Here is a 115,343-nt window from a genome sequence, read left to right on the forward strand (position 1 = left end):
CGGCGGCTCGAGCACGCACGTCAGTTCGTCAACGCCGACAACGAGGCACTGGCATCCTTTCTCGCGGACCGGGTGCAGGCGACGCGGGCATCGGTCGAATCGGTGGTGACCGATCGCTGGGACGAAGCCGTCTCCATTCTCGCAGGCAAGAGCCGGCCCTATCACTCGGAATGCCACCAACTGCACGTGCCGCGCCTGCCGGCGATCACGTTCTACGACGACAGCCTCTTTCCGTGGATGGGCGAGCTGGAGTCGTACACCGATGCAATCAAATCCGAGCTGCAGGACATGCTCGCGCGGCGCGGTGACGAGTTCGTGCCCTACATCCAGTACCGGCCGGGAGATCCGGTCAATCAGTGGGACAAGCTCAACCACTCGCGCAACTGGAGCGGCTTCCACTTGTACGCGCACGGCAGGGCGGTGCCCGAGCATCTGGCGCAGTGTCCGCGGACGGCCGAGGCGCTGTCGCTCGTGGACACCGTGACGATTCCCGGCCTGTGCCCGAATGCGATGTTCTCGGCGCTGGCGCCGGGCGCGCACATTCCCCCGCATACCGGCGAGACCAACGCGCGCCTGGTCGCCCACCTGCCCCTGGTCGTTCCGGAAAAATGCAGCTACCGCGTGGGCCACGACCGGCGGCAGTGGCGCGAAGGAAAATGCTGGGTGTTCGACGACACCATCGAACACGAAGCGCGCAACGACAGCGACCAAATGCGGGTGATCCTGATGTTCGACATATGGAATCCGCTGCTCAGTCCGGCCGAGCGCGAAATGGCAGCGGAGTTGGCGGGCGCCATGCGCGACTGGCGCGCTGTCGGCGACGGTGTGTGAACCGTGAGGTATTCTCACCGCTCTGTCGTAGGGGATAACCATGCGCCGTATTCCGCTTTCGATCCTGTGGCTGATTGCGCTGCCCGTGGCAGCGCAGGAGGCGGCTCATTCCTGCGCCCGGGTCGCCGATCCTGTTGCTCGACTGACCTGCTATGACACAGCGTTCCCTTTGTCTGCCGAAGTGGTCGAAGCGGGAAAGCAGGAGGCGCAAGCTGGATTCGGCTTGATCCGGCCGCGGGATTCCTCACGGGAGTCTCAACAGGCCCTCGAAACTGCCGTTCCCGAACGTCTCGAAAGCCGCGTGATCCACGTCGATCCCGGTCGCAGCGGGCAACGCACCGTCACGCTCGAAAATGGTCAGATCTGGACGCAGACCGAGGCGCACAGCAGCGGCAACGTGCAGGTCGGGGATGTCGTCCAGGTACGAAGAGGTGCATTGGGCGCATATCAGCTGGTAACAGCCGCCGGCGTGCATCTGCGCGTGCGTCGCACTCGCTGAGGCGCGCGACGGTGCCATCCCCGCAGGCATTGACCAGGGCGTAGGCGCGACGTTTCCAGCAGGCTACGGCGCTGCTTCAGGCTGGGCGGTACGCAGCAGTGTTGGAGGGAGCACAAGGTTCGGTGCACGAGGCGCCAACCGCCGTCGATGCCTGGAGCGCAGGGCGATATGTCTTGACGAACGCGGATTTCCTGCGGTCGGATGCGGTGTTCGAGCGGGCGGTGCGGCTCGCTCCGGGCAATGCCATGGTGCCGCGCAGTTGCGGCAAACGTCTCGCTCGGCGCGCAAATGCCTTGCGGGTGGCCGGTGGATTCGAGTCGGCTCGCTCCGTCTTGCGCAGGAGGTGGATTTGGCGCCGGATCAGGGGAACGCCCAGGTCGACCTGGAAGCGGTGTGCCGTGCAACGGGACGCATCGAAGAGGCACCCGAAGCATTCCGGCGAGCGGAGTAGATCATCGACGTAGGCAGCGCCGGTCTGCATGAAGTGCGTAACGCATCAGCGGCGTATGGGTCGATGCCGGCCGGACGTCCGACGCGTCGTCCAACGCGCGTGACCTGGTCGCTCTGCACCCCGAGCATGCGCAGGCACATGAGACGTTGAGCACGCTGTTGCAGGAACACGGAACGGACGTTGCGCCGGGTCATGCCTCCTGGCCACTTTTGTGCAGCCGCGTGCGTCCGGCCGGGCGACAGGCAGATGCGGCTCGCCTGCGCCCGCGTGCTGCTGTCGATCAGGCGCGCAGCCGAAGCGCTAGCGGTGATCTCGCCGCCGCGCAGTCGCGAGACCGGGCACCCGCGCTGGACGGGTTCGCTGCTGACGCCTTGGACGTCTTGGACGCCTTGCACGAGCACGAGCGGGCATCGAGGATCTACGCGGCCGCGGCGCGCAGTCATTTGAGCGAAGCTCCGGAGTTTCTGAGCGCACGCGCGCCATGCGTTCCGCATCAGGGATGTCGACCTGGCCAGCGATTGCGCACAGAAGGCAGTCCGAATCGATCCCGTCGATCAGGAGGCATGGCGCCATATTTGGCCTCGCCGTAGATGGGCGCGAGTACTGGCATGCGATCACGAACAACTGGTACGTTACGTAGAGCTCGCGTTTCCGCCCTGTTTTGGCGACCTGCTTGCGTTTCTCTATGCACTCGAAGCGTCTTGGGAACGCTGCACAACGCCACTCGGGAGCCGATGAACTAAAGTGTGCGCGGTGGTATCCGGACAGCGGGACACTGTTCGGTCGCGGCGAGCCGATTCTTCGCGAAACGGAAGCGGCTGCGGGCAGCGGTCGAAGACTGATTGGCGACGTTGCCTGTGCTCGCGGATCGTCCGTTTCCGGCACGGGAGCAACCGGGCATTCACTTCGTCGGTTCGTGGTCTGTCCGGCTCAGGGCATCCGGGCGTCATTCGAATCACATCCATCCCAAGGGATGGGTGAGCTCCGCTTTCCATGTGGCGTTGCCCGCTAGGGGCTGAGCTCGGATGATCGGTCCCGGGCTGGCTGGCTCAATTCGGAATGCCGCGTGGATTTGTCCCCGCGCCGCGTCATTCAGCCAAGGCCGGGCCATCTCATGCGGTTCCCAGCGTGTATGTGGCACGGCACAGTGCCGTTCGAGGCACCTGAAAACTGGTTGACCGTTGCATTCGATATGCAGCCGCGGCAAGTGGGGCGTTGACGCCTTCTGGCGAAGCCGATAGTCCCCTTGTGCTGCGCGTTGCTGGCCGGTCGTGGCTTGGAATGCCACGCGCACCCACCGCTGCCTGTCCAGGGGTCAGAATCCATGGCAGCCGCCGCTCCGGGGAGGCGCCACTTGCGAGCTAGAGCCGCACTGGGGCCGATACGGGTCGCACGGAGAAGGGCGTTGTTTCGAATCCGGTTTCGGGCGCATTATCGGGTCTCCTGCCTCGTCAAGGGCGGGATTCCCCTCAGGCCCTGAAAGGTATGCCGACATGCGCGTTGAATCCGCTGTGGCCGTTGCTGGCGTCGGTGCTTCATCTGAAATGCGTCCGCGACGCCGGGCGTTCGACTGGATGCTTCTTCTTCTGATCGCGGCTTCCACATTCGCGGCGCAGCTCGCGTCGGCACAGGAGTCGGCAGGCGATGCGTCTGAGGAGAGTGCAAATCCGGTCGAGACCCAACGCGGCGAAAAGATATGCCAGTACGAGGACATTACCGGAAGCCGGATGAGAAAGCGGGTGTGCTTCACGCAGGAGCGATGGGACGCGCGCGAGATGGCGGCAAAGAATCTGGTCAGGGACCTCGATGCGAAACCGGTTGCAGGCGAAAACAATGCCGGCCCCGGCAGGTGAAGCTCTGTACTGACTCGGGCGTGCGTCACGTCATGCGGAGCCGCATCGCCGGCGCCGTCGTGCGCAGGAGCGCCGGTCCGCGGCGCGCGCGCCGTGTCTGCAGCACGGCTTTGAAGCGCTGATCCGAGGATGGCGCGTCGACCTGATTCCGATGCAGAAATCCCGTGAGAATTCTCGGAGAGGCTCGGGTAAGGCGCATATCCGGAGTGCAGCAGACGCACGCTCTTTGGATGAGTGCTGCGCAAAACTTCTGATTGAGCCCATCAGAGCGGAGAATGATTAGTGTAGGAGATTCAGGACTCCAAGCCGGTATGTGTTGAGCCCGTGCCGAGGGATGACGTGGCGACCTTGTTTCATGCAGCCTTGGATATCGCGGTTCCAGCGGTCTGAGGCTTGGCTCGCACTTCAGGGGGTTTCTGTCGAAGACGGTTTGTCGACACCCGTGCGGGCCAAGATCGGAAACTGGAAGCCGGTGCGCGTCGTGTTCTGCGCTCACCGAGCATTCGGCGCCTGCCGCCGGATCTTGAGACCGCACGAGCAGCTATGGCAGCACAAAAAAAGCGGCGGGCCGGAGCCCGCCGCTTTGCTTGTTCCTGAAACGCATGCTGTCCGATCAGAACTTCAGCGAGACACTGCCGAAGATGAACCGGCCAGCCTGATCGTAGCCGCCGAGCGCGTTCGCGTTGGCAGCGAGACCGCTGTCGCCAACAAAGGGCGGCTCCTTGTCGGCCACGTTGTTCACGCCCACAGTCACCGTCGCCTGGCCGAAGCTCGCGCTGCCACTCAGGTCCAGGTAGTTGTAGGCCGGAACACTGCCGTTGATCCAGATTACGTTGTCCAACGGAGTGCCGTCGACGTCGTTGTAGTCCATACCGCCGACATGGCGCCAGCGCAGGCCCACCGAGTAGCGGTCCCATCCGTACCGCGTGGAGACGATGTGGCGCCACTTGGGCGTTTGACAGCCATAGGTATCGTTGATCAGGCCTTTGCAGTCGTAGGAGGTGCTCGGTTCCGCCGCAAGCGTCTGAGTGAAATCCTTCAGCACGTAGTTTCCGGCGAGGCTGGCTGTCAGGTTGCCCGGGCCCAAGGGGAGAGAGTAGCTCACGGCCAGGTCGAGACCCGAACGCTCGAACAGGCCGATGTTGCCGGGAAGGTTGTTGATATGGCCAGTCTCGGGATCCGACGACAGTCCGATCCAGAGATCGTACTGGCCGGCCCGCGGATCGCGGTTGATCCGGTCGCAGTACAGATTCTGCTCCATGCAGAGAATCTGGATGGTGTTGTAACCGATGCCGCCGATCGCATCCTCGATCTCGACCCTGTACCAGTCGACCGACAGGTTGAGGTTCTCGATCGGTTCGACTGCGAAACCGATCGTGTAGGTGTCGGCAATTTCTGGCGCGAGGCTGGGATTGCCGCCGGTCACGTTGTAATACTGGTTAGCCGGATTGGCTGGCACATTGCCGTACAACGCCGTCGGCACGCCCGCCCGCGCGCACTGTTCGGCTGTGTAGCTCGGCGCCGCGCCGGCGCAGAGGTCCGTGCCGCCGGCGTTCAACGCGATACGCGACGGGTAGTACAAGTTGTTGAGGCTCGGCGCCCTTACGGCGCGGTTGTAACCGGCGCGCACCAGCAATTTGCTGTCCCACATCGTGCTACTGAGGCCCACCTTGTAGGTGTCGTAGTTGCCGGACGTGTCGTCATCCGAATAGCGATAGCCAAGGGACGCATCGAGACGGTTGAACGCACCCTGGCCCACGAAGATCGGTAGCGCAGCCTCGATGAAGAAGTCGTTGACTGTGTTCGATGCATTGACCGGAAGGTCGGCGGCACCCGCGCCGGCAAAGTTGCCTGCGGCCGAGTCACCGTCGTATTCGGTGGCGAAGGAATAGTCACGACGCTCCATACCCACGGCGAGGCCCAGCTCCTCGCCGTCCGCCGAGGGGAAACCCCAGCCGAGGTAGCCGTTGGCTTCTGCCGAGATTGCGCGGTAGCTGGTCTTGTAGATGCTGAAGCTGGTGCCAGCCATCGCGGCTGCGGCATCGGGATCGATGCTGTCGGTCCAGATATCCCACAACTGGCAGCCCGGGAAGCTGCCGTACAACGGATCGTTACAGCCCGTTGCGGCCGACGCGATTCGGGTGATCAGAAAATCGTTCTGGCCGATGTCGATGGTCTTGGTCTTGCCCGAAGTGGTCGACACATCGTAGGTCCAAGACGAATCGAACAGCGCGCCCCTCAGGCCGGCCGTGATGCGATGGGTGGTGTCGTCGCTCAGGTGGATGCGCGGTCCGCCTTCCACGTTACGCTTCCAGAGTGTGACGCGGGTCTGGGCCGTGGTGACGCCTGCGTCGGAACAGAGGCTGCCGATCAGCGGGTTGGTGCAGCTCACCGTGATCGGCACGCCGAACGCACCGGACTCTGCGATCTGCTGATCGGAGCTGCGCTCGAGAAACAGGGCCTCGATGTACGGCTCGAAATGCTCGTTGACTTCATAGCTCGCCATGAACCCGGCGGTCGTGCGCTTGTCCGGACGCTGATAGAAGTTGATCGGCGCATAGTTGTACACATACCGGCCGTTCTCGTACCCGGAACCGTTCCAGACATATTCGGCATTGGTGCCCTGCGGCCACGGCACGACGGCACCGTTGGCGAAGTTGTTGACGGTGAAGCGACCGGGATTCGCGGTGCCTGAGCCGCCGCAGACGGCTTCATCGAAGAACACGGAGCAGGTGGAATAGTCGCGCTGGCCTTGGAACAGCGCTTCGTTCTCGCGCCAGGTCAGCCAGCCCACAGCGTGGCCCCGGTTGTCGCCAAAGCTGCCGCCGATGACGAGATCGGCATTGCGGCTGATGCCGTCAAACCCGGAGTTGCCTGTCGGGTATGGAAACCCCCGTTCTTCGTTGAGACCTTGGAGGAAGGTGTTGTCGTTGTCGTGCTGGAACGCCGAGTAACCGAGGTTGAGGCTGATGCCCTCGAATTTGTCATCCAGCACGAAGTTCACGACGCCGGCGACGGCGTCTGCGCCGTAGATGGCCGATGCGCCGCCTGACAGAACATCGACACGCCGGACCATTGCAGCCGGGATGATGGAGGGGTCGGTGATCTCGTTGCGACTGGCGGGCAGGCGGCGGCCATTGACCAGCGTGAGCGTGCGTTGCGGCCCGAGGCCGCGCATGGAGATTGTCGCGTGGCCGAACGAGCCGTTGTTTTCGAAATTGTCGAAGCTCAGATCGAGCTGCGGATACTGGTTGACCAGATCTTCCACCGTGGTGGCGCCGAACTGCTGAAACTCCTCGGCGCTGATCTCCGTGATCGGGCTGGAGGCGGTGAACGTCTGGCTCTTGATGCGCGAACCGGTGACGGTAATCGCGTCGAGCTCGGTCGCCTGCTGCGCCTGGGCGAATGCGGCGCCCGAGGCCCCAAGGGTGGCGGCGCTGAACGCCATCGCGACGGTGATGGCGTCACGCAGCTTGGATCGCTTCAATCTCATCGTCTCTCTCCGAAGAATAGTGGTGTCCACTCCCACGACTGCAGTCCCAGCACATCAAGACGCCAATTACTGCAAAGTCGTCACCGATCCTAACGTCATGTGACGCAGAAATTAAAGTATCCTTAATGAGTGATGACCGATTGATTCTCCGCTCTGGTTCCAAAATTAGAACGATCGGCGCCAGCGGGGCGCTTAGTTTTCGGGGGTTTTGAGATGGCAGGAGCGCACAGACCTCGGCTCAGTAGAGGTGCACGCGCACGTATGCGCAGCTAAGCGGCGCCGAATTCTCTGATCGAAAGGCGCGCTATCTGCAGGGTGTTGTGCCTTGGACAACAGACCGTGCGAGTTGCCGTATGAGACGTACTACGCAGGCGACGACCACAGCCGCTTCGTAGGCGTCATGCCGTTCTCGTCTCACTTCGAGAACTCATTCGCGCCTCATGTCGGGTCGGTCGAGACCTGATGGAAGAGCGGTCATCTCGAAAACGATGACGTCTTTTGCCTCAGAGATCCTGCTGGTACCGGATATACGGCACGGCACCTTCGTCCTCGGTGGCTTCGGCCATCTTCGAGAACGGGTTGCGTCCGCGGGTCACGACGTTGTCGGCGCCGACGGTGAGCTGGCCGCTCCAGGGCGTGCGCCAGCTGACGCCCAGCCCAAGGCCTTCCCACTTCGGGAGGCCGGGGGTGTCGACCACTTGGCCGACGATGTTGGCACTGAAACGGCCGATGCCACCGCCGACGCTCAGGCTCCGGATGTTCCACTGGCTGCTGAGATCGGCCGGCGCGGCCGCCGAGGGGATCAGCGTCGCCTTGGCCAGCGTACCCGCAAGGGAGACATAAGCGTCATCGCCGATGTTCTTCTGCGCGAAAACAGTCAGATCGTTCACGTCGACCTGGCTTCCCGACGCACGCGACGGCGTAATCCAGGCGGGCAGGGTGTCGCGACCTTCGCCGACGCTCAGGCCGACGCTGCCACCGGGTCGGCTGAAGGACGCCGTGCCACTGGCGCGACGGCTTCCGCCTGCTGCGCCGTCGAGGGAGGCGAGCTGGCAATTGCGGGCCAGGCTCGCGACCGCGCCGTTGAAGCTGCTGCCGGGACTGCACAACAAGGCGAGTGAACGTCCTGCTTCGAGTCCGAATGCGGCATCGAACTGGTTGTCGCCGAATCGCCAGCGGCCCGCCGTCGGGTTGGCGGTCGCCGGCTCGAGCACGAGAAACGCCTCGACCTTGCCGGACGTGTCGAGGACCGGAAGCACGGTCTGCGCGCGACGATCCTGGGCATGCGCGCCCGCCGCCGCGGCAAGCGCGAGCGAGCAGGTGAGCAGTAGGCGCGTGGCGGGATGTCGCATGGCCGATGTGACCGGATCCTGTGCCGGGAAGTTCCCCAATTTCGGTCGGAACTCTAAGGCATTTATGTTTATTTAACAATCCCGCCGGGCTCGGCCGGGCTCCCTCTGGTCGCCATTGCGCTACTGCGTCCGCGCCGGTGCGTCGACGGCCTCGTCCGATGCGCGCAGCACGCGTTCCACCTCATCCGGACTGAACCGGTAGTCCCTGCCGCAGAACTCGCAAACCACGTGCGCCTCCCCGTCGATGACCGCTGCACGCGCCTCGTCCGGACCCAGCGACGCGATCATCGCTTCGACCCGTTCGCGCGAGCAGGAACATCCGAACTGCAGGGGGCGCTCGCCCAGCAACTGCGGCTCGTCTTCGGAGAACAGGCGGGTCAGCAGCGTCTCGCCCGGCCATCGGAGCAGTTCGCTCGTGGAGAGGGTGTCAAACAATGTGCTGATGCGGTTCCAGCCATCGGCATCGCCCTCGTCACCGGGCAGGCGCTGCACCATCAGGCCGGCCGCGTGACCGCCGTCGACGGCGAGCAGCACCCGCGTCGGCAACTGTTCGGACTGACGGAAGTAATCCTCGAACGCGCCCGACAGTGCTTCGGAATCCAGGCTCACGAGACCCTGGTAACGCATCGGCTCGCGGCCCTTGGACGGGTTTTCAATCGTCAGGGCCAGCAGGGCGCCCTCGCCGAGGTCGCGCAGGTCGCGGGTCATCGACGCAGCGCGATCGGGATCGAAACGCGCGATGCCGCGGATCGTGCCCGCTGCCGTGCACTCGGCGAACAGCGTGCGCAGTGCGCCCGATGCGCGCAGCTGCACCGACAACCGGCCTTCGACTTTCGCATGCCCCGTGAACAGCGCCGCGGCAGCGCAGGCCTCGCCCAGCATTTCCTCGATCGCCGCCGGATACGGGCCGTTGGCGCGCACCTGCTGCCAGGCGTCCGTGAGATGCACGCGTACGCCGCGCACACCGGCGTGCGGCAGCAGAAAACGGGTGAGTCGATCGGTGTCGGGTGCGAAGGGTTCGGTCATGTCTGTGCGTCTGGAACGGGAAATGATTGGCGGCACCGGGGCCGCCCGATAGAGTGGCCGCCATGACGCAGCGAGACGATCACGATGGGGGCGCCAGTGCGCGCGCGCAAGCGCCTGCGCGGCGAGGCAGGCGGTGGCTGCGGCGGCTGTTGTGGCTGCCGGTGATCGTGGTCGCGTTCACCGTGCTGCAGGTGGTGGCGTTCCGCTTCATCGACCCGCCGGGCTCGGTGTTCATGGCGATCCGGCAGGTCGAGGCATGGACCGCCGGCGACGACGCGTTCACCCTGTACTACCAGTGGCGTGATCTCGATTGCATCGCGCCGTCACTGGCGGTCTCGGTGATCGCAGCCGAGGACCAGAACTTCGCGCACCACCGTGGTTTCGATCTGGAGGCGATCGAGCAGGCACGTGCCCACAACGCGCGCGGCGGCTCGACCCGCGGCGCGAGCACGATCAGCCAGCAGACCGCGAAGAATCTGTTCCTGTGGGGCGGTCGCAGCTGGATACGCAAGGGGCTGGAGGCCTGGTACACGCTGCTGATCGAGTGGCTGTGGCCCAAGTCGCGAATCCTCGAGGTCTACGTCAACGTCGCCGAATTCGGCGACGGCATCTACGGCGCGCAGGCGGCGGCGCGGCGCCATTTCGGCAAGGATGCTGCCCAGCTCACCGCGTCCGAGAGCGCGCGACTCGCGGCGGTGTTGCCGAGCCCGCGCCGCTACAGCGCGTCCCGCCCGGGACCCTATGTCCAGCGGCGAGCGCAGTGGATCCAGCGCAACGTACGGCAGCTCGGCGGCGATGCCTATCTCGAGGCGCTGAAGTGAATCGCGCGGGAACGCCGCCGGACCGCCTGACCATCGTCATCGCGGCCTTCGACGAGGTGCGCGCGGTGCCGGCGCTGCAGCCGCGTCTGGCGGCGGTGATGGACCAGCTCGCCGGCGAGGGTGTCGATGCGCGCGTGCTCTACGTCGACGACGGGAGTGGAGACGGCACGTGGGAGGTGCTGCGATCGATCGCCGAGGCCGATCCCCGCGTCGCGTTGCTGCGCCTGTCGCGCAACTTCGGCAAGGAGATCGCGCTGACCGCAGGCCTGGATCAGGTGACCGAGGGCGCGGCGATGATTCTCGACGCCGATGGCCAGGACCCGCCGGAACTGATTCCCCGGTTCGTCGCGCACTGGCGCGACGGTTACGACGACGTGCACGGCACGCGCATCAGCCGGGCCGGCGAGAGCTGGGCCAAGAAAGCGACCGCGCATGCGTTCTACCGCGTGATCCAGCGATTGGCCAAGACGCCGGTGCCCACCGACACGGGCGACTACCGGCTGCTGTCGCCACGTGCGCTCGATGCGTTGCGGCAGATCCGCGAGCGGCATCGTTTCATGAAGGGGCTGTTCGGCTGGATCGGATTCAACCGGATCGCGATTCCGTACGAGCGACACGCGCGGATCGCGGGCCGCAGCAAGTTCGGGTTCTGGCGCCTGTGGAACTTCGCGATCGACGGCGTGACCAGCTTCTCGACGGCGCCGCTGCGTCTGGCGACCTACGTCGGTCTACTGACCGCGTGCGCCGCCTTCGTGTTCGCGCTCTGGGTGATCGGCAAGGCGATGCTGTACGGCGATCCGGTCGCCGGCTGGCCGACGATGATGGCGGTGATCCTGTTCCTCGGCAGCGTGCAGCTGGTAGCCCTGGGTGTGATCGGCGAATATCTGGGCCGGCTGTACGAGGAGTCGAAGCAGCGCCCGCTGTACCTGGTGCGGGAGACGCGCGCGGCCGGTGCTGTCGTCCGCGCATCCCCGATGCCGCGCGACCCCTGACGCGCGGCGCTACTTCGCGTACCGCCCGCCGCAACCGCTGTCTTCACCGCCGCCGAGTTCCAGCGTCGCGAGCAGGGCCGCCGGGGGCGTGATGGAGCCGAGCGCGATGGCGATCGCGCCGCGCAGGCCGAGGCGGGCCATGTCCGGGCGGACGCTGGGCGAGGCGAAGCTGCCGCTGATCGTCAGCGGGGTGCGCAGGGCGAGGATGCTGCGATCCTTGGGGCGGGGGCGCAGCAGAAGGTCGAACTGCTCCTCGCCGAGATCGATCGTGCCCTCGCCGACGATGATCGTGTCGGTGGTATCGAACGCGAGGGCGCGGGCGGTCATGCGGCCCTCCTCGACGCCGAAATCGGCGAATGCGCACCGGACCGGAATCTGCTGGTCGCGTCCGATCAGGTATTTCAAGGCTTCGTAGATGTCCAGCCCGGCCAGCTCGACCAGCAGGTTGCTGATCCGGCCGGCGCCCATGCCGATGGCCAGGTCGCCGTCGGCGCTTCCGAGCATCGCGGCGACGGAGTTGCCGCTTCCGGCGAGAGTGAATTCACCGCCGATCTTGCCGACCGCCTGGCCGGCCAGTGTGCTGTCGGGGAACAGGCCGCCCAGATCGAGCTGGCGCACGCTCGCTTGCAGCCGGGTGCGGATCGTGCGGTCGCGTGCGTCCATGTGAACCGTCGAGCGGATGCGGCCGCCGGCCACGCCGAAGTCGAGCGGGGCAAGACGCAGTACGCCGTCATCGAGCAGCAGGTGCGCGTCCATGTCGTCGATCGGCAGTCCGGGTGCGTTGATCCGCTGCGCGCGCAAGCGCACGTCGGCGTCCATCGAGCGGAGCTTGTCCAGTTCGTACGGCGTGTCGGGAATCCGGCGTCCCTTCGCGGCGAGCGCACGCTCGCGGGCGACGAGTTCGGGGTCGAGCGCATCGCCGTCCGCGTCCGGCGTGCCGCCGATGAAGCCGGCCAGATCATCGAAATCCAACCGTTTCGAGGTGAGCGTGGCCTCCAGGCGCGGGCGCGCGCCGCCGACGGTGAACGCTGCCGACCCGGCCAGGTCGCTCTGGCCCACCGTGCCGGTGAAGTCGTCGTAGCGCCAGGTGCGACCGTCGCGCGTGAGCCGGCCGTCGAGGGCATAGGGCGGGGTGTCGGGCATCGCCACGCCGAGCAGCGGATACAGATCGTCGAGGTTGCGTCCGGACAGGGCGAACTGCAGATCGAAATCGCGCAGTTGCAGCGGCGCGACCAGTGTGCCGCGGACGTGGGCACGCGTGGTGCCGGCCCCGGCGCGCAGATCCAGGCGGTAGGGCTTGTCGGTGTCCTGCAGCGCCAGCGGCGATTCGGCCGTGCCCTGCACGGTGAAGCGATTCCCCGCCCAGCGACCGCCGCCCTCCACCGCGACCGGCGGGGCTGCGTCCGCGTCGCGCGGTTCGCGGCTGGCGACGTGGATGTCGATCAGGGTGTCGCCGGGTGTATCGAGGAACCGCAGGCGCCCGTCGTCCACCCACAGCCGCCGGATCCGGGCCGGCGCGCCGTCACCGTCGCCGAGATCGAGTGCCCAGTTGCCCGGGCTGCCGGCGGGACCGGTTTCCAGCAGCAGTACCGGACGCGTGAGCCGGATCTCCGGCAAACGGACCTGGCGCCGGAGCAGCAGCGGCCACACCTCGACCTGGAGTTCGACACGGTCGGCGGCCGCCATCACCGGCGCGTCCGCCCAGTCGGCATTGCCGAAGCGCAGCGTGTCGGCGCGCACCGTGGTGACGCGGCCGAGATCGACATCGAGGTCGCCGCCGATGACGAAGCTGCGTCCGGTGCGGGCTTCGACGACGCGCTCGATCGGGCGCTTGAACCAGTTCCAGTCCCACAGCAGCACCAGCATGATCAGGGCCACGGCGAGCAGCGCCAGCGCGATCCGCAGCCGACGGCCGGCGAACAGGGTGCGGCCCCGGGCGAGGACATGCCCCGTGCAGGTAGCGGGCGGCGGCGGGGTCTGGGACATCGGGCGCTCCTTTGCCGCCCACCATCGGCGCGCCTCGATCAAACAGCGGTGAACGCGGCGAAGGGCTCAGTCCTCCGGCGTATCGCGCTCGGCCATGTCGGCCGATGCGGTACACGCGATCGTGCGTCCGGAATCCTGCGACAGCTCGATGAAGTCGCCGTCGGCGACGAAGCGCAGCCCGACCTCGGACCACACCGGCGGCCGGCTGCCCTGGATGGCGCCCAGGTGCACGGTCCGCCCATCGACCATGCGCAGACGGGCGAAACGGCCGTCGCGGATGATGTCGATCTCGCCCGCGGTGGGGCAGTCGTAATGGGCGATGACGGTCTCGGTGTCGGCCACCGGCGGCGCGGGCGCACGCTGGGGGCTGGGCGCGACCGGGGCGGGCGGCGGCGGTGCGGCGTCGCCGCATGCCGCCAGCAGCAGGCCGGCGAGGAGGGGAAGCGCGCGAATGCAGGCCGGGGCGGACATGGACATTCTCCGTGGATGAGGGCCGGGGTGATGCGGCGCGGAGCTCAGCGGGCCGGCACCACCTGGGCCAGCACCGCGACGTAGTGGCACACGCTGCCGGCGATGCAGAACAGATGCCAGATCGCGTGGGCGTAGGGAATCGACTCGCGCATGTAGAAGAACGTGCCAAGCGTGTAGAAGACGCCGCCGGCGATGATCCAGCCGAGCGTCCAGGCATCGAGCGCGGCCGCGACCGGACCGATCGCGATCACCACCAGCCAGCCCATGGCGACGTAGATCGCCGTCGAAAGACCGCGGAACCGTCCGGTGTAGAACAGCTTGAACACCACGCCGGCCAGCGCCAGCGTCCAGATGATGCCGAACAGCCACCAGCCGAGCGTGCCGCGCAGCCCGATCAGCGTGAACGGCGTATAGGTGCCCGCGATCAGCAGGTAGATCGCGCAGTGGTCGAAGACCTTCAGCCGGCCCTTGGCCACCGGATGGCTCACCGCGTGATACAGCGTCGAAGCCAGATACAGCAACAGCAGCGACACGCCGAAGACGATCGCCGCGCCCAGCTGCCACGCGTTTCCGTAGAGCGCCGCCAGCGTGATCAGCACGGAGCCGGCGGCGAGCGCGGCGGTCGCGCCGAGGCCGTGGGTGAGTGCGCTGGCGAACTCTTCGCGACGTTGTCGAAGCGATGCGGCGGGAGCGGTTTCGGACGTCATCAAACGGGTGCGGTACACGGGAAACCGATTACACCACACGTCGACGACGCCGCGCCTCAGCCTGTCGGCACCGCGTGCGCATGTTCACGCGTCGCCATGAATTCCACGCCCGGCGCGCGCTCTTCGGCCAGCTGCAGGTTCACCCGGGTGGGCGCGAGATAGACGAGCTGGTCCGCGGCATCGAGCGCGAGGTGCATCGCGTACTTGTCGCGGAACTCCTCCAGTTTCCTGGCATCGGTGCAACGGATCCACCGCGCGGTGTTGACCTGCACCGGCTCGAAGCTCGCATCCACGCCGTATTCGTCCTTCAGCCGGTAGGCCACCACGTCGAACTGCAGCACGCCGACCGCGCCGAGGATCAGGTCGTTGCTCATCAGCGGCTTGAAGAACTGGGTGGCCCCTTCTTCCGAGAGCTGGGCCAGGCCCTTCTGCAACTGCTTGAGCTTGAGCGGATCGCGCAGGCGGGCGCGGCGGAACAGCTCCGGGGCGAAGTTGGGAATGCCGGTGAAGGCGATGTTCTCGCCTTCGGTGAAGGTGTCGCCGATCGAGATCGTGCCGTGGTTGTGGATGCCGATGACGTCGCCCGGATACGCCTCGGCCGCGAGCTCGCGATCGCTGGCCATGAAGGTCAGCGCATTCGCGAGCTTCAGCGGCTTGCCGGTGCGCGGATGGAAGGCCTTCATGCCCGCCTCGAAGCGGCCGGAGCACACGCGCATGAACGCCACGCGGTCGCGGTGCATCGGGTCCATGTTCGCCTGGATCTTGAACACGAAGCCGGTGAGCTTGTCTTCCTGCGGGGCGACTTCACGCGTGGTCGTCTCGCGCGGCTGCGGCGGCGGCGCGTGTTCGACGAAGAAGTCGAGCAGCGGCTGCACGCCGAAGTTGTTGACACCCGAGCCGAAGAACACCGGCGTCTGGGCGCCGGCACGGTAGGCATCGAGATCGAAGGGATGGCTGGCGCCCTGCACCAGTTCCAGTTCGTCACGCAGGTCGGCCAGCATCTGCTCGCCGATCTTCTCGGCCAGGCCCGGCGCGTCGATCGACGGGAAAATGGTCGAGTCCTGGCGGGTGAAGTTGCGGCCGGGCTCGTAGAGATGCACTTCGCCGGTCACCAGGTGCACCACGCCCTTGAGGCGCTGGCCCATGCCGATCGGCCAGGTCACCGGCGCGCACTGGATGCCGAGCACCGTCTCCACTTCGTCCAGCAGCTCGACCGGGTCCTTGCCCTCGCGGTCGAGCTTGTTGATGAAGGTCATGATCGGCGTATCGCGCAGCCGGCAGACCTCCATCAGCTTGATCGTGCGTTCCTCGACGCCCTTGGCGACGTCGATGACCATCAGCGCCGAGTCCACCGCGGTGAGCACGCGATAGGTGTCTTCGCCGAAGTCGGCATGGCCGGGCGTGTCGAGCAGATTGACGATGCGGCCCTCGTAGGGGAACTGCATCACCGAACTGGTCACCGAGATGCCACGCTCCTTTTCCAGCGCCATCCAGTCGGACGTCGCATGCCGCGCGGCCTTGCGGCCCTTGACCGAGCCGGCCATCTGGATCGCACCGCCGAACAGCAGCAGCTTTTCGGTCAGCGTGGTCTTGCCGGCGTCGGGATGCGAGATGATCGCGAACGTACGGCGGCGGGAACTTTCGGTGGCGACGTCGGGCATGCGGGCGGCCGCGCGCGCGGCGTGCGGTCTTCGGTGCGAGGAAGCCCGGATTATACGCGGGGGCCGCCGGTATGATGGCAGCACATCGAGGAGCGAGCGGAAACGGGTGCGAACAATGGTGCATGCGTCGCGTGCGGTGGCCCTCCAACTGTCGAAGACGGGTGGGCCGCCTTTCAACGGGTCCGTGGGCTATGTCAATGACCGGATCGGCGCGATCTTGAGCGCGCGGGGCTGGGATGTCCGGAACTTCGCCGTCGCACCGGTCTCTGTGCCGCACGCGCAAGAGGCGATGGTGCCACTCGCATTCGCGACGGCGCGATTGCGCCATCAACGGACCGGGCGCGTCGACCTTGCGATCCACGATGGCGCCGGTATCGCGGTGCGCACACCATCGCGCCAGTGGGCAGAGCGCCATCTAGTGCTGTACCACGGCCTGGCCTACGGTCCCGGTGCCTGGCTGGGAAACGACGCGGTGGATCTGCACGTCGCAAACTCACCCTATCTGGCGCGTTCGCTGCGCGCACTGTGCGGGTTGCCGGACTGGGAGCGGCAGACGGTTCTGGATCCGGAGGGATTCAGCCGGATCACCGATATCGCAATGCCCGTTCCGTGCGTCGCATCTCCGGAAGGCGATCCCGGGTTTACCCTCGGGGGGGGGGTCCCGGATTCGGTTCATCGCGCGCTCGATTCCGGGGTCATCCTCGGCCACGCCCTGCAGCCGAGTAAGCAAGACCTCATGGCGACAGTGGCCGTGCTCTTCTGGCTGAACGACGCGCTTCGCAGCACCGGGCAACGCGCGATGCTCGTCATCTCCGAGGAATCGCTACCGCTGTCCCATCGGCAGACGATCGACGGCGTTCTGGCGGGGACCGGTCTGACGTGCGATGCGCTGTTCATTCCCGTCCCTCTCCTTCGTCAACGGGCAGTCTTCCAGCTTTTCGGGCTCTGCCGTTTCGGCTTGGCCTACAACTTGTTTCCGGAGCCGTTCGGCTTTTACGTGCTCGAGTCGGTATTTGCAGGGTGCCCCGTCTACACGAACGGAGCGGGAAACAATCGTTTCCTGCTGCCACCGGGGCACGGGATAGAAGTGATCGAAACCGATGCGATGGCGCCCGATGCGGCGGGCAATACCGACCCCAGCGCGTTCAAGTGCGTCGCAGATGCGATCGTGCGTGATCTGCACGTTGGTGCGTCTGTGCGCGACGCCTGCGCGAGTGGTCACGCCCGGATCGCTGCGACATGGTCGCTGAGTGCATTCGAGTCGGGTCTACTCGGTGCCATCGAACGCGCCCATGGGCCCGCGCCCGAGACGCCTGCGTTCGATGCGCTGCGCATCGGTTACGCGCCCTTCGTGCGTGGCATTGACCGCGCGAGGCAGCGGGTACGCTCCGATTACGGTAGCCAGGTTCTTGAACTGCACGCTCTGGCGCTGATCGACGCGATCGTGGGACGTACACCCGATCGACTGGATGCGGAAGAACGCCGCGCCGTGGACAGGTTCGGCCTGTTCGAACGCGGTGTGCTTGCCCTCAATCTAGACCCTGACCTTCCGGCAGGCTGAAACGCAGGATGCCGCCGGGGCCGAACATCCGGAACGGCAGCGACACGAGGCGCAGCCCGCGGTTGGCGTGCACGGCGAAATGCAGGTGGGGGCCGCTGCTCGCGCCCGTGTTGCCGGAGAACGCGATCACCTGCCCACGCCGCACCCGCTCACCCGCGGCGACGATGACGCCGCCGCGCTGCAGGTGCGCATACAGCGCCATGGTGCCGTCGTCGTGCAGCACGCGAACAAAGTTGGTGTGGGCCGTCGCGTCGCCGGGCGCTACGGTGGCGATGCCGGCCTCGAACTGCAGCACGACGCCATCGCGTGCAGCGAGCACGGGAGTGCCTTCGTCGGCGGCGAAATCGACGGCGTAGCGGTTCTCGTCGTCGGTGTGGCTGAAGCCACCCCCGAAGCCCTGGGTGATCCGCAGCGGCGCACCGCGCAGCGGGTAGAGGTATTCGACGTCGCGCGCTCGCGCGTCGGGCGCTCCCGGCACGACCCGCAACCGCACCGCCGACGCCGCGACGCCGTCGGCCAGACGCGCGATCGGCACGCGGCCGTAGGCCGGTATCGTGGCCCGCACCGGAAGCGGCGGCTCGTGACGCGGCGCCGGACCGGCCGTGGTGAGCAGCACATCCACCGGTCCCGCAAGCGCATTGTGTGCGTAGAGCTCGACGCCGTCAGGCACGGCGCGCGGATGCAGCGTGACGCCCGACGCGGCTGCAGCCGTGCCGGGCAGCGCGTCGCCCGCGGGCGGCGTCTGCGCCCAGGCGGCGCTCGCCATGGCAATGCCGGCCATGACGACCGCGAACAGCCGGCAGGCGCCCGCACGGGCCGGGGCGTTCTCGCGGATCTGCCGCGGCATCGCTCAGCCCGCCCGGCGGTGCGGCAGGCACGCGGCCTCGCCCGGGGCGCCCGCTCCGTGGGTCCGAACGGGGTTGCCGGCGCACGGCCCGCGTCGCGGCGCACGGACATGCCTGTGACCGCAGCGCCGGGCAACGACGCGAGCCCATGACGCCGGCCGCCCGTGCACCTGGCCTGCGGAAGGAGCGGGCGGTGCGACGGCGGCGCCGTGGACGGCTGCGACGCGGGCGGGAAACAGGCGCGGATTGGACATTGCGGAAGTATGCCTGCGGCGAACCCGAGCCCGTCCTGGCGAGTGACGGCACGGTGAGCGCAATCCATCGCTCGATGCGGATGAAGCGATTGACAAGCGCGGGAGGGGCTGGCAACCTGCGCGACATCCATCGAGACCGGCGGAGGGACAGGCCCTTTGATGCCGGGGCAACCTGATGGCGCTGCGCACCGCGCGGCGTCGTCGCGGTGCCAAGTCCTGCGGGGACCTGAGTGTCCACCGGAAGATGGTCGTGCATCGCGATGCGATCCTGCGTGCGATGCATCCGTCCCCGTGACGGCTTCCGGTTCCCCGTGGTGCGCGATGGCCTTGTCCTGCTTCGGATAACGCCTGATGAGCCTCGTCGACACCGCCGCCCGCATCCCCGAGTACGTTCCCGATCCGGCCGGGATCGCCGCCTGCGCGGCCGCGTCCGCAGCGGATGCCGTCGTCCGCGGACGGGTGCAGGTCGTGCTGCCGATGCGACATGCCGGCGCGCGCGAGGTCGAGATCGGTTACGAGCTGTGCGGCGCTGCGGGTGCGCCGCTGGTCTTCGTCGCCGGCGGCATCTCCGCCAGCCGGCATCTCGCCTCGAACGCCGCGCATGGCGAAGCCGGCTGGGCCGAACACCTCGTCGGGTCGGGGCGTGCGCTCGATCCCGCGCGGGTGCGGCTGCTGGCGATCGATTTCCTCGGTGCCGACGGCACGCTGGACGCGCCGATCGACACCGCCGACCAGGCCGACGCCGTCGCCGCGGTGCTCGATGCCCTGGGCATCGGCGTCCTGCACGCCTTTGTCGGCTACTCCTACGGCGCGCTGGTCGGTCTGCAGTTCGCTGCGCGTCACGGCGCGCGGCTGCGGCGGCTGGTCGCGGTCAGCGGCGCCCACCGCGCGCATCCCTATGCCGCCGCCTGGCGTGCCCTGCAGCGGCGCGCGGTCGCGTTGGGCCAACTGCAATGCGCGGACGCGCAGGGTCTGTCGCTGGCGCGCCAGTTCGCGATGCTGAGCTACCGCACACCCGACGAATTCGCCGAGCGCTTCGATGCCGCGCCCGAGGTGATCAACGGCCGGGTGCGCGTGGCCGCCGAGGACTATCTCGACGCGGCGGGTGCGCGCTACGTCGCGCGTACGCCGGTCACCGCGTGGCTGCGCCTGTCCGAATCGATCGATCTACACCGGGTCGATCCGGCGCGGATCCGCGTGCCGGTGACCCTCGTGGCTGTGGAAGGCGACGGCCTGGTGCCACTGGCGGACGCGGTCGCATTGCTGGAAGGGCTGGGCGCGTACGGGCGTCTGCGCGTGTTGCGCTCGCCTTACGGCCACGACGCCTTCCTCAAGGAAACCGACCGCATCGACACGCTGCTGACCGCCGCGCTGCAGGCCCCCATTCCGTCCGGAGACACCGCATGAGCACCGCATCCACCGATCACGCCGCCGCCCCGTGTCGTCCCGCGACCCGCGCCGTGCGCGCCGGCATCGACCGCGATCCCGCCTACGGCGCCGTGACCCCGTCGCCGGTGCTGTCGAGCAACTTCAGCTTCGCCGGCTTCGGGCAGAAACGGCAGTACGACTACACCCGCAGCGGCAATCCCACGCGCGATCTCCTGGCCGAGGCGCTGGCCGAACTCGAAGGCGGCGCGGGCGGTGTGATCACCTCGACCGGCATGGCCGCCATCACGCTGGTGCTCAACGCGCTGCTCGCACCGGGCGACCGCCTCGTGGTGCCCCACGATGCCTACGGCGGCAGCTGGCGTCTGTTCGACGCGCTGGCCCGCAAGGGGCATTTCGAACTGGTGACCGCCGATCTCACCGATCCGCGCGCGCTGGCCGATGCCCTGGCGCGTACGCCGAAGCTGGTGCTGATCGAAACGCCGTCCAATCCGTTGCTGCGCATCACCGACCTGCGTTTCGTCATCGATGCCGCCCATCGTGCGGGTGCGCTGGCCGTGGTCGACAACACTTTCCTGTCGCCGGGGCTGCAGCGGCCGATCGAGTTCGGCGCCGATCTCGTGCTGCACTCGACCACCAAGTACATCAACGGCCACAGCGACGTCGTCGGCGGTGCCGTGATCGCCAAGCATGCCGATCTGCAGGCGCAACTGGCCTGGTGGGCGAATGCGCTGGGCATCACCGGTGCACCGTTCGACAGCTTCCTCACCCTGCGCGGCCTGCGCACCCTGGATGCGCGGCTGCGCGTGCACCAGGAGAACACCGCCGGCATCGTCGCGCTGCTGGAGGCGCATCCGGCCGTGGCGCGGGTCTGCTATCCCGGGCTCGGCTCGCATCCGGGCCACGCCGTCGCCGCGCGGCAGCAGTCCGGCTTCGGGGCGATGCTGTCGTTCGAGCTCGCCGCCGTGCCGGGCGTCGACGCCGTGGACGTGGTGCGCGCCGTCGTCGACGGCCTGCAGCAGTTCACGTTGGCCGAGTCGCTCGGCGGGGTGGAGAGTCTGATCGCGCATCCGGCGACGATGACCCACGCCGCGATGTCGCCCGACGCGCGCGCGGCTGCCGGCATTTCCGACGGCCTGCTGCGTCTGTCGGTCGGCATCGAGGCGCTGGAGGACCTGCACGCGGATCTGCTCGCCGCACTCGAGCGTGCAAGCGTCTGCGCTGAACCGGTCGGCCATCGTGTCCGTGCCGGGGTGGACGCATGAGCGCCGTGGTGCCGCTGCGGCGCGCGCGCCGGCCCGTGCCGCGACCCGCACGGCTCGCCCTGCTGGGCACCGGCGGCGTCGGCAGCGCGTTTCTCTCGCGCTATGCGCAGCTCGCATCCAAGGGCGCGACACTGCCGGCGGTGTCCTGGATCTGCAATTCGCGCACCCAGGTCGCCGGCGGCGCGGACCTCGCGGCCGCCCTGCGTGACGCGCGCGCTGCGGCGCGGATTCCGGGCGGATTTCCCCCCTGGGCCGAGGGCGAAAGTCCGCAGCCCGGCGACATCGTCGTCGACGCCACCGCCAGCGAAACCGTCGCCGACTGGCATCCCGAGTGGCTGGCCCGCGGCGTGCACGTGGTCACCGCGAACAAGCTCGGCACCGGTGGCGACCTCGGCCGTGCCCAGGCGATCGCGGACGCGCTCGTCGACACCGGCAGCCGTTATGGCGACAGCGCGACCGTCGGCGCCGGCCTGCCGCTGCTGCGCAGCCTGCGCGCGCTGGTCGACGGCGGCGACCGCATCCATTCGATCGAGGGCGTGCTGTCGGGCTCGCTGGCCTGGCTGTTCGCGCGCTACGACGGCCGGCAGCCGTTCTCCGCACTGGTGCGCGAGGCGCAGGCGGCCGGTTATACCGAACCCGATCCGCGGGTGGACCTGAGCGGCGAGGATGTCCGGCGCAAGCTGCTGATCCTGGCGCGCGCTGCCGGCTTTGCCGTCCCGGCCCACGAGGTCGCGGTGGATTCGCTGGTCCCGGCGCCGCTGGCGACGCTCGACACCGCCCAGGTGGACGCGGCGCTGGTCGCGCTGGATCCGTTGATCGCCGCGCGGCACGCGGCGGCGGTCGCGGCGGGTGCGCGGCTGTGCTTCGTCGGTCGCTTCGACGCGGGTGGCGGGGCGCACGTCGGTCTGCGCGCGTTGCCGGCCACGCATCCGCTGTGCGCCGGGAGCGGCACCGACAACCGCGTCGCGATCCGCAGCGACCGGTACGACGTCCAGCCTCTGGTGATCCAGGGGCCGGGGGCGGGTGCCGGTGTCACCGCCGCGGCGCTGCTCGACGACGTGCTGGCGATCGCCTCGCTGTGACGGCGCGATGCCGTGTCAGTCCGCTCCGGACCGGCGGGGCGCGCCCCGGCGCGGCTGCCACGGCATGCGACCTTCGATTTCCAGATGCAGCGTGAAGACCAGGAAGCTGCGGATCAGCACCATGAGTCCGAGCATCACCAGGTTGTCGAGGCTGTACTCGACGACGATGGTCCGGATGATGTCGGCCGCGACCAGGAACTCCAGCCCGAGGATCAGGCCGCGCACGCTGTGCCGGCGGTACGCGATATAGGCGCGATGCGCGCCGCGCCGGCGCAGCTCGAGCGGCCAGCGCAGCGTGGCGAAGACGAATCCGCCGAGGATCACCGCCACCCCCAGGGCTTCGAGCGCCTGGATGCTCCACCCCACCATCGACACCAGCGGCTCGCCGAGCGTCACCACCGCCTCAGCACTCGATGACGTTGACGGCCAGTCCGCCGCGCGAGGTTTCCTTGTACTTGTCGCGCATGTCGCGGCCGGTGTCGCGCATGGTCTTGATGACCTTGTCGAGGCTGACCTTGTGCTTGCCGTCGCCGCGGAAGGCCATGCGCGAGGCGTTGATCGCCTTCACCGCGCCCATCGCGTTGCGCTCGATGCACGGAATCTGCACCAGGCCACCGATCGGGTCGCAGGTCAGGCCGAGGTTGTGTTCCATGCCGATCTCGGCCGCGTTCTCGATCTGGCTGGGCGTGCCGCCGAGCGCGGCGGTCAGGCCGGCAGCAGCCATCGAGCAGGCGACACCCACTTCGCCCTGGCAGCCCACCTCCGCGCCCGAGATGCTGGCGTTTTCCTTGTAGAGGATGCCGACCGCGGCCGCGGTGAGCAGGAAATCGAAGATGCCCTGCTCGGTGGCATTGGGGCAGAAACGATCGTAGTAGTGCAGCACGGCGGGCAGGATGCCGGCCGCGCCGTTGGTCGGCGCGGTGACCACACGGCCGCCGGCGGCGTTCTCCTCGTTCACTGCGAGGGCATAGAGGTTGACCCAGTCGAGCGTCGTCAGCGGGTCGCGCATCGCCGCCTCGGGCTTGGACGACAGCTCGCGGTACAGCGCCGGCGCGCGCCGGGTGACGTGCAGGCCGCCGGGCAGGGTGCCCGTCTCGCGGATGCCGCGCTCCACGCAGGCCTGCATCGCCTGCCAGATCTCGCGCAGCCCGGCGCGGATCTCGTCCTCGCTGCGCCAGACCTTCTCGTTCTCCAGCATCAACCGGGCGATCCCGAGGCCGCTGTCCTGGGCCCGGGCGATCAGTTCGTCACCGCTGGCGAACGGATGGGGCACATCGGTGGTGTCGGCGACGATCCGGTCTTCGGCCGCTTCGTCCTGGTTGACGACGAAGCCGCCCCCCACGGAGTAGTAGTCGCGCGTGGCGATGACCGCGCCGTCGGCGTCGTAGGCGGTGAAGCGCATGCCGTTGGTGTGGAAGGGCAGCTTCTGCCGCTTGTTCATCACCAGGTCCGACTTCTCGTCGAACGCGACCTCGTGCGTGCCGCCGAGACGGATGCGCCGCGCGCCGCGGATGCGTGCCAGCGCATCGGGAATGATGTCCGGGTCGATGCGGTTCGGCATGTGGCCTTCCAGCCCCATCATGACCGCCTTGTCGGTGCCGTGGCCGCGCCCGGTCAGCGCCAGCGAGCCGAAGACCTCGGCGCGGACGCGGGCGACGTCCTGCAGACGACCGGGCACCTCCAGCCAGCGACGCACGAAGCGCGCACCCGCGCGCATCGGCCCGACGGTGTGCGAGGAACTCGGCCCGATGCCGATCTTGTAGAGGTCGAAGGTGCTGACTGCCATCGGGCTATTCTACGGGCCGCGCCTGCACCCGGGCCTGACGCGACGCGGCATGACAGCTCCCACCCTGATCCTGTACCAGCGCGACGATTGCCATTTGTGCGATCTGGCGCTCGACGTGCTCGCCGCGGCCGGTGTGCCGGACTTCGAGAGCGTGTTCATCGACGGGGACGCCGCGCTCGAGGCCCGCTACGGACACCGGGTGCCGGTTCTGCGCGATGTCCGGCACGATCGGGACCTCGACTGGCCGTTCGACGCCGGCACCGTGCGGCGCTGGCGCGGGCACCCGGTCGCGCCGGCGGCGCTCAGTTCGACGGCTGCAGATAGACCCGGGTGCTGACCGCGATCTCGTTCGGAATCGTGCCGGTATCGGCCCATTCGCCGCCGCCCACGCCGAAGTCGAGGCGACGCACGGTGGCACGGCCCGACAGCAGCGGCCGGGCGCCCGGCGTCCAGGTGAAGGTGAGGGTGACCGGCTTGCGCACGCCGCGCAGCTCCAGCGTGCCGTCGGCGGCGTACTGCCCGTTGCCGAGATCGCGGACGCCGGTGGCGGTGTAGGTGGCCTGGGCGAAACGGGCCGCGTCGAAGAACGCGGCGCCGCGCATCTCGCCGTCGTAATCCGGGTTCTGCGTGGTCGCGGTGGCGAGCGGGATCGTCACCGAGAGCCGGCTGCCGGCGAGATCGGCCGGATCGAAACGCACCGTCGTGCGGAAGCCGGGGAAGGTGCCGGAGAAGGTCTCGCCTTGGTACTTGCCGGCGAAGGCCAGTGACGAACCCGGGGCCTGGACGTAGTCGGCGGCGTGGGCGGACAGCAGGGGCGAGGCGGCGAGCGCGGCGGCGAGCAGCAGGCGGAAGGCGGGCATGATCAGTCCTCGGAGCGGGCGGAAGAAGGCCGGGCGCCGACGCGCAGCCAGCCGCGCGGCAGCATCCGCGCCAGCGTGGCATCGCGCAGCACCGCGTGGTGGTACAGCGCGGCGGCCGCGTGCAGCAGGGTCACCGCGACCAGCCCCCAGAACAGCGCTTCGTGCAGATCGCGTGCGGTGACGCGCAGCCCGGCATCGCGTCCCACCAGAGCGGGCAGGTTGAACAGGCCGAACCACTGCAGCGGATAGCCGGCGGCGGAGTTGAACGCCCAGCCGCTGAGCGGAATCGCCAGCAGCAGCGCGTACAGCAGCCAGTGGGTGACCGATGCGACGCGGCCCTGCCAGCGCGGCGTACCCGGCACCGCCTGCGGCGCACCGGCGTACAGGCGCCACAGCAGCCGCAGCGTCGCCAGCGCGAGGATCGTCAGACCCAGCGACTTGTGCAGCGCATAGACCTGCACCTTGGTCGGGCTGGCGCGCATGTCGTCCATCAGCAGGCCGATCAGGCCGGTCGCGAGAATCAGCGCGACCACCAACCAGTGCAGCGACTGGCTGATGCCGCCCCAGCGGTCGACCGGGTTGCGCAGGCTCACGGGCGTGGTGGCGCGGACGACGGCGCGGGGCGGGGCCCGTCCGCAGGCGGAGGCGCGACCGGCCTCTCCGGATCGGGATTCGCCGGCGGCTCGACGCCCGCGGCGCCGTCGTCGTCCCGCGCGTCCCCGGTCGCGGGCGCGGGATCCGCCGCGTCGTCGGCGCCGCTGCGCGTGCGCGTGGCTTCGACTTCGAGGCGCAGCTCCACCGCATCGCCGATCATCGAGCGCCAGGCATCGACGCCGAATTCGGCACGCGACAGCAGGCCGGTGGCGGAGAACCCCACCGTGCGCCGGAACGGCGGCAGTGGATGGCGGCGCGACGCATTGCGGACGGCGTCGAGGATCACTTCACGGGTCACGCCGCGCAGGGTCAGTGTGCCGTAGACACGCGCCCGCTCGGCGTCGAGCGGCTCGACCCGCGTGGACACGAAGCGCGCCACCGGATGACGTGCGGTGTCCAGCAGGCCGCGCGCGGCCACGGCGCGGTTCCAGTCGGCATCCCCGAAATCCAGCCGCTCCAGCGGCACCGACACATCGACCCGCGCATCGGTCCAGTCCTCGCCGTTGGTCCACAGGGTGCCGGTCGATCCCGACACCGTACCGATGGCCTTGGAAAAGCCCGCGTGGTCGACCGCCAGCACGACGCGGGTATGCACCGGGTCCAGGCGGTACGGCGCTGCAGGCTGCGCAATGGCCAGGCCGGCCCAGGCCGACAGGACGAGTCCGAGGAGGACGAAGTGGACTTCCGGGCGTCGGCTGCGTCGCATCCGTCGATTCTAGGCACGTCGCGCGACGCGCGTGCAACTTGCGGTGTCAACGCTGCGTTGCGAGGATGCCGGGCAGGGAGTCGCGGCCAGTACGCGGCGTTCAATCGGGGAACCGGGGATGCGTTGCGCAGGGATCGCCTTGTTGGGGCTGTGGTTGAGTCTGATCGCCTGCGCGTCGGCGGCGAGCAACCATGTGCCGGTGGCCACTGCCGGCAATCCGCAGCCACGCCAGATCGGCGTGCTCGACGGCCTGCCGTCGAGTCGCGTGAACGCGATCGCCGAGGACCGGCAGGGGTTTCTGTGGATCGCGACGCGCGACGGCCTGGCGCGCTACGACGGTGTCGGCTTCCGGGTGTGGCGCACCGAGGACGGCCTGCGCGACAACAGCGTGTGGAGCGTGCACGTCGACGCGCGCGACCGGATCTGGATCGGCACCAGCCGCGGCGGCCTCTCGATGCTCGATGTCGACCGCACGCGGTTCACCCACTACACGCAGTCGAGTCACCCCGAGATGGGCACCGACGACGTGTGGGCAGTGACCTCGACGCCCGATGGCGCGATCTGGTTCGGCACTGCGGAGTCGGGGCTGTACCGCATCGACGACGATGGGCGCATGCAGCGTTTCCGTGCCGATCCGGCGGATCCGCGCAGCCTGCCGGGCGATGCCGTGGCCTATCTGGTGGTCCAGGAGGATGGCACGCTGTGGGTGGGCTGCAAGGCCGGCGTCGCGGCCTGGACCGGCGAGGATTTCGCCCCGGTGCCATTGCCGACGCCACCCGGCGCCGTCGTCGAAGGCCTGACCGCGGGTGACGCCGGCGAGCTCTGGATCGGTGTGCACGGGGCCGGCGCCGTCCGCCGCCCGGATGGGCGCACCGAACTCATTCCGCTGTCCGACCCCGTGCTGGACAAGCCGGTGCTGCACATGCTGGTCGAGGACCGGCAGGGCGCCCGCTGGTACGACACGCGCAGTGGTCTCGCGCGCGAGATCGACGGTCGGCTCGAGGACGTTCCGCTGTACAGCGTGGCCAGCCGCGGCGCCGTGCGGCCGGCCTGGGCATCGGCGTTCGAGGACCGTGAGGGCGGCCTGTGGTTCGCCAGCAACGACACCGGGCTGTGGTATCTGCCCGCGAACTGGCGCAATTTCACCGTGCTGCAGCGGCGCATGTCCGATCCGGCGACGCTGGGCAACGCGGTCGTCAATGGCATCGCGCCGGCCGCGGACGGCGGCTTGTGGCTCGTCGGCAGCGGCGGCGCGCTGGATCACCTCGACCCCAGGACCGGCAGGATCGACCACCGCCTCACGCAGGTCTGCGGCACCCGGGTGAGTACCGGTGTGATCGAGATGACGACCGGCATCATCTGGGTCGTGTGCATGGGGCGCCTCGTCCGCTACGACCCGGGCACCGGCGAACGCCGCGCCTGGGACGAGAGCGACGGCGTCCAGGCGGCGCCCGGCAACGGATTCGCCGGGCTGGTCGAGGCCGACGACGGGCTGCTCTGGATCGCCGACCCGGGCGGGCTCCAGGCGCGTGCCGCGGATGGCGATGTGGTCGTCTCGATCCGACCCGGCGCCGGTCATGGTCTGCCCGCATCGGTCCGTCCCACGCGACTGGCCCGTGGCCCCGACGGGGGGCTGTGGCTGGCCACCACGGGTGGCCTCTTCCAGTGGAATTCGGCCCGGGCGCGTTTCCAGCCGGTCGCCGGCGGTCCGCAGACACATGTCAGCGCGATCGGGCAGCAGGGCGCGGACACGATCTGGCTGACCGGCCTGGGCCGGCTCGACGAGTACCGCTGGGATGGTGCCGCGCTCGTGCCGGGCCGCCGCTTCGGCGTCGCGGATGGGCTCCCGGAGGTGTTTCCGGGCGATGTGCGCATCGACGCGCACGGCGCCGTCTGGATGACCACGGTGCGCGGCCTGCTGCGGCTTGACCCCACGACCTCGCGCATCCGCGTCTACGGGGTGCGCGATGGTCTGCTGAGCCAGGAGTTCAACGAGCGGCCGATAGGCGTTTCGCGCGACGGCCATTTCGCCGCCGGCACCGGCGACGGTCTGCTGCTGTTCCATCCGCTGCAGGTGCAGCAGCACGACACGACGCCGCCCCTGCTGATCGGCACGCTGGAGGTGCGCCGCGGCGACGACGTCATCCAACTGCCGCCTCAGGGGCCGGTCCGGCTGCAGCACGGGGATCGCGATCTGCGCGTGGTCGCGCGCCTGCTGTCGTTCACCGACGCGCATGCGCACCGGTACCGCCTCCGGCTCGACGGCTACGAGACCGACTGGGTGCATGTGAATGCCGGGGCGGTGCGCCGGTTTCCGCGGCTCGAGCCCGGACACTACACGCTCGAGGTGGAGGCGCGCACGGAAGGTGGCGACTGGATCGCGTTGACCCCGCTGGCGATCCAGCAGGCCCCGCCGTGGTGGCGGACGCTGTGGGCGTGGATCGCGGCACTGGTGCTGGTGGCGCTCGGTTTGTGGCGTGCCGCGCATGTATACCGGGAGCGCCTGCGTCGACGCCATGCCTGGCAGCTGGCCGAGGAGAAGCGCGAGCTGGCCGAACATGCCTCCCAAGCCAAGACCCGCTTTCTCGCCACGCTGGGACACGAGGTGCGCACGCCGATGACCGGCGTGCTGGGCATGAGCGAGCTGTTGCTCGATACCGAACTCGATCCACGGCAGCGCGACTACACCCTCGCGATCCGCCGCGCGGGCGATCACCTGATGCGCCTGGTGAACGATGCACTGGATCTGGCGCGGATCGAGGCAGGCCGATTGCAGCTCGATCCGCAGGCTTTCGATCTGCACGCGATGGTGCAGGACATCGTCTCGTTGTGCGCGCCGATGGCGCGTCAGAAAGCACTGGACTTCGACGTCACGCTCGCCCCGGAAACGTCGCCGTGGGCGCTGGGCGACCCGACCCGGGTGCGTCAGATCCTGCTGAACCTGATCGGCAACGCGCTCAAGTTCACCGAATCGGGTCGCGTCGGCCTGCATGTCGAACGCGACGGCGCGGACGTGGTGTTCACCGTCACCGACACCGGCCCCGGCCTGAGCGCCGAGCAGGTGGGCCGCCTGTTCCGGCGGTTCGAACAGGCCGACGGCGCCCGCACCAGCGCGCGCTACGGCGGCAGCGGTCTGGGACTGGCGATCAGCCAGGAACTGTCGGCCGCGATGGGGGGGCGGATCGATGTCGCCAGCACGCTGGGTCAGGGCACCCGGTTCGACGTGCGCCTGCCGCTGGCCGCGGTCGACGCGCCGCCGGTCTCCACCGAGCAGGCCAGCGACGCGCGCATCACCGCTGCCGTCGGCCTGGACATCCTGCTGGTCGAGGACGACCAGACCGTGGCCGATGTGATCTCGGGCCTGCTTCAGGCCCAGGGCCACACCGTGGTGCACGCGATGCACGGACTCGCCGCCCTGACCGAGGTCTCGGCGCGCAGTTTCGACATCGCGCTGCTGGATCTCGATCTCCCGGGCGTCGACGGCCTGGCGCTTGCGGGCATGCTGCGCGCGCTGGGCTTCTATCGCCCGCTCGTCGCGGTGACCGCGCGCGCCGACGCCGATGCCGAGCCCGCCGCCCGCGCCGCCGGGTTCGAGGGGTTTCTGCGCAAGCCGCTGACCGGTGAGATGCTGGCCGACGTCATCGCCCAGACCTGGCGCCCCGCCCGGTCCGACGACGGTATCGACACCGCCTCCTGAACCGGAGGCGCGCCGCGCGGCGCGAAGCCGCGACCGTTCGCACCGGCTGAGACGCGCCGGCGCCAGGCTTGCCGCGTCCTGCACGCGTCCCTGCCCAGACTCCGCCGATGGCTTCCTCTCCGAATCCGCGCGCCCGTGCCGCGGGCGACCTGATCCAGTTGCGTCCGGAAGGCCTGTACTGTCCTGCGGGCGATTTCCACATCGACCCCTGGCGGCCGGTGCCGCGCGCCGTGATCACGCATGGCCACGGCGACCACGCGCGCATCGGCATGGGCGCCTATCACACCACCCGGATCGGCCTGCCGATTCTCGAGTGGCGCCTCGGCGAACAGATCTACATGGCGCACGAGTACGGCGTGCCGTTCCGGATGGGCGATGCGACCGTATCGCTGCACCCGGCCGGACACGTGCTGGGATCGGCGCAGGTCCGGGTGGAAGTGGACGGCGAGGTGTGGGTGGCGTCGGGCGACTACAAACGCCAGCACGACCCGACCTGCGCGCCGTTCGAGGTCGTGCGCTGCGACACCTTCATCACCGAGGCGACGTTCGGCCTGCCGGTCTATCGCTGGCCGGAGACGTCCGAGGTCGCGCGCGAGATCGTGGCCTGGCGCGACCACTGCGCCGAACGGGGCGAAGCGGCGATCCTGTACTGCTACGCGCTCGGCAAGGCCCAGCGCGTGCTGGCCGAACTCGCCGCCCACACGGATGCGCCCGTGCTGCTGCACGGCGCGGTCGCCAACGGCGTCGATGTCTACCGCCGCGCCGGCGTGCCGATGATCGAGACCGTGCCGGTGGCCGACACCGACAAGGCCGCGGAGTTCGCCGGCAAGCTGGTGCTCGCGCCGCCGTCGGCGGCCGGCAGTGCGTGGATCCGGCGCTTCCGCCGCGCGCAGCAGGGGTTCGCATCGGGCTGGATGCGCCTGCGCGGCAACCGGCGCCGGCGCAACTACGATCGCGGCTTCGTGGTGTCCGATCACGCCGACTGGCCGGACCTGATGCGCACCGTGCGCGAGACCGGCGCCTCGCGCGTGATCGCCACGCACGGCAATACCGACGCGATCATCCGCGCGCTCAACGAGGACGGCATCGCGGCCGAGGCGTTCCGGACGGATTTCGGGGGCGAGGAGTGAGCGCCGGGCGCTCGACTCAGGCGGTGTTTCTTCCTGCGCTGGCGTCGGCGTTCGCTTCGCACGTGTTTCCGGGGCCGGCCGTGCGGCGCCGCGCGCGCCCGGTACCGGAGGGCGATCCGGCCCGGTGGCGCCCGGCCCGTCCCCTGTGCGTCCCGGTCCACGCCGTACGCCGTCCGGACGCGCGGCGCCCGGGCATGGGCGCCGCGCCGGCCTCGCGCCCTTGCGATGCCCGGCGCCACACGTCGCGCGCGACCGCGCAAACACGGGCAAAAGCCGCAGCCGACACAGGAGCGACCGCAGTCGCAACCGCGACCGCAGCCGTCGCCGTGACCGCGATACCCGGGCGCCGTCATGGCCGCGAAGGCGGGAGTCTGTGCGGACTGGCGCTGGACGGCGTGGCGTCACTGGTATTCCGCCGTCGCGGGAGTGACGGCTCACGGGCACTTCGTCGCGGTCGGACCCGACTCGGCGGCCGCGCCGGGCTTGGCCCCTCGACCGGGCTCGGCAAGCCGGGGGGACCTGGCGCTCCGATCGCCCCGGGCCGCCCGACAACACAGGCCTTCGGATGAAACGTTTCGCCCAGCTCTACCGCGAGCTCGACCAGAGCACCGCCACGCTCGACAAGCGCGCCGCGCTGATCCGCTATTTCCGCGAGGCGCCGCCACGCGACGCGGCGTGGGCGCTGTATCTGCTGTCGGGGGGCAAGGTGGCCGGCGCGCGCAAGAAGATCGCCACGACGCGCGAGCTGCGTGAGTGGATCGCGATCGAGTCGGGCACGCCCGACTGGCTGGTGGACGACAGCTATGACCAGGTCGGTGATCTCGCCGAGACGTTGGCGCTGCTGCTCGACGACCCGGCCGAGACGGCGGCGGACATCGCGCTGGCCGACTGGATCGAGGTCCGTCTGCTGCCGGTGGCCAACAAGGACATCGAGCTGCGCCGTTCGGTCATCGTCGAGGCCTGGCGTACGCTGCGCTTCGACGAGCGACTGCTGTTCAACAAGCTGCTGACCGGTGCGCTGCGTGTGGGTGTGTCGCAGCGGCTGGTGCAGCAGGCGCTGGCCGAGCTCACCGGTATCGACATCGCGCGGCTCGCGCAGCGCATGCTCGGCAGCTGGGCGCCGACGCCCGGGTTCCTGCGCGATCTGCTCAGCGTCGAGGAACTGCCCGGCGATCGCCAGCAGCCGTATCCGTTCTTCCTGGCCTCGCCGCTGGAATCGGCGCTGCGTGCGGAAGCGGCCCTGCCGGACACCGGGGGCGCGGATGACGGTGCGCCCGCGCCGACGCCGGACATCGTCGCGCTGGCCAACGATCCCGAGGCCGTGGCCCGTGCCCTCGGCCCGATCGAGGACTGGCTGCTGGAATGGAAGTGGGACGGCATCCGCCTGCAACTGCTGCGCCGCGACGGCGAGGTGGCGCTGTGGTCACGTGGCGAGGAGCGCCTCGACGGCCGTTTTCCCGAGATCGAGGCAGCCGCGATGGCATTGCCCGACGGCACGGTGCTCGACGGCGAGCTGCTCGCGTGGCGCGCGGAAGACGATGCACCGCTGCCGTTCACGGCGCTGCAGACGCGCATCCAGCGCCTCAAGCCGGGCCCGAAGACGCTGGCCGACACCCCGGTGCGGCTGCAGGTCTACGATCTGCTCGAACGCGACGGCGACGACTGGCGCGCGCGACCGCAGTCCGAGCGCCGGGCCGCACTGGAGGCCCTGGTCGACGCGCATGGCGATCCGCGCATCGTGGTCTCGCCGCGCATCGAGGTGGCGGACTGGGCGGCCGCCGCCGACCTGCGCGCGCAGGCGCGCGAGCGCGGCGTCGAAGGGCTGATGCTCAAACGCGCCGGTGCGCCGTACCGGACCGGCCGCCGGCGCGGCGACTGGTGGAAATGGAAGATCGATCCGCTGACCATCGACGCGGTGCTGCTCTACGCGCAGGCCGGTCACGGCCGACGCAGCACGCTCTACACCGACTACACCTTCGGCCTGTGGGACGGCGACACGCTGGTGCCCGTGGCCAAGGCGTATTCGGGCCTCGACGACAGCGAGATCCTCGCGCTCGACGGCTGGATCCGCGCGCACACGCTGGAGCGGTTCGGGCCGGTGCGTTCGGTCCGGGCGCACCACGTGTTCGAGCTCGGCTTCGAGGCGGTCAATGTCTCCAAGCGGCACAAGTCGGGCATTGCGGTGCGGTTCCCCCGCATCCTGCGCTGGCGACGCGACAAGCCCATGGCCGAGGCCGACCGGCTCGAGACGCTGAAGGCGCTGGCCCGGTGAAGGGGGGACGTGGGCGCGCGCATGCACGCGTTCTCATGCCGCGAGGCCGGCGGTGCGGCGCGGGCGCCTGCGGAGCACTCCGTTGAAGCGCCTGCGCGGTCCGGATGCGCCCCTGCGCGCATGGTTCGACGCCCAGGGCTGGACGCCCGCGCCGTTCCAGCGCGAGGTCTGGCGCCGGTATCTGGCCGGCGAATCCGGCCTGTTGCAGACACCCACCGGCAGCGGCAAGACCCTCGCGGCGCTCGGTGGGCCCCTGCTCGAAGCCCTGGCGCTGGCGGCGGACGCGACGAAGCGCACGGCGCAGGTGGCGTCGACAGCGACAGGAGCGACCGGCCGGGTCATCGACACCGCGACGCGCCGCGCGGACCCGCGCCGCGGCACCGGACGTCTGTCGTCCACCACGGCATCGGTGTCGACGACCGGCACGCGCGGGCGGACGCAGGAACCGGACGCGACGACGGCCCGCGCGCGCGCGCCTCGCATCCGCCACGTGCCGCGGGACCTGTCGCTGCTGTGGATCACGCCGCTGCGCGCGCTCGCGGCCGATACCTTGCGCGCGATGCGCACGCCGATCGAGGCGCTGGGCCTCGACTGGCAGGTCGGCCTGCGCACCGGTGATGCCAGCGCCCGCGACAAGCGTCTGGCGCGCGAGGGCAAGCTCGATGCGCTGATCACCACGCCCGAGTCGCTGTCGTTGCTGCTGTCCTATCCCGATACCGCCCCGCAGCTAGCGACGCTGCGCTGCGTGATCGTCGACGAGTGGCACGAATTGCTCGGCAACAAGCGCGGCGTGCTGCTGCAACTCGCGCTGGCGCGGCTGCGCGCGCTGAATCCCGCGCTCCGGATCTGGGGCGTCTCGGCGACGCTGGGCAACCTCGACGAGGCGCGCGATGCGCTGCTGCCGCACCTGCCCGAGGCACCGACGGTGGCCGGCGTCGCGCCCAAGGTCATGACCATCGATACGTTGTTGCCGGACGAGGACGAGCGTTTCCCGTGGGGCGGTCATCTCGGTCTCGCCCAGTTGCCACGCGTGCTCGAACGGCTGATGGCCGAGCGCACCAGCCTGCTGTTCTGCAACACCCGATCGCAGGCCGAACTCTGGCACCGCGCACTGTCGGCGGTGTGGCCCGAGGCGCCGGAGACGCTCGCGCTGCATCACGGTTCGCTGGATCCGAAACTGCGCGGCGACGCCGAGAACGGCCTTCGCGAGGGCAGCGTGCGCTGCGTGGTGGCCACGTCCAGTCTGGATCTCGGCGTCGATTTTCCCGCGGTGGACCAGGTGCTGCAGATCGGCAGTCCGAAGGGGGTCGCGCGCCTGCTGCAACGCGCCGGGCGCGCCAAGCATCGTCCGGGCGAGGCGGGCCACGTGGTCTGCGTGCCCACCCATGCGCTGGAGCTGGTGGAGTACGCCGCCGCGCGCGAGGCCGTGGCCCAAGGCACGATCGAATCCCGCCCCGCGCCGCGGCTCAGTCTCGACGTGCTGGCCCAGCACTGCGTGACGCTGGCGCTCGGCGGCGGCTTCACGGGCGACGCCCTGCTGGCCGAAGTGCGCGGCACCCAGGCCTTCCGCGCGCTGGACGACACCAGCTGGCGCGCCGTGCTCGACTTCATCGTGCAGGGCGGCCAGGCGCTCGCGCATTACCCGGATTTCCGCCGGGTCGAGCGCGACGGTGATCTCTACCGGGTGACCGACCGGCGGGTCGCACTGCGTCATCGGCTGTCGATCGGCACCATCACCAGCGACGGCGCGGTACGCGTGAAGCTGATGCGCGGCGGCGGCCTCGGTGCCGTGGAGGAGAGCTTCGTCGGCCGCATGCGTCCCGGCGACAGGTTCCAGTTCGCCGGCCGCACGCTGGAACTGGTGCGCCTGGAAGACATGACCGCCTATGTCCGCGTGGCCAAGGCCGGCACCGGCACGGTGCCGAAATGGAACGGCGGGCGCATGCCCTTGTCGAGCGCGCTCGCGCACGAGGTCGAGCGCGTGTTCGACGGGCCGAGGCGCGCACCCGAGATGCGGGCGATCGCACGTCTGCTCGACCTCCAGGACCACCTCTCCGCGCTGCCGGCGCCCGACCGCCTGCTGGTCGAATGGGTGCAGGCGCGCGGCGGGCGGCACCTGTTCGTGTTTCCGTTCGCCGGCCGTCACGTGCACGAAGGCCTGGCGGCGCTGCTCGCGCTGCGCTGGGGGCGGCGCGTGCGCAACAGCTTCACGTTCGCGGTGAACGACTACGGCCTGGTGCTGTCACCGGCGCAGGCGGTCGAGATCGAGACGGCCGACGTGGCCGCGCTGCTGACGCCCGAGCGGCTGCTGGAGGACCTGCGCGAGAGCCTCAATCTCGCCGAACTCGCCCGGCGCCAGTTCCGCGACATCGCCCGTGTCGCCGGCCTGCTGCCGCCGTCGCTGCCGGGCCGGGCGCCGCGCTCGATGCGCCAGCTGCAGGCATCGAGCGGCCTGTTGTTCGACGTGCTGCGCCAGCACGATCCGGAGCACATGCTGCTGGCGCTCGCCGAGCGCGAGGTCTTCGCCGCCCAGCTCGAAGTGGTGCGCCTGCGCGAAACGCTGGAGGACTGCAGCCGGCGCACACTGGACCTGCATCCGATGAAGACCTTTACCCCGATGTCGTTTCCGTTGTGGGCCGAATCGCTGCGCGGCCAGCTCAGTACCGAGGACTGGCGCACGCGGGTGCAGCGCGCCGCAGCGCAGCTGGAGAAACGCAACCGTGGTTGAGCCGGCGATGCCGGGCGCGCTGGAGATCGCGCTGGCCGGGGAAGCCGTCGCGCTGCTGCCGGAGCGCGCGCTGTGGTGGCCGCGGATGTCGCTGCTGGCGATCGCCGATCTGCATCTGGGCAAGGGCGATCATTTCCGCCGCGCCGGCATCGCGCTGCCACGTGGTGGCACCGCGCTCGATCTGCAGCGGCTCGACGCGCTGCTCGAGGCCACGCGCGCGACGCGTCTGCTGGTGCTCGGTGACCTGCTGCACGCGGCGGTCAACGATGCGCCCTGGCGCGAGGCCTGGTCGCGCTGGCGGGCCGGACGCACGGCGCTGTCGGTCGAACTCGTCAGCGGCAACCACGACCGCGCCCTGCGCACGCGGCCGGGTCTCGCCGATGCACTGGGCCTGCATGTCCATGGCACGCGGCTGGCATTCGCGCCGTTCGTGTTCGTCCACGACCCGGCCGATGCCGCCGATGCCGCCGGCTACCGGCTCGGCGGTCATCTGCACCCCGTCGTGCGCCTCCCGGGTGTGCCGAGACTGCCCGCGTTCCGCTTCGACGCGCGCGCGGGAGTGCTGCCGGCCTTCACTGCCTTCGCCGGCGGCTGGCGCGTGGACCGCGAACCCGGCACGCGCCTGTTCGCCTGTGCGCCGGATGTGGTGGTGGACGTGTCGAGGTGAACGGGAGGACGCGGGCCTGTTGCCGCGACGTCGTTCGCGCTGCGGGCACGATGTCGACGTCGCCATGGGAGGGCGCCGGATGACACCGAGTCGCGATGCCTTGCTGCTGTAGGAGCGCGCTCCTACGGAGGAGCTGCAGTCAGCGCGCGCTGTAGGCGTGCACCTCGTCGACCAGCACGCCGACGTGCTCGGGATCCATGTCCGGCGACATGCCATGGCCGAGGTTGAAGACGTGGCCGTCGCGCGAGCCGCCGTTGCCGTCGCGATAGCTGTCGAGCGCATGGCGGACCTGGGCGCGGATCGCGTCGGGTGCGCCGTAGAGCGTCGCCGGATCGAGATTGCCCTGCAGGGCGACGCGGCCCTCGGTGCGACGTGCGGCGTCGCCGAGTTCGATCAGCCAGTCGACGCCGACACCCTCCGCGCCCGAGCGCGACAACTCGTCGAGATACGCGGCATTGCCCTTGCCGAACAGGATCAGCGGCGTGCGCTCGGCACCGTCGCCGCGTTGCAGTTCCCGGGCGATGCGGGTCAGGTACGGCAGCGAGAATTCACGGTACATCGCCGGGCTCAACACGCCGCCCCAGGTGTCGAACACCTGCAGCGCCTGGGCACCGGCCGCGCGTTGCGCGGCCAGATACGCGATCACCGCATCGGTGTTGACCGACAGCAGCGCGTGCAGCGCCTTCGGGTCGTTGAGCGCCATTGACTTGATGCGGGCGAAGTCCTTGCTGCCGCCGCCCTCGACCATGTAGCAGGCCAGCGTCCACGGGCTGCCGGAGAAGCCGATCAGCGGCACCCTGCCGTCAAGCTCGCGCCGGATCACCCGCACCGCATCCATGACGTAGCGCAGCGCGCCTTCCATGTCCGGCACGCCGAGCTTCGCGATACTCGCGGCATCACGGACCGGGTGGCGGAACTTCGGGCCTTCGCCCTCGACGAAATACAGCTCCAGGCCCATCGCGTCGGGAATGGTGAGGATGTCGGAGAACAGGATGGCCGCATCGAGGTCGAAGCGCGCCAGCGGCTGCAGCGTGACCTCGCAGGCGAGATCGGGATTCTTCGCCATCGCCAGGAAACTGCCCGCCTGCTTGCGCGTGGCGCGGTACTCCGGCAGATAGCGGCCGGCTTGGCGCATCAGCCAGACGGGCGTGCGGTCGACGGGTTCGCGGCGGAGGGCGCGGAGAAAGCGGTCGTTCTTGAGGGCGGCGGACATCGGGGCTGGAATTCCTGGTGAAGGGGCGTGCGCTCAGGCGGGCGCGTCGCTGCCGCGGGCGAACATCAGCTGGAAGCCGCGCTTGAGCTGCGCGTCGCGTGCGGCTTCGAGCGCCTTGAGTGCGCTGGGCTGGTCGAGGAACTGGTCGCGCCGCAGCGTGCTGCGGCCGCCGACCTGGCCGGTTTCGCGCAGCAGCGTCCAGCCGCCCAGCAGATCGGGCTGCAGGGTCAGTTGCACGAAGCGCGGGGATTCGTGGCCGTCGGGACGTTGCTGCAGGAACAGGCGCATGGCGGTCGATTGTACGGCCGGCCCGGTCACGACGCCGCACGTACCATGGCGCTCGGCGTCCGGTCACGGGTTCGACGATGCGCATGCTCGATTTCAGTTCACTCGGCGCCAGCGCCTCGACGCTGCTCGGGCTGGTGCTGGTCACCCTGATCGCGGTCGGCATCCGCCTGGTGTTCATGCAGCGGATGCAACGCCGGCGTGAGCGCGAGAACCGGCAGATCAACGAGCGGCTAAAGACCCTAATCGCCGCCTACAAGACGCTCGGCGGCGCGTTCACCGGCGAACTCGATGTCGATCCGCGGCATCTGCGCGAGCTTCGCCAGGCGGCGCGCACGGCGGATCCCGCGGCGGACGAGGCGGCCGCGCCCGACATCGATTTCGACTCGGATGCCGCCGTGCGTCGGCGCCGGATACGCGATGCGGTCGAGGCGGCGTTGTCGGACGTGATCCTGCTCGGCACCGAAGACCAGGTGCGGCTCGCGGCGCAGGCCGCCGGCGACATGGTCGCGCGGCGGCCGGTGCGGGTGTCGGCGCTGGTGGTGTCGCTGCGCGGCTTCATCCGCCAGGCGCTGGATCTCGAGCCGGTGCCGGCCGATCTGGTGGTGCCCGATCAGGGGCCGGTGCGCGGGGAAGGCGGCGCCAGGAAGACCGGCGCCCGGGGCGGGCGTGGCGGCGGGGGTGGTGGTGGCCCGGGCGGTGGAACGGGAGCCGGCGGGGCGGGCCTGGACACCGGCCGCCGCGATGCCGCCGAGGCCCCCTGAGCATCAGCGGCGCAGTACGTCCAGCACGGCGGTTTCGGACACGCCCGCCAGCACCCGCGCGCGGCCGATGCCGTCCCAGACGATGAAGCGCAGGCCGTCGGCCTGGGCCTTCTTGTCCAGGCGCATGTGCGCCAGCAGACGGTCCGGATCGAGACCCGGCGGCAGCGCGACCGGCAGCTCCAGGCGTTGCAGCAGGGCGCGAAGCCGCGCGGTGTCGGCGGCCGGCGCCAGCCCCAGCACTTCGGAGAGCTGGGCCGCGAGCACCATCCCCACCGCGACCGCTTCGCCGTGGTTGAGGCCGCCGTAGCCCTGCTCGGTCTCGATCGCGTGGCCGAAGGTGTGGCCGAAGTTGAGCAGGGCGCGCTCGCCGTGCTCGAAGGGGTCGCGCGCGACGATCGCGGCCTTGTGTGCGCAGCTGCGTGCGATGGCTTCGGCCAGGGCCGCGTCGTCCATCGCCAGCAGGGCGGCGGCGTTGGCGTCGAGCCAGTCGATGAAGCCCGCATCGCCCAGCGCACCGTACTTCACCACCTCGGCCAGGCCCGCGCGCAACTCGCGCGCCGGCAGCGTGCGCAGCGCCGCGGTATCGGCGATCACCGCACGCGGCGGGTGGAAGGCGCCCACCAGATTCTTGCCCTGCGGAAGATCGACGGCGGTCTTGCCGCCGACGGAGGAATCCACCATCGCCAGCAGCGTGGTCGGCAGCTGCACGCAGTCGATGCCGCGCATCCAGCAGGCCGCGGCGAAGCCGGCGAGATCGCCGATCACGCCGCCACCGAGCGCGAACAGCGTCGCGTCCCGGCGCATGCGTGCATCGGCGAGTGCGGTGGTGACGTCGGTGAAGTGGGCGAGCGTCTTTGCCGCTTCGCCCGGCGGCAGCACGTGCCGGTGGAGTCGCAGCTCGGGCCGCGCGGCGCGGAGCGCGGTCGCCACGCGATCGGCGTACAAGGGCGCGACGTGGGCGTCGCTGACCAGCATGGCGTCGCCGCCGCGGACGCGGCGCGCCAGCAGCGCGCCGTCGTCGAGCAGGCCGGGACCGATGTGGATGGTGTAGGGCGCGTCGCCGGCGACGGCGACCTCGTGGGAGCGGGGCATCAGGGGAATCCGGAAGCGGTGGGGCGGGCGCGTGCCGGAACCGGCGAGGCGCTGGACGGGTTGCGAGGTGCGGTCATCCGACCGCGGCGTCGGGCGTGGCCGCCGGAGGCGGTCGCCAGTGCCGCTGGATCAACCGGCCGAGCTGTACCGCGGCATCCGCGCAGGTGTGCAGGCCGGTGTCGAAGCGCAGATGCGCGGCCGCCTCGTAGAGCGGCGCGCGTTCGATCGCGAGCTGTTCGAGCACCGCACGGCGATCGCCGCGGGCCAGCAGCGGCCGTGTGCGATCGCGGGCAAGCCGCGCCAGCTGGGTCTCGACGCCGGCGTGCATGTGCACCACGAAACCGCGCGTTCGCATCCGCGCGCGGTTGTCGGCATCGAGCACGGCGCCGCCGCCGGTGGCCACGAGCTGCCGCTCGCCCGCGAGGATGTCCATCAGCGTCGCGCGTTCGCGCGCGCGGAAGCCCGGTTCGCCCTCGCACTCGAAGATGGTCGCGACCGTCGCGCCGGTGCGCACTTCGATCTCGTGATCCACGTCCACGAACACCAGCCCGAAGCGTCGGGCGACACGGCGGCCGATCGAGGATTTGCCGGCGCCCATCGGACCGACGAGCACGAGGTTGGGGGCGGATTGCATGGAACGAATCCTAGCAGCGGCGCCGCGCGCGCCGGATCGCGGAGTGCCCGCTGGCCGCCTCGACCTGCGATCCGCGTGGTCCCCGTGACACGCCCCGGAGCCATTGCCGATGACGACCCGTCCTGCTTTCATCCGCGTGCTCGGCGCGGGCCTGTCGATGGCGCTGTGGCTGGGCGCGCCGCATGCCGCCGCGTTACCGCTGATGCACATGGGCGATTTTCCGGCCCTGCATGGGCGCTATGCGCCGCGCGGCGACTGCAACCGGCAGCCGCAGGTGGTGGTCGACGCCGCGGGCATCGCCTTCACCGGTGGACCGCCCCTGCCCAGGGCCGACCGCCCCGACCACGCCGCCGCGTTCATGGGCCCGGCCTACACCGGCATCGCCCTGGCGTTCTTTCCGTATGCGGAGGAACCCCGGCCTTTCCTGCTGACCTTCAACGCCGACGAAACGCCGGGCCGGCTCACCGTGCAGAGCGAGGACTTCGACTACCCGGGAGGGCCGGCCTTGCCCGCACGGTATCGGCCGTGGATCGCGGCATCGCCCTACGCGAAATGCGGGTGAGCCGCCCGCTTGCCCGAAGGTGGGCGCGGATGGCGAGCGATGCCGTGTCCGGCCTGCAGAGGGTGAAGGTCCGACGGCTGCGCGCGCCGCGTTCGCCGATGAAGGAACGGCGGGCGGGATGACTGCAGGGCCGGCCCGAGCGCGGCGGTGCCCGAGCCGGACGACACGAGGCCGAGGGGTCCGGCCAGGCTCTGCGAGCCCCGCAGGCCTGGTCCGGCCGGGCGCGCCGGGCCCGAGGGGGCCGCGGTATGACCTCAGTCGGGCAGGACCCGGCGCTGCGCATCCAGCGTCACCACCACGTCCGCACGCCCGGGAAGCGTGCGCAGCGCCTGGCGGCTGACCCGTTCGAAGTGCTGGACGAAGCGCGCAATGCCGGCCGCGTCCATGCCGCGGCGTCCCGGCGCGGCGGCCTGCAGGGCCTGTTCCTGCTGCAGGCGCCAGTCGAAGACCACGTCGAAACCGGGGGGCTGCAGGAACAGCAGCCGGTCCATTCCGCTCCACAGCGCCGGGTAGTCGCGGGCGAGTGCGGCGTTGCACCAGCGGCGCCAGGTGCCGGCCGCATCGTCCTCGCGCTCGAGCGCGTTGATCGGCTCGACCAGCTGCGCCGCCGGCTCGGGCGGCGTGCCGACGCACCAGCCCTCGAACAGCAGAAGATCCAGCCCATCGACCATCGGCCAATCACGTTCCGGCAGGCGCCGGTCGCCGAGTTTGTCGAAGCGCGGCAGGCGCACCGGAATGCCGGCCCGCGCCGCCTCCATCACCGCCACGCCCAGCGCGACTTCGTGCGTGCCCGGCGGGCCGCGCGTCGCCAGCAGCGGGTGCACCGCGCGCGCGAGGCGGGCGCGGGCGTCGGGGTCGAGATACAGATCGTCGAGCGACAGCACCGCCGCGCGCAGCCCGCACGCATCGGCCGCTGCCACCACCTGCGCCGCCAGCGTGGACTTGCCGGTGCCCTGCAGACCGCTGAGGCCGAGCACGCGGACGCCGTGCGTGCGGGCGTCGTCGAGGATGCGGGCCACCAGGGCCGCGGACCACGGTGCGTCTGGCGGCGGTGGTGTCATGTGCGCACCTTAGCCATTGCCGTCGGATGTTGCAGCGCCGTTCGACATCCCCGCGCGCCGGCGCGATCATTCGGCAATGACCACCGCCAGCCCCGCCCTGCTGTCCGAAGCCCTCGGCACGTTCGCCACCCTGTTCGACGAAGCGCAAGCGGCCGGCGAACCCGACCGCACCGCGATGACCGTCGCCACCGCCGCACTGGACGGCCGTCCCTCGGCCCGCACCGTGTTGCTCAAGGCCTGGGACGCGCGTGGCTTCGTCTTCTACACCCACCTCGACGGTCGAAAGGGGCGCGAGCTGCAGGCCAACCCGCACGCCGCGCTGCTGTTCCACTGGCCGCGCGTGCGCCAGGGCGTGCAGGTGCGGATCGAAGGGCCGGTGGTGATCGTCGGTGACGACGAGGCCGACGCGTATTTCGCCTCGCGTCCGCGCGGCAGCCAGCTCGGCGCGTGGGCCTCGAAGCAATCCGAGCCGCTGGACGGCCGCGCGACGTTCGAGCAGCGGCTGGCGGATGTGGAGGCCGAGTTCGAAGGCCGCGACGTGCCGCGGCCACCGCGCTGGTCGGGCCTGCGCGTGCGCCCGGACCGGATGGAGTTCTGGTACGGCGCGGATTTCCGCCTGCACGAGCGCTGGCTCTACGAGTGCGACATGGCGGGGGATTGCCGGAAGCGGATGCTGTATCCGTGACAGGCGGAGAGTCGGGAACCGGGATTCGGGATCCGGAGGCGCTCGCGAGCGCTCGTGCGACCGAATCCCGAATCCCGAATTCCGGAGCCCGTCGGCCCACCGGGCCGAGCCGCATCGTCTGCCTGACCGAGGAGCCGACCGAGGTGCTGTACGCACTCGGTGAGCAGGACCGCATCGTCGGCATCAGCGGCTTCACCGTGCGGCCCCCGCAGGCGCGCAAGGACAAGCCCAAGGTCAGCGCGTTCACCAGTGCGAAGATCGACGAGATCCTGAAGCTCGAACCGGATTTCGTCGTCGGCTTCTCCGACATCCAGGCCGACATCGCCGCCGAACTGGTGCGCCGCGGGGTCGAGGTGTGGATCAGCAACCACCGCAGCGTCGACGGCATCGTCGACTACGTGCGCCGGCTCGGCGCGCTGGTCGGCTGCGCGGCGCGCGCCGATGCCTATGCCGATGCATTGCGCCGCGGGCTGGACGTGATCGAGGCGGAGAGTGCGCGTCTTCCCCGGCGCCCACGCGTCTACTTCGAGGAATGGGACGCGCCGATCATCACCGGCATCCGCTGGGTGGCCGAACTGGTGCGCATCGCCGGCGGCGACGATGTGTTTCCGGAACTGTCGGTCGAGCCGCTGGCGAAGGCGCGGATTCTCGCCGATGGCGACCCGGTGATCGAACGGGCGCCGGACATCATCCTCGGCTCCTGGTGCGGCAAGAAGTTCCGTCCCGAGCGCGTGGCCGCGCGCCCGGGCTGGGACGCGATTCCGGCCGTGCGCGACGGCGAGCTGCACGAGATCAAGTCACCGTTGATCCTGCAGCCCGGGCCGGCGGCCCTGACGGACGGCGTGCGGCAGATCGCGGACATCGTGCAGGCCTGGGCGCACCGTCGTCGCTGACCCGGCCGCGGAACGCTGGGTTGCACCGCCGGATCGTGCGCGCGGTCGGGCGGCGGGCCTAGCATGGCGGCCTCTTCCGGCATCCTGGGTCTTCCGTCCATGCAGCGCATCGCCCTGATCGGCATCACCGGCCGCGCCGGCTCACGTATCGCCGATGAGCTGCTGGCACGCGGTCATCGGGTGACCGGCATCGCCCGAGACACCGCCGGCGTTCCGCCCCGCGACGGCCTGACCACCGTTTCGGCCGATGCGACGCGCCGCGAGGCGATCGCGCCGCTGCTGGCGGGACACGATGCCGTCGTCAGTGCCGCCCGCTTCGACGGTGGACCGGACGCCGACACGCTGCTCGCCGCCGTACGTCAGGCCGGCGTGCCGCGCCTGCTGGTCGTGGGCGGCGCTGGCAGTCTCGAGGTGGCGCCGGGCGTCGCCCTGATCGACACCCCCGGGTTTCCCGACGCCTACAGGGCCGAGGCCGGCGCGGGCCGCGCGTTCCTCGACGCGCTGCGCGATCGCGACGACGTGAACTGGACGTTCGTGTCGCCCGGCGCAGTGTTCGAACCCGGCGCCCGCACCGGCGCGTTCCGCATCGGCGGTGATGCGCTCCTGGTCGATGTCGCAGGCAACAGCGCCGTGTCGATGGAGGACTACGCGCTCGCGTTCGTCGACGAGATCGAGCGGCCGCGCCACCCCCGGGCGCGCTTCAGCGTGGCGTACTGAGTCACGCTGAAACGCGCCGCGCGACGCGACTCGCCGCAACGGCGTCGCGGCGAGCCCGGACAGCGGCCGGCGCACGTCCGTCACACCGCGGCGGGCGGTGGTCGCCAACGCAGCAGGCGGGTGTCCAGCAGCGCGCCGACCACCTCGCGCGCGCGTGCATCGCGGGGTCCCCGGGCGTCGTGCCCCTTGCCCTTGTCGTGATTACAGCGCGCACAGGCCAGTGCGAGGTTGCGCGGATCGTCCGCATCGTCGCCCACCCGGGCGGTCAGCGCCGCGGCCGCGCGCCGGCCGAACCAGGCCTGCGGGACGACGTGTTCCAGCGTCGTGTGGCCGAGCGGCTCGCCATCGTCGCGCAACTGCAGCGTGCGGCGGCAATGCAGGCAGCGGGTGGACCAGATGCCGCCGTCGAGGACGGCGAGGGCATCGGTCAGCGCCGCGAGCCGCAGGCGCCGTCGCAGTGCGGCGCGCATCGCTCAGACCGTGCTCGATTCAGGCCGCAAGGACGACGGCGTGACGCGCGACGCGCGGAGCGCGCGATGTCGATCGACGGCCCGACGCGCTCCGATACCTGCGTGCACGCCCGCCGGGAGACGCCGCAGCACCCTGCACACGGCTCAGGCCTTCAACACGCCCAACTCGTGGCCGATGCGGGTGAAGGCATCGATGGCGCGGTCCAGATGCGCGCGCGTGTGTGCGGCGCTGATCTGGGTGCGGATGCGCGCCTGGTCCTTGGGCACCACCGGGAAGAAGAATCCGATCGCGTAGATGCCTTCCTCGAGCAGGCGCTGCGCGAAGCGCTGTGCCAGCTTGGCGTCGTAGAGCATCACCGGGCTGATCGGGTGCACGCCGGGGCGCAGGTCGAAGCCGGCGGCGGTCATCTTTTCGCGGAAGTAGCGCGTGTTCTCGACCAGTTGCGTGCGCAGGTCGCCGGCCGCGTCGAGCATCTCGAAGGCCTTGATACCGGCGGCCACCACGTGCGGCGGCAGCGAGTTCGAGAACAGGTAGGGGCGCGAACGCTGGCGCAGCAGCTCGATGATCTCGGCCTTCGCGGTGGTGAAGCCGCCGAGCGCACCGCCCATCGCCTTGCCCAGCGTGCCGGTGACGATGTCGATCTTCTCGAGCACGCCCTTCACTTCCGCCGAGCCGCGGCCGCTGGCGCCGAGGAAGCCGGTCGCGTGGCATTCGTCGATGTGCACCAGCGCGTCGTACTTCGCCGCGAGTGTGGTGATCTCGTCGAGCGGCGCGATGAAGCCGTCCATCGAGAACACGCCGTCGGTGGTGATCAGGATCGTCTGCGCGCCGTCGGCGCGCGCCTGCTTCAGCTGCGCCTCGAGGTCCGCCATGTCGCAGTTCGCGTAGCGGTAACGCTTGGCCTTGCACAGCCGCACGCCGTCGATGATCGAGGCGTGGTTGAGCGCATCGCTGATGACCGCGTCGTGCTCCCCGAGCAGCGGCTCGAACAGGCCCCCGTTGGCGTCGAAACACGCGGCGTAGAGGATGGTGTCCTCCTTGCCGAAGAAGTCCGCGATCGTCTTCTCGAGCTGTTTGTGCAGGTCCTGCGTGCCGCAGATGAAGCGCACCGAGGCCATGCCGAAGCCGTGCGTATCGAGTGCGTCCTTGGCGGCCGCGATGATGTCCGGATGGTCGGCCAGGCCGAGGTAGTTGTTGGCGCAGAAGTTCAGCACCGTGCGGCCGTCGTCCAGCGTGATTTCGGCCGACTGCGGGCCGGTGATCACGCGCTCGGCCTTGAACAGCCCGGCGTCGCGGATCTCGTCGAGGGTGTCGGCGTAGCGCTGGGTCAGGGACATGCGGAGCGATCCAAGAAGACGGGCCGTGCAGTTTACTCGGCCGGGTCGGTGGCGGCTGTGGAGCGCGCCTCGCACCAGGTTTCCCATGCGGTCTGCAGCGCGCCGATATCCGTCGGCAGTCCGTGTTGCGCGCCGCGGGTCGCCAACCAGTCGGTGAAGTCGACACCACCGGCCGCAGCGGCACTGATCGTGCTCAGGATGTACCGTTCCGGACTGGTGTCGATCAGGAACTCCGCGAACAGAAGCGATTGCGAATAAAACATGCTGACGGGGCCCGCATCAGCGCCGCGCATCGTCATCACCTGCACGCCCGAGGCCGTCTGTGCGCCGCCTTGCGCCTGCATCAATGCGCGCTGCTGCACGGTGACGGGGTGTGCCATGGTCAGAAACTCGGCGAGCGGACGAATCGCTGGCGACGATTGGCGCCAGGCTTCGAAGAAACGACGTTCGCGCGCCGCACGACCCGCGCTGTCTTCCATCAGGACGGCCGAGGCTTCGTCCAGCCAGTCGGGAGCCGGTGTTCCGTAGGCGTCCGCGGAGGGTGATGCCTCGGGCCAGAATGCGGCGTGGTACTGCGCGTGGCCGAGCTCGTGGCGAAGCATATCGACGTGCTGGGCTCCGATCTGAGACAGGGTGCGTTCGATCTGTGCGGCATCGGCCTCGGGCATGGCACGTCGCATGACGGTTTCGAACTGCGCGCGCTTGTCCGCCGGCGACAGCCAACTCTGGGCGAATCCCAAGCCGTGGGTCCGTGCGAATCGGTGGGCGTCGTCGCCGCTGAAGGTCGCGCTCAGGACCAACAGGCCGGGCGGGAGGCGTCGGCCGAAAATCTGACCGAACTGGACGGCAGCGGCATCCAGCGCCGTTGCCGCCAGTCGGGCGTCGTCTTGCGTGTCGGCGTAGGCAAGTCCATGTGCGGTGGGCAGGCAGACCGCGGCAGGCGGCTCGGCCACGTCGGGACACGTGGCGGCGTCGGCCGCAAACGCGGAGGAGATCGCGGCCGCGAGGCCCGCAATCACGACACCACGAAAAAACGCATATCCGTTGCGCATGCACCACCTCCTGTGGAAATCAGAAGGGTGAATCTACGCCGCGTGGCAGGTCCTCGCACGTGCCACTTGTCATGCGGACGCGTGAGCGCGTCGGCGGCGATGCCGCAACGCGCCTGTTGCTCAACGCCAGTCCAGCACCACCTTGCCCGACTTGCCCGATTCCATCAGGTCGAAGCCCTTCTGGAATTCGTCGGCCGGCAGCTGGTGGCTGAGCACCTTGCCGAGCGGAAAGCCCGACAGCACGAGCTGGGTCATCTTGTACCAGGTCTCGTACATCCGCCGGCCGTAGATGCCCTGCACGGTGAGGCCCTTGAAGATGATGCGGTCCCAGTCGATGCCGGCGCCCTTGGGCAGGATGCCGAGCAGCGCGACCTTGCCGCCGTGGTACATGCAGTCGAGCATGTCATTGAACGCATGCGGATTGCCGCTCATTTCCAGGCCCACGTCGAAGCCCTCCATGTGCAGGTCCTTCATGACGTCCTTGAGCGAGGTGTTCGACACGTTGACCACCCGCGTGGCGCCCATGTCGGCGGCGAGCTTGAGGCGGAAATCGTTGACGTCGGTGACCACCACGTTGCGCGCGCCGATGTGCTTGCAGATGCCAGCGGCCATCACGCCGATCGGGCCGGCGCCGGTGATCAGCACGTCCTCGCCGACCACGTCGAACTCCAGCGCGCAGTGCGCGGCGTTGCCGTAGGGGTCGAAGAACGCGGCCAGCTCGCTCGGGATCTGGTCGGGGATCGGCCACAGGTTGGTTGCCGGCATCACCACGTACTCGGCGAACGCGCCGTCGCGGGTGACGCCGATGCCGACCGTGTTCGGGCACAGGTGCGGCTTGCCGGCGCGGCAGTTGCGGCAGTGGCCGCACACCAGATGGCCTTCGGCCGAGACGCGCTGGCCGATCTCGTAGCCGGTGACCGCCGAGCCCAGCTCGACGATGCGGCCGACGAACTCGTGACCGATGACCAGGCCCGGCGTGATCGTGCGCTGGCTCCACTCGTCCCAGAGGTAGATGTGCAGGTCGGTCCCGCAGATCGCGGCTTTCTCGACGCGGATCAGCACGTCGTTCGGGCCCGGCGTCGGCACCGGCACCTCGGCCATCCAGATGCCTTTGGTCGCGTCGCGCTTGACCAGCGCCTTCATTGTCTGGGCCATCTCGGGTGTGCCTGTGGTGGGCGAAAAGAGCCGGCGATTATACGACGCGGCATCCCGGCGCCCTGCTGCGCTGCGGCGCGGCAAGCCGGCGTTTCGCTGCGGTTAGACTTGGCGCCCCCTCCCGATCGAACAGGACCACCATGCGCCGACCGCTTCTGGCCGCGACCCTGCTGGGTGTCTTCTACAGTTGCGCTGCGCCCGGGGTGGCGGGGGAGGGCATGTGGGTGCCGCAGCAATTGCCGGAGATCGCGCCGGCGCTGCGCAAGGCGGGCCTGAAGCTCAATCCGCAGCAGCTCGCCGATCTCACCGGCGATCCGCTGGGCGCGGTGGTGTCGCTCGGCGGTTGCACCGCGAGCTTCGTCTCGAACCAGGGCCTGGTGCTGACCAATCACCATTGCGCCTACGGCGCGATCCAGCTGAACTCGACCCCCGAGAACAATCTGATGCGCGACGGCTTCAACGCCGCAGCGCTCGGCGACGAACTCCCCGCCGGGCCGAATGCCCGCATCTACGCGCTGGAACGCATCGACGACGTCACCGAGCAGGTGCAGGCCGCGATCGCCGCCGCGCCCGATGCGCCGGGCCGCACCGCGGCGCTGGACGCGATCGAAAAATCCCTGGTCGGCGCCTGCGAGGCCGAACCCGGCTACCGCTGCCGCCTGTACAGCTTCCTCGGAGGCAACCGCTATCGCTTGTTCCGCAATATCGAGATCCGCGACGTGCGCCTGGTCTACGCCCCGGCCGGCGGCATCGGCAGCTTCGGCGGCGACGTCGACAACTGGATGTGGCCGCGGCACACCGGTGATTTCGCGTTCTATCGCGCCTACGTGGGGCCCGACGGGCGTCCGGCCGACCATGCCGAGGCCAATATTCCCTACACCCCGCGCCGCGTCCTGCGCATCGCCGACAAGCCGCTGCGCGAAGGCGACTTCGTCATGGTGGCCGGCTACCCGGGGCGCACCAGCCGCTACGCCTCCGCCGACGAATTCGCCGAGACCGTGAGCTGGCGCTATCCGCAGATCAGCCGGCATTACCGTGCGCTGATCGATCTGGTCGAGGCCGAGGGGCAGGCGGATCCCGAAACCGAAGTGCGCTACGCCAGCGTCGTGCGCGGCTGGCAGAACACGCTGAAGAACTACGACGGCCAGCTCCAGGGCTTTGCGCGCATCGGCGCGCTGGAGCGCAAGCAGGACGAAGAGGCGGCGGTGCTCGAGTGGCTGCGGGGCCGCGGCGCCGACGGCGAGGCCGCGCTGGACGCGCATGCCAGGATCGCCGCGCTCGAGGCCCAGGCCGGGGCGACGCGCGACCGCGACCTGGTGCTGTCGCTGCTCGACAACAGCGGCCTGCTGTCGACCGCGGTGCGGCTCTACCGCCTGTCGATCGAAAAGGAACGCCCGGATGAGATGCGCGAGCAGGGCTTCCAGCAGCGCGACCTGCCGGTGATCGAGGGTGGCCTGCGTCAGATGGAACGGCGCTACGTGCCCGCGATGGACCGTGCGATCACGCGCTATGCGCTGCAGCAGTACGTGCAGCTTCCGGCCGATCAGCGCGTCGCGGCGATCGACGCCTTCCTCGGCGGCAATGACGATGCCGCGATCGAACGTGCGCTGGATCGCCTCGACCGCAGTGCCCTGAAGAACCACGACGCGCGCCTGACCTGGTTCGCGGCCGATCGCCACACCTTCCTGCGCAGCCGGGATCCCGCGCTGCAGTACGCCGCGGCCGTGGTGCCGGAGCTGGTGCAGATCGAGCAGGCCGCCAAGGCCCGCGCCGGCGATCTGCTGCAGCTGCGCCCGGTCTACCTGCAGGCCGTGGCCGACTACCGCGCCAGCCGCGGCGAGGCGGTGTATCCGGATGCGAACTCCTCGCTGCGCCTGACCTTCGGCAACGTCACCGGCTACACCGATCTGGCCGGCACGGCGCATACCCCGTTCACGCGGCTGGAAGAGATTCCGCCCAAGGCCACCGGCGCCGAGCCGTTCGACGCACCCCAGGCGCAGCTCGACGCGATCGCCGCGGGTCGGCACGCCGGCCTGGCCGATCGCCGCCTGCGCAGCGTGCCGGTCAACTTCCTGTCCGACCTCGACGTAACCGGCGGCAATTCCGGCTCGCCGGTGCTCGATGCCGACGGCCGTCTGACCGGCCTGCTGTTCGACATGACCTGGGAGGCGGTGGTGTCGAACTGGGTGTTCGACCCGGCGATGACCCGCACCATCTCCGTCGACCAGCGTTACATCCGCTGGGTGATGCAGGAGGTCGATCCGGCGCCGCGCCTGCTGCAGGAGATGGGCGTGGCGCCGCGCTGACCATCCCGTACCCGTCGGAGTGCGGTGGCGTGCGTCCGGGTGTCCGGAACCCACCATCGCGCGAACGCGCTCCGACGAAGACGTTCATCTAGACTGTCGAGCCCGTCGCAAGGAACCCGTCCGATGAGAATCCTGCTCGCCCGCCACGGCGAAACGCCGTGGAATGCCGAAGGCCGGTACCAGGGGCAGGAGGACATCGCATTGTCGGAGGTGGGTGAGCGTCAGGCGACCCTGCTCGGCCAGCGCCTGGCCGATGTGCGCATCGACCGCGCGGTCGCCTCGCCGCTGTCACGCGCCGACCGCACCGCGCGGCTCGCACTCGGCGCCACGCGCGAATCGATGCTGCGTACCGATGCGGGCCTGGCCGAGATCGCCCACGGCACCTGGGAAGGCCTGCTGGCCAGCGAGATCCGCGAACGCGATTCCGAGCGCCTGGCCGCGTGGCGCGATGCGCCCGATACCGTGCAGATGCCCGGCGGCGAATCGCTGCAGCAGGTCTTCGATCGCGCTTGGCCGGCGTTCGTCACCGCCGTCGACGGGCTGGGCCCGGACGACACCGCGCTGATCGTCGCCCACGACGCGGTCAACCGCGTGATCCTGTGCCGAATCCTCGGCATTCCGTTCTCGAAGCTCTGGACCTTCCGCCAGGCGCCGACCACGTTGAACCTGCTCGAAGGCACGGATGCGGATCGTCTGGATGTCGTGCGCCTCAACGATTGCGCGCACCACACGGCGTTCTTCGGCGAGGCGGTGCATCGGGCGCTGTAGTTCACCCGGGGAGATGAGGGGTGATCACCTGGCGAACCATGTGGTTCGGTTCGGAAACGCCTCGGCGACGGCAGGTGATCGTCACCGTGTCGGTACTTTTGCTTGCGGCATTGATGTGTCTAGGTCTCTTCGTCGACTTCATTCCGGCCGAGTGGCTTCGTCATCGTGGTCGCATCAAACACATGTTCGGATTCATCGGTTTGTGTCTGACGATCCTGCTCTACGGGGCCTTCATCATCCGCGGACACATGGCGCGGCAATCCTTTCGCGAGAACTTGAAACTCTGGGCTGTATTTCCGTTCGCGCCTTTTTTTCTGGGATGGGTCTGCTGGCTGGTCCTGGCAAAGGCGCTGCCGTGGTCGTTCACCCGGTTCTTCGGAGACGATCGATCGATTCAGGCCACGATGTGGACCGCGCACACGTCCTCGCGCCGAAGCTGCGATTACCGGCTCACCGGCGGTCCTTTCGCGGACACGATGCCCGCCTATCTCTGTGTGGGTTCTCGCGTCTATAACGCATATCCCGATCGTGAGGTTCAGGTGCGGCTGATCGGAAAAGCGAGCCCCCTTGGGTTCGCGGTGGTCTCGGGTTTTGTCGGCCCATCTTTACAGGAATCCACCCACGCCAATGAATCCGCCCGTGAATGAGCTAGCGAACTGGCTCGCGCGCATCGAAGCGCGCCATCCCACCGAAATCGAGATGGGCCTGGAGCGCGTCGGCGCGGTCTACGCACGCATGGACTGCGGGCGCCCGGCCGCGCAGGTGGTCACGATCGGCGGCACCAACGGCAAGGGCTCGACGGTGGCCTTCGTCGAGGCCATCGCGCGCGCCGCGGGCTGGCGCGTCGGCGCCTACACCTCGCCGCATCTGCTGGCCTACAACGAGCGGGTGCGCATCGACGGCGCGGATGTCGACGATGCGGCGCTGGTCGAGGCCTTCGAAGCCGTCGAGGCCGCGCGCGGCGACACGCCGCTGACGTATTTCGAGACCGGCACGCTGGCCGCGCTGTGGTTGTTCGCGCGCGCCGGGCTGGATCTGGCGATCCTCGAAGTCGGGCTCGGCGGCCGGCTCGATGCGGTGAACATCGTCGATCCCGACGTCGCGGTGATCACGACCGTCGATCTCGACCATCAGGACTGGCTGGGTCACGACATCGAGACGATCGGCTTCGAGAAGGCCGGCATCGCCCGCCCGTGGAAGCCCCTGGTGCTCGGCGATACCGACCCGCCGGCCAGTGTGCTGCAGCACGCCTACCGCATCGGCGCGGTCGCGGTGCGCGGCGGCAGCGATTTTCTCTATGCGCCGTCGGACGACGGGCGCTGGACCTGGCGCGAAGTCGGCTACGAAGTCGAACTGCCGCTGCCCGCGCTCGCCGCACCGGTGCAACTGCGCAATGCGGCCGTCGCGGTCGCGGCGGTGCGCGCGCTGGATGTGGCCGGCGATCGCGCGGTCGACGCGGCCGCGCTCGCGGCCGGCATCGCCGGCGCGCGGGTGGCGGGGCGTCTGCAGCGCCACGTGCAGGACGGTATCGAGATCGTCGTCGACGTCGCCCACAACCCGCAGGCGGCGCGCGCGCTGGCCGAGTGGCTGGCGACGGCGACCGTGCCCGGACGCACCCATGCGGTCTACGCCGCACTCGCCGACAAGGACGCCGCCGGCGTGGTCGCGCCGCTGGCGGCCCACATCGGCACCTGGCACCTGGCGGGGCTCGGCGTCAGCCGCGGCCAGGACGTCGAGGCGTTCGCGGCCCGTCTCGCCGGTACGGCGGCCGGCGAGGGCAGGCGCCACCTCGATGTCACCGCCGCGCTCGATGCCGCGCGCGCCGACGCCGGGCCGGGCGACCGCATCCTGGTGTTCGGCTCCTTCCACACCGCGGCGGCCGCACTGTCGGCACTGCAGGGCGGACGTTAAGAAGCGCGCCCGCGGCCACGCGTATAATCCGCGCGGTTCCCTCGCCCGGCCCCTGCATGACGCCTGGACTGAAACAGCGCCTGATCGGCGCCGCGGTGCTCATCGCGCTCGCGGTGATCTTCCTCCCGATGCTGGTCAAGGGCCCCGCGCCCGAAAGCGGCCTGCCCGACATGCCCCTGCGCGTGCCGGATGCCCCGGGCGGTGATTACAAAACGGTCGATCTGCCGCTGATCGCGCCTGCGCCCGCGCCCGCCGGCGGCGTGCTGGGAGGGCCGCTGTCCGAAACCCGCGACGTGCCCACCCAGGCGCCGCAACAGGGCGAGGGCGACGCGCTGCCGACCGTCGATGCCGGTGTGACATCCGAACCGCTGCCGCCGACCACCGCCGGGGGCGGCTACGCGGTGCACTACGCTGCCTTCGCGACCCAGGCCGATGCCGAGGCCATCCTGCGCCAGCTCGGCCAGTCGGGCCTGAGCGGCTACCGCGAGGCGTTCACGCTCAACGGCAAGCCGGCGCAGCGCGTACGCCTGGGGCCGTATGCCAGCCGCGCCGAAGCGGAGATCGTGCGTGTGCGCGCTGCCCAGGTGCGCGACGACGTCACCCCGCGTGTGGTCGCACTGGACGCCGCCACGCCCTCGGCCTCGCCGACGCCGGCCTCCACGGCGGCCCCGGCACCGGCGACGCCGGCGGTGACGTCGACGCCACTGCCGGCTGAGCCGCCGCGGCAGCAGGCACCTGCGCCGGCCCCGACCCCGGCGCCGGCGCCGACGCCCGCAGCGCCTGCTGCTGCAACGCCAACGCCCGCGCCCGCGCCCGCACCTGCGGCCGCCACGGCCGATGTCGGCTTCGTCGTCCAGGTCGGTGCGTTCAGCACTGCCGCCGATGCCAATGCGATGCGCGACCGCCTGCGCAGCGCCGGGATCACCGCCTTCACCGACAGCGTGGACACCGACAAGGGCCGGCTCACCCGGGTCAAGGCCGGGCCGGTCAGCGGTCGCAGCGAGGCCGAGCAGCTGAAAACCCGCGTGCGCAGCGCCGTCGGCGTCGACGGCCTGATCCGCGCCCATCCCTGACCGTCCTCGCGCCGGCCATCGCGCCTATTTCCCTCGTCCCCGGCGCGGCATCCGCGCCTCAAGCAGAACTGGATATCGAACATGTGCGGCATCGTCGGCATCGTTGGAACCTCTGAAGTCGCGCCGGCGCTGTACGACGGCCTGACCGTGCTCCAGCACCGCGGCCAGGATGCGGCCGGCATCGCCGTCGCCAGCGGCACGGTCATGCGTGTGCACAAGGGCAACGGCCTGGTGCGCGACGTGTTCGACGCCAAGGCGATGGATCTGCTGCAGGGGCGTGTGGGCATCGCGCACTGCCGCTATCCCACCGCCGGCAGCGAAGGCCACGACGAGGCGCAGCCGTTCTACGTCAACTCGCCCTACGGCATCGCGCTCGCGCACAACGGCAATCTGGTCAACACCGACCAGCTGCGCCAGCAGGTGTTCGAGACCGACCGCCGCAACGTCAATACCGAGTCGGATTCGGAAGTGCTGCTCAACGTCTTCGCGCACGAGCTGGACCGCGAGAAGGCACTGACGCCGGAAGCCGCGTTCCGCGCGGTCGAAGGCGTGAACCGCCGTGCCAAAGGGGGTTATGCGGTCGTCGCCACGGTGCTGGGCCTGGGCCTGGTGGCCTTCCGCGATCCGCACGGCATCCGTCCGCTGGTGCTGGGCAAGCGCGAGACCGCCGAGGGCACTGAGTACGCGGTGGCGTCGGAGTCGGTCGCGCTCGACATCCTCGGCTTCGAGCGTCTGCGCGACGTCGAGCCGGGCGAGGGCATCGTGATCACGCCCCGCGGCGAGCTGCATCACCGCCCGTGCGCGCCGCAGCAGCCGCACGCGCCGTGCATCTTCGAATACGTGTACTTCGCGCGCCCGGATTCGATGATCGAGAACATCTCGGTGCACAAGGCGCGCATGCGCATGGGCGTGACCCTGGGCGAGAAGATCCTGCGCCTGCGGCCGGACCACGACATCGATACCGTGATCCCGATTCCCGACACCTCGCGCGACTCCGCGCTCGAGATCGCCAACGTGCTGGGCGTGAAGTACCGCGAGGGCTTCATCAAGAACCGGTACGTCGGCCGCACCTTCATCATGCCCGGGCAGGGCGAACGCGCGAAGTCGGTCAAGCGCAAGCTCAACCCGATTCCGCTGGAATTCCGCAACCGCGTCGTGCTGCTGGTCGACGACTCGATCGTGCGCGGCACCACGTCCAAGCAGATCGTGCAGATGGCCCGCGACGCCGGCGCCAAGAAGGTCTATCTGGCCTCGGCCGCGCCGCCGGTGCGCCATCCCAACATCTACGGCATCGACATGCCGTCGGTCGACGAGCTGGTGGCGCACAACCGCAGCGAGAAGGAGATCGAGGAATTCCTCGGCTGCGACTGGCTGATCTACCAGGATCTGGCGGATCTCGAGGCCGCGGTGTCGGGGCCGAAATTTCCCGAGCGCCGCTTCGACAGCTCCTGCTTCAGTGGCGAGTACGTCACCGGCATCGAGCCCGGCTACTTCGAGCGCCTGCAGCAGCTGCGCAGCGACGACGCGAAGAAGAAGCGGCGGGCGTGAACGCGGCGGTGGCCGCGGATGCGCGCGATCTGTTCGCCGCCGCGCAGCACTGCCTCGACGCGCGTGATCCCGACGCCAAGGTCGCGCTGACCCACGCCTATGCGCGCCGGTTCTCGGCCGGCGAGCTGCCGATCGATCCGGCGGCGCCGGCACCCGCACCGATCCGCATGCCGGGCCGCCCTGAGCGGCCGCGACTGGTGCATCCGCGCGCGCTGCCGCGCCGCGGCTTCGGCAGCACCGAAGGTCGCGCCGCCTTCATCCATGCGATCGCGCATATCGAACTCAACGCGATCGATCTCGGCTGGGACGCCGTCTACCGCTTCCGTGAGCTGCCGCCCGGGTACTACGCGGACTGGGTGCGTGTGGCCGACGACGAGGCCCGGCATTTCGTGCTCCTGCGCGACCGCCTGCGTGCGCTGGGCTTCGATTACGGCGCGTTCGACGCACACAACGGCCTGTGGGAGATGTGCGAGAAAACCGCGCACGACGGCATGGCGCGCATGGCGCTGGTGCCGCGTGTGCTCGAAGCGCGCGGACTGGACGTGACCCCGGGCATGATCGTCAAGCTGCGCTCGCTGGGCGACACCGACACCGTGACCATTCTCGAGCTGATCCTGCGCGAGGAGGTGGCGCACGTCGCCGCCGGCAGTCGCTGGTTCCGCTGGTTCTGCGCGCGTCGCGAGCTCGAGCCGAACGCCACGTTCCGTGCGCTGCTGGCCGACTACGCGCGCGCCGTGCTGCACGGCCCGTTCAACCTCGACGCGCGTGCGGCCGCGGGTTTCAGCGAAGAGGAACTGGCGGCGTTGCAGGCGGTCGACGCGGAGCGCCTGCAGGCCTAGCTGCGCCGGACCGTCGGGCCGCCGGCGCTTCAGGCGATCATCCCGGGACGTCCGCGCGGGCGCGCGTACGGGGCGCAGAGGCGTTTCCAGCATCAGCGGCCGTGCGGGGCTCGGCGTGCGGGGCGCGGCGGCATCCCGGAAGATCGTCGGCGCCGGACGCCGCTGCAGGAACGCTCGCGCGCGGCGGCCGGGGTGCCGGGAGCGACATTGCAGCCATGCGCGGGCGCTGCGCCGCGACGCGGCGACGTCACGGCAGAAGCCGTGCGCGCGGCCCGAGCGTGCCGGTTACGACGCGCGGGGCAGCGCCGACAGGTCGAGGCGTCCGTCGGCGTCCGCGCGCAGCACCGAGCCCTGTTCGAACCAGTCGCCGAGCACGATGCGGCGACATGCGCGTCCCGCGACCTGCACGGCGTGGATCGCCGGACGGTGGGTGTGGCCGTGGATCATCGTGTCGACGCCGTAACGCGTGAACCATTCGTCCACCGTGGCCGGGTCCACGTCGGTCACCGTCTCCATCGTCCCGGCATCGCGCAGCGCGCCGGCGCGGGCCTGGCTGGCGGCGCGCGCCTGCTGGGCGAAGGCCAGCCGGGCGGGCAGGGGCTGGGCGAGCATCTGGGCCTGCCAGCGCGGATCGCGCACCTGGCGGCGGACGGCCTGGTACTCGACGTCGCCGGTGCACAGCAGGTCGCCGTGGGTCAGCAGCACCGGCGTGCCGTCGAGCAGGATCACCGCCGGATCGGGCAGCAGGACCATGCCGGCGCGCTGTGCGTACGCGCGGCCCACCAGAAAGTCGCGGTTGCCGTGCATGAACGACACCGGCACGCCCGCATCCGCGAGCGCCGCCAGACGTTCGGCCACCGCAGCGCCGGCCTCGGACGGATCGTCGTCGCCGACCCAGGATTCGAACAGGTCCCCGAGGATGTACAGGGCGTCCGCACTGCGCGCTTCGCCGTCGAGAAAATCCAGGAACAGCGCGGTGATCTCCGGGCGTGCCGGATCCAGGTGCAGGTCGGAGATGAAGAGGGTCGCCATGGGCCGCATTGTAATCCGCGGGCGGGGCCGGTCCGGAGGCGCCGGTTAGAATGCGCGCTGTTTCCGTATCGAGCTTCGCGCATGGCCTGCCGCACCCGTTTCGCTCCCAGCCCCACCGGCTATCTCCACATCGGCGGCGCGCGCACCGCGCTGTACTGCTGGCTGGAAGCGCGACGTCGCGGCGGGCAGTTCGTGCTGCGCATCGAGGACACCGACCGCGAGCGCAGCACCCAGGCCGCGATCGACGCCATCCTGCAGGCGATGGACTGGCTGGGCCTGGACTACGACGAGGGCCCGATCTACCAGACCCACCGGCTGGACCGGTATGCCGAGGTCGCCGAGCAGCTCGTCGCCGACGGCAAGGCCTACTACGCCTACGAGACCAAGGCCGAACTCGACGCGATGCGCGAAGCGGCGATGGCGGCCGGCGAGAAGCCCCGTTACAACGGCGCGTATCGCGAGCGCAACGAGCCGAAGCGCGACGATCCCAACCGCGTGATCCGTCTGAAGAATCCGCAGGACGGCACCGTGGTGTGGGAGGACAAGGTCAAGGGCCGCATCGAGATCGCCAACAGCGAGCTCGACGATCTGGTGATCTTCCGGCCCGACGGCTACGCGACCTACAACTTCGCCGTCGTCGTCGACGATCTGGACATGGGCATCACCGACGTCGTGCGCGGCGACGACCACGTCAACAACACCCCGCGGCAGATCAACATCTACCGCGCGCTCGGCGCCGAGGTACCCGCGTTCGCGCACCTGCCGATGATCCTCGACGAGCAGGGCGCCAAGCTGTCCAAGCGCACCGGCGCGGCCGACGTCATGCAGTATCGCGATGCCGGCTATCTGCCGCACGCGCTGCTGAACTATCTGGTGCGGCTGGGCTGGTCGCATGGCGACCAGGAAATCTTCTCGATCGGCGAGATGCAGACGCTGTTCGATCTCGAGAACGTCAACGCCAAGGCCGCGCGCCTGGACATGGCCAAGCTCGGCTGGCTCAACCAGCAGTACCTGAAGTCCGATGATCCGGCGGCGGTGGCCGCGCATCTGGAATGGCATCTGCGCAGCGACGGCTACGACCTGTCCACCGGCCCGGCGCCGGCCGACGTCGTGGTCGCCCTGCGCGACCGCGTGCAGACGCTCAAGGAGATGTCCGAGCGCGCGGCGGTCTGGTATCGCCCGATCGCCGCCTACGATGAAAAGGCGGTCGCCAAGCACCTGAAGCCCGAAGCCCGCGTGCCGCTCACCGACGTCCGCGCACGCTTCGCCGCGCTGCCGGACTGGAACGTCGAGGCGATCGATGCGGCCTTCCGCGCAACGGTCGACACGCTCGGTCTCGGCATGGGCAAGGTGGCCCAGCCGCTGCGCGTGGCGATCACCGGGACGCAGGTGAGCCCGGACATCGGACACACCGTGTACCTGGCGGGGCGCGACGAAGCGCTGGCGCGCATCGGCGCGGCGATTGCGATGATTCCTGACGAGCAAGCAGTCTGAGTCGGCGCTGCACCGGGGCTTGCTCGGTGTACCCGGCGGTGTCGTTCCGCGTTCGAATGTCCGCGCACGGCTGAGGTCGTTCCAGGCTGCTCGAAGGCCGGCGCGCCTCGTCGCACCATCGGGCGCGGGCCACGGACGGGCGGCGTGTTCGAGCGGGGTCAAAGGCCGCGTCTCCGCATCCCGGAACGCGTGATGCGGCGGAAGTCCTTCGTCGGGCAGACCGGTCGGTCGGCTCACGTTTCCTGACTCGGCACTGGGGGCCGGCCCTCCGGTCGGCTTCGCCGTTCGCACTGCCGGCGTGGCCCGGCAACGACAACCCAGCCGCTCGCCGTCAGGCGATGGAACCGCCTGCACGTGTCTTACCGGGCTGCCGCCGACACGCCAAGGCGCGCCTCTCGGCTTCAGGCGCGGGCGCACGGCGGCGACTGGTCTGCGAGCGCGCGCGGCGTATCCGCGGCGCGCGGGCTCCGGGCGCGGGCGGACCACCGAAGCGACAGCCGGCTGATGTCGAGGGTGACGCGTCGGAGCCGGTGCGCTGACGTGGCAACTTGAGTCCTCGGCCCCCCACACCCATTATTGGATGCATGGCCAAGCACGACCACACCTGCACCGATCCGCACCACCACGTCGATGACGCGGCGGCGTTCGTGCGCGCGGTGGAGCACGCCTGCAGCGAACGCGGCCTGCGGCTGACGCCGATCCGCGCCTACGTGCTGAACCTGATCGCCGAGGCCGGCAAGCCGCTGAAGGCCTACGACCTGCTCGATCGCGTGCGCGAAGGCGATGGCCCCGGTGCCGCGGCCCCGCCCACGGTGTACCGCGCGCTGGATTTCCTGCTCGCCAACGGCTTCATCCACAAGCTGCAGTCGGTCAATGCCTTCGTCGCCTGTCACCATCCGAGCACCGCGCAGCACTCGGTGCCGTTCCTGATCTGCGACCGTTGCCACAGCGCGGTCGAGCTGGAGGACGAGGTCGTGGTCGCGTCGCTCGACGAACGCGCGCGCGCCCTCGGGTTCGTGCCGCAGGCGCAGACGCTGGAAGTGCACGGCCTCTGCGCGCAGTGCGCCGGCGCCTAGGCAGGACTCAGCCAGGCGAGGGCGGGTTCCGGGTGCCGTGATGATCGATCCGAGTCCGCGAAGCCTCGACGTCCATGCGCGCGGCCGTTAGCCGTTCGTTCCTGCCGTGCCGGTCGGCGGCCGGACATCGCGCGGGTTCCATGCCTGGCCGGCACGTTGCTGCCGGGGTTCGCGGCGCGCCCCGACGGAGCGACCTCGATGCCGGGGTGCCCGGCTGACGGTGCGCGGCCGCTGCCTCGCTGAGGGCGCCGGCAGAGCGCTGCGGTGCGGCTGGCCGCGCGGGACCGGCTGATCGGACCGCGCGGCGCCCTGCGCAATCATCATTCGCACGTCTCCGTTTCGTGCCGGACCGGTCCTGCCCGCGATGCGCGCGCGCCGGACGCGCCGGCTGCGCCTCGCATGAAAAACCCCGCGTCGCATGCACGGCGCGGGGCGGGACTGCGGTTGCGGAGAGAGAGCACCCGCAGCACACGCGGTGGGAGAGTCCGCGTTCTTGTTATGGTATATCATTACCGGAATGCGAAGCTCCTGTCGGGGTTTCGTTCGCCAACGCCACAGGAAGAACACGCTCCATGATCAAGACCCGTCATCCTCTCGGAACCGCCATCCGCTGCGTGCTGCTCGGCGCCGCGTTCGGCGCGGCGCCCGCGACCGCGTTCGCCGACACTGCACTCGACGCCGACGCCCAGGTCACCACCCTGCGCCCGATCCAGGTGATCGGCGTGTCGGAGGACTCGAGCCAGATCGCGGCGCCGTACAGCGTGGTGTCGGGTGACGATGTCGTCGCCAGCGGCGCGGCCACGATCGGCGAAGCGCTGAACGGGCAGCCGGGCGTGCACGCCGATACCTTCGGCGCCGGCGCCAGCCGTCCGGTCATCCGCGGCCAGGTCGGTCCACGCGTCAAGGTGCTCTCGGACAGCGCGTCGATCCTCGATGCGTCGGATATCTCGCCCGACCACGCGGTGACCGTCGATCCGCTGCTGAGCCAGCAGATCGAAGTGCTGCGCGGTCCGGCGACGCTGCTCTACGGCGGCGGGGCGATCGGCGGCGTGGTCAATGTGCTCGACAACAAGGTGCCCAGTCGTCTGCCGGAAAACGGCCTCGAAGGTCGCTTCGTCCTGCGCGGCAACAGCGTCGCGGACGAGAAGGCCTTCGGTGCCGAGGTGTCGGCGCAGCTGGCGCCCAATCTGGTGGTGCACGCCGAGTCCTCACGCCGTTCCACCGACGACTACCGTGCGCCGGGCCTGGACGAGGCGCGCGTCGACGGCTCGTTCACCGACTCGCGCAACAGCAGCGTGGGCCTGTCGTGGGTGACCGATCGCGGCTACGTGGGCCTGGCCTATTCATACCGCGACGAGGACTACGGCCTGCCGGGCCACAGCCACGAGTACGAGGGCTGCCACCCGCACGGCAGCGCGCTGCATTGCGGCAGCCACGACCACGACCACGATCATGATCACGACCATGACCACGGTGACGAGCACGACCACCTGGCCATGATCAATCTGGAGAGCAAGCGCTTCGACCTGCGCGGCGAGTACACCGATCCCTTCGCCGGCATTTCTCGCGTGCGCTTCCGCTCCAGTTACACCGACTACAGCCACGACGAGGTCGAGGACGGCGAGGTCGCGACCACGTTCACCAACAAGGGCCACGATTCGCGCGTGGAGTTCGAGCATGCGCCGCTGGGCAACTGGACGGGCGTGTTCGGCGTGCAGCACACCGATACGCAGTTTGGTGCGGACGGTCTGGAGGCCTTCATGCCGGACGTCGATACGCGCAGCACGGGGCTGTTCGTCATCGAGCATCTCGACCTGAGCGAGCAGTGGCACTTCGAGCTCGGTGCGCGTCACGAGTGGGTCAAGCACACGCCGGTCAATGATCCGCGCGGCCGTCCCGAGTACAGCGACACCGCCACCTCGTTCTCGGGTGCGGCGATCTGGAGCTTCGGCCCCGACTTGGCGCTGACGTTCTCGGCATCGCGTTCGGAACGGGCGCCGCATGCCCAGGAGCTGTATGCGCGCGGCGTGCATCTGGCCACCAATACCTACGAGTGCGGCCTGGTGCCCCATCCGCTGACCTGCGGCGGCGCGGCCAACAATGCCGACTACGGCAACGAGAAGTCGACCAACTACGAGTTGGCCCTGCGCCGTACCGCGGGCGACTTCACCTTCGGCGTGAGCGCGTTCGCCAATGATTTCGACGGCTACGTCTACGCCCGCACGCTGGACCAGTACGAGGACTTCCGCCTGATCAAGTACACCCAGGCCGACGCCGAGTTCCGTGGTTTCGAGGCCGAGGTGGGCTATCGCTTCAACGACATGTTCTCGATGACCGTGTTCGGCGACCGGGTCAACGCCAAGCTGGCCGACGGCGGCGGCAATCTGCCGCGCATTCCGCCATCGCGCGTCGGGACGCGTCTGAACGCCGACGTGGGCGCCTTCTCGGGCGAGATCGAGTACATCCGTGCCAGTGCCCAGCGCGACGTCGCGGATTTCGAGACCGAAACGCCGGGCTACGATCTGCTCAACGCCTCGGTCAGCTATCGGATTCTCGACGGCAATACGCGCCTGTTCCTGCGGGGCAACAACCTGCTCGACGAGCAGATCTGGAACCACACCTCGTTCCTGGCCAAGACCGTCCCGCTCCCCGGCCGCAATCTGACCTTCGGCGTCAGCGTCAACTTCTGAGGCGCGGCGGGTGACGTTGTACGAGCGCATCACCGCGCTCCATGGCCACCGGCCGTGGGGCGCGGTGCTCGACGCGGGCACCGGTCGCGCGTCGATGCGCTGGTTGCTCGGTCTGGAGACCGAGCGCTGGACGGCCATCACCGGTGCGCCGACGATGGCCGAGCAGACACGGGCCGAGATCAGCGACCGGATGCGCGAGCAGGACCGCCTGATCGTCGGCAACTGGGCCGATCCCGCACTGCTGGAAGGCGAGCGCTACGACGTGGTGCTCGCCGACTATCTGCTCGGCGCGATCGAAGGGTTCGCGCCGTACTGGCAGGATCGCCTGTTCGCCCGGCTGCGCCCGCTGGTGGGCAAGCGGCTCTACATGATCGGGCTCGATCCCTACGTGCACGGTGTGCCGGACAGTCCCGCAGGCCGCCTGGTCAACGAGATCGGGCGTCTGCGCGACGCCTGCCTGCTGCTGGCCGGCGAGCAGCCGTATCGCGAATACCCGCTGGACTGGTCGCTGCGTCACCTGGAGGGGGCCGGCTTCCGGATCGTCGATGCGCAGACGCTGCCGATCGGCTATCGCGAGCGGTTCGTCAACAGCCAGCTCGATCTGTGCATGACCGCGGTCGGCAAGCTGCGCGACCGCAGGCTGGCACCGCCGTTGCTCGCGCACATCGCCGATCTGCGCACGCGCGCGCTGTCGCACATCGCCGGGCAGGGCGCCCTGCAGCACGGGCACGACTACATCGTGGTGGCCGAGCCCGCCTGAGCGCGGCCGGTCATGCCCGAGGCGCGGCGACGGGTCGTCACAACGCCGTCGCCCGACTGTTATAGAATCACACTTGATGAAGAGGAGATCCTCCGTGCTGACCCCTGGCACCTCCGCGTCCCCCGACGCCCTGCGCCGCGCCGACCGCGTGGGGTTCGCCGCGTCGTTCCTGTGCGCCGTGCATTGCGCCCTGCTGCCGGTGGCGCTCGCGCTGGTGCCGGCGTTCGGCCTCAGCCTCGGCGGCTGGGTGGACATCGATCAGGCGTTCGTCGTGTTCGCCACGCTGCTCGGCGCCACCACGCTCACGCTGGGCTGGCGCCGGCATCGCGCCTTCCATGCTTGGGCGCTGCTGCTGCCGGGTCTGGCCCTGGTGTGGGCGGGCGCGTTCACCCATCTGCACGACCACACCATCACCCATGCGGTGGTGATGGCGGCTGGCGGTCTGCTGTTGGCGGCCGCGCACCTGATGAACCTGCGTCTGACCCACGCGCACCACCGCGGCTGACCGCCGCTTCCCGAGCCGGCCGCGTGATAGAATCCGCGGCCCTGTGCGCCCTCGTGGCGCACGTTCGCGTCTATCGCATTCAATTCGCAGCACATCAGGAGCAGACAATGGGCAAGGGCGACCGCAAGACCCTCAAGGGCAAGCGTTACAACGCGAGCTACGGCAATTCCCGTTCGAAGGGCGTCGTCAAGGCCGCCGGCACCGCGACCGCACCGGTCGTGAAGAAGGCCGCGACCAAGACCGTTGCCAAGGCGCCGGCCAAGAAGGCCGTTGCAAAGAAGGCGGCGCCGAAGGCCGAGTAATCCGGCCTCGCGTTGCACCGTCGAAAGCCCCGCACGCGCGGGGCTTTCGCGTATCTGGAGATGCGACCCGGTGCGCGAGTGTTGCATCGGCCCGGCCGCGCGGCGCCGGCGCTTCGCTGGAGACGTCCGGAGGCGCCGCGACGTCGAGGGCCGACGCCGCCGTCGGGACAGGGCGCGGTCCGCACGCGCAGCGCCCGGCCCGGGCCACCTGCAGCGCATCCCCGCGCGCCGTGCGGGTGCCTGGCGCCGGCTCAGACCAGGCGGCGCCCACCGGCATAGGACATGGCCAGCAACGCACCGCCGAGCCAGTATCCGAGCTCGGCCGGCTGGTCGATGCGCCAGCAGGCGAAGTCCGCGCGCTGGCCCACCGCCAGCCGGCCACGGTCGTCCAGTCCGAGTGCACGTGCGGCGTGCACGGTGGCGCCGCGAAGGGCCTCTTCCGGCGCGAGGCGGAAATGCGTGCACGCCAGCTGCATCCCCTGGCGCAGCGACAGCAGTGGCGCGGTGCCCGGATTGCAGTCGGTCGCCACGGCCATCGGCACCCCGGCGGCGCGGAACGCATCCAGCGGCGGCAGGCGCGTCTCGCGCAGCACGTGGAAGGCGCCGGGCAGCAGCACCGCCACCGTGCCTGCTGCGGCCATCGCGGCCACGCCTGCGTCCGAGGTGTACTCGACATGGTCGGCCGACAGCCCGCCGAACTCGGCCACCAGCGCGGCGCCTTCGCCATCGCTGAGCTGGTCGGCGTGCAGCTTGACCGGCAGGCCCAGTGAACGGGCGATCTCGAACACCCGCCGGGTCTGCGCGGCGCTGAACGCGATGCGCTCGGCGAAGGCATCGACCGCGTCCACCAGGCCCTCGGCATGCAACTGCGGCAACCAGGCGCAGACGGCGTCGATGTAGGCATCCGGCCGGTCCGCGAACTCCGGCGGCAGCGCGTGCGCACCGAGGAAGGTGGTGCGCACGGTGATTCCGAGCATCCCGCCGAGACGACGCGCGACACGCAGCATCTTGCGTTCGCTGTCCAGATCCAGGCCGTAGCCGGACTTGATCTCCAGCGTCGTCGCGCCGTCGGCGATCAGCGCGCGTGCGCGGGGCAGGGACTGCGCCAGCAGCGCGTCCTCGTCGGCGTCGCGCACCGCGCGCACGGTCGAGACGATGCCGCCGCCGCTGCGTGCGATGTCCTCGTAGCTCGCGCCCTGCAGGCGCTGCTCGAATTCGCCGGCGCGATTGCCGGCGAACACCAGGTGCGTGTGGCAGTCGATCAGGCCCGGCGTCACGCAGCCGCCCGTCTCGATCACCTCGGCCGCCAGCCGCGCCGGTGCATCCGGCAGGGCGCCGCGCGTACCGACGTGGACGATCACGCCGTCGCGCCAGCCGAGTGCGCCGTCTTCGATCAGGCCGTAGCCCGACGCGTCGGCGAGCGTGACCAGCGTGGCCCCCAGCAGCAGGCCATCCCAGGCCTCAGTCGCCACCGCCACCCCCGCCATCGCTGCCGCCCGCATCGTGGCCGTCGTGGCGCGCCGACGTCGCATCGCCTCCGGTCACGGCGCATGCCGCCGCGGAGCGGCGCGTGCGCGTCGACGCGCGGCTGGCGAAGATCGCAACCAGGCCGCCGATTACGGCCACCAGTGCACACAGTATCGCGATCGAACTTGGGCTCATCGGATGTTCCCGGCGGTCAGAACGGCTAGCCTACCGCACACGTTTTTCTGGAGCCGGCCCGATGCACGACGTTCCCGCGGTCCATGTCCGGCGCACGCCCGCCGGCTGGCACCTGCCCGGTATCGCCAACCTGCATTCGCACGCCTTCCAGCGGACGATGGCCGGGCTGGCCGAAGTGCAGACCGATCCGGCGGATTCGTTCTGGACCTGGCGCGAGACCATGTACCGCATGGCGGGCCGCTTCGATCCCGACACGCTGCGCGCCGTGGCCACGCAGCTCTACGTCGAGATGCTCGAAGCCGGTTACACCACGGTCTGCGAATTCCACTACATCCACCACGCCCCCGACGGTACGCCGTATGCGCCGGCCAGCGCGATGTCCGATGCGCTGATCGAGGCGGCGGACGCCACCGGCATCCGTCTGGCCCTGTTGCCGGTGCTGTACATGCGCGGCGGCTTCGACGGGCGCGCGCTGGGCGCGCATCAGCGGCGTTTCGGCCACGACGTCGATGCCTATCTGCGCCTGTTCACGGATCTGCACGCGCGGCAGCACCCCGGCCTGCGTGTCGGCTGCGCCCTGCACAGCCTGCGTGCGGTGGCCGAGGACGCGATGCAGGCCGTGCTCGCCGCGCTGCCGGCCGATGCCCGCGTGCACGTGCACATCGCCGAACAGATCGCCGAGGTCGAGGAATGCGTCGCGATACGCGGCGCGCGGCCGGTCGCCTGGCTGCTGGACCACGCGCAGGTCGATGCGCGCTGGACGCTGGTCCATGCCACGCATCTCGACGCATCGGAGATCGCGGGCATCGCGCAGAGTGGGGCGACGGTCGCGATCTGCCCGACCACCGAAGCCAATCTCGGCGACGGCCTGTTTCCGCTGCGCGCGTATCTCGACGCCGGCGGCGCCTGGGGCATCGGGTCCGACTCCCACGTCTCGATCTCGCCTGTCGAAGAACTGCGCTGGCTCGAATACGGCCAGCGTCTGGTCACGCGTCGGCGCAACATCGCCGTCGCTCGTGACACGCCCAGCGTGGGCCGCACCCTGGTCGAAGGCGTCGTGCGCAGCGCCGCCGCGTCGACAGGGTTCGACATGCGCGACGACCACGTGGTCCTCGACGCCGACGCCGCGCTGCTCGCCGGCGCCACCGAGCACGACGTGCTCGACCGCTGGATCTTCGCCGGCAACCGGCCGCTGGTCCGCGAGGTGCGCGTGGCCGGCCAGACGCGTGTCCGCGACGGACGTCACCCGCTGCACGCCGACGCGGCGCGCGGCTATGCCGCGGCGATGCACCGGTTGCTCGCCGCGTCGTGAGCGACGCGCTGCGCATCCGTCCGGCGCAACCGGCCGATCGCGCGGCGCTCGTCGCGATCTATGCCCGCGCCAAGCTCGACGAACTGGCCCACGAACCGGTCGTGCCGGCGCTGGTCCCGCTGCCGCAGGACCGCGCGCGTCTCGCCACGCTCGATGCGTCGGAGATCTTCGTGGCCTGCGCGGCGTGCGTGCTCGGCTTCGGCGCGCGCACGACGGGCCGGATCACGATGCTGTTCGTCGATCCCGCCGCGCGCGGCGCCGGGATCGGCGCGGCGCTGCTGAGGCACATGCTCGCCGGCATGGCGGGGGCGGTCGAGCTGGACGTCGTGGCCTCGAATGCCGCGGCACTGGCTCTGTACCGGCGTGCGGGCTTCGTGCACGGCGAGCGCGGCCGCGCCGTCTACAACGGGGTGGCGGTGGACGTGCTGCGCCTGCGCCGTCCGGCCTGAGCAGGCGGCTTCCGTCGCGGCGAGCGCGCGTTCGTCGCAGCGGAGCAGGGGTTCGTCGCATCGTCCGGCGCGGGCGGCGAAGCGGTTGCAGCATGGCACCATCGTCACGCAAGGAGTCCGCCATGTTGAAGTCCGCATTGAGTCTCGCCATCGCCCTGTCGGCCTGTGCGTCCGCGGTGGCCGCACCGCTCACCGACGCCGCGCTGGCGCAGATCGTCGATCGGCGTCTGGCCGGTGATCGCACCGGCGCGTGTTTCGCGGTCGCGGTGATCGACGGGTCCCATGTGGCCCGCAGCTATCGCTGCGCGAACGCCGGCGCGCCGCCGCGCATCGGTGCCGACAGCGCGTTCGAGATCGGTTCGGTGTCCAAGACCATGACCGCCGCGCTGCTGGCGGGCCTGATCGCGGAGGGCCGCGCATCGCTCGACGATCCGCTGTCGGCCTACCTGCCCGAAGGCACGGCCGTGCCCGAGTACCAGGGCCAGCCGATCCGCCTGCGTCATATCGTCACCCACACCTCCGGCCTGCCGGCATTGCCCACGCGCATGCAGGGCGCGGACCCGGCGAATCCCTATGCGGCGCTGGACGACGGTGCGCTGCTGGCGTCACTCGGCGACGTCACCCTGGCGCAGGCACCGGGCAGCCGCTTCGAGTACTCGAACTTCGCCTCGATGCTGTTGTCCTACGCCGTCGCGCGGCGCGCGGGCCAGCCGTTCGAAGCCGCGCTCGATGCGCGGGTATTCACGCCGCTCGCCATGCAGGGGGCCTACATCGCGCAGCCACCCGCGGGCGTGCGTGCCGCGCCGGGCCACGTGCCCGGCGGTCAGGTCACACCGGCCTGGACCTTTCCCGACGCGCTGGCCGGGGTCGGCGGTGTACGCGCGACCCTCGACGACATGGTGCGCTACGTCCAGGCGCAGCTCGGCGACGTGCCCGGGAGTGCGGCCACGGCGACAGTGGCCGCGCTGAAGCTCACCCAGCAGCCGGTCTCCGAGCAGCCGCCGATGGCGATGCACTGGATGCGGGTGCCGGTCAACGGACGCGAGGTGCTGATGCACGAGGGCGGCACGGGCGGCTTCTCGGCTCTGGTCGGCTTCGATCCCGGTCGCGAGCGTGGCGTGGTGGTGCTGTCGGATACCGCGCTCACCGCGCTCGGTGGGCTCGGCAGTCTGGGCATGCATCTGCTCGATCCCGCCGTGCCGATCGGCGCACCGCGGCGCGCGACCACGCCGCCGGACGCCGTGCTCGACGGCCTGGTCGGCACCTGGCGCCTCGGAGCGGACATGCGGGTCGAACTCTGCGCGCGGGCGATACGCTGACAATCCGCCCGGACGGCCAGCCGACGTTCGAGCTCGGCTACGACGATGCAGGTGATTTCTACCCGCTGCAGTTCGACGCGCTGCTGTCACCCCGTCGCGCGGCCGACGGCCGCTACGCGTTCGCCTGGCACCAGGGCGGCGCCGTGCTCGCGGCGACGCGGGTCGACGCGGCCACGCCGTCGCCGCCGGCGCTCTCGGCCGACCAACTCGCAGCGTATGCGGGCGTGTACACACTGATGCCCGGCTTCGTGCTGACGATCGATGCCGCCGACGGACGGCTGCGCGCACAGGCGACGGGACAGAGCGCGTTCCTGCTCGAGGCGATCGGCCGCGATCGCTTCGGCGCGGCGGCGTTCGGCATCGAGCTGCAGTTCGAGCGCGGGCCCGACGGCGCGGTGCGCGCCCTGGAGCTGCATCAGGGCGGGCGGGTGCAGCGTGGCAGCCGTGGTTGAGGGGCCGGGGCTGCACACCGGCCCGCTGTCGCTGCGTCGCCCGTTGCCGGACGACGTCGTGGTCGGCGGTGACTTCCTGTGGACACGCTACCGTCGCTATCCGGTGTTCAGCGCGCCGTGGCTGGCCGGGCGCACCCTGCTGTTCGGCAGCCTGATCCTGATCTTCGCCATCCTCACGCTGCTGGGCACGCTGATGGCGCCGGTCACCCTGCGCGGCGCGCTCGGTGCGAGCGCCTATACCTTCGTCGGGTTTCTGATGATGACCACGGCCGGGCCGGGTCTCGCCACTCTGACCCGTCATCTCGGCCTGGCCGCGCGCGTCGAGCGGGTCCTCGTGGTGCTGGCGCTGTGTGCGGGCATCGCGGTGGCCTATGGCGTCGACAGCTGGGCGAGCGCGCACATCAACGCCTTTCTGGTCTCGGAGATGGGGTACGGCCTGATCGATCGCGACAGCCTCGAGCAGCAGACCGCGCAGCCGGTGATCCAGCAGCTCGGCTTCGTGGTCAAGCTGATGACGGCGTTGCTGATCTACGGGCTGCTGGGCGGCGGCGCCGCCGTGCGGGCCTACTTCAGCGAACAGCGGCGTCTGGCCGAAAGCCGTCATCGCCGCGAACTGGCGGCGGCGCAGTCGCGCCAGCACGAGTCCGAGCTGCGCCTGGGCGCCCTGCAGGCGCAGGTCGAGCCGCACTTCCTGTTCAACACCCTGGCCTCGGTACGCGCGCTGGTGCGCCAGGACGCAGGCCGTGCCGAGGCGATGCTCGACGCGCTGGTGGACTACCTGCGCAGCACGATCCCGCGGTTGCGCGACGATCAGGCGCGGCTGGCCTCCACGCTCGGCGAACAGCTCGATCTGTGCGCGCGTTATCTCGAGGTCATGCGCCTGCGCACCGGCGACCGCCTGCAATACACCGTCGAGGCCGACGACGCGCTGCGCGGTCTGGCGTATCCGCCGTTGCTGCTGATCACGCTGGTGGAAAACGCGGTCAAGCACGGCATCGAACCCAGGCCGGGCGCAGGCCGGATCGCCATTCGCGCGTGGACGGCCGACGACGCGCTGCGCGTGCGTGTGGTCGACGACGGCGCCGGCCTGTCCCCGGGTGTCGGCGGCGGCATGGGTCTGGCCAACGTGCGCGAGCAGCTCGCCGTCCGCTTCGGGCCGCGCGCGTCGCTGCGCCTGAGCGGCGCACCGGGTGGCGGCGCCCAGGCCGAGATCCGCACGCCGCTGGACGCACGTCCATGAGCGGCGTGTCGATCACCGCGCTGATCGCCGAGGACGAGGCGCCCCAGCGTGCGGCCCTGCTGGACATGCTCGACGCCGCATGGCCGGAGCTGGAGCTCGTCGCGGCGTGCGAGGACGGCATCGCCGCACTGCAGGCCGCCGCCGAACACCGTCCGCGCGTCGCCTTTCTCGATATCCGCATGCCCGGCGTGGGCGGACTCGACGTCGCACGCGCCGTCGCGGCCGGCGGCGGGCTGGTGGTGTTCACCACCGCTTATGACGAATACGCCATCCGCGCCTTCGACGCCGGCGCCGTCGACTACCTGCTCAAGCCGGTGACCGAAGCCCGGCTGCGGATGGCCGTGGCGCGGCTGCAGGCGCGGCTGGCGCAGCCGCCGGCGGACGATCTGCAGGCGCGCGTGGACGAGCTGGAAGCCCGGCTGCGTCCTGCGGGCGACCGTCTGATCCGCTGGATCAGCGCCGGCGTCGGCGATCACGTGCGCATGATCGGCATCGACGAGGTGCTGTTCTTCCAGGCGCAGGACAAGTACGTGCGCGTGGTGACGGCCGAGGGCGAGGCGCTGATCCGCACGCCGCTCAAGGAGCTGCTGGCGGGCCTCGATCCCGACGTGTTCTGGCAGGTGCATCGCGGCACCGTGGTGCGCGTGTCGACGATCGCCCGCGTGCGGCGTGACGAACTCGGCAGGAGCCGCATCGAGCTGCGCGGGCATCGCGAAACACTGCCGGTGAGCGCGGCGTTCGTGCACCGCTTCCGCGGCATGTGAGGCCGGGGTGCAGCGCACCGGCGGCACGCGCGCCCGCACCGCCTACAGCAGGCGATCGCCGCGCGGCCACGCGCCTTCGAGCGTCAGCAGGAACTGCTTTGTCGGCAGGCCGCCGCCGAAGCCGGTCAGTGCGCCGCCTGCGCCGATGACGCGGTGGCAGGGCACCACGATCGACAGGGGATTGCGTCCGTTGGCGGCGCCGACCGCGCGGCTCGCGCCAGGCCGGCCGATCATGCGCGCCAGATCGACGTAGCTCGCCGTCGCGCCGTAAGGAATCCGCGTGAGTGCGGCCCACACCTCGCCCTGGAACGGCGTGCCGCGCGCGGCGAGCGGCAGGTCGAACGTGCGGCGCGTGCCCGCGAAATACTCGGCGAGCTGCTGCTCCGTCGCGTCGAGCACCGCATGCGCGCCCTGGCGCCAGTGGTCGCCGCGCGACACGGGGTGGCGATGCCGGGCGAATTCCACGGCGTGCAGGCCGGCATCGGACGCGGCGAGAAACAGCGGACCGACGGGGCTTGCGACGGCGCGGGTGAACACGTGCGGGGTGGCGTGGCTCATGGCGATGGCTTCCGGATGGAACGGGCGCGCTGGCGCGCCGGTGTCGCGGTGCGCGCGGGCGTCGATGCAGCCGCCTCGCGCCACAGATGAAAAACCGCATAGCCGCGCCATGGCCGCCACGCCTCGGCGTGGGCACGCAGGGCCATGGCGGTCATGCGCGTGCCGTCCGTCGGCAGCATCTTCTGCAGCACAAGATCCTCGGCGGGAAACGCGTCGGGATGACCGAGCGCGCGCAAGGCGATGTACTGCGCGGTCCACGGGCCGATGCCCGGAAGCGCCACCCAGCGGGCGACGTGGTCGTCGAGCGTGCATGCGCGATCGAAATCCACCCGGCCCTCGAGCAGCGCCGCCGCGATGCCGCGGATCGTGGCGATCCGGCTGCCGATCAGGCCGAGGCCGTCGAGGTCCGCATCCACCAGTACCGCCGGCGTCGGAAACAGATGCGCGAAGCCCTGCGCGGCGAACGCCTCCGGCAGCGCCGCGCCGAAGCGCTGCGACAGCCGCGCGGTGAGCGTGCGCGCGGCCGCGACGCTGACCTGCTGGCCGATGACCGCACGCACCGCGATCTCGAAACCGTCCCAGCCGCTGGGCAGGCGCAGGCCGGGGCGTGCGCGCACCAGCGGCGCCAGGCGTGGATCGCGCGCGAGATGCGCGGCGATCGGTGCGGGGTCGGCATCCAGATCGAACATCCGGCGCACGCGCCGCACCGTGTCCTGCAACTGCGTGGGCGTGCAGCCGTGCAGATCGAGGCGCAGCGCCTCCGGCGCCGGCTCGCCGCGCGCTGCCGGCCAGGCGCCCACGCGCAACCAGGCGGGCGTGTCGGCGGTGCCGATCACGCGGGTGTAGTGCGTGGCGTCGACGATCTCGATCCCCGGCAGCGCACGCCCGCGCAGGAAATCGAGCATCGCCGGCAGGTCGTAGGGCGGACGGTAGGCGAGCCGCAGCGTCAGCGCATCGCCCGTCGCGGCGCGCGGGGCCTTGCGCAGATCGCGCGGCGGCAGGCGGTAGGCGTCCTGGAACACGGCATTGAAGCGGCGCACGCTGTTGAAGCCGGCCGCCAGGGCGACCTCGGTGATCGGCAACGCGGTCTCGGTGAGCAGCTGCTTGGCGAACAGCAGGCGTCGCGTGCCGTGCACACCCACCGGCGCCGCGCCCAGTCGCTCGACGAACAGGCGCCGCAGCTGGCGCTCGCCCAGATGCAGACGCGCGGCGAGTGCCGACAGCGGCGCGTCGTTCAGTGCGCCCTGGTCGATCAGGGCCAGCGCGCGGGCCACGATGTCGTCACCGCGGTGGCGGTGGCCGTCGCCGGGCGCGAGCTCCGGCCGGCAGCGCAGGCAGGGACGGAAGCCCGCGGCCTCGGCCGCTGCGGCATTCGGGTAGTAGACGACGTTCCGCGCCTTGGGCGCAGGCGCGGGACACACGGGCCGGCAATAGATGCCGGTGGTGCGCACCGCGGTGAAGAACAGGCCGTCGAACCGCGCGTCGCGGCTCAGGCGGGCCTGTTCGCAGGTGGCGGCGTCGGGCAGGGCGCTCGGAGACGACATGCCCGCAGGCTAGCACCGGGCCCCGCGCCTGACTGGCCGGATTCGGACATCGATGCCGGTGCCGCGGCGCGGTCGACCTGCGCCCGTGTTCGCCGCGGGTCTCAGGGCGCGGTGTCGCGCAGCGCCGGGCGCAGTGTGTCCGGATCGCCGTCGTGATCGGCCGGAGTGACGCCGAGCAGATGCGTCAGCAGCGGATAGACGTCGACGTTGTCGAAGCCGTCCAGCGTGAGCCCCTGCCGGAAGGCCGGGCCGTGGGCGATGAACATCGCGCGCATCTCGGGCAGGTCGGGATCGTAGCCGTGCGAGCCGCGGGTGCGCGCCGGCCGGCGTGCGATGGCCTCTCCGGGAATCGCATCCCAGCCCGGATGCATCTGGCAGACGATCGGCGGCACGCGCGGATGGGTGCCGAAGTGCCAGCGCGGCGGCAGCGCCTCGCGCCGCCAGCAGTCGTAGTGCGCGTGCGCCCCGAGCAGCCGCGCGGCCACACGTGTTTCATACCCCGGGTTCGGCACCAGGCCGATCACCTGGCCGGTGGAGACGATGCGCGCCTCGTCCGGCGACGCCATCGACTCCACCGCGATCACCTGGCCTTCGGGCACGTCGGTCATGCCGTGGTCGGACACCACCACCAGGTTCACCCGGTCCGAGGCGCCACGCTCATGCAGTCCCGCGACCAGCCGGGCCAGCGCGCGGTCCACCAGGCGCAGCGCCTCGCGGTATTCCGGCGAACTCGGGCCGTAGTCGTGACCCGCCTTGTCGGGATGCTCGAAGTACAGCGTCGCCAGGCGCGGGCGTGTCGCCGGCGGCTCGTCGATCCACCCGAGCACGGTGTCCACCCGGACGTCGATCGGCCGGCTGTAATCGAAGGCGAACCAGCGCGTCGGCCGCACGCCGCGCACCGCGGCCTCGCTGCCCGGCCACGACAGCGTGGCGGTCGCCAGTCCGGCCCGTTCGGCCGTGACCCACAGCGGCTCGCCGTCGGCGTACCACTCGCCGTTGCCCACGGCCTCGCGGTCGGACAGCCGGAACTCGCCCAGCGTCTCGTCGTGCATGGCGTTGTGGATCAGACCGTGGCGATCGGGGCGCAGGCCGGTCACCAGCGTGTAGTGGTTGGGGAAGGTCAACGACGGATACGACGGCCGCATCCACGCCTGCACGCCGTCGCGGGCCAGTGCGTCCAGTGTCGGCGTATCGCCGCGGCCCAGCGCGTCGGGGCGCACGCCGTCGAGCGAGACCAGCAGCAGCGTCGGCGCGTCGTCGGATACGGGCGCCGGCCGGTCGGCGAGCGGGGCGCTGCTGCAGGCGCACAACCACAGCACGGAGAGCAGCGCGGCTACGCGCGCACGGAGCAGTTCGGACATGTGCACATGATACCGGCGCTGCATGACGCTTCGTGTTCGGTGGGCGGTGCGCGGCGGGCCCCGCCCGGAGTGCGCGCGTCTGTGCGAAGGCGCGTCCTGCGAGCCCCGTTCAATGCGACGCGGCCTGAACGTTCAGCCAATCCAGACCACAGCCCACCCGGCCGGGCGTATCGTGCATGCACTCGATTGCCACATGCGGAGATGCGCGATGAACAGCAAATGGTGGATTGCCGCGATGTGCGCCGGCCTCGCCCTCGGGACGGTGTCGCACGTCGCCCATGCGCAGCAGCAGGAAGAAGAGGAGGAAGCCCGACGCGACCGCGGCCAGCGGGCCAGTCCTTCGGACCGGTTCTGTATCCGCGAAACCGGCTCCCGCATCACCGCGAACGCCAATGCGCGCTCGCGCCGCGCCGAGCAGGAGTGCGTCAACGGCGGCGGCCGCGTCTACACCCGTGAGGACATCGAGCGCACCGGTTCGGCCGACATCAAGGATGCGCTGCGCCGGCTCGACCCGTCGGTGTTCTGAGCCGACGTCTGCGCTGCACCACGAGGGAGTGCGCCCGCAGGCGCACTCCCTTTTTTGTGGCCTGCGGATCAGAACCGCAGTTCGGCGCCCAGGGTCACGGTGCGCGCGGTGCTCACGTCGTCGTCGAAGCGATAACGGTTGCCGTCGCGATAGATCGACGAGTACGCATAGCCGTTGACCATCGCGTTGACGTTGAAGCTGCGGGTCACGTCCACACCCAGGCCGAGGCCGAAGTACGCACCACCGCCGTCGTCGCTGAAGCGGCCCTCTTCGCTCAGGCCCGGTGCTTCGTAGCGGTAGCGGAACTCCTGGTCGTAGCCCATGTAGCCGAGCCGCGCGATCGCGAACCAGCGGCTGTCGGCGCCGAACTGGAACCGCGCGTTCGCGCCCACGTAGCCGTAGTCGGCCTCGAACTCGCGGCGCTCCGCATAGCCCGAGAGCGCGTAGCTTTCGCCGATCTCGCCCAGCCGGCCGTAGCCTGCTTCCACGCCGATCAGCACCGGCGATGCGCCGGCCTGCCAGCGGTAGCCCGCGCCGATCGACTGCGTGCTGCTGCTGTCGTCCCTGAAACCGGTGTCCGACAGCGTTGCCCGGCCGGCCTGCGCGCCGACGAAGAAGCCGCCTTGGGCCTGCGCGCACGGCACGGCCAGAACACCTGCGATGGCGATCAGCGCCACGCGTCCACACTTGATCATGTTGTCCCCTTGCTGATGAAACCGCTGCGGCCGTCGCGACCGGTGCGGTCCCCGCGTCCCGCGGGGCGCGGAGTCTAGCCCGCGGCTGCGCGCCGCGTCATCAGCAGGCGTCGGACTGTCCGCTCACGTAGCGCAGGCCGCGCAGCAACTGCGCGCGGAACACCGGATCGGCATACAGCGCGGCGTCGTGGCCGAGGCCGGTGTACCAGGCACGGCCGCCGGCATTGCGGTGACACCAGGCGATGGGATGGTCGTCGCCCATGCCGCCATCGGGATGCGAGGCGGGATCGATCGAGGCGGTCACGCGCACGTGCGGCCGCGGATTGCGCCGGTAGTCGTAGACCTCGTCGGTGACATGCCAATCCTGCCGTCCATCAGGGCCGGCACCATCTTCGAACACCACGCGTACCGACTGCAGCCCTTCCGGATGCCGTGCGAACCACGCGCCCACCAGCTCGCCGTACCAGGGCCAGGTGTAGCCGCTGTCGGCCGCGGCGTGCACGCCCATGAAGCCGCCGCCGGCCGCCACATAGCGTTCGAACGCGGCCTGCTGCGGACGCGCCAGCACCTCGCGCGTGGTGTGTGCGAACACCACGGCGACATAGCGTGACAACGTGGCGTCGTCGAACATCGCGGGATCTTCGGTGGCGTCCACCTCGAGGCCGGTGCCGCGGCCCAGCGCCTCCAGCGTCTCGACCGTCACCGGAATCGAATCGTGGCGGAAGCCGGCCGTGTGCGTGAACACCAGCACGCGCCCGGGCGTGGCGTCGCTGGCGGCGCCGCGGGGCGTGTGCGGGGCTGTGGAGGCGCAGGCGGCGAGGCCGGTCAGCAGGGCGGCGCCGAGAGCGAAACGTGGAGAAGTCATGCCCGTAGCTTAGGCGCAGCGCAGGCCGGCGCTCACGCCGCAGCGCGGCAGGCCGCGATGCACCGCGGTGCGATAATCGCCGCATCGTCATTGCAGGAATGCACCGCCATGTCCGACACCGCTTCGCGCCACGACCCCTCGCGCGTCATCCGCGCCCCGCGCGGCACCGACCTCAGCTGCCGCTCGTGGCTCACCGAAGCGCCGCTGCGCATGCTGATGAACAATCTCGACCCCGAGGTGGCCGAGCGCCCGGAAGATCTCGTCGTCTACGGCGGCATCGGCCGCGCCGTGCGCGACTGGGCCTGTTACGACGCGATCATCGAATCGCTCAAGACCCTCGGCGACGACGAAACCCTGCTGGTGCAGTCCGGCAAGCCGGTCGGCGTGTTCCGCACGCACGCCGACGCGCCGCGTGTGCTGATCGCCAACTCCAATCTCGTGCCGCACTGGGCCACGTGGGAGCACTTCCACGAACTCGACCGCAAGGGCCTGGCGATGTACGGCCAGATGACCGCAGGCAGTTGGATCTACATCGGCAGCCAGGGCATCGTGCAGGGCACCTTTGAAACCTTCGTCGAGATGGGCCGCCAGCATTACGGCGGCGATCTCACCGGCAAGTGGATTCTCACCGCCGGGCTGGGCGGCATGGGCGGCGCGCAGCCGCTGGCCGCGAGCCTCGCCGGTGCCTGCAGCCTGACCATCGAATGCCAGCAGAGCCGCATCGATTTCCGCATCAAGACGCGCTACGTCGACGAGCAGGCCACCGATCTCGACGACGCGCTCGCGCGCATCGAAAAGTACACGCAGGCCGGCGAAGCCAAATCCATCGCGCTGCTGGGCAACGCGGCCGAGGTGCTGCCGGAGCTGGTAAAGCGCGGCGTGCGCCCGGATTGCGTGACCGACCAGACCAGTGCGCACGATCCCGTGCACGGCTATCTGCCGATCGGCTGGACCGTCGAGCAGTGGATCGCCGAGCAGTCGGCCAATCCGGAGAAGGTGCGCGACGCCGCCAAGCAATCCATGCGCGTGCATGTCGAAGCGATGCTGGCCTTCCATGCGGCCGGCATTCCCACCGTCGACTACGGCAACAACATCCGCCAGATGGCCAAGGACGAAGGCTGCGCCAACGCCTTCGATTTCCCCGGCTTCGTGCCGGCCTATGTGCGCCCGCTGTTCTGCCGCGGCATCGGCCCGTTCCGCTGGGTCGCACTCAGCGGCGATCCCGAGGACATCGCGAAAACCGACGCCAAGGTCAAGGAACTCATCCCGGATGACCCGCACCTGCATCGCTGGCTCGACATGGCCGGCGAGCGCATCGCCTTCCAGGGCCTGCCCGCGCGCATCTGCTGGGTAGGCCTCGGCCTGCGCGACAAGCTGGGCCTCGCCTTCAACGAGATGGTGCGCAACGGCGAACTGAAGGCGCCGATCGTGATCGGCCGCGACCATCTCGATTCCGGCTCCGTCGCCTCCCCGAACCGCGAGACCGAAGCCATGGCCGACGGCAGTGACGCCGTCAGCGACTGGCCGCTGCTCAACGCCATGCTCAACGTCGCCGGCGGCGCCACCTGGGTGAGCCTGCATCACGGCGGCGGCGTCGGTATGGGCTACTCGCAGCACTCGGGCGTGGTCATCGTCTGCGACGGCACGGCAGAAGCCGACACGCGCATCGCCCGCGTGCTGTGGAACGACCCCGGCACCGGCGTCATGCGCCATGCCGATGCCGGTTACGACATCGCGAAGGACTGCGCCCGCGAACAGGGCCTCAAGCTGCCGATGGTGCAGGCATGAACGCCGCCACCGACCGCGTGCCGCTGCGCATCGATTTCGTCTCCGACATCGTCTGCCCCTGGTGCGCCATCGGCCTGACCGCCCTCGATCAGGCACTCGCGCGCCTGCCCGCGAACGTGGATGTCGAATTCCACGTACGCCCCTTCGAACTGAACCCGCAGATGGCGCCGGACGGCGAAGACATCGCCGAGCACCTGACGCGCAAGTACGGCCTGTCGCCCGAGCAACTGACCGCCGCCCGCGCCAACCTCCAGGCCCGCGGCGCCGAGGTCGGCTTCGCCTTCGGCGAGCGTCATCGCACCTGGAACACCTTCGACGCGCACCGCCTGCTGCACTGGGCCGGCATCGAAGGCCTGCAATTCAACCTCAAGCTCGCCCTGCTGCAGGCGTATCACGGCGACGGCGAGAACGTCAGCGATCATGCGACGCTGGTTCGCATCGCCGCGGGCGTGGGGCTGGATGCCGAGCGCGCCGCCGCGATCCTGGCGTCCGACGAATACGCCGACGTGGTCCGCGCCGAGGAACAGTTCTTCATCCGCAGCGGCATCAACAGTGTGCCGGCGGTGATCATCGACCAGAAGCACCTGATCTCGGGTGGGCAGCCGGTGGAGGTGTTCGAGCGGGCGCTCAGGGAGATTCTGGCGGGCAAAGCAGGAGGAACAGGGGCTGGCGCCGAATAGGCGCACCGGCGTCGAAGGTTCGGGCTTTCGTCTGGCTGGCGGATCAGGTCACGCCGCGGGTCGCGCGTGGCGCATGGCTCGGTGCAGCTTGCAGGCTGCCCGAAGCGCATTTTTTCCGCCTGTCAGAAAATTTGCATATCGCACATTTCGAGGAATTCGCCGTGCAGTTATGCGCTGGGTGCAGAGAGAGGCTCTGCCGTTTGCAGGAGTAAGCAAGTGACTGTTTCCGGTAGGGTTTGCAGCGTTGACAGCCGCAGGGGCGTCTAAGATGATCCGTGCACGGCGCGCGGCCTCCATGGCGCTCATGCGGATAATGGTCGTTTCGCTTGAGATCGTAGAAGATCCAGTGACAGGACAGTTTGAGTTCTGCTTTTCTACGGCATGCCTTCGCTCATCCTTCTCGAGGTGCGTTGATGAGCTTGACCCCAAGTTGCAGAATGGCACCTCACGATTCATTCAACCCGAAACCGCTTCGCGGTTCGGCTCAACTCAGGTACTAGGCCATTGAGTCTGGGAGCATCGCTAATACTGATTCTCCCTATGGCAGTGCATGTCGCACTTGCGGCATTCTTGTATGCCGCGCTCACCGTTGCCCGTGCGCCTGTGGTCTGGGGAGTTGGCCGCAAGCCTGAAGGCAGCAATCCGCTGGGATCGTTCGAGCCTCGCATCAGCGCCAATCTTGCCAACCAGTTCGAGTGGCCGCTCTTCTTCCATGCGGCTTGCCTGTTGTTGCTGCACCTCGAGCTTCAGTTCAGCCCAACCGTCTTGGTGCTTGCATGGGCCTTCATCATCGGCAGGCTTCTGCACAGCGGCGTGCAGATCTTCATCGGCAACGTCCGCCTCAGGGACATGGTGTTCACGGTCAACTTCCTCGCCGTGCTGGGACTTTGGTGCGTTCTTTTCCATGCCGCCTACAGCGCGGCGACGCTTTAGGCCGGTCGCTTGGGGGTCGTGGTGCGTACTTTGGATTCACTTCCACCCCAGCCCAACTGCGCGTTTCAGCGTAAACGCCGGCTGGCGCCGGTGTTTACGCTCTACGCTGAGCTTGGGTGCTAGATGGAGATGGCGGTTCCAGGTTAACTAACCAGATTATTAATTTTTATCTGGAATCGTTGGCTGGTTGTGCATGTCCGAGCCAGGATCGGTGCGGCTCAACTCGAGGTCAGGTTTTTTTCGAGGCTACCAAAGTGTCCAATGCCACTACTCAGTAAAAATCGCTCGGGGCCTTCCGATGTCATCTGGTTGTGGTCTATGGCCGCGGCTTTTGCATGCGTACTGATCTACCCGGGCGGCGTGAGCTATGACCTGAAGGTCGGCCTCGCTACTGTGCTCATACTGGATTCGATCGGTGCTGCTATCGTTCTCTACGTGTACACGAAATTTGATTTTGCAAACAACGTGTTTGATGCGCTTCTCGCAATATTTTTCTTTGTAATTCTGCTCGTGGCCTTCTTTAATTTTCTGGGTCACGACCTCTACGCCGCTCTTGCTGTAATTGCAGTGATTCGGTGTGCGTACGATGTCTATGTGTACATGCGTACGCCGCTTGGGGAGTCGGGCGTGCACGCGCGAAGATACTTCAATATCTTTCTCCAAGCTGCAATCCCGCTCGGCTACGTCACTGTGTTTGCCCTGATCGCACCGCAGGTGGATTACTCCGTTCGACGTGACGAGCGCTTCTTTGAGTGCGATACAGACGTATGCAAGCTCCTCTCACCCCCGGACGCGTACATCCTCTTCGGGCTGTTCCTGTATCCGTTGCTTGGCTGGCTAAACCTCAAATGGCAGCCGCAGTGGATGCGCTGGATCCCATGCCCAAAGCGCTTTGAGGATTAGGGCCGTAGGTCGCGATTTCAGGTTCAGCTGCTGAATGATCAGGTCGGTGGGTGATGCAGCCGAATGTCGATCTGCCCCCGCGTGGATCGTCGTACCAGCACAAGGCGGCACCGATTCGCCGCCACGAGGAGACGACGATGCGCGTGATGGTCCTGGTGAAGGCGACCGAAGACAGCGAGGCAGGGACTCTACCCAAGCCCGAGCTGCTCGACGCCATGGGCAAATACAACGAGGCGCTGGTCGAGGCCGGCATCCTCAAGGCCGGCGACGGGCTGAAGACCTCGTCGCAGGGCAGGCGCGTGCGGTTTTCGGGCACGGATCGCACCGTCGTCGACGGGCCGTTCGCTGAGACCAAGGAGCTCGTGGCCGGCTTCTGGCTCTGGGAGGTCGAGGACATGGACGAGGCGGTGGCCTGGGTGAAGCGCTGCCCGAATCCGATGCCGGGACCGAGCGAGATCGAGATCCGGCCGTTGTACGAGGCCTCCGATTTCGTCTGATGGAGTGGTGCGCCGGAGCGCGCGTTGCTTCGGCGCCGTCGGGTGCCGGGCGCAGCGCTCCGCGTGCGCTTGTGTGCAGCGTGTCGCGGCGGCGCGCGTCGACGCGAAGATGCGTGCCGGCTCCGGCAGCCGGGACTGCGCCGGGCGATCGCAGGTCGCCCGGCATCACGCATTGACGTGCCGCGGAGCTCGTCCGGCCTGGTGCCGCGTGAAGACTGTCCACCGTCGGAGATCGAAGCACCGGTCGGCCCTCGCCCTCGAACTGTGAAGTCGGCTGCACACCGAGCCTGCTGCCCCCAAGGGCATGGCGACCGATGCCCAAAGCGGGTGCCTCCTCCGGCGGCGCCCGTCGTATCCGGACACGCGGCTGGCGGCGACGCGCCGCGACGACACGCTCGGGCGCGCCGTGATCACCCGACAACGTGACAACAAATGGATCACGCGCAGCTTACCTGGATGTTGACAGCATCCTGTCAACTTGAAAGGAGGCTGTCGAATGCAGACCGAGGATGTGCCCGTGCGCGAACTGGCGCTGGCCGTGTTCGCCACCAATGGCCGGCTGGTTGGCGCCGGTAACGAGCTGGTCGCGCACCTGGGCCTCACCAGTGCCTGGTGGCAGGTGCTGGCGGCACTTCGGTATGCCGGGACGCCCCTGCCCGCGGCGTCGATCGCGCGCAACATGGGCCTCACACGCCAGGCGGTGCAGCGCATCGTCGATGTGCTGGCCGAGCGCGGGCTGGTCGAATTCCAGCCCAACCCGCACCACCGCCGCGCCAAACTCGTCGTGCTCACACCTGCCGGACTCGACGCCGTAACCGGCGCCGAACGCGTCGTGGCGCCGCTGGATGACGCGATCGCCGAGCGGCTCGGCGTCAAGCGCATCCGCGCGGCCATCCGCACCCTCGAGGCGATGAACGCCGTCATTTCAGAGTGGCTGGGCCATCCGCCCGGCTCGACCCTTCCCCACGTCGAAAAGGAGTAACGCGATGATTCTGGTTTCAGGGGCTACGGGCGGTATCGGCAAGGAACTGTGCAGGCAGCTGCGCGAAGCCGACGCACCGTTCCGCGCGATGTGCCGCAAGCAGGAACAGGTAAGCGAGCTGGAGAAGGCGGGCTTCGATGCCGTCCTCGGTGATTTCGACAGGCCCGAGACGCTGCCCCCGGCCATGCAGGGCTGCGACACGATGTTCCTGATCACGCCGCCCACGCCCGATCAGGTGCATCAGGAGACCGCCGCGATCGACGCGGCGAAGGCCGCCGGGATCGCGCGGATCGTCAAGGTGTCGGCGTCGGACTGCAATGTGCGCTCGCCGGTGCCGTGGGCGAAATCCCATGCGCTGATCGATCACCACCTGCGCGCGTCGGGCGTCGCCTGGACGATTCTCAAGCCCACGGCGTACATGCAGAACTTTCTCTGGTTCAAGGACCCCATCGCCAAGGGCGTCTTTCCGTTGGCGGCGGGCAAGGGCAGCGTGTCGTGGATCGATACACGCGACATCGCGCGCGTGGCCGCGGCGGTGTTGACCCAGGACGGACACGCCGGTGCCACGTACTTTCTCACCGGCCCGGAAACCTTCGATACCAGGACGGCGACCGCGCGCCTGTCGAAGGGCCTGGGCCGCAAGGTGCGTTACCTCGACCTGCCCACGCCGATGTTCCGCGTGCTGATGCGCGCCGTCGGAAACTCGCCGTGGATGGCCAAGGGCCTGACGGTGCAGTTCGCCGACGTGGTGGCCGGCCATCACGACATCGACCCGACGTTCGAAGTGGAGCGGCTCACCGGCGCGCCGCCGCATTCCTTCGACGACTTCGTCCGTGATCACCGCCAGGCGCTGAGCAGCTGATCGCCGACGGCGCCACGCGCCATTTTCGCACCGTCGTCAGGCCCGCATCGCCACTGTGCCGTCGCGGCCCCGGCCCGTCGCGCGGGCGCCGGCCGTCGCACATCCCCCATGCTTCACCGGAGACCTGTTCGTGGACGTCAAGCCTCTCCCCCTCAAGCAGCATGCCGCCCTGGTGACCGGAGCGAGCTCCGGCATCGGACTCGCCGTGGCCGATGCGCTCGCGCATGCGGGCGCCGCCGTCGCGGTGAACTACCACTCCCAGGCCGAACCGGCGGAGGCGCTCGTACAGCGCATCGAGCAGCGCGGCGGTCGCGCGATCGCGGTGCAGGCCGACGTCTCGAAGGAAGGCGACGTGGCGCGGCTGTTCGAGGCGGTCGGCGATGCCTTCGGGCGCATCGATCTGCTCGTCGCCAATTCCGGCGTGCAGAAGGATGCCGCCATTGCCGACATGACCCTGGACGACTGGAAGACGGTCATCGACATCAACCTGACCGGCCAGTTCCTGTGCGCGCGCGAGGCGGTTCGACGCTTCCGCGCGCAGCCGAAGGCGGGCCGCCCCGCGCGCAGCGCCGGCGTCATCATCACGATGAGTTCGGTGCACGAGCTCGTGCCATGGGCCGGACACGTCAACTACGCATCGGCCAAGGGCGGCGTGCGCATGCTCACCCGGTCGCTGGCGCAGGAGCTCGCCGCCGACGGCATCCGGGTCAATGCGATCGCGCCGGGTGCCATCCGCACGCCGATCAACGAGGAGGCCTGGGGCAGCGACGAGGCGCTGAAGAAGCTGCTGAAGCTCATCCCCTACGGCCGCATCGGCGAGCCCGAGGACGTGGCCCGCGCGGCGGTGTGGCTGGCCTCGGACGATGCCGACTACGTGACCGGCACCACGCTGTTCGTCGACGGCGGCATGTCGCTGTATCCGGAGTTCCGCGACAATGGTTGACGCGCTGAGGACCATCGGCGATCACGGCGTCATCGGCGATCTGGAAACCGCCGCGCTGGTGGCCCGCGACGGCACCATCGATTACCTGTGCTGGCCGGCGCTCGACAGCCCGTCGGTGTTCGCGAACCTGCTCGATGATGAGCAGGGCGGCGCGTTCACGATCACGCCCGAGCTGGCCGCGCCGCGGCATCTCCAGCTCTACGTGCCCGACACCAACGTGCTGGTGACGCGCTGGATCGCGCTCGACGGCAGCGCCGAGGTCGTCGATCTGATGCCGCATCCGGAGGCCCGCCAGCGCTCGGGCTGTGACGCACGCAGTCTGATCCGCAAGGTCACGGTGACCAGCGGCCGCGTGACGTTCCGCGCGCGGTGCGCGCCGCGGTTCGACTACGCGCGCGACACACCGGAGGTGGCGGCCGTCGACGGCGGCGTCCGCTTTGCCGGGCGGTTGCTGGCGATGCGCCTCTACGCCAGCGCGCCGCTCGATGCCGGCGACGCCGCCGCCGAGGCGCGCTTCACCCTGGGCAAGGGCGAGACCGCGTGGTTCGTACTCGGCGACGACGCGCTGCCCCCGCCCGACGCGGCCGCGGTGGATCTCCAGATCGACGCGACCGCGCAGGCGTGGCGCGCGTGGCAGGCCCGGTCCACCTACACCGGCCGCTGGCGCGAGCAGGTGCTGCGTTCGGCGCTGGTCCTGAAGCTGCTCACATCGGCCCGGCATGGCTCGATCGCCGCCGCGGCGACGTTCTCGCTGCCCGAAACGGAAGGCGGCGAGCGCAACTGGGATTACCGCGCCACGTGGATCCGCGACGCCTCGTTCACCGTCTACGCGTTCATGCGACTGGGTTTCATCGAGGAAGCCGAGCACTTCAACCGCTGGGTCGGCCAGCGCGTGGTGGCGTGCGACGGCGAGAACCCGCTGCGCATCATGTATGCCCTCGACGGTTCGGTGATGGACGACGAATGCGAACTGCCGCATCTCGCCGGCTATGCCGACAGCCGTCCGGTGCGGATCGGCAATGCGGCCAAGGCCCAGCGTCAGCTCGACATCTACGGCGAGCTGCTCGACAGCGTGTATCTGTCCAACAAGTACGGCAATGCCATTCCACGCGTGGGCTGGCAGCACGTCTGCGGCATCGTCGAGCACGTGATCGGGCATTGGCAGTCGCCGGATGCGGGGATCTGGGAGATGCGCTCCGAACCGCAGCACTTCCTCCACTCGCGGGTGATGTGCTGGGTGGCGATCGACCGGGCCCTGCGGCTCGCCAAGAAGCGCTCGCTCCCGGCGCCGATCGTGGCCTGGGCCGAAGCGCGCGATGCCATCGTCGACGACGTCTGGACCCACTTCCGCCACCCGGAACACGGCTACTTCGTGCAGACACGTGGCGGTACCGAACTCGATGCATCGCTGCTGATGATGCCGCTGGTGCGCTTCGTGTCGTCGACCGATCCGGTGTGGCTGCAGACGCTCGACGCCATCGGCGAGCAGCTCTGTGACGACGGCCTGGTGTACCGCTACCGCGGCCGGGATGGTCTCGAGGGCGAGGAGGGCGCGTTCACCACCTGCACGTTCTGGTACGCGGAATGTCTGGCCCGCGCGGGCCGTCTGGCGGATGCGCACATGGTGCTCGCCAAGGGCGTCGCCTATGCCAATCCGCTCGGGCTGTTCGCCGAGGAGGTGGACGTGCGCGGCCTGCCGCTCGGCAACTTTCCGCAGGCGCTGACCCATCTGGCCTTCATCAGTGCGGCGTTCTATCTCGACCGGCAACTCGACCCGTCACGGCGCACCTTGTGGCAGCCGTGATGTCCCGGGAAGGGACGCCGCACGGGTGACACCGCATGCCGCGGGCGGGACGTCGCGCGCTCGTCCGTCCGCCGTGGGCGGTCAGTGGGGCGGGTCGCCCACGCGTTCCACCAGCCACGCGACGATCGCATCGAACCGCGGCTGATCGAGCGCGTGCCCACGCTCGACACGCAGCTCGGCGATGAAATCCCCGGCGACCTTCGCCACGACCTGATCCGCATCCCGCGAGTACTTGTCTGCGGTTCCGGATACGACCAGCGTCGGGCGTGGACCGATCGCGGCCAGCACGTCGTGCGTGTCGATCATCTGCGCGAGGCCGGGCACGGCCTCGAACAGGGTGATGCCGGTCTCTTCGCGGCGGCGGGTGTCGAAGCTGCAGACCGCGCCGCTGATGCAGACGAAGCGGCAGCGCGGGTCGACCGCGGCGTGGTAGAGCGCGGTGTAGCCGCCGTAGGAGTGACCGGCGATGCCCACCCGCCGCGTGTCGAGTCCGGCCGCGTCGATCAGCACGCTCAACGCGCGTTGGGCGTCGTCGAGGCCTTTGCGCATCAGGGTGTCGCCGTCGAGCAGGCGGTAGCTCATGGCGCTGTAGTGCTGCAGCCAGTCGTAATCGTGCGGCTCCACGCCGTGCACTTGGCCGCGGCGGTCCTCGAACGTCAGCGCATCGGGCGCGAGCACGGCAAGGCCGCGACGCGCGAGCGCCGGACCGAAGGCCTGGAACGGGCTGCCCACGAGGCCGGCGATTTCGCTCTTGCCGAAGTGGAACTCGCCGTTGTGCTGATGGAAGACCACGACGCCGCCGCGGGCGGGCCGCGCCGCGGGTGCGAACAGGAAGGCCGGGATGGGGTCGCCTTCGAGGCCGCGGTAGGCGATGCGCTGCCGCGTGTAGCCGTCGAACGCGGTCACGTCGCCGCGTTCGAACGCGACGGCCGCAGGCGCTGCGAGGCCGAGCCGCGTGCGGAGTGTCGAAGCGAGGTCCTGGGGCATCACGCATGGTAGTCGGCAACGAGGCTGACGGCGCCAGGCGTCGTTGCGAGCGCGCCTGGGGTGACGCGGCGCGGGTGCGGGCAGCGGGCGCCGACGATCCGGGCTGCGCCTCATCGTCGGCGTCCGTTCCGCATGCGCGTCTGTCCGCAAGTGCCGGCGTCGCAGATGAATGCGGCGGCGCGCAGGGAGCGGCTCGCGCGTGCATTGGGCTACTATTCCGTGCCCATTCGCGCCGCCTCCGCTGCCGCCTCGTGTGAAACACGCGCTCTTCCATGTGCTGCTCTGTGTGACGCTGCTGTTGAACGGCATGGCGTCGGCAGTGGCGTCCGCCCACGTGGCGGGCATGGATCTCCAGGCTGTCGCGGCAACGAAGGCGCCGGTGGACGCGTCGCCGGCCGCGGATGCGCATTGCCCCCATGCCGGGCGTGCGTTGCCGGTCGAACCCGTCGCCGGGCCACCTCCGCAGGGAGCCGATGACCAGGACGAGGACTGCCGGACCCTCTGCCTCGAGCTGTGCATGCAGCATTTCCAGGCGCTGGTGGCGGCGACCGATGGCGTGGCGGTGATGCCGTCCGCGTCCGAGGTGCCGGTGGCCGGGCCTGTGGCGCCGGCCACCACGCGGCCTCATCTCCTGTTGCGTCCCCCGATCTCCACCTGACGCCGTGCTGCTGCGCGTATGCGCAGCGTTGCCGGGACCTGCCGCCGGACGTCCAGGTCCGCGGTGTCCCGAACGTCATCAGGATCGCTGCGCCCGGCGCAGCGTCAGGAGTGCACATGAATCACGAATCCTTCGAGCGGGCGCGCGGCGCGCTGCAGTCGCGCCGCCGTTTCGTCCAGGGGTTGGCCCTCGGCGGGCTGGCCCTCGGGACGGCGGGCCTGCGCCTGCCCGCGATCGCGGCCGACGACGCGCGTCTGGGGCCGCAGGTGCTGCGCGGCACCGAGTTCGATCTGGCCATCGGCACCTCGCCGGTCAACTTCACCGGCCGCGTGCGGCCCGCGATGACGGTCAACGGCAGTCTGCCCGCGCCGATCCTGCGCTGGCGGCAGGGCGATACCGTGACCCTGCGCGTGGCCAACCGCTTGCCCGATGCGATGACCTCGCTGCACTGGCACGGCATCATCCTGCCCGCGAACATGGACGGCGTGCCCGGGCTGAGCTTCAACGGCATCCACCCGGGTGAGACCTACCAGTACCGCTTCACGCTGAACCAGTCGGGGACGTACTGGTACCACAGCCACTCGCTGTTCCAGGAGCAGGCGGGGCTGTACGGCGCGCTGATCGTCGATCCGATCGAGCCCTTGCCCTACAGCTGGGACCGCGAGCACGTGGTGCTGCTGTCGGACTGGACCGACCTGGATCCCGGTCGCCTGTTCCGCCGGCTCAAGCAGTACGCCGAGTACGACAACTACTACAAACCCACGGTCGGCGACTTCGTCCGCGACGTGCGCCGCGACGGCTGGCGCGCCACGGTGGCCGACCGCAAGGCCTGGGGCCGGATGCGGATGACGCCCACCGACCTCTCGGACGTCAACGCCCACACCTACACCTACCTGATGAACGGCACCACGCCTGCGGGCAACTGGACCGGCCTGTTCCGCAGCGGCGAAAAGGTGCTGCTGCGCTTCATCAACGGCTCGGCGATGAGCTACTTCGACGTGCGCATCCCCGGGCTGAAGATGACCGTGGTCGCGGCCGACGGCCTGCCGGTGCATCCGGTGAGCGTGGACGAGTTCCGCATCGCGGTGGCCGAGACCTTCGACGTCATCGTCGAGCCGTCCGGACAGGACGCCTACACCATTTACGCGCAGGACATGGGCCGCACCGGCCATGCCCGCGGCACGCTGGCCGTGCGCGCCGGCCTCGAAGCACCGGTGCCGGCCAACGATCCGCGCCCGCTGCTGACCATGGACGACATGGGGCACGGGGGCCACGGCGCGCACGCCGCGCATTCGATGCCTGCCGGCCACGATGCACATGCCGGCCATGGAGATCACGGCAGCCATGCCGCGCATGGGGCGCACGCCGCACACGGCGGCGGCATGCTGCGGCATCCGGCCAGCGAATCGCGCAACCCGCTGGTCGATATGCAGACGATGACACCCACCCACCGCCTGGATGATCCCGGCATCGGCCTGCGCGACAACGGCCGCCGCGTGCTGACCTACGGGGACCTGCGCAGCGTGGCCGAGGACGAGGACGGCCGCGATCCCGGCCGCGACGTCGAGCTGCACCTCACCGGGCACATGGAGAAGTTCGCCTGGTCGTTCGACGGCATCCCCTTCGCGGGCGCCGAGCCGCTGCGGCTCAACTACGGCGAGCGCATGCGTATCGTGCTGGTCAACGACACCATGATGAGCCATCCGATCCACCTGCACGGCATGTGGAGCGACGTGGAGGATGCGCACGGCAACGTCATGGTGCGCAAGCACACCGTGGACATGCCCCCGGGCAGCAGGCGCAGCTTCCGCGTGCGCGCCGATGCGCTGGGCCGCTGGGCCTTCCACTGCCATCTGCTCTATCACATGGAAGCGGGGATGATGCGGGAAGTGAGGGTCGAGGCATGAAGACCGCCGTCCTCGCGCTCTCGATCACTGCCGCGTTCGCCGCCGCTCCGGTGGCGATCGCCCAGTCGCACACCGCGGCGGCGTCCTGCACGCCGGAACATGCAGCGATGGGGCACTGCACGTTGCCGCAGACACCGGCCGGATCGCACGACCATGGCACGCCTGCGACGCCTGCCGCTTGCACGCCGGAACATGCGGCGATGGGGCACTGCACATTGCCGCAGACAGCCGCCGGATCGCACGACCACGGCGCGCATGCGGCGCCTGCCGCTTGCACGCCGGAACACGCGGCGATGGGGCACTGCACATTGCCGCAGGCAGCCGCCGGATCGCACGACCACGGCGCGCCTGCGACGCCTGCCGCTTGCACGCCGGAGCATGCAGCGATGGGGCACTGCACGTTGCCGCAGCCACCGGGCGGATCGCACGACCATGGCACGCCTGCAGCGCCTGCCGGCTGCACGCCGGAACATGCGGCGTTGGGGCATTGCACGTTGCCGCAGACACCGGCCGGAGCGCACGACCACGGTGCGCCTGCGACGCCTGACGCTTGCACGCCGGAGCATGCAGCGATGGGGCACTGCACGCTGCCGGAGACAGCTGCCGGATCGCACGATCACCACGCGCAGGCAGCGCCTGCCGGCTGCACGCCGGAACATGCGGCGATGGGGCACTGCACATTGCCGCAGGCAGCCGCCGGATCGCACGACCACGGCGCGCATGCGGCGCCTGCCGGCTGCACGCCGGAGCACGCGGCGATGGGGCATTGCCGGATGCCTGCGCCGCGCGCGCCGCGGACACCGATCCCGGTGCCGACCGATGCCGATCGTGCCGCGGCCTTTCCGGTGCTCCACCATCATTCGATGGAGCATGCGTCGCCGGTCCATTCCATGGTGCTGTTCGACCGCCTGGAAGCCTGGGATGCAGCGCACGGCAGCGGACAGGCCTGGGACGTCGTGGCGTGGCTCGGCACCGATCTCGACCGGCTCTGGCTGCGCAGTGAAGGCGAGCGCGACGGTGGACGCACCGGGTCGGCGGACATCGAACTGCTGTACGGCCGCAGCGTTCTGCCCTGGTGGGATGTCGTCGTCGGGCTGCGCCAGGACATGCAGCCGCATGCGCGGCGCTGGGCCGCCTTCGGCGTGCAGGGCCTGGCACCGCATTTTCTCGAGATCTCGGCCACCGCCTACGTCGGCAGCGGCGGGCAGGTGCAACTGAAGGCGGAGGCCGAGTACGACGTCCGCCTCACCAACCGCCTGATCCTGCAGCCGCAGGTCGAGGTCGTGGCTGCGCTCGAGAACGAACCCGATGCCGGCATCGGCTCCGGACTCGGCAAGATCGAGAGCGGTCTGCGCCTGCGTTACGAAATCAGCCGTCGCTTCGCACCCTATGTCGGCGTCGTGCACGAACGGCAATTCGGTACCACCGCCGACTACGCGCGTGCGGCGGGTGGACACGCGCGCGACACGCGTGTGGTGGCCGGCGTGCGCCTGTGGTTCTGATATGAGATCGATTTCCGTCATTCCATTCCAACTCAGAGGACGTTCTTCCATGCCCAAGTCCAGCTTCCGTCTTCCGCTGCAGAGCCTGGTGCTTGCCGCGGGTCTGTTCGTCGCGGGCGGCGCGCTCGCCCATGTCGCCCTGGTGGCCTCGACGCCTGCAGCGGACAGCCACGTCTCGTCGGTCGACCAGCTCGAACTCACGTTCGACGGCGCTCTCGTGCCCGGCGCATCGAGCATCACGCTGAGCCGGGTGAATCGCGACCAGACCCTGACGCCGGTCGACGACGTCAGGCTCACGCACAGCAACGGCAACAGGACGCTTCGCGCCGTGCCTGCGAAGGCGCTGCCGCAAGGCGATTACCAGGTGGACTGGCGCGTCGTCGGTGGCGACGATCATCCGATGGCCGGCCGTTACCGCTTCATGGTCCACTGAGGCGGCGCGGCCGGGCGGCCGGGTGCGACGTCTGCGCCGCGCGCGCAGGCGTCGGCGAGCACCCCGACGTGTTCAGGCCCCGGGCGGGTCGCCCTGGCCGGCTTCATCCGCGCACCTCGGGCGACGGACTAGCGTTGCGTTTTCGCACCCGGACTGCGCCATGGCCCGCCGCAAGACCCTCAAGCTCGCCACCTTCAACGTCAACGGCATCGCCCCACGGCTGCCGCACCTGCTGGCGTGGCTGGCGGAATCGAAGCCGGACGTCGTCGCCCTGCAGGAACTCAAGGCCACCGACGACGCGTTTCCGGTGGAGGCGCTGGAGGCGGCGGGCTACGGCGCGATCTGGCAGGGCCAGCGCGCGTGGAACGGCGTGGCGCTGCTCGGCCGCGGCGCGGTACCGATGGAAAGCCGACGCGGGCTGCCGGGCGATGCGAAGGACGACCAGGCGCGCTACATCGAAGCGGCTGTGCACGGCGTCGTCGTCGGAGCGCTGTATCTGCCCAACGGCAACCCGCAGCCGGGGCCGAAGTTCGATTACAAGCTGGCGTGGATGGCGCGCCTGCAGCGGCATGCGAAGACGCTGGTGGATCTGCCGCATCCGGCGCTGCTGATGGGCGACTTCAACGTGATCCCCACCGATGCCGACGTCTACGACGCCAAGGCCTGGCGCAAGGACGCGCTGATCCAGCCGCAGGTGCGCGCCGCGTTCGAGACCCTGCTGGCGCAGGGGTGGACCGACACGCTGCGCGACGTGTTCGGCGAGGACACGGTCTACACGTTCTGGGACTACTTCCGCCAGCACGCGGCGCGTGATCGCGGGCTGCGCATCGATCATCTGCTGGCCAATCCGGTGCTGGCGAAGACGGTCAAGGCGGCCGGTGTGGACCGCTGGGTGCGGCTGGAGGACAAGGCCAGTGACCATGCGCCGACGTGGATCGAAGTGGCGCGGCCGGTGGGGGCATAGCCGGGCGGTGACGGAGTGCGCGGGGCAGAGCGCGCGTTCGCGCGCGAGCGCATGCCCGCGGCGGCACGGTGCGCGCATTGACGGCGTGGGCGAGGGGCCGGGCCGCGGCGCCGGACGCATCGCGGATTCACGCGCGCGCGGCTTGAGAGGCGGCAGGCTCGCCGCCATCTGTGGAGATCCACGCTTGCCGCGGCGCCGCCGCCAGGATGCCCATGTCCCGTTTCGATCTCACGCCGCCCACTCCGGACCAGCGCGCCACGCTGGAAGCGGGCCTGTCCGCCGACGAGCGTCGCGTGCTGCTGCAGCACGGCACGGAAGCGCCGTTCTGCGGTGTGTTCCTCGACAACAAGCGCGAGGGCACCTATTGCTGCCGGCTGTGCGGGCTCCCGCTGTTCCGCTCGAGCGCGAAGTTCGATTCCGGCACCGGCTGGCCGAGTTTCTTCGCGCCTTACGACGAGGCGCACATCGGCCGGGTGCGCGACACCAGCCACGGCATGATCCGCGTGGAGGAAGTCTGCGCGCGCTGCGGCAGCCATCTGGGCCACGTCTTCCCCGACGGCCCGGCGCCGACCTACGAACGGCATTGCCTCAATTCGGTGTCGCTGTCGTTCGTCGATGCGGGCTCCGATCTGCCGGACCCGCTGCAGCGCGGGGGCGCAGAGGCGGGCACCGCCTGATGATCGGGTTCTCCAAGGACGGATCTCCGATGCGGAATGCCGCTGCAGACACGCGGCTGACGTCCCTGTCGGTCGCGAGCGTCGCCAGACTGCTGGCGGCGCTCTAGTTCGTGCTTGGCGCCTCTGCCAGCGCCTTGACTGCAGCTGGCGTGCTTCTCGCCACTGGGCCCGTCACCCGAGTGACACTGGCCGGACCAGTGACCTTGTCATTCGATTCGATGCCGCCGGTCTACGTGTTCGTCGGTTACCCGATATTGAGCGCGCTTGGCGGCGGCCTTCTCGGCGCGCTGATCGCTTGGCTCTACAACATGTTCGCCCGACGCATCGGACCGATCCGTTTGAAGCTTGATTGATTGGCGCAGCGCGTCGCGGCTGCCAGCGCGCTTCGAACTCCGCGATTTCCGCAAGTACGCGCTGGCTGCGACGGATGCCGTCCGCGCCGTCGCTGCAGTTGACGGGCCCCTCGGCGCCCCTGTGCAGCAGTTGCTGGTGATGGCGATGGCCCGGGCGCCAGGTAGCATCCAGGCCGACCGCGCTGATGGCCAGACTCCAGATGATCCAGGCCCGGTGCCGGCACTGCGCGGCACATCGCCCAGGCCGGTGAATGCGGCCACGACCGGTCGCCTCATGAACTATCACGAGGGACACCACACAGGCGGGCGGCATCTGCCGGTCGGCCGCGGACGTCGCCTCCGATGCGGACAGACTCGACGCGCCGTCCATCACGGAGCCGGCCCCTATACTCGCCGCCTTCGTTTCATACAGGCCCCCGCATGCCTACGTCCAGTGTCGCCGCCGCGCCCCTTGCGTCCCGTCCCGCCAGTCTTCGCCGCTCTGTGTCGAACACGCTGAAGGGCTCGGCCGGCAACCTGGTCGAGTGGTACGACGTCTACGTGTACTCGGTGTTCGCGATGTACTTCGAGTCGCAGTTCTTCTCGCCCGATGACCGCAATTCCACGCTGTACGTCTGGGCGATCTTCGCCGCGACGTTCCTGATGCGCCCGATCGGCGCCTGGTACTTCGGCCGCTTCGCCGACCGCTACGGCCGGCGCCTGGCGCTGACGGTGTCGGTGTCGGTGATGGCGGGCTGCTCGTTCCTCATCGCGATCAGCCCGACCGCCGGGCAGATCGGCATCTGGGCCGCGGTGCTGCTGCTCGTGGCGCGTCTGGTCCAGGGCTTCGCGACCGGCGGCGAGTACGGCGCCAGCGCGACCTACATGTCCGAGGCGGCGATCCCGGGGCGGCGCGGCTTCCTGTCGTCGTTCCACTACGTCACCCTCGTCGGCGGCCACGTGCTGGCGCAGGCGACGTTGCTGGCGATGCTGCTGGTGCTCGACGTGGCCCAGATCTCCGAATGGGGCTGGCGCGTGGCCTTCGCCATCGGCGGCGTGGCGGCGATCGTGGTGTTCTGGCTGCGCCGCACGATGGACGAATCCCTGGAATCGGATTCGATCGCAGCTGCCAGGATCGGCGGCGCCCGGGCCTCGGGCTCGATCCGCGAGCTGTTCGTGAACCAGTGGCGGCCATTGCTGCTGTGCTTCCTGATCACGGCGGGCGGCACGGTCGCGTTCTACACGTATTCGGTCAACGGGCCGAAGATGATCCAGACCGCATTCGCCGGCGACGACGTACTCGTGGGCACGCTGATCAATCTCGGCCTGCTGACGTTCCTCATGCTGCTCCAGCCGCTGGGCGGCTGGCTGTCGGACAGCATCGGGCGCAAGAGCCTGCTGGTGTTCTTCGGCGTCGGCGGCGTGCTCTACACCGGGTTTCTGGTGACGGCGCTGCCGCAGCAGACCAGTGCGCTGTCGGCGTTCGTGATCCTCGGCATCGGCTTCGTCATCCTCACCGGTTACACGTCGATCAACGCCGTGGTGAAGGCCGAACTGTTCCCCACGCACATCCGTGCGCTGGGCGTGGGCCTGGGCTACGCGCTCGCCAACTCGGCGTTCGGCGGCACGGCGCCGCTGCTGTACCAGGCGGCGCTGAAGTCGGACCGGGTGGTCAGCTTCGCCGTGTACGCCACCGCGATCATCGCCGTCTCGCTGGTGGTGTACGTGTTCTTTCTCCGGAACAAGGACGCCAACTGGCTCGACGACGAGGCCGCGATGCGGGCCCGCGTCGCCGCGCATTGACCGTCGGCCGCGCCGGCATCGGTGCACGGCGCGGGTCCGCGCGGTAGGGTGGGCGACATCGCTCGATGACCAGGAGGTCCACATGCCCCGTCTTGCCACGTCGCTGCTCGCGATTCCGTTGATGGCCGCGCTCGGAGGTTGCGCCTCGTCGTCGGGGCCGACGCCCGTCTATCCGCAGGTGGGCGGCGTGACGCGGTACGTCCCGGCGCTCGACGCGGTGGTCGCGTCCGATGCACGCATCGAGCGGCTCGCCGAGGGCTTCACCTGGGCCGAAGGCCCGGTGTGGGTGGCCGACGGCGGGTATCTGCTGTTCACCGACGTGCCCGAGAACCGCATCCATCGCTGGTCCGAATCGGCGGGACTCTCGGTGTTCCTCGAGCCCTCGGGGTACGCGGGGCGCGACACCGGCGCCCTGCGCGAAGCGGGTGCCAATGGTCTGTTCGCCGAGTCGGCCGGCGCGGTGCTGATGGCCGATTCCGGCAACCGCAGCGTGGAACGGCTGGAGCTGGCGACGAAACGCAAGACGACCCTGGCGCGTGCGTTCGAGGGGCGTCGCTTCAACAGTCCCAACGATCTCGTACGCCGCGGCGACGGCACGATCTTCTTCACCGATCCGCCGTACGGACTCAAGGATCTCGACGATTCACCGGTCAAGGAGCTCGCCTTCAACGGGGTCTACCGGCTGGATGCCGACGGCCGCGTGCATCTGCTCGACGACGGGCTCACCCGACCGAACGGCATCGCCCTGTCGCCGGACGAGCGCACGCTCTACGTCGCCAATTCCGATCCCGAGCGGGCGATCTGGATGGCCTACACCCTCGACACCGACGGCGCAGTGACGGCGCGCCGCGTGTTCGCCGACGCCGGCGATCTGGTCGGCGACGCGGCCCCGGGCCTGCCCGACGGCATGGCGGTCGCGGCCGACGGCACCGTGTTCGCGACCGGACCGGGTGGCGTGCTGGTCTTCGCGCCCGACGGCACCCGGCTGGGGCGGATCGAGACCGGGGGTCCCATCGCGAACGTGGCGTTCGGCGACGACGGACGCACGCTGTACATGACGTCGAACGGCATCCTGGCGCGCGTGCGTCTGCAGATCACGGGGCCGGCCACGCCGCGTTAGGGTGGGTGGGCTACCTGCCGTCATCCCCGCGAATGCGGGCTCCAGCCACTTCAAGCCGTTGAAGGTCCAACATGCTGGATTTCCGCGTTCGCGGGAATGACGGCCAGGAGCGGACCTGTCCAGACCTGCCTTCGTACGAAGCGCGTCTCACCTCGGCCGCCCACGTCGATGCTCACCACGCTCGCCATCGCCCATGACCGTTCGCTGCACACGCTGGTGGTGTCGATGGGGCGCTTGAACCTCGTCACCGGTGCCAACGGCAGTGGCAAGTCCAACCTCTATCGCGCGCTGCGTCTGCTGGCCGAGACGGCGCAGGGCGGCGTGGTGCCGGCACTGGCGCGCGAGGGCGGCCTGCAGTCGACGCTGTGGGCGGGACCGGAAACACTCAGCGCACGCATGCGCCGCGGCGAGGTGCCGATCGAAGGCGGGCCGCGGCAGCAGCCCGTTTCGCTGAAGCCCGGTGTCGCCGGCGAGGAGTTCGGGTACGCGATCGATCTCGGCGTGCCGGTGCCGACGCAGTCGCTGTTCGCCCGTGATCCCGAGATCAAGCGCGAGGTGATCTGGAGCGGACCGTTCCTGCGTCAGGGCAACACGCTGGTCGATCGCCGCGGCGCGCGGGTGCGCGTGCGCGACGGCCGCGACTGGCGCGTGGCGGGCGAGCATCTGAATCCCTTCGAACGCCTGTTCGCGCAGATCGCCGATCCACGCAGCGCCCCCGAGGTGCGGCAACTGCGCGAGACGATCCGCGGCTGGCACTTCTACGATCACGTCCGCGCCGATGCCGATGCGCCGGCGCGTCTGCCGCAGCTGGGCACGCGCACGCCGGTGCCGAGTCACGACGGCCGTGACCTCGCCGCGGCCTGGGCGACGATCCGCGAGACCGGCGATGCCGAGGCGCTGGACGCCGCGGTGGCCGATGCGTTCCCGACGCGCGTGTCGACGTGCTGGTCGAAGGCGGGCGCTTTTCGTTGCAGTTCCGCCAGCACGGCCTGCTGCGCCCGCTGTCGGCGGCCGAACTCTCGGACGGCATGCTGCGCCATCTGCTGTGGATCGCGGCGCTGCACACATCGCGCCCGCCGCCGCTGAGGGTGCTCAACGAGCCCGAGACCAGTCTGCATCCGGATCTGCTGCCGGCCCTGGCGCGGCTGATCACCGCTGCGGCGAAGCGCACGCAGGTCCGGGTGGTCTCGCACGCGTCGCGGTTGATCGCCGCGCTGGAGCAGGCCCCCCGACTGCCACCCGGTCCAGCTGGTCAAACGCGACAGCCAGACCGTGATCGACGGACAGGGGATGCTCGATGCACCTGCCTGGCACTGGCCCGATCGCTGAGACAGACGTGCCGACGGCCCGTTGCCGGGCCGTCGGGGTGTGATGGATCGATGCGCGCTCAGAGCCGCTGGGCGCGTCCGCTGGCGATGACCTCGTCGACGATCGCCCGGGCCTGACGGGCAGCCCGCGCCTGCGCGTCCGCCTGCTGCCGCGCGAGCTCGCCCTGCTCTCCGGCGAGCACGCCCTGCTGGCTGGCCAGGCGACTCATCTGCACGCCCAGGGTGCGAGCTTCGGCCTGCAGTGCGTCCAGGGCGCGGCGCTGCGACGCGGCGTCGCCGCTGCGGGTCGCTTCCAGCGCCAGTTCGGCGATGCGCCCGCCGATCTCGCCCTGACGTGCCCCGAGCGTGCCCTGTTCGGCGCCCAGCGTGCCCTGGCGCTCGCCGAGGGCCCCCTGTCGTTCGCCGAGGCTACGCACGTCGTCGAAGGCCGCCCGGAAGCGGGCGACGGTCTCGGCATCGCGCACGATGTAGCGGTCGTCGCCGCGGCGCAGCCAGAGCATCGGGCCTTCGCCCTGCTGCGCGGCGCGCGCCTCGCGCAGTTCCTCGGTCGAACTCATCGCGACGCTGTGCGCGCTGTCGAGCAACACGTAGGACTCGGCACCCGGGGTGCGGCTGAGGGTGAAGGTGCCGCGGATCGGGCCGGTGGCGCGATCCCGGACCTGCGTGCGGATCGTGTGCACGTGGCCGCGCGCGTCGCTGTCGTCCGGCGCCGGCGGGGCAGGCGGGGCAGGCGGTGCTGCCGGCGCGGCCGGCGTGGCGGGTGCAGGCGGGGTGGTCGGGCTGACCGGCATCGGCGGCGCAGGCGGCGTCTCCGGTGCCGGTGGCGCGGTCGCGGACGGTGCGGCCGGCGGGGGCGGCGGAAGCGGCATCGGCGCGGCGTTGGTCACGCGGTAGGGCAGGACGCCGACCGCGGCGACCAGCAGGACGGTCGACACCGCGAGCGCACGCGACGACGGGCGGGTGGTCTGCAGCATGGTCAGTCTCCGCTTGAGAAAGGTGTAATCGGGCGAGGCACTGGCCAGCCCGGCATCCGGACGCGGCGCGATGCCGAGCCGCAGCAGCAGCTGGGCGTATTCGCGCGCGCCGTGCGCCTGGCCGGCGAGCACCGCGGCGTCGCAGGCACCCTCGCGGGCGAGGCCGTACTCGCGCGTGGCGAGATGCGCCAGCGGGTGGAACCAGAACAGGTGCTGGGCCAGCGCGGGCAGCAGACCCAGCCACAGGTCGCGGCGCTGCAGATGCACCAGCTCGTGGGTGAGCGCCATGTCGAGTTCGTCGGCGCGCAGGGCCTGCGCATAGCCCTCCGGCAACAGCAGCACCGGACGCCAGGGGCCGATCAACTGCGGCGAGACGATCGCGTCCGAGACGCGAACCGCGGGCACGGCGCGCAGCCCGTATGCCTCGGCGGCGAGGGCGAGCGCCTGGAGCAGGCTGCGGTCCCGGCAGGGCGCCGCTTCGGCGACGAGGCGACGCGAGCGCTGCAGGCCGCGCAGGCTGCGGGTGATCATCGCCGCGAGTCCGAGCAGCCAGACCACGCCCAGCGCGAACATCCACGCCCCTGCGGACGCCGCGGCCGTCCCGCCCGGCGCGGCACCGAGGGCGGCCGGGGCCACGGACAGCGCTGACTCCGGAATCGGGGCGGTTACCGCATCCGCGGGTACGCCGATCATCTGTTCGACGGCAGGCAGCAACGGCAACGCCACCGGCGACGACCACACCAGGCCGAGGACCAGCTGCAGCGCCACCAGCCACCACAGCCAGCAGCGGGCATCGGCTGGCAGCCGGGGCAGGGCGCGGCACAACGCCCAGACCAGGGCCACGAGCAGGCTGCCCTGCACGCTGGCCGCGAGCAGCCGCGGCAGCATCACATCCGTGAGTGCGGAGATGTCCATGTCAGCCTCCCTTGCGCCTGGACTGCAGGCTGGCGACCAGCGCCTCGAGCTCGGCGAGCTCGTCGTCACTGACCTCCTTGCGCTCCGACATCCACGCCACGAACGGTGACACCGAGCCCTGCAGGGTCTTCTCGACGAAGCTGCCGACCGCGCTGCGCACCACCTCGTCCTGGCCCGTCGTCGGCGCATAGCGATAGGCGCCGCCGCCGGACTGGCTGCGGCGCAGATAGGCCTTCGCGCGCAGCCGCTCCATCATCGTCAGCACCGTGGAACGGGCCAACCCCCGGGCCTCGCCGAACCCGGCGGCGACTTCGCCGACGGTGGCCGGGCCGACCTCATCGAGATACTGCAGCAGGGCCAGTTCCTGGTCCCCGATCGTCTTCTTCGGCATGGCATCACCCGTTTGACTACACGTGTCGGCAATCCTGCGCGTGACGACAGGTGTAGTCAATAGGCCGGATGGCAGGGTGACGTCACGCCTGCGACCTCTCCTCCGGCCTGCGCGAAGGCCAGAGCAGTGCACAGCCAGCGCCGAGGCGCGGCCGGCAGGGCGTCAGCGCGCAGCCGCGCTGCCGGGACGCCGGATCAGCACCACCACCAGCGTGATCACGGTCAGCGGTACCACGAAGCCCATCATCACGCTGGAGAACGCGGGCAGGGCGGCATGCGACTGCGCGGCCAGGATCAGATAGGCGACGTAGGCGAGGTAGTAGCCGAAGAACACGCCGCCTTCCCAGCGTGCGATCTCGCGGCCCGACAGGAAGATCGGCAGGCAGGCCAGCGCCACGGCCACCATCACCCACAGATCGAACGCGAGCACCGGCCCCGGCACCACCAGCCCGGCGCTGCCGGCCAGCAGGCCCGACAGGCCCAGGCAGCCGAGAATGTTGAAGGTGCTGCTGCCGATCGCATTGCCTACGGCGATGTCCCGCTCGCCCTTGATCGCGGCGGCGACCGACGTCGCGACTTCCGGCATCGACGTGCCCGCGGCGACGATGGTCAGGCCGATCACCACATCGCTGACGCCGAGCGCGGTGGCGAATGCGACGGCCGCGGTGACCAGCCAGTCCGAACCGAGTACCAGCAGGCCGAGGCCGACGACGATCAGCACCAGTTGCACCGGCAATCGTGAATCCCAGGCACCGGCGCGCGGAGGCTGGAATTCGGCGTCGTACTCGTTGGCCGGGGACGCGCCCGTCTCCGCGGCCGCCGCGCGGGCTTCTCGCCGCGACTGCACCACCAGGAACACGGTGTAGGCGATCACCAGACCCAGCAGCAGCGCGCCGTCGAACATCGTCAGCCGTCCGTCGAGGCTGAGCACGGCGAGCAGCAGCGAGGCACCGATGAGGATCGGCACTTCCTGGCGGATGACCTGCCGGTGCACCACGAGCGGCGCGATCAGCGCGCTGAGGCCCAGCACGAACAGCACGTTGAAGATGTTGCTGCCGACGACGTTGCCGACCGCGAGATCGGTCTGACCGCCGAGCACGGCGCCGGCGGAGATCGCCATCTCGGGGGCACTGGTGCCGAAGGCGACGATCGTCAGGCCGACGACCAGCGGCGAGATGCCGAACGACAAGGCCAGGCGCGAGGCGCCGCGCACCAGCAGTTCGGCGCCGCCGACCAGGGCAGCGAGACCGGCAACGAACAACAGCACATTGAGCATGGAAGGTCCCGGGCGAGCAGGTGGGGGCGGCGAGCCGGTGCATGGTATGCGCGCGGCCGCGCGACGGTGTGCAGGCGGCGTCAGGCCAGGCGTGAACCCGTCCGGTGCCCGGGTGCGGCGTGTGCAGGGCGGGCGACACCGCGCCGGAGCGCGCGCGGACAGCGCCAGCGCGTTGGTGTCGCCGATGGCGGTGTGTGCATGCGCGTGCCCACGCCGGATCCGGCAGGCACGGCGACCGTTTCACACCGGCGCCGCTAGACTCGCGCCTCCCCGATGCCCGGATATTCCCATGCTGAAGCACACGCTCCCGTTGCTGTTCGCCGCTGTCCTGGTCGCCTGCGCAGCGCCGGCCGAGCGTCCTGCCACCCAGGCCGGGCCGGACACGGCCACCGTGACCCATGAAGCCGATTGCATGCGCGTCGGTGGCGAGTGGACCCAGCTGGGCCGCGCACCGGTCAAGCAGTGTCTGCGCCAGACCACCGACGCCGGCAAGGCCTGCAGCGACAGCCAGCAGTGCGAGGGGCACTGCATCGCGCCCGAGGGCACGGTGGACGGCGCCCAGGTGGGAGGTGCGTGCAGCGTGGACACCAATCCCTTCGGCTGCCAGCAGCGTGTACGCGACGGCGTCGCGTCGACGATCTGCGTCGACTGATCCCCGGCGACCACGTCGACCGGCGCCCGGACACGCGGGGCGCGGCGCCTACCCGGCGCGGCGTGCGCCCGCGCCTCGTCTCGTCGGGGGGCGGACGCCGCATTTCATCGCCCATGCATCGGCGCGGGCCTAGGGTCGAAGGCCCTGCCGTTCGCCTGGAGCCGTCATGTCCCGCATGCGTGTTCTCGCCGCCGCCCTCGCGGTGATATCGCTTCCCGCCGCTGCCCAGCAGTTGCAGCGCCCCCAGCCCGCACCCAGTCCGGCAGCGGCACCGGCGAGCACACCCGCGCCGACGGCCGTCCCCGCGACGCCGGCGCAACGCGCCCGCCAGCCTGCGCCGGTGCCGTCTGCCGGGCCCGCGCGCAGCGTGCAGCCGCTGGCCGCGCCGACGCCGACGCCGACGGCGCCCGACGCGGTGCGGGATGCACAGGGGCGCGTCATTCCGGGCGCGCGTGAGGTCGTCCCGGGCCGCGCGGTCGACCCCGCGACCGGCGAGACCTTCCGCACCGAACCGTCGTCGCGGCCGGAGTAACGGCGCGCGGCGAGCGCGCCGTCGTGCAGGTCAGTCCAGCGTGGGGTAGTCGGTGTAGCCGTGGTCACCACCGCCGTAGAAGGTGGACGGATCCGGCGCGTTCAACGGCGCTTCCTCGCGCAGGCGGCGCACGAGATCGGGGTTGGCGATGAAGGGGCGTCCGAACGCGACGGCGTCGGCATGCCCGGACGCGATCGCCGCCTCCGCGTCCTTTTTGTCGTAGTCGTTGTTGACGATCCAGACGCCGCGGCCGCCGGCGGCCGTATAGGCCGCCTTCAAGGCCGCGTAGTCGAACGGCGCATCACCCTGGCTGTAGCTGCGATCGGCGCCGGTGGCGCCTTCGATGACGTGTACGAAGGCGAGTCCGAGCGGTGCCAGGCGCTCGACCACGTGGGTGAACAACGGCTGCGGCGCATCGTCGTGGGCGTCGTTCGCGGGTGTGACCGGCGACAGCCGGATCCCGGTGCGGTCGCCGCCGATCTCGTCCACCACCGCGCGCATCACGTCCTCCAGAAACCGGGCCCGGTTTTCCACCGAACCGCCATAGGCATCGGTGCGCCGGTTGCTGCCGGCGCGCAGGAACTGGTCGATCAGGTAACCGTTCGCTGCGTGCACCTCGACCCCGTCGAAGCCGGCGTCGATCGCGGCGCGCGCAGCGCGGCGGTAGTCGGCGACGATGCCCGGCAGTTCGTCCAGCTCGAGCGCGCGCGGCATGGACGTGTCGACGAACTCGCCCCGGCCGGCGGCGTCGTGGATGAAGGTCTTGCTCGCCGCGCGGATCGCCGACGGCGCGACCGGCGCCTGGCCGCCGGGTTGAAGCGAGGTGTGCGAGATGCGTCCCACATGCCACAGCTGCACCACGATGCGGCCACCTTCGGCGTGCACCGCGTCCGTGACGCGGCGCCAGCCGTCGAGCTGGTCCGGCGCGTACAGCCCGGGCACGTCGGCATACCCCTGACCCTGGTGACTGATCGCGGTCGCCTCGGTGACGATCAGCCCTGCGGACGCGCGCTGCGCGTAGTACAGCGCGGTGCGCGGCTGGGGAATCGCCTGCGGCGACCGGTTGCGCGTGAGCGGCGCCATCACGACGCGGTTGGCCAGCGGGATCGCGCCGGCGGTCAGGGGATCGAACAGGGTGGGCATGCACGCGGCTCCTTCATGGGGCCTGCAGACCTGTTGGCGCGCCGCGTGGTTTCAAGAGACGGCACGACGCCGGCGTGCGGGATGCAATGTTGCGTGCACGGATGTCGACGGCCACGCCGCCGACGTGGCCGCGCGTTCACCGGCAGGCGACCGGTGATTCACTAGCGTGCTGCCGGTCCCACCGAACCCGAGCGCGATGTCTGTCCGGCCACTGCCACGCCTTCTTCGACCGTCGACCCGGGCATCCAGGACATGAGCGTGCTGGCACAGATCGGGGATGCCCTGGCCAGGGAGCTCGCGCTGCCCGATGTCGATACGGTGACGACGATCGTCGTCCGCGTGCTGGTCGCGGCCGTGCTCGGCGGCATGGTCGGCTGGGAGCGCGAATTCAAGGGACGCGCGGCCGGGCTGAAGACCCACATCCTGGTATCGATCGGCTCGGCATTGTTCGTGCTCGCACCGCTGCTGGCGGAGATCGACGGCGCCGACGTCACCCGCGTGATGCAGGGCATCGTATCGGGCATCGGATTTCTCGGTGCCGGCGCCATCCTCAAGCTGGGGAAGGACGAGCGCATCGAGGGGCTCACCACTGCCGCCGGCGTCTGGATGACCGCGGCGATCGGCATGGCGGCGGGTATGGGGCAGGAGATGGTCGCGCTGGTGACCACGTTCGTGGCGTTGCTGGTGGTGGGCGCGATACCGAAGTTGCGCCGGCCCGCGCGCGCCGGCGACCCGCCGGGTACCGACGTCTCGGGCCACGACACCTGAACGCTCTGTCTGCCTGTTCGGGATTCACCGACGGCGGCTTCATCCGCGCACGCGCACGTTAGCCGTCCACAACCCCGATGGAGTGTTTCCGATGACCAAGCATGACGAGATCCGCGACGGCGGCCGCGACCTCAATCGCGACCCGATCACCAAGACTCCCGGCGCGCACCCGGTGGGCGTCGGTGTGGGCGGCGTCGCGGGCGGTGCGGCGGCCGGCGCGGCGGCCGGTACGATCTTCGGCCCGGTCGGCACATTGATCGGCGCGGCGGTCGGCGTCGTCGCCGGTGCCGCCGTGGGCAAGGGCGTGGCCGAACGTATCGATCCCACCGGCGAGACCGAATACTGGCGCGACGCACATCGCGAGCGTCCCTACGTGAAGAGCGATCACGATTACGACCGCGACTATGCGCCGGCCTACGGCTTCGGCCTGCAGGCGCGCGAGGCCGATCGCACCCGCGGCTGGGATGAATCGGAAGACAGCTTGAAGCGCGACTGGGAGGCGAGCCGCGGCGAATCGCGCCTGGCCTGGGACGATGCCAAACCGGCGGTGCGCGATGCATGGGATCGCACCGACCGCACCTACGATCTCTACGGCCGCAGCGACGAGTACCACGCCTCCGCGTTCGAGAAGGCGGACTACCGCGGCGACGGCGACGAGTACGCGCACTATCAGCCCGCGTATCGCTACGGTGCCTACGCGCGCAGCCGCCACCCGGACCGCCCCTGGGACGAGTCGCTCGAGAGCGAGCTGTCCCGTGACTGGGGCACGCGCCGCGGCACGTCGCCGCTGGAGTGGGACCGCGCGAAGGCCGCGGTGCAGGACGCCTACGTCTCGCACGATCACTACAGCTCGGGCAACTACAGCGACAGCGGTCGCGATGACAACTCGCGCTTCCGCGTGCGCTGATCGCCGCCCGATCCGACGTCGCAGGAAACGAAGGCGCACCCCCTGGGGTGCGCCTTCTTTATTGTGGTGGCGACCCGCGCGGCCGTGACGCGTGGGGAACGCGCGACAGGCCGCGCCGCAGAAGCCGACGCCGTTTCGAGCTCCGCGCGCCAGCGGTGCGACGGCGTCCCCGGGGCTTCAGGCCGAGCTCGGCCTGGGAGCCTGCCCGCAATCCGCGCGCCGGACGCAGACCGTCACCACTGAAGCGGGTCGCCGCCTCGTCGATCCGGTCGGCGCGATAGGGGCGCGCCAGTGCCCGTTTCGACGCGCGTGACCCGGCGGCGACCGGCGGTCAGGCGCTACCGGTCGACGTTCCCGCAAGAGGGCCGTCGTCGATGAGGTCGTCCGACGCGGCCTGCGGCCTGGAGACCACGCCGCGCCGCCGACGCCGGCGGCGCGGCGCTTATCGCCGCGCGGCGCCGGTCAACTCGACGACCGGTGTGAACCCGCCGAAGATCATGCGCTTGCCGTCGAAGGGCATCGGATTCTTCTCCGGGTCCATGCGGGGATCGCTGCCGTCCATCATCTTCGCGAACGCCGCATCCCGCGTGCCCTTGTCGGGCCATTCGATCCAGGAAAAGACCACCGTTTCGTCGTCCTTGGCCTGCACGGCCTTGCGGAAGTCGGTCAGCGTGCCGTCGGGCACGTCATCGGCCCAGCACTCGAGTACGCGCAACGCGCCCAGCTCGATGAAGAAGGCATCGCCGAGATGGGCATGGTCGATGAAGGCCTGGCGGTTGGCGGTCGGAACGGCAAGAACGAATCCGTCGATGTAGGACATGGGCTGACTCCGGTATCGGCGACGGCGATCTGCCGCGCGCTCCCCAAGACGACGGAGCAGGCAGGCCGAAATCGACATCCGGGGGGCGTGCATTCACTCAGGCGTTCGCCGGCGTCACGTTGACATGCGCGCGGTGTATTGGCCGAATACCGGGCAGGCGCGGGACGTGAGGAACAGCCGGAGGCCGGCGAGCGCGTCCCGACCGTCATTTCAGCCGCCGACGTGATAGCGCCCGGTGCAGGCACCTCGCTCGCCTGTGGCACCAGACGGGCGCGAAGGGGACTCGGACGCATCAAGCGGGGAACAGGGCGTGTCTGACGGCAGTCACGACGGAAGACGAAAACGCACCTCGGCGTTACAGGCACGGCGGCCGCGGCGTGCACCGCGCGGCCAGGCCATGACGGCGGATCCGCGTCGCCACGTGCGTGTCACGGCACGCGGCGGCCGCCTCTGGACCCGCTGCGGTCACGTCGTCCGGAGTTCCGGCACGCAACGCCGCGCGTTTGCACACTCCGCGATCGGCGCCTCGCCCGGCGGCGCTGCACGGCACGCGCCACCTTCACGCGATCGCGGTCGTCAATACGGGAGCATTCGCGCATTCATCCTCAGGAGGTCACGCATGAGCGCACAGGGTTCCGCCGGCAACGTCATCGCCGCCATCTGCAGCTTCCTCGTCCCCGGTCTCGGACAGCTGGTGCAGGGGCGCGTTCTTTCGGCGCTGCTGTGGTTCGTCGCCGCCTGCATCGCGTTCGCGGTGACCTGGCTGCTGACCGTCTCGCTGTTTCCGTTCGGCTGGTTCGTGGTCAGCGTGTTCGCGTGCATCAATGCCGCGCTGTATCGACGCCCGGTGGCCTGAGGTCGCCAATCTCCGCCTGCGCGCCAGCGGAGGAGCTCCCGGCACAAACAAACACGGCCCCTCTCGGGGCCGTGTTTGTTGGAACGTTAAAGCAATCGATCAGAAACGCTGGGTGTAGCGCATGTACAGGAAGCGACCGATGTCGAAGCCACCGTAGTACGACACGTTGGCGCTCGGCTGGGTGTACATCACCGGGCCCACCTTGTCGAACACGTTGTTGGCGCCGATCGAGATCGTGGCATCCCACGGCGCGCTGTAGCGGAACTGCACGTCGTTGAACGTCACCGAGCCCGTACGCTTGCGACGCGAAATCGCGCTGGCCGGCGTGCCGTCGGGCAGGAACACGCCCGTGGGGGCGTAACGGATCTCATTGCACTCGAGGTTGGGTTCGAGGGCGCCGGTGATCGAGTAGGTGCAGCCTTCCTTCATCGACGAGTAGTAACGCGCACCCCAGGTCATGCCGAAATCGCCCATGTCCCAGCTCAGGCCGGTGTTGGAACGAATGCGGAACTGGCTGGTGAAGCCGACGCCCGACAGCGGAACGCGCGGATCGTTGGTGCTGACGAAGTAGTCCTTCGAGGTGTACGTGCTGTTCGACGTGATGCCGAAGTTGCCGTAATCCGTGTTCCAGCGGTAGCTGACGTCGAAGTCGAAGCCTTCAGCCTTGCGGAAACCGGCATTGCGGTCGCCAAACAGCATGAAGTTGACGTAGCCGAGCGCTGGATCACGCGTGAACAGCTGCGACGAGCAACGGCTGGTGATGCCCTGGATGTAGCAATCGTTGAGGATGGTGGTCGGCGAGTCCGCGACGATCGTTTCGCTGATACGGATCTTCCACCAGTCCAGCGCGATGTTGAGGCCCTGGACGAAGTCCGGGCTCCAGACCGCACCGATCGTCTGCGACTTCGAGACCTCCGGCTGCAACAGCGGATTCGAGCCCTGGGTGAACGCAACAGGTGTCTGCGCATTCGGCGAACCCGCCGGGTTCAGACCCTGGGCCAGCTGGCGGTAGGTATTGGCGAGCGGGCCGATCGCAGCCACGCAGTTCGCGCGGGTCGTGGCATTGCTGGCCGAGCTGCCGAAGTTGGTGTCGCAAGGGTCGGTGAAGAACGAGAATGTCTGCGAGCCGCCGCCGTAGAGATTCGCGATGGTCGGTGCCCGGAAGCCGTCGGCCACGGTGCCGCGCAGCAGCAGCGAGTCGATCGGACGCCACTTGATGCCCAGCTTGTCGTTGGTGGTGTCACCGAAGGTGTCGTAGTCCGAGTAGCGGCTGGCGACGTTGACGGTGAGCTCGCGCGCGAACGGCAGGTCGGCCAGGACCGGGATTTCGAGCTCGGCGTAGACCTCATTGACACGGTAGCGTCCACCGGTCGGGCCGGAGGCAAGATTGGTCGAATCGCCCGTTTGTGCAAGCGCGTCAGGTGAGAAGCGGCCCGTCTCGCGACGGGTTTCGGCACCGATCGCGAAGCCGAGCTCACCGGCAGGCAGGGTGAAGATCGAGCCGGCCAGGTTGGCGGTGACGATGTCGGTCTTGGTCTCGCCGGTGGTGTGCTCTTCCTGGAACAGGTAGGTCTGCAGCGCGGCATTGTTGGTCAGGCCGCCCGGACCTTCGACGCCGAACGGCAGGTAGGGGTTCCACGGCACGCAGCCGGCGATGACATTGCCGGGCGTACCACAGACGACCTGGCCCTGCGCGTTCATGAACGACGGGCCGACTGCGGCACGAACGCGCGGCAGATTGAGGTTGCCGAAGGCCGACTGCAGCGAGTTGCTCTTCGAAGCCAGATAAGCGACATCCCAGTCGAAGAAACGGTCGCCGGCTTCGATGACGCCTTCGAGCGCGGTCGAGAAGCGGTAGGTGGTGTTCTCCGAGCGGCTGATGCGCGGCACTTCCCACGTACGACGCCACCAGTTGTTGATCGGCGCGCCGGTCGGGTTGAAATAACTGTTCGCGGCCATGCCGGTGCCCGGGAACGAGGTCGCCTGCATCGGGTAGCCGGCCACCGTGCGGTTGGAATCACGGTAGCTATAGAGGAAGTTGGTCCTGAGACGGATGGTGTCGGTCAAGTCGTACGACGTATCCACGAACAGGCCGCGGCGCTCGATCGGCGTACGCAGGTCGGTCTGCAGATTCGTGTTGGACTTGTCCGCCGGCGAACCAGGCGTACAGCCCGCCGTCGTGCAGGAACCGGTGTTGATGTTCTGCGGACGGTAGTCGTTGATATTGCGCGGATCGCCTCCCTCGCGGAGAACGACACGGGTGCCCGTGGGAACGCCCGGCACCGGAGTGGCGGCGGTGGTGACGAAGCCACCGACCTGGCCGGCGACGGTCCAGTTGTCGTCGGGGTGGAAGCTCGAACGCGGGAACGCACTATAGGGACGCGCGCTTGCCTTGACTTCGTCTTCCTTGCCCCATTCGGCTGCGATCGTGACCGAGCCTCGGTCACCTGCGAAGCCCATGACGAAGTCACCCTTGGTGATCGCGCCATCGCCTTCGCCGTACTGGCCGTAATAGGCCGACGCCGAGGCGCCTTCGTAGTTCGTGCGGGTGATGATGTTGACCACGCCACCGATCGCGTCGGAACCGTAGATCGAGGAGGCGCCATCCTTCAGGACTTCGATGCGCTCGACCGCGACAGCCGGAATCGCCGAAATGTCGGCAAGGCCGCTGGTGGTGATCGGCATGCGGCGGCCGTTGACGAGCACCAGTGTGCGGGCTGCACCAAGGTTGCGGAGGCTGATATAGGTACCGCCCGCGGCTTCACCGGCGGACAGCGGCGAGGCGCGGCTGATTGGCGGTGCACCAGCTGCAGACACGTTCTGCAGGATGTCGGCGACGGACTGGAAGCCCTGTCGCTCGATCGCCGCGCGATCGATCAGCAGAACAGGCTGCGCGGTTTCGGTGTCGACCTGACGGATGCGCGAGCCGGTGACCTGGATGCGATCCAGGTTCGTTGCACCCTGGCCGCTGCCCGATGCGGGAACGTCCTGGGCATACGCGGCCCCGCTGGCTGCGCCACCCACCGCAATCGCGATGACGACCGCGTCACGAAGCTTGTTGTTCTTCAAAGCCATGTCTCTCTCTCCACATGAATGCGTGCTGATGTTCCCCCTCTGCGTGCCGGTTCCCCTACTTGACAAGTGGGTCACTGACACCAGGTTCCCCGATCCTAGCCGTTGTTAAAAAGAAATAAAACAACCATTAGGAAAAAATTTGCGGGAACGGCGCCAAACGATTGACCCGAAAGCGCAAAGTTGGACCGCGTTCGATGCCCTGGACAGACAAATTCGCGTTCAGCGGGTGGTGGGCCAGCGGACGTGAAGTCAGGGTTGGTTCGTCATTCCGGCAAGCAATCGCGCCGGATCGGATCCTGACTACTGCAGTTCGTCTGCCTAAGGATCCAGGCAAGGCATCCGACCAGGCGCGATTGACCGCGTCGTCGCGAAATCCCCCTTCTCACGCGCCACAGGCCGCCGACGACCGAACCGATCGGCAGGGGAGATCACCTGGGGCGGATGCCTAGAAGAGGGCTCGTTCGCCAGCCGGCTTACGGGAGACCCGGGGGCGCTGGACATCCGGAGATTGACTTGTATTCGAAGCCCATTGACGCGGCGATGTGAAGGACTCAAGCCGCCCGACTGAACCCGCTGCGTCCGCGGCGGCCTAGCGTGCTGCTCAGGTCGCAGGATTGCCAGGCCGCCTGGACATCAGCGCGGACGTCGTGCCACGCGCGGAGACGGCCGTCGAATTCCCAGACGCGGCGCAGCACGGGTTCGATTTCTTCCCAGGGCCGCTCGGGGTAGGAGGCGCGGCCGTTGCGGCCGAGGGAGAGCACCAGGGTGTGGTCGGAATCGGAGCGTGCCATCTGCGTTGGTGCCTTGATCTGAGGCGAGCAGGCTAGGGCGCGTTTCGTCTGTTTTCCGTGAACCTGTTGCGTCCTTTCGATGACAGCGTCTGCAGCGCGATCGACGCTGAATCCCGGCTTCAGTGAAGTGGATCGCGCATCGCATTCATGCGCGAATCGGGGTCAGAACAGCGCCTTCAGCACCTGCAGCATGCCCCATAGCGAGACGATCCATACCGCGGTGCGCAGATATGGAATTCCGATCACATAGACGGGCAGGTACACCACGCGCGCCCAGAGGTAGACCTGGGCTCCGAGCGCGGTGTCGGCATCGGCGCGACCGCTGACCAGGACGGCGAGCACGGCCGCCGCGAAGAACGGGAACGTCTCGAGAAAATTGCGGCTGGCGGCGGCAGCGCGCACCGCCGCGCCGCGCAGAGGCGGCGCATCGCCGTCCCGGTTGCCGGCATTCCAGCGCAATCCGCGCTGGGCGGTGGCGAAACCGCCGGCGACACCGATGTGGATCAGGCCGAGGACGATCGACCAGGCGAGCATCTGCAGTTCGATCGTCATCGGCGGGTCCTTCCGGTGAATGTCAGGCGGCAACCGCCTTGACGATGGCGGCGTTGAACGCCGGGAGGTCGTCGGGCTTGCGGCTGGTGATGAGGTTGCCGTCGACGACGACCTCCGCATCCTCCCACTGTGCGCCGGCATTGACCAGATCGGTCTTCACCGACGGCCAGGACGTCACCTTGCGGCCCTTGGCCAGACCGCTTTCGACCAGCAGCCAGGGGCCGTGGCAGATTGCCGCGACCGGCTTGCCGGCATCGCCGAACGCACGCACGAAGGCGACGGCGTCGTCGTCTGCGCGCAGCACGTCCGGATTCATCTGTCCGCCCGGCAGCACCAGGGCGTCGTAGGCACTGTGATCGGCCTTGGACAGGGCGACATCGACATCGACGCTGCGGCCCCAGTCCTTCTTGTCCCAGCCCTTGATCGACGTGGCGTCGCCGGGCGTGATGACATCCACCTGGGCGCCGGCCTTGCGCAGATCCTGGAGCGGCTGCTCGAGTTCGGACTGCTCGAAGCCGTCGGTGGCGAGGATGGCGATCTTCTTGCCGTCGAGGGTCGTCATGGGGACATCCTTGGGGGAGCGAATGGGCGTCCGAGGCTAGGAGGCGGCGGATTGCGATGCCGTGAAGCAATCGGTACGTGCGCACCGACGTGCCGCAGTCTCGTGCCGTGAGACGCCTCGGCGTCAGGCTCCCGGCCCGCCTGCCGCCCGGAGTTGCCCGTGAACGCCATCCTCAAGACCGACCCCGCCTCCCTGCCGGTGCCGAGCGGGGATACGGCCACCGGTGGCGTGCTGGCGGCGCGGCTGGCGGCCAAGTACCCCGGTCGGGTCACCGGCACCCTGCTGTTGCCGGGGCAGGCGGGCGACTACGCGCCCATACCCGACGACGTGCCCGAGGCCCTGGCACGCGCGCTGCGCAGTCGCGGCGTCGATCGGCTGTACCGGCATCAGGCCGAGGCGTGGGCGGCGAGCCAGGCCGGGCGGCATCTGGTCGTGGCCACGCCGACCGCCTCCGGCAAGTCGCTCTGCTACACGTTGCCGGTGCTGTCGGCGGCGATCACCGCGCGCAGCAAGGCGCTGTACCTGTTTCCGACCAAGGCGCTGGCCCAGGACCAGGTGGCCGACCTGCTGGAACTCAACGCGGCCGGCGAACTGGGCCTGCGCGCGGCGACGTTCGACGGCGACACGCCCGGCGATGCGCGCCAGGCGATCCGCATCAATGGCGACATCGTGGTCAGCAATCCGGACATGCTGCACCAGGCGATCCTGCCGCATCACACCAAGTGGGCGCAGTTCTTCGAGAACCTGCGCTACGTGGTGATCGACGAGATCCACACCTATCGGGGCGTGTTCGGCTCGCACGTCGCCAACGTGATCCGCCGGCTCAAGCGCGTCTGCGCGTTCTATGGCGTCACCCCACAGTTCATCCTGTGCTCGGCGACGATCGGCAATGCGCGCGAGCACGGCCGCGCGCTGGTGGAAGTGGACGATGCCGCGCTCGAGGCGATCCTCGAATCCGGCGCGCCGCGCGGCGACAAGCACGTGCTGCTGTGGAACCCGCCGGTCGTCAATCCCGATCTCGGCCTGCGCGCATCGGCGCGTTCGCAGTCCAACCGCATCGCGCGCATGGCGATCCGCGCCGGGCTGAAAACGCTGGTGTTCTGCCAGACCCGGCTGATGGTCGAGGTGCTGACCAAGTACCTCAAGGAAGTCTTCGACCACGACCCACGCAAGCCCAAGCGCATCCGCGCCTACCGCGGCGGCTATCTGCCGACCGAGCGTCGCGCGGCCGAGCGCGAGATGCGCGCCGGCAGCATCGACGGCATCGTCAGCACGTCGGCGCTGGAGCTGGGCGTCGACATCGGCAGTCTCGATGTCGTCGTGCTCAACGGCTATCCGGGCAGCATCTCGGCGACCTGGCAGCGCTTCGGCCGCGCCGGGCGTCGGCAGCAGCCGTCGGTGGGCGTACTGGTGGCCAGTTCCGAGCCGATGGACCAGTACGTGGTGCGGCATCCGGAGTTCTTCGCCGATGCCAACCCCGAGCACGCGCGTATCGAACCCGACCAGCCTCTGATCCTGCTCGACCACATCCGCTGCGCCGCGTTCGAATTGCCCTTCGTCGATGGCGACATGTTCGGCCCGGTCGCGCCACTGCCGTGGCTGGAAGTGCTGGCCGAATCCGGTGTGCTGCATCACGAGGGCGATCGCTGGGAGTGGATCGCCGACAGCTATCCGGCTCAGGCGGTGAACCTGCGTTCGGTCGCCGACGGCAACTTCGTCGTCGTCGACCGCACCGACGGGCGGCAGACGATCATCGCCGAGGTCGACTATTCCGCCGCCGCGCTCACGTTGTACGAAGGCGCGATCCACATGATCCAGTCCGAGCCCTTCCAGGTCGAACGCCTGGACTGGGAGGGCCGCAAGGCCTACGTCACGCGCACGAACGTCGACTACTACACCGACGCGATCGACTACACCAAGCTCAAGGTGCTCGACGACGGGGAACAGGCCGATGCGGGGCAGGGCAGCGCGCACATCGGCGAGGTGCACGTGGTGCGCCGCGTGTCGGGCTACAAGAAG

The 115,343-nt window shown here is 69.6% G+C and carries 102 protein-coding genes, 2 pseudogenes and 1 riboswitch (2 of these 105 running past the window's edge); of the genes and pseudogenes, 65 read left to right on the top strand and 39 right to left on the bottom strand.

The features are described 5' to 3' along the window. The 3 genes from PQS31_RS05345 to PQS31_RS05355 all read left to right on the top strand — a co-directional run. On the top strand, positions 1-831 hold the 3' portion of the coding sequence (locus tag PQS31_RS05345) for an aspartyl/asparaginyl beta-hydroxylase domain-containing protein (protein WP_272761632.1). Its footprint begins 444 nt before the window's first position; the window shows 831 of its 1,275 coding nt (coding positions 445-1,275); its start codon lies off the left edge, out of view; it ends in the stop codon at positions 829-831. 40 nt (positions 832-871) lie between these two features. Continuing rightward, the gene (locus tag PQS31_RS05350; RefSeq protein ID WP_272761633.1) at positions 872-1,330 is read left to right on the top strand and encodes a hypothetical protein; all 459 of its coding nucleotides are present in this window, start codon (positions 872-874) and stop codon (positions 1,328-1,330) included. Between the two features lie 1,944 nt (positions 1,331-3,274). Next, positions 3,275-3,634: a hypothetical protein gene (locus PQS31_RS05355; protein WP_272761634.1), complete on the top strand. Its 360-nt coding sequence runs from the start codon at positions 3,275-3,277 to the stop codon at positions 3,632-3,634. A 613-nt stretch (positions 3,635-4,247) separates the two neighbouring features. On the opposite strand, the gene PQS31_RS05360 is transcribed toward PQS31_RS05355, so the two are convergent. From PQS31_RS05360 to PQS31_RS05370, 3 genes are all read right to left on the bottom strand, one after another. Then, positions 4,248-7,127 carry a TonB-dependent receptor gene (locus PQS31_RS05360; RefSeq protein ID WP_272761635.1) on the bottom strand — a complete coding sequence of 960 codons (2,880 nt, stop codon included), beginning with the start codon at positions 7,125-7,127 and terminating at the stop codon, positions 4,248-4,250. Positions 7,128-7,630: 503 nt separating this feature from the next. Beyond that, positions 7,631-8,479, bottom strand: a complete 849-nt coding sequence (locus tag PQS31_RS05365; protein ID WP_272761636.1) for a hypothetical protein — start codon at positions 8,477-8,479, stop codon at positions 7,631-7,633. Positions 8,480-8,599: 120 nt separating this feature from the next. Beyond that, positions 8,600-9,505 (bottom strand): Hsp33 family molecular chaperone HslO, encoded by a 906-nt coding sequence (locus PQS31_RS05370; RefSeq protein WP_336314326.1) that lies wholly within the window; start codon positions 9,503-9,505, stop codon positions 8,600-8,602. Between the two features lie 62 nt (positions 9,506-9,567). On the opposite strand from PQS31_RS05370, the gene mtgA reads away from it, so the two are divergent. Further along, positions 9,568-10,326: a monofunctional biosynthetic peptidoglycan transglycosylase gene (gene mtgA / locus PQS31_RS05375; RefSeq protein WP_272761637.1), complete on the top strand. Its 759-nt coding sequence runs from the start codon at positions 9,568-9,570 to the stop codon at positions 10,324-10,326. After that, positions 10,323-11,318 carry a glycosyltransferase family 2 protein gene (locus PQS31_RS05380; protein WP_272761638.1) on the top strand — a complete coding sequence of 332 codons (996 nt, stop codon included), beginning with the start codon at positions 10,323-10,325 and terminating at the stop codon, positions 11,316-11,318. Before mtgA ends, PQS31_RS05380 begins: the two co-directional genes overlap by 4 nt. 9 nt (positions 11,319-11,327) lie before the next feature. Here PQS31_RS05380 and PQS31_RS05385 read toward each other — a convergent pair whose 3' ends face one another. From PQS31_RS05385 to PQS31_RS05400, 4 genes are all read right to left on the bottom strand, one after another. Continuing rightward, a complete protein-coding gene (locus tag PQS31_RS05385; RefSeq protein WP_272761639.1) occupies positions 11,328-13,304 on the bottom strand; it encodes an AsmA family protein in 1,977 nt (658 codons plus the stop codon). Between the two features lie 66 nt (positions 13,305-13,370). After that, complete coding sequence (locus tag PQS31_RS05390; RefSeq protein ID WP_272761640.1) at positions 13,371-13,775, bottom strand: hypothetical protein; 405 nt, start codon at positions 13,773-13,775, stop codon at positions 13,371-13,373. A gap of 44 nt (positions 13,776-13,819) precedes the next feature. Further along, entirely contained in the window at positions 13,820-14,482 is a 663-nt protein-coding gene (locus tag PQS31_RS05395) for a hemolysin III family protein (RefSeq protein WP_272761641.1), read from the bottom strand. 56 nt (positions 14,483-14,538) lie between these two features. Further along, on the bottom strand, positions 14,539-16,143 hold the full coding sequence (locus PQS31_RS05400) for a peptide chain release factor 3 (RefSeq protein WP_272761642.1): 1,605 nt from the start codon (positions 16,141-16,143) through the stop codon (positions 14,539-14,541). A gap of 184 nt (positions 16,144-16,327) precedes the next feature. Here PQS31_RS05400 and PQS31_RS05405 point away from each other — a divergent pair, with 184 nt between their 5' ends. Beyond that, a complete protein-coding gene (locus PQS31_RS05405; protein WP_272761643.1) occupies positions 16,328-17,704 on the top strand; it encodes a hypothetical protein in 1,377 nt (458 codons plus the stop codon). Here the strand turns inward: PQS31_RS05405 and PQS31_RS05410 are convergent. Then, positions 17,673-18,551, bottom strand: a complete 879-nt coding sequence (locus PQS31_RS05410; protein WP_272761644.1) for a M23 family metallopeptidase — start codon at positions 18,549-18,551, stop codon at positions 17,673-17,675. The two genes, PQS31_RS05405 and PQS31_RS05410, sit on opposite strands and share 32 nt — an antisense overlap. Before the next feature lie 376 nt (positions 18,552-18,927). Further along, positions 18,928-19,054: riboswitch (SAM riboswitch) on the top strand. A gap of 157 nt (positions 19,055-19,211) precedes the next feature. On the opposite strand from PQS31_RS05410, the gene PQS31_RS05415 reads away from it, so the two are divergent. From PQS31_RS05415 to PQS31_RS05425, 3 genes are read left to right on the top strand one after another with little or no spacing between them, the layout of a single operon-like run. Beyond that, entirely contained in the window at positions 19,212-20,210 is a 999-nt protein-coding gene (locus PQS31_RS05415) for a homoserine O-succinyltransferase (protein WP_336314340.1), read from the top strand. Then, entirely contained in the window at positions 20,207-21,454 is a 1,248-nt protein-coding gene (locus PQS31_RS05420; protein ID WP_272761646.1) for an O-succinylhomoserine (thiol)-lyase, read from the top strand. Before PQS31_RS05415 ends, PQS31_RS05420 begins: the two co-directional genes overlap by 4 nt. After that, the gene (locus PQS31_RS05425) at positions 21,451-22,536 is read left to right on the top strand and encodes a homoserine dehydrogenase (RefSeq protein WP_272761647.1); all 1,086 of its coding nucleotides are present in this window, start codon (positions 21,451-21,453) and stop codon (positions 22,534-22,536) included. The genes PQS31_RS05420 and PQS31_RS05425 overlap by 4 nt, the downstream gene beginning before the upstream one ends. A 15-nt stretch (positions 22,537-22,551) precedes the next feature. Here the strand turns inward: PQS31_RS05425 and PQS31_RS05430 are convergent, their stop codons facing one another. Further along, positions 22,552-22,932: a DUF1622 domain-containing protein gene (locus tag PQS31_RS05430; RefSeq protein ID WP_272761648.1), complete on the bottom strand. Its 381-nt coding sequence runs from the start codon at positions 22,930-22,932 to the stop codon at positions 22,552-22,554. Between the two features lie 7 nt (positions 22,933-22,939). Further along, positions 22,940-24,322, bottom strand: a complete 1,383-nt coding sequence (locus PQS31_RS05435) for an L-serine ammonia-lyase (protein WP_272761649.1) — start codon at positions 24,320-24,322, stop codon at positions 22,940-22,942. A 49-nt stretch (positions 24,323-24,371) separates the two neighbouring features. Between PQS31_RS05435 and PQS31_RS05440 the strand changes: the two genes are divergently transcribed. Then, on the top strand, positions 24,372-24,659 hold the full coding sequence (locus PQS31_RS05440; protein WP_272761650.1) for a glutaredoxin family protein: 288 nt from the start codon (positions 24,372-24,374) through the stop codon (positions 24,657-24,659). On the opposite strand, the gene PQS31_RS05445 is transcribed toward PQS31_RS05440, so the two are convergent. The 3 genes from PQS31_RS05445 to PQS31_RS05455 are packed head-to-tail and all read right to left on the bottom strand — an operon-like array spanning position 24,625 to position 26,542. Then, a complete protein-coding gene (locus PQS31_RS05445) occupies positions 24,625-25,182 on the bottom strand; it encodes a YceI family protein (RefSeq protein ID WP_272761651.1) in 558 nt (185 codons plus the stop codon). The genes PQS31_RS05440 and PQS31_RS05445 overlap by 35 nt on opposite strands. Before the next feature lie 2 nt (positions 25,183-25,184). Next, positions 25,185-25,775, bottom strand: a complete 591-nt coding sequence (locus tag PQS31_RS05450; RefSeq protein WP_272761652.1) for a cytochrome b — start codon at positions 25,773-25,775, stop codon at positions 25,185-25,187. Further along, positions 25,772-26,542 (bottom strand): YceI family protein, encoded by a 771-nt coding sequence (locus tag PQS31_RS05455; protein WP_272761653.1) that lies wholly within the window; start codon positions 26,540-26,542, stop codon positions 25,772-25,774. Before PQS31_RS05455 ends, PQS31_RS05450 begins: the two co-directional genes overlap by 4 nt. Before the next feature lie 142 nt (positions 26,543-26,684). On the opposite strand from PQS31_RS05455, the gene PQS31_RS05460 reads away from it, so the two are divergent. The 5 genes from PQS31_RS05460 (at position 26,685) to pdeM (ending at position 37,036) form a co-directional block, all read left to right on the top strand. Beyond that, positions 26,685-30,239, top strand: a complete 3,555-nt coding sequence (locus tag PQS31_RS05460; RefSeq protein WP_336314327.1) for an ATP-binding protein — start codon at positions 26,685-26,687, stop codon at positions 30,237-30,239. 107 nt (positions 30,240-30,346) lie between these two features. Continuing rightward, positions 30,347-31,369, top strand: a complete 1,023-nt coding sequence (locus PQS31_RS05465) for a ligase-associated DNA damage response exonuclease (RefSeq protein WP_272761655.1) — start codon at positions 30,347-30,349, stop codon at positions 31,367-31,369. Positions 31,370-31,934: 565 nt separating this feature from the next. After that, positions 31,935-33,641, top strand: a complete 1,707-nt coding sequence (locus PQS31_RS05470; RefSeq protein ID WP_272761656.1) for a cisplatin damage response ATP-dependent DNA ligase — start codon at positions 31,935-31,937, stop codon at positions 33,639-33,641. A gap of 82 nt (positions 33,642-33,723) precedes the next feature. Then, positions 33,724-36,369 (top strand): ligase-associated DNA damage response DEXH box helicase, encoded by a 2,646-nt coding sequence (locus tag PQS31_RS05475; protein ID WP_272761657.1) that lies wholly within the window; start codon positions 33,724-33,726, stop codon positions 36,367-36,369. Next, positions 36,362-37,036 (top strand): ligase-associated DNA damage response endonuclease PdeM, encoded by a 675-nt coding sequence (pdeM, locus tag PQS31_RS05480; protein ID WP_272761658.1) that lies wholly within the window; start codon positions 36,362-36,364, stop codon positions 37,034-37,036. Before PQS31_RS05475 ends, pdeM begins: the two co-directional genes overlap by 8 nt. A 139-nt stretch (positions 37,037-37,175) precedes the next feature. Here the strand turns inward: pdeM and hemE are convergent, their stop codons facing one another. Beyond that, the gene (hemE, locus tag PQS31_RS05485; protein WP_272761659.1) at positions 37,176-38,249 is read right to left on the bottom strand and encodes a uroporphyrinogen decarboxylase; all 1,074 of its coding nucleotides are present in this window, start codon (positions 38,247-38,249) and stop codon (positions 37,176-37,178) included. A 33-nt stretch (positions 38,250-38,282) separates the two neighbouring features. Then, positions 38,283-38,537: a WGR domain-containing protein gene (locus PQS31_RS05490; protein WP_272761660.1), complete on the bottom strand. Its 255-nt coding sequence runs from the start codon at positions 38,535-38,537 to the stop codon at positions 38,283-38,285. A gap of 77 nt (positions 38,538-38,614) precedes the next feature. Between PQS31_RS05490 and PQS31_RS05495 the strand changes: the two genes are divergently transcribed. Continuing rightward, complete coding sequence (locus tag PQS31_RS05495) at positions 38,615-39,298, top strand: hypothetical protein (RefSeq protein ID WP_272761661.1); 684 nt, start codon at positions 38,615-38,617, stop codon at positions 39,296-39,298. 3 nt (positions 39,299-39,301) lie between these two features. On the opposite strand, the gene aroB is transcribed toward PQS31_RS05495, so the two are convergent. Both aroB and PQS31_RS05505 read right to left on the bottom strand, forming a co-directional pair. Continuing rightward, positions 39,302-40,390, bottom strand: coding sequence for a 3-dehydroquinate synthase (gene aroB, locus PQS31_RS05500; protein WP_272761662.1), 1,089 nt, complete (start codon positions 40,388-40,390; stop codon positions 39,302-39,304). A 73-nt stretch (positions 40,391-40,463) separates the two neighbouring features. After that, positions 40,464-41,024, bottom strand: coding sequence for a shikimate kinase (locus PQS31_RS05505; RefSeq protein WP_272761663.1), 561 nt, complete (start codon positions 41,022-41,024; stop codon positions 40,464-40,466). A 109-nt stretch (positions 41,025-41,133) separates the two neighbouring features. On the opposite strand from PQS31_RS05505, the gene PQS31_RS05510 reads away from it, so the two are divergent. After that, positions 41,134-41,586 (top strand): hypothetical protein, encoded by a 453-nt coding sequence (locus PQS31_RS05510; protein ID WP_272761664.1) that lies wholly within the window; start codon positions 41,134-41,136, stop codon positions 41,584-41,586. 254 nt (positions 41,587-41,840) lie between these two features. Here the strand turns inward: PQS31_RS05510 and PQS31_RS05515 are convergent, their stop codons facing one another. Continuing rightward, positions 41,841-42,647 (bottom strand): kinase, encoded by an 807-nt coding sequence (locus PQS31_RS05515; protein WP_272761665.1) that lies wholly within the window; start codon positions 42,645-42,647, stop codon positions 41,841-41,843. 46 nt (positions 42,648-42,693) lie between these two features. On the opposite strand from PQS31_RS05515, the gene pdxH reads away from it, so the two are divergent. From pdxH to PQS31_RS05530, 3 genes are all read left to right on the top strand, one after another. Next, positions 42,694-43,332: a pyridoxamine 5'-phosphate oxidase gene (gene pdxH / locus PQS31_RS05520; protein WP_272762121.1), complete on the top strand. Its 639-nt coding sequence runs from the start codon at positions 42,694-42,696 to the stop codon at positions 43,330-43,332. Between the two features lie 71 nt (positions 43,333-43,403). Next, positions 43,404-44,225: an ABC transporter substrate-binding protein gene (locus PQS31_RS05525; RefSeq protein ID WP_272762122.1), complete on the top strand. Its 822-nt coding sequence runs from the start codon at positions 43,404-43,406 to the stop codon at positions 44,223-44,225. A gap of 63 nt (positions 44,226-44,288) precedes the next feature. After that, positions 44,289-44,942 carry an NAD(P)-dependent oxidoreductase gene (locus PQS31_RS05530; RefSeq protein ID WP_272761666.1) on the top strand — a complete coding sequence of 218 codons (654 nt, stop codon included), beginning with the start codon at positions 44,289-44,291 and terminating at the stop codon, positions 44,940-44,942. Between the two features lie 80 nt (positions 44,943-45,022). Here the strand turns inward: PQS31_RS05530 and PQS31_RS05535 are convergent, their stop codons facing one another. From PQS31_RS05535 to tdh, 4 genes are all read right to left on the bottom strand, one after another. Next, the gene (locus PQS31_RS05535; RefSeq protein ID WP_272761667.1) at positions 45,023-45,412 is read right to left on the bottom strand and encodes an HNH endonuclease; all 390 of its coding nucleotides are present in this window, start codon (positions 45,410-45,412) and stop codon (positions 45,023-45,025) included. Between the two features lie 144 nt (positions 45,413-45,556). Continuing rightward, positions 45,557-46,750, bottom strand: coding sequence for a glycine C-acetyltransferase (gene kbl, locus PQS31_RS05540; RefSeq protein WP_272761668.1), 1,194 nt, complete (start codon positions 46,748-46,750; stop codon positions 45,557-45,559). Positions 46,751-46,782: 32 nt separating this feature from the next. After that, a complete protein-coding gene (locus PQS31_RS05545) occupies positions 46,783-47,802 on the bottom strand; it encodes a hypothetical protein (protein WP_272761669.1) in 1,020 nt (339 codons plus the stop codon). 120 nt (positions 47,803-47,922) lie between these two features. Beyond that, on the bottom strand, positions 47,923-48,957 hold the full coding sequence (gene tdh, locus PQS31_RS05550; RefSeq protein ID WP_272761670.1) for an L-threonine 3-dehydrogenase: 1,035 nt from the start codon (positions 48,955-48,957) through the stop codon (positions 47,923-47,925). 218 nt (positions 48,958-49,175) lie between these two features. Between tdh and PQS31_RS05555 the strand changes: the two genes are divergently transcribed. From PQS31_RS05555 to PQS31_RS05585, 7 genes are all read left to right on the top strand, one after another. After that, on the top strand, positions 49,176-51,263 hold the full coding sequence (locus tag PQS31_RS05555) for a S46 family peptidase (RefSeq protein ID WP_272762123.1): 2,088 nt from the start codon (positions 49,176-49,178) through the stop codon (positions 51,261-51,263). Positions 51,264-51,386: 123 nt separating this feature from the next. Beyond that, complete coding sequence (locus tag PQS31_RS05560) at positions 51,387-52,031, top strand: histidine phosphatase family protein (protein ID WP_272761671.1); 645 nt, start codon at positions 51,387-51,389, stop codon at positions 52,029-52,031. 20 nt (positions 52,032-52,051) lie between these two features. Then, positions 52,052-52,678 (top strand): hypothetical protein, encoded by a 627-nt coding sequence (locus tag PQS31_RS05565; protein ID WP_272761672.1) that lies wholly within the window; start codon positions 52,052-52,054, stop codon positions 52,676-52,678. Then, on the top strand, positions 52,659-53,942 hold the full coding sequence (gene folC, locus PQS31_RS05570; protein ID WP_272761673.1) for a bifunctional tetrahydrofolate synthase/dihydrofolate synthase: 1,284 nt from the start codon (positions 52,659-52,661) through the stop codon (positions 53,940-53,942). The genes PQS31_RS05565 and folC overlap by 20 nt, the downstream gene beginning before the upstream one ends. Positions 53,943-53,998: 56 nt before the next feature. Next, positions 53,999-55,015 (top strand): SPOR domain-containing protein, encoded by a 1,017-nt coding sequence (locus PQS31_RS05575; protein WP_272761674.1) that lies wholly within the window; start codon positions 53,999-54,001, stop codon positions 55,013-55,015. A gap of 81 nt (positions 55,016-55,096) precedes the next feature. Continuing rightward, positions 55,097-56,563, top strand: a complete 1,467-nt coding sequence (gene purF / locus PQS31_RS05580) for an amidophosphoribosyltransferase (protein WP_272761675.1) — start codon at positions 55,097-55,099, stop codon at positions 56,561-56,563. Continuing rightward, a complete protein-coding gene (locus PQS31_RS05585; RefSeq protein WP_272761676.1) occupies positions 56,560-57,402 on the top strand; it encodes a ferritin-like domain-containing protein in 843 nt (280 codons plus the stop codon). Before purF ends, PQS31_RS05585 begins: the two co-directional genes overlap by 4 nt. A gap of 285 nt (positions 57,403-57,687) precedes the next feature. Here the strand turns inward: PQS31_RS05585 and lpxH are convergent, their stop codons facing one another. After that, positions 57,688-58,434 (bottom strand): UDP-2,3-diacylglucosamine diphosphatase, encoded by a 747-nt coding sequence (lpxH, locus tag PQS31_RS05590; RefSeq protein ID WP_272761677.1) that lies wholly within the window; start codon positions 58,432-58,434, stop codon positions 57,688-57,690. A gap of 81 nt (positions 58,435-58,515) precedes the next feature. On the opposite strand from lpxH, the gene gltX reads away from it, so the two are divergent. From gltX to PQS31_RS05620, 6 genes are all read left to right on the top strand, one after another. After that, positions 58,516-59,928 carry a glutamate--tRNA ligase gene (gltX, locus tag PQS31_RS05595; protein ID WP_272761678.1) on the top strand — a complete coding sequence of 471 codons (1,413 nt, stop codon included), beginning with the start codon at positions 58,516-58,518 and terminating at the stop codon, positions 59,926-59,928. A gap of 584 nt (positions 59,929-60,512) precedes the next feature. Then, positions 60,513-61,004, top strand: a complete 492-nt coding sequence (locus tag PQS31_RS05600) for a transcriptional repressor (protein ID WP_272761679.1) — start codon at positions 60,513-60,515, stop codon at positions 61,002-61,004. A 572-nt stretch (positions 61,005-61,576) separates the two neighbouring features. Next, positions 61,577-63,694: a TonB-dependent receptor gene (locus tag PQS31_RS05605; protein ID WP_272761680.1), complete on the top strand. Its 2,118-nt coding sequence runs from the start codon at positions 61,577-61,579 to the stop codon at positions 63,692-63,694. 10 nt (positions 63,695-63,704) lie between these two features. Further along, positions 63,705-64,454, top strand: a complete 750-nt coding sequence (locus PQS31_RS05610) for a class I SAM-dependent methyltransferase (RefSeq protein WP_272761681.1) — start codon at positions 63,705-63,707, stop codon at positions 64,452-64,454. Between the two features lie 130 nt (positions 64,455-64,584). Further along, positions 64,585-64,959: a MerC domain-containing protein gene (locus PQS31_RS05615; protein ID WP_272762124.1), complete on the top strand. Its 375-nt coding sequence runs from the start codon at positions 64,585-64,587 to the stop codon at positions 64,957-64,959. Positions 64,960-65,066: 107 nt separating this feature from the next. Further along, positions 65,067-65,261, top strand: coding sequence for a 30S ribosomal protein THX (locus PQS31_RS05620; protein ID WP_272761682.1), 195 nt, complete (start codon positions 65,067-65,069; stop codon positions 65,259-65,261). A 251-nt stretch (positions 65,262-65,512) separates the two neighbouring features. Here PQS31_RS05620 and hutI read toward each other — a convergent pair whose 3' ends face one another. Next, entirely contained in the window at positions 65,513-66,733 is a 1,221-nt protein-coding gene (gene hutI, locus PQS31_RS05625; protein WP_272761683.1) for an imidazolonepropionase, read from the bottom strand. Between the two features lie 251 nt (positions 66,734-66,984). Here hutI and PQS31_RS05630 point away from each other — a divergent pair, with 251 nt between their 5' ends. The 6 genes from PQS31_RS05630 to PQS31_RS05655 all read left to right on the top strand — a co-directional run bounded on the left by PQS31_RS05630 (position 66,985) and on the right by PQS31_RS05655 (position 72,459). Beyond that, positions 66,985-68,235 carry a formimidoylglutamate deiminase gene (locus PQS31_RS05630; protein WP_272761684.1) on the top strand — a complete coding sequence of 417 codons (1,251 nt, stop codon included), beginning with the start codon at positions 66,985-66,987 and terminating at the stop codon, positions 68,233-68,235. Further along, positions 68,232-68,684, top strand: a complete 453-nt coding sequence (locus PQS31_RS05635) for a GNAT family N-acetyltransferase (RefSeq protein WP_272761685.1) — start codon at positions 68,232-68,234, stop codon at positions 68,682-68,684. The genes PQS31_RS05630 and PQS31_RS05635 overlap by 4 nt, the downstream gene beginning before the upstream one ends. A 122-nt stretch (positions 68,685-68,806) precedes the next feature. Beyond that, complete coding sequence (locus tag PQS31_RS05640) at positions 68,807-70,003, top strand: serine hydrolase domain-containing protein (protein WP_272761687.1); 1,197 nt, start codon at positions 68,807-68,809, stop codon at positions 70,001-70,003. Positions 70,004-70,146: 143 nt separating this feature from the next. Further along, on the top strand, positions 70,147-70,455 hold the full coding sequence (locus PQS31_RS05645; protein ID WP_272761689.1) for a DUF3471 domain-containing protein: 309 nt from the start codon (positions 70,147-70,149) through the stop codon (positions 70,453-70,455). Then, complete coding sequence (locus tag PQS31_RS05650; RefSeq protein ID WP_272761690.1) at positions 70,439-71,695, top strand: histidine kinase; 1,257 nt, start codon at positions 70,439-70,441, stop codon at positions 71,693-71,695. Before PQS31_RS05645 ends, PQS31_RS05650 begins: the two co-directional genes overlap by 17 nt. After that, positions 71,692-72,459: a LytTR family DNA-binding domain-containing protein gene (locus PQS31_RS05655; RefSeq protein ID WP_272761691.1), complete on the top strand. Its 768-nt coding sequence runs from the start codon at positions 71,692-71,694 to the stop codon at positions 72,457-72,459. The genes PQS31_RS05650 and PQS31_RS05655 overlap by 4 nt, the downstream gene beginning before the upstream one ends. Before the next feature lie 42 nt (positions 72,460-72,501). Here PQS31_RS05655 and PQS31_RS05660 read toward each other — a convergent pair whose 3' ends face one another. From PQS31_RS05660 to PQS31_RS05670, 3 genes are all read right to left on the bottom strand, one after another. Continuing rightward, complete coding sequence (locus tag PQS31_RS05660; RefSeq protein WP_272761692.1) at positions 72,502-73,017, bottom strand: methylated-DNA--[protein]-cysteine S-methyltransferase; 516 nt, start codon at positions 73,015-73,017, stop codon at positions 72,502-72,504. Further along, positions 73,014-74,561 (bottom strand): DNA-3-methyladenine glycosylase 2, encoded by a 1,548-nt coding sequence (locus PQS31_RS05665; RefSeq protein ID WP_272761693.1) that lies wholly within the window; start codon positions 74,559-74,561, stop codon positions 73,014-73,016. The genes PQS31_RS05660 and PQS31_RS05665 overlap by 4 nt, the downstream gene beginning before the upstream one ends. A gap of 101 nt (positions 74,562-74,662) precedes the next feature. Then, positions 74,663-75,922, bottom strand: coding sequence for an ectonucleotide pyrophosphatase/phosphodiesterase (locus tag PQS31_RS05670; RefSeq protein WP_272761694.1), 1,260 nt, complete (start codon positions 75,920-75,922; stop codon positions 74,663-74,665). A gap of 208 nt (positions 75,923-76,130) precedes the next feature. On the opposite strand from PQS31_RS05670, the gene PQS31_RS05675 reads away from it, so the two are divergent. Further along, positions 76,131-76,448: a hypothetical protein gene (locus PQS31_RS05675; RefSeq protein WP_272761695.1), complete on the top strand. Its 318-nt coding sequence runs from the start codon at positions 76,131-76,133 to the stop codon at positions 76,446-76,448. Between the two features lie 68 nt (positions 76,449-76,516). Here PQS31_RS05675 and PQS31_RS05680 read toward each other — a convergent pair whose 3' ends face one another. Both PQS31_RS05680 and PQS31_RS05685 read right to left on the bottom strand, forming a co-directional pair. Continuing rightward, a complete protein-coding gene (locus tag PQS31_RS05680; protein ID WP_272761696.1) occupies positions 76,517-77,143 on the bottom strand; it encodes an outer membrane beta-barrel protein in 627 nt (208 codons plus the stop codon). A 100-nt stretch (positions 77,144-77,243) separates the two neighbouring features. Further along, the gene (locus tag PQS31_RS05685) at positions 77,244-78,008 is read right to left on the bottom strand and encodes a ThuA domain-containing protein (RefSeq protein ID WP_272761697.1); all 765 of its coding nucleotides are present in this window, start codon (positions 78,006-78,008) and stop codon (positions 77,244-77,246) included. A 108-nt stretch (positions 78,009-78,116) separates the two neighbouring features. On the opposite strand from PQS31_RS05685, the gene hutU reads away from it, so the two are divergent. The 9 genes from hutU to PQS31_RS05730 all read left to right on the top strand — a co-directional run bounded on the left by hutU (position 78,117) and on the right by PQS31_RS05730 (position 87,400). Continuing rightward, on the top strand, positions 78,117-79,796 hold the full coding sequence (hutU, locus tag PQS31_RS05690) for a urocanate hydratase (protein WP_272761698.1): 1,680 nt from the start codon (positions 78,117-78,119) through the stop codon (positions 79,794-79,796). Beyond that, the gene (locus PQS31_RS05695; protein WP_272761699.1) at positions 79,793-80,476 is read left to right on the top strand and encodes a DsbA family oxidoreductase; all 684 of its coding nucleotides are present in this window, start codon (positions 79,793-79,795) and stop codon (positions 80,474-80,476) included. The genes hutU and PQS31_RS05695 overlap by 4 nt, the downstream gene beginning before the upstream one ends. A gap of 540 nt (positions 80,477-81,016) precedes the next feature. Then, positions 81,017-81,409 (top strand): MAPEG family protein, encoded by a 393-nt coding sequence (locus PQS31_RS05700; protein WP_272761700.1) that lies wholly within the window; start codon positions 81,017-81,019, stop codon positions 81,407-81,409. A gap of 261 nt (positions 81,410-81,670) precedes the next feature. Then, positions 81,671-82,312, top strand: a complete 642-nt coding sequence (locus PQS31_RS05705; protein ID WP_272761701.1) for a hypothetical protein — start codon at positions 81,671-81,673, stop codon at positions 82,310-82,312. A 137-nt stretch (positions 82,313-82,449) separates the two neighbouring features. Continuing rightward, complete coding sequence (locus PQS31_RS05710) at positions 82,450-82,809, top strand: YciI family protein (protein ID WP_272761702.1); 360 nt, start codon at positions 82,450-82,452, stop codon at positions 82,807-82,809. Positions 82,810-83,305: 496 nt separating this feature from the next. Next, complete coding sequence (locus tag PQS31_RS05715) at positions 83,306-83,791, top strand: helix-turn-helix domain-containing protein (RefSeq protein ID WP_336314328.1); 486 nt, start codon at positions 83,306-83,308, stop codon at positions 83,789-83,791. 4 nt (positions 83,792-83,795) lie between these two features. Beyond that, the gene (locus PQS31_RS05720; protein WP_272761704.1) at positions 83,796-84,653 is read left to right on the top strand and encodes an SDR family oxidoreductase; all 858 of its coding nucleotides are present in this window, start codon (positions 83,796-83,798) and stop codon (positions 84,651-84,653) included. Positions 84,654-84,783: 130 nt separating this feature from the next. Continuing rightward, on the top strand, positions 84,784-85,596 hold the full coding sequence (locus PQS31_RS05725; RefSeq protein ID WP_272761705.1) for an SDR family oxidoreductase: 813 nt from the start codon (positions 84,784-84,786) through the stop codon (positions 85,594-85,596). Beyond that, on the top strand, positions 85,589-87,400 hold the full coding sequence (locus tag PQS31_RS05730; protein ID WP_272761706.1) for a glycoside hydrolase family 15 protein: 1,812 nt from the start codon (positions 85,589-85,591) through the stop codon (positions 87,398-87,400). The genes PQS31_RS05725 and PQS31_RS05730 overlap by 8 nt, the downstream gene beginning before the upstream one ends. 81 nt (positions 87,401-87,481) lie before the next feature. On the opposite strand, the gene PQS31_RS05735 is transcribed toward PQS31_RS05730, so the two are convergent. Next, positions 87,482-88,387, bottom strand: coding sequence for a prolyl oligopeptidase family serine peptidase (locus PQS31_RS05735; RefSeq protein WP_272761707.1), 906 nt, complete (start codon positions 88,385-88,387; stop codon positions 87,482-87,484). 253 nt (positions 88,388-88,640) lie between these two features. Between PQS31_RS05735 and PQS31_RS05740 the strand changes: the two genes are divergently transcribed. The 10 genes and pseudogenes from PQS31_RS05740 to PQS31_RS05785 all read left to right on the top strand — a co-directional run bounded on the left by PQS31_RS05740 (position 88,641) and on the right by PQS31_RS05785 (position 99,112). Continuing rightward, positions 88,641-89,045 (top strand): CopL family metal-binding regulatory protein, encoded by a 405-nt coding sequence (locus PQS31_RS05740; RefSeq protein WP_272761708.1) that lies wholly within the window; start codon positions 88,641-88,643, stop codon positions 89,043-89,045. 116 nt (positions 89,046-89,161) lie between these two features. Further along, entirely contained in the window at positions 89,162-90,952 is a 1,791-nt protein-coding gene (locus tag PQS31_RS05745) for a copper resistance system multicopper oxidase (protein ID WP_272761709.1), read from the top strand. 746 nt (positions 90,953-91,698) lie between these two features. Then, positions 91,699-92,454, top strand: a pseudogene (locus PQS31_RS05750) (copper resistance protein B); the annotation flags it as partial. A gap of 49 nt (positions 92,455-92,503) precedes the next feature. Then, positions 92,504-92,887, top strand: coding sequence for a copper resistance protein CopC (locus PQS31_RS05755; protein ID WP_272761710.1), 384 nt, complete (start codon positions 92,504-92,506; stop codon positions 92,885-92,887). A gap of 160 nt (positions 92,888-93,047) precedes the next feature. Next, the gene (gene xth, locus PQS31_RS05760; protein ID WP_272761711.1) at positions 93,048-93,851 is read left to right on the top strand and encodes an exodeoxyribonuclease III; all 804 of its coding nucleotides are present in this window, start codon (positions 93,048-93,050) and stop codon (positions 93,849-93,851) included. Between the two features lie 212 nt (positions 93,852-94,063). After that, positions 94,064-94,528 carry a peptide-methionine (R)-S-oxide reductase MsrB gene (msrB, locus tag PQS31_RS05765; protein ID WP_272761712.1) on the top strand — a complete coding sequence of 155 codons (465 nt, stop codon included), beginning with the start codon at positions 94,064-94,066 and terminating at the stop codon, positions 94,526-94,528. 203 nt (positions 94,529-94,731) lie between these two features. After that, positions 94,732-94,881 (top strand): hypothetical protein, encoded by a 150-nt coding sequence (locus PQS31_RS05770; RefSeq protein WP_272761713.1) that lies wholly within the window; start codon positions 94,732-94,734, stop codon positions 94,879-94,881. A gap of 420 nt (positions 94,882-95,301) precedes the next feature. Then, positions 95,302-96,663, top strand: a complete 1,362-nt coding sequence (locus PQS31_RS05775) for an MFS transporter (protein ID WP_272761714.1) — start codon at positions 95,302-95,304, stop codon at positions 96,661-96,663. An 82-nt stretch (positions 96,664-96,745) separates the two neighbouring features. Further along, positions 96,746-97,783, top strand: a complete 1,038-nt coding sequence (locus tag PQS31_RS05780; RefSeq protein WP_272761715.1) for an SMP-30/gluconolactonase/LRE family protein — start codon at positions 96,746-96,748, stop codon at positions 97,781-97,783. 168 nt (positions 97,784-97,951) lie between these two features. Continuing rightward, a pseudogene (locus PQS31_RS05785) lies at positions 97,952-99,112 on the top strand (AAA family ATPase). A gap of 58 nt (positions 99,113-99,170) precedes the next feature. Here the strand turns inward: PQS31_RS05785 and PQS31_RS05795 are convergent. From PQS31_RS05795 to PQS31_RS05805, 3 genes are all read right to left on the bottom strand, one after another. After that, positions 99,171-101,000, bottom strand: coding sequence for a M56 family metallopeptidase (locus PQS31_RS05795; protein WP_272761718.1), 1,830 nt, complete (start codon positions 100,998-101,000; stop codon positions 99,171-99,173). A 1-nt stretch (position 101,001) separates the two neighbouring features. Beyond that, positions 101,002-101,391 (bottom strand): BlaI/MecI/CopY family transcriptional regulator, encoded by a 390-nt coding sequence (locus PQS31_RS05800; protein WP_272761719.1) that lies wholly within the window; start codon positions 101,389-101,391, stop codon positions 101,002-101,004. Positions 101,392-101,553: 162 nt separating this feature from the next. Next, a complete protein-coding gene (locus PQS31_RS05805; RefSeq protein ID WP_272761720.1) occupies positions 101,554-102,666 on the bottom strand; it encodes a calcium/sodium antiporter in 1,113 nt (370 codons plus the stop codon). Positions 102,667-102,955: 289 nt separating this feature from the next. On the opposite strand from PQS31_RS05805, the gene PQS31_RS05810 reads away from it, so the two are divergent. Both PQS31_RS05810 and PQS31_RS05815 read left to right on the top strand, forming a co-directional pair. Beyond that, on the top strand, positions 102,956-103,318 hold the full coding sequence (locus tag PQS31_RS05810; RefSeq protein WP_272761721.1) for a hypothetical protein: 363 nt from the start codon (positions 102,956-102,958) through the stop codon (positions 103,316-103,318). Positions 103,319-103,484: 166 nt separating this feature from the next. Beyond that, positions 103,485-103,850, top strand: coding sequence for a hypothetical protein (locus tag PQS31_RS05815; RefSeq protein ID WP_272761722.1), 366 nt, complete (start codon positions 103,485-103,487; stop codon positions 103,848-103,850). Positions 103,851-103,880: 30 nt separating this feature from the next. On the opposite strand, the gene PQS31_RS05820 is transcribed toward PQS31_RS05815, so the two are convergent. Further along, positions 103,881-104,993, bottom strand: a complete 1,113-nt coding sequence (locus PQS31_RS05820; RefSeq protein ID WP_272761723.1) for an alkene reductase — start codon at positions 104,991-104,993, stop codon at positions 103,881-103,883. Positions 104,994-105,251: 258 nt separating this feature from the next. Between PQS31_RS05820 and PQS31_RS05825 the strand changes: the two genes are divergently transcribed. Both PQS31_RS05825 and PQS31_RS05830 read left to right on the top strand, forming a co-directional pair. Beyond that, complete coding sequence (locus tag PQS31_RS05825) at positions 105,252-105,761, top strand: MgtC/SapB family protein (RefSeq protein ID WP_272761724.1); 510 nt, start codon at positions 105,252-105,254, stop codon at positions 105,759-105,761. Positions 105,762-105,852: 91 nt separating this feature from the next. Continuing rightward, entirely contained in the window at positions 105,853-106,668 is an 816-nt protein-coding gene (locus PQS31_RS05830) for a hypothetical protein (RefSeq protein ID WP_272761725.1), read from the top strand. Between the two features lie 442 nt (positions 106,669-107,110). Here the strand turns inward: PQS31_RS05830 and PQS31_RS05835 are convergent, their stop codons facing one another. Next, the gene (locus tag PQS31_RS05835; RefSeq protein WP_272761726.1) at positions 107,111-107,488 is read right to left on the bottom strand and encodes a DUF1428 domain-containing protein; all 378 of its coding nucleotides are present in this window, start codon (positions 107,486-107,488) and stop codon (positions 107,111-107,113) included. A gap of 619 nt (positions 107,489-108,107) precedes the next feature. On the opposite strand from PQS31_RS05835, the gene PQS31_RS05840 reads away from it, so the two are divergent. Then, on the top strand, positions 108,108-108,344 hold the full coding sequence (locus PQS31_RS05840) for a hypothetical protein (protein ID WP_272761727.1): 237 nt from the start codon (positions 108,108-108,110) through the stop codon (positions 108,342-108,344). Positions 108,345-108,443: 99 nt separating this feature from the next. On the opposite strand, the gene PQS31_RS05845 is transcribed toward PQS31_RS05840, so the two are convergent. The 4 genes from PQS31_RS05845 to PQS31_RS05860 form a co-directional block, all read right to left on the bottom strand. Next, entirely contained in the window at positions 108,444-111,419 is a 2,976-nt protein-coding gene (locus PQS31_RS05845) for a TonB-dependent receptor (protein ID WP_272761728.1), read from the bottom strand. Between the two features lie 551 nt (positions 111,420-111,970). After that, positions 111,971-112,210 carry a hypothetical protein gene (locus tag PQS31_RS05850; RefSeq protein WP_272761729.1) on the bottom strand — a complete coding sequence of 80 codons (240 nt, stop codon included), beginning with the start codon at positions 112,208-112,210 and terminating at the stop codon, positions 111,971-111,973. 162 nt (positions 112,211-112,372) lie between these two features. Then, positions 112,373-112,762 (bottom strand): MAPEG family protein, encoded by a 390-nt coding sequence (locus PQS31_RS05855; RefSeq protein ID WP_272761730.1) that lies wholly within the window; start codon positions 112,760-112,762, stop codon positions 112,373-112,375. Positions 112,763-112,784: 22 nt separating this feature from the next. Next, positions 112,785-113,324 carry a type 1 glutamine amidotransferase domain-containing protein gene (locus PQS31_RS05860; protein WP_272761731.1) on the bottom strand — a complete coding sequence of 180 codons (540 nt, stop codon included), beginning with the start codon at positions 113,322-113,324 and terminating at the stop codon, positions 112,785-112,787. 168 nt (positions 113,325-113,492) lie between these two features. Here PQS31_RS05860 and PQS31_RS05865 point away from each other — a divergent pair, with 168 nt between their 5' ends. Next, positions 113,493-115,343 carry the 5' portion of a DEAD/DEAH box helicase gene (locus tag PQS31_RS05865; RefSeq protein WP_272762125.1) on the top strand. It continues 576 nt past the right edge of the window, so only the first 1,851 of its 2,427 coding nucleotides appear in the window; its start codon is at positions 113,493-113,495; its stop codon lies off the right edge, out of view.

Source organism: Luteimonas sp. BLCC-B24 (assembly GCF_028550595.1).
Lineage (GTDB): Bacteria > Pseudomonadota > Gammaproteobacteria > Xanthomonadales > Xanthomonadaceae > Luteimonas.

Coding starts and splice junctions, on each gene's coding strand:
- PQS31_RS05350 (WP_272761633.1), top strand. CDS start 872: ATGCGCCGTATTCCGCTTTCGATCCTGTGGCTGATTGCGCTGCCCGTG.
- PQS31_RS05355 (WP_272761634.1), top strand. CDS start 3,275: ATGCGCGTTGAATCCGCTGTGGCCGTTGCTGGCGTCGGTGCTTCATCT.
- PQS31_RS05360 (WP_272761635.1), bottom strand. CDS start 7,127: ATGAGATTGAAGCGATCCAAGCTGCGTGACGCCATCACCGTCGCGATG.
- PQS31_RS05365 (WP_272761636.1), bottom strand. CDS start 8,479: ATGCGACATCCCGCCACGCGCCTACTGCTCACCTGCTCGCTCGCGCTT.
- PQS31_RS05370 (WP_336314326.1), bottom strand. CDS start 9,505: ATGACCGAACCCTTCGCACCCGACACCGATCGACTCACCCGTTTTCTG.
- mtgA (WP_272761637.1), top strand. CDS start 9,568: ATGACGCAGCGAGACGATCACGATGGGGGCGCCAGTGCGCGCGCGCAA.
- PQS31_RS05385 (WP_272761639.1), bottom strand. CDS start 13,304: ATGTCCCAGACCCCGCCGCCGCCCGCTACCTGCACGGGGCATGTCCTC.
- PQS31_RS05390 (WP_272761640.1), bottom strand. CDS start 13,775: ATGTCCGCCCCGGCCTGCATTCGCGCGCTTCCCCTCCTCGCCGGCCTG.
- PQS31_RS05395 (WP_272761641.1), bottom strand. CDS start 14,482: ATGACGTCCGAAACCGCTCCCGCCGCATCGCTTCGACAACGTCGCGAA.
- PQS31_RS05400 (WP_272761642.1), bottom strand. CDS start 16,143: ATGCCCGACGTCGCCACCGAAAGTTCCCGCCGCCGTACGTTCGCGATC.
- PQS31_RS05410 (WP_272761644.1), bottom strand. CDS start 18,551: ATGCCGCGGCAGATCCGCGAGAACGCCCCGGCCCGTGCGGGCGCCTGC.
- PQS31_RS05420 (WP_272761646.1), top strand. CDS start 20,207: ATGAGCACCGCATCCACCGATCACGCCGCCGCCCCGTGTCGTCCCGCG.
- PQS31_RS05425 (WP_272761647.1), top strand. CDS start 21,451: ATGAGCGCCGTGGTGCCGCTGCGGCGCGCGCGCCGGCCCGTGCCGCGA.
- PQS31_RS05435 (WP_272761649.1), bottom strand. CDS start 24,322: ATGGCAGTCAGCACCTTCGACCTCTACAAGATCGGCATCGGGCCGAGT.
- PQS31_RS05440 (WP_272761650.1), top strand. CDS start 24,372: ATGACAGCTCCCACCCTGATCCTGTACCAGCGCGACGATTGCCATTTG.
- PQS31_RS05445 (WP_272761651.1), bottom strand. CDS start 25,182: ATGCCCGCCTTCCGCCTGCTGCTCGCCGCCGCGCTCGCCGCCTCGCCC.
- PQS31_RS05455 (WP_272761653.1), bottom strand. CDS start 26,542: ATGCGACGCAGCCGACGCCCGGAAGTCCACTTCGTCCTCCTCGGACTC.
- PQS31_RS05465 (WP_272761655.1), top strand. CDS start 30,347: ATGGCTTCCTCTCCGAATCCGCGCGCCCGTGCCGCGGGCGACCTGATC.
- PQS31_RS05470 (WP_272761656.1), top strand. CDS start 31,935: ATGAAACGTTTCGCCCAGCTCTACCGCGAGCTCGACCAGAGCACCGCC.
- hemE (WP_272761659.1), bottom strand. CDS start 38,249: ATGTCCGCCGCCCTCAAGAACGACCGCTTTCTCCGCGCCCTCCGCCGC.
- PQS31_RS05490 (WP_272761660.1), bottom strand. CDS start 38,537: ATGCGCCTGTTCCTGCAGCAACGTCCCGACGGCCACGAATCCCCGCGC.
- PQS31_RS05495 (WP_272761661.1), top strand. CDS start 38,615: ATGCGCATGCTCGATTTCAGTTCACTCGGCGCCAGCGCCTCGACGCTG.
- aroB (WP_272761662.1), bottom strand. CDS start 40,390: ATGCCCCGCTCCCACGAGGTCGCCGTCGCCGGCGACGCGCCCTACACC.
- PQS31_RS05505 (WP_272761663.1), bottom strand. CDS start 41,024: ATGCAATCCGCCCCCAACCTCGTGCTCGTCGGTCCGATGGGCGCCGGC.
- PQS31_RS05510 (WP_272761664.1), top strand. CDS start 41,134: ATGACGACCCGTCCTGCTTTCATCCGCGTGCTCGGCGCGGGCCTGTCG.
- PQS31_RS05515 (WP_272761665.1), bottom strand. CDS start 42,647: ATGACACCACCGCCGCCAGACGCACCGTGGTCCGCGGCCCTGGTGGCC.
- PQS31_RS05530 (WP_272761666.1), top strand. CDS start 44,289: ATGGCGGCCTCTTCCGGCATCCTGGGTCTTCCGTCCATGCAGCGCATC.
- PQS31_RS05535 (WP_272761667.1), bottom strand. CDS start 45,412: ATGCGCGCCGCACTGCGACGGCGCCTGCGGCTCGCGGCGCTGACCGAT.
- kbl (WP_272761668.1), bottom strand. CDS start 46,750: ATGTCCCTGACCCAGCGCTACGCCGACACCCTCGACGAGATCCGCGAC.
- PQS31_RS05545 (WP_272761669.1), bottom strand. CDS start 47,802: ATGCGCAACGGATATGCGTTTTTTCGTGGTGTCGTGATTGCGGGCCTC.
- tdh (WP_272761670.1), bottom strand. CDS start 48,957: ATGGCCCAGACAATGAAGGCGCTGGTCAAGCGCGACGCGACCAAAGGC.
- PQS31_RS05555 (WP_272762123.1), top strand. CDS start 49,176: ATGTGGGTGCCGCAGCAATTGCCGGAGATCGCGCCGGCGCTGCGCAAG.
- PQS31_RS05560 (WP_272761671.1), top strand. CDS start 51,387: ATGAGAATCCTGCTCGCCCGCCACGGCGAAACGCCGTGGAATGCCGAA.
- folC (WP_272761673.1), top strand. CDS start 52,659: ATGAATCCGCCCGTGAATGAGCTAGCGAACTGGCTCGCGCGCATCGAA.
- PQS31_RS05575 (WP_272761674.1), top strand. CDS start 53,999: ATGACGCCTGGACTGAAACAGCGCCTGATCGGCGCCGCGGTGCTCATC.
- purF (WP_272761675.1), top strand. CDS start 55,097: ATGTGCGGCATCGTCGGCATCGTTGGAACCTCTGAAGTCGCGCCGGCG.
- lpxH (WP_272761677.1), bottom strand. CDS start 58,434: ATGGCGACCCTCTTCATCTCCGACCTGCACCTGGATCCGGCACGCCCG.
- gltX (WP_272761678.1), top strand. CDS start 58,516: ATGGCCTGCCGCACCCGTTTCGCTCCCAGCCCCACCGGCTATCTCCAC.
- PQS31_RS05600 (WP_272761679.1), top strand. CDS start 60,513: ATGGCCAAGCACGACCACACCTGCACCGATCCGCACCACCACGTCGAT.
- PQS31_RS05605 (WP_272761680.1), top strand. CDS start 61,577: ATGATCAAGACCCGTCATCCTCTCGGAACCGCCATCCGCTGCGTGCTG.
- PQS31_RS05620 (WP_272761682.1), top strand. CDS start 65,067: ATGGGCAAGGGCGACCGCAAGACCCTCAAGGGCAAGCGTTACAACGCG.
- PQS31_RS05630 (WP_272761684.1), top strand. CDS start 66,985: ATGCACGACGTTCCCGCGGTCCATGTCCGGCGCACGCCCGCCGGCTGG.
- PQS31_RS05640 (WP_272761687.1), top strand. CDS start 68,807: ATGTTGAAGTCCGCATTGAGTCTCGCCATCGCCCTGTCGGCCTGTGCG.
- PQS31_RS05655 (WP_272761691.1), top strand. CDS start 71,692: ATGAGCGGCGTGTCGATCACCGCGCTGATCGCCGAGGACGAGGCGCCC.
- PQS31_RS05660 (WP_272761692.1), bottom strand. CDS start 73,017: ATGAGCCACGCCACCCCGCACGTGTTCACCCGCGCCGTCGCAAGCCCC.
- PQS31_RS05665 (WP_272761693.1), bottom strand. CDS start 74,561: ATGTCGTCTCCGAGCGCCCTGCCCGACGCCGCCACCTGCGAACAGGCC.
- PQS31_RS05670 (WP_272761694.1), bottom strand. CDS start 75,922: ATGTCCGAACTGCTCCGTGCGCGCGTAGCCGCGCTGCTCTCCGTGCTG.
- PQS31_RS05675 (WP_272761695.1), top strand. CDS start 76,131: ATGAACAGCAAATGGTGGATTGCCGCGATGTGCGCCGGCCTCGCCCTC.
- PQS31_RS05680 (WP_272761696.1), bottom strand. CDS start 77,143: ATGATCAAGTGTGGACGCGTGGCGCTGATCGCCATCGCAGGTGTTCTG.
- PQS31_RS05685 (WP_272761697.1), bottom strand. CDS start 78,008: ATGACTTCTCCACGTTTCGCTCTCGGCGCCGCCCTGCTGACCGGCCTC.
- hutU (WP_272761698.1), top strand. CDS start 78,117: ATGTCCGACACCGCTTCGCGCCACGACCCCTCGCGCGTCATCCGCGCC.
- PQS31_RS05695 (WP_272761699.1), top strand. CDS start 79,793: ATGAACGCCGCCACCGACCGCGTGCCGCTGCGCATCGATTTCGTCTCC.
- PQS31_RS05700 (WP_272761700.1), top strand. CDS start 81,017: ATGGCAGTGCATGTCGCACTTGCGGCATTCTTGTATGCCGCGCTCACC.
- PQS31_RS05705 (WP_272761701.1), top strand. CDS start 81,671: ATGCCACTACTCAGTAAAAATCGCTCGGGGCCTTCCGATGTCATCTGG.
- PQS31_RS05710 (WP_272761702.1), top strand. CDS start 82,450: ATGCGCGTGATGGTCCTGGTGAAGGCGACCGAAGACAGCGAGGCAGGG.
- PQS31_RS05715 (WP_336314328.1), top strand. CDS start 83,306: ATGCAGACCGAGGATGTGCCCGTGCGCGAACTGGCGCTGGCCGTGTTC.
- PQS31_RS05720 (WP_272761704.1), top strand. CDS start 83,796: ATGATTCTGGTTTCAGGGGCTACGGGCGGTATCGGCAAGGAACTGTGC.
- PQS31_RS05730 (WP_272761706.1), top strand. CDS start 85,589: ATGGTTGACGCGCTGAGGACCATCGGCGATCACGGCGTCATCGGCGAT.
- PQS31_RS05735 (WP_272761707.1), bottom strand. CDS start 88,387: ATGCCCCAGGACCTCGCTTCGACACTCCGCACGCGGCTCGGCCTCGCA.
- PQS31_RS05745 (WP_272761709.1), top strand. CDS start 89,162: ATGAATCACGAATCCTTCGAGCGGGCGCGCGGCGCGCTGCAGTCGCGC.
- PQS31_RS05755 (WP_272761710.1), top strand. CDS start 92,504: ATGCCCAAGTCCAGCTTCCGTCTTCCGCTGCAGAGCCTGGTGCTTGCC.
- xth (WP_272761711.1), top strand. CDS start 93,048: ATGGCCCGCCGCAAGACCCTCAAGCTCGCCACCTTCAACGTCAACGGC.
- msrB (WP_272761712.1), top strand. CDS start 94,064: ATGTCCCGTTTCGATCTCACGCCGCCCACTCCGGACCAGCGCGCCACG.
- PQS31_RS05775 (WP_272761714.1), top strand. CDS start 95,302: ATGCCTACGTCCAGTGTCGCCGCCGCGCCCCTTGCGTCCCGTCCCGCC.
- PQS31_RS05780 (WP_272761715.1), top strand. CDS start 96,746: ATGCCCCGTCTTGCCACGTCGCTGCTCGCGATTCCGTTGATGGCCGCG.
- PQS31_RS05795 (WP_272761718.1), bottom strand. CDS start 101,000: ATGGACATCTCCGCACTCACGGATGTGATGCTGCCGCGGCTGCTCGCG.
- PQS31_RS05800 (WP_272761719.1), bottom strand. CDS start 101,391: ATGCCGAAGAAGACGATCGGGGACCAGGAACTGGCCCTGCTGCAGTAT.
- PQS31_RS05805 (WP_272761720.1), bottom strand. CDS start 102,666: ATGCTCAATGTGCTGTTGTTCGTTGCCGGTCTCGCTGCCCTGGTCGGC.
- PQS31_RS05810 (WP_272761721.1), top strand. CDS start 102,956: ATGCTGAAGCACACGCTCCCGTTGCTGTTCGCCGCTGTCCTGGTCGCC.
- PQS31_RS05815 (WP_272761722.1), top strand. CDS start 103,485: ATGTCCCGCATGCGTGTTCTCGCCGCCGCCCTCGCGGTGATATCGCTT.
- PQS31_RS05820 (WP_272761723.1), bottom strand. CDS start 104,993: ATGCCCACCCTGTTCGATCCCCTGACCGCCGGCGCGATCCCGCTGGCC.
- PQS31_RS05830 (WP_272761725.1), top strand. CDS start 105,853: ATGACCAAGCATGACGAGATCCGCGACGGCGGCCGCGACCTCAATCGC.
- PQS31_RS05835 (WP_272761726.1), bottom strand. CDS start 107,488: ATGTCCTACATCGACGGATTCGTTCTTGCCGTTCCGACCGCCAACCGC.
- PQS31_RS05840 (WP_272761727.1), top strand. CDS start 108,108: ATGAGCGCACAGGGTTCCGCCGGCAACGTCATCGCCGCCATCTGCAGC.
- PQS31_RS05845 (WP_272761728.1), bottom strand. CDS start 111,419: ATGGCTTTGAAGAACAACAAGCTTCGTGACGCGGTCGTCATCGCGATT.
- PQS31_RS05850 (WP_272761729.1), bottom strand. CDS start 112,210: ATGGCACGCTCCGATTCCGACCACACCCTGGTGCTCTCCCTCGGCCGC.
- PQS31_RS05855 (WP_272761730.1), bottom strand. CDS start 112,762: ATGACGATCGAACTGCAGATGCTCGCCTGGTCGATCGTCCTCGGCCTG.
- PQS31_RS05860 (WP_272761731.1), bottom strand. CDS start 113,324: ATGACGACCCTCGACGGCAAGAAGATCGCCATCCTCGCCACCGACGGC.